The sequence below is a fragment of the Niastella caeni genome (assembly GCF_004834005.1).
Lineage (GTDB): Bacteria > Bacteroidota > Bacteroidia > Chitinophagales > Chitinophagaceae > Niastella > Niastella caeni.
Genome location: NZ_STFF01000002.1, coordinates 865072 through 980414, shown reverse-complemented (window position 1 = coordinate 980414; position 115343 = coordinate 865072). Strand labels below are relative to the sequence as shown.

Below are 115343 nucleotides of genomic sequence, written 5' to 3'. Positions count from 1 at the left end.
AGCCTTAAAACCCTGCTTTAATTTAAATTCATTGATCCCGGCAATCTTTGCCAGCTCGGTCAGGGATGGTGGTTGTGCAGCATGTTGCAGCAAATATTCTTTGGCAAAGTGTATACTATCAGTGTCGTGGCCCGGTTTGCAGATAAGGGAAGCAGCCTTGCTGGCCGCATCTTCATGCATCTGCGCCTGCATGGATAGCAGTTCAATACATTTCGATTGCAGGTATAACAGCTTCAGGCCGCCGGTAAAATTTGCATGCATGATATCGTTTATGCACTGGTGCATGGCAAAGGTAATAGGCATGTTCTCCCGGCTCAGGTCATTTTCCTTTCCTTTAGCGATCTTTTCGGCAAACTGCATCAGTGAGGGGCTGCTGTCTTTTGCCAGCTCAATGAAAAAGCGTTTTGTAAAATGTACTTCGAAGAATTTATAGTGTTTAGTGCTTCCGTATTCGCCCGTACCGGTAAAGGAAGGTGTATAATGCAGGTTATGTTCGTTGGCTTTGAAATGAAACTCTTTTCCGGTAAGCAGGTTTTTCATCCTCCCATCGCCGGCCAGGGAAAAATGCATTTCCACCAGGTCAATATCCCCGGTAATTTCAAAATTCAGCTTTTGGGCTTTATATAAGAGCATATCTCCATATACGATGTAAATGCCTGAAAAAGCCAATTGCACTATTTCAGCATTACCAAAAGGAAAACTATATACCTCCCGTCGTTCTGTAACAAGCGGCTGCTCTACAGTTTCGTTCGAAAAAACTTCGCCTACAAAATACAGCTTGCCAAACTCGTCGAAGACATTAACTCCCATAAAATCCGTTTGGTGTAAATATTAATCCGTTTTATATAAAAACGCCCAGGCTCCCCCTTTCTATTTTTGTAAAGGTAAAATATCTGTTTCGTAAACAAAACATAAACAATGTTTGATATATCTAAACAAATAGTCACCTGGCAGCATGAAGAACCTGAAAACAATTACCTGTCTATTGCTGGTGACGATCAGCCTGTAACCATTACCCTGGCAAACAATATATACGATAAGCAGGCTACACATCATTTTTTCGTGGGTGATGAAACTACCGTTGAATTATTCAACGCATTAAAAGAAATCGCCTTACAAAAAGGTCATGAATATTTTGGGATACTGGAGTTACACCCGGAGTATGAGGCTGTTTTATCCATGCTGAAATTGCTGGTCGACAGCGTACCGGAGTTACCCGGTGAGCCTGCACAAAATGCTATTGAATGGATGGAAGAAATGCATCCCCATTGCTGGATGGCCTGGCAAAACGCGACCTTTTACCTGGCAGGTGGTGAAATATTGATCAAAACTTTTCAACAATACCTGTTGCAGAAGAAAGTAACCCCTCAACTGATTCGTATAATAAAATAATATATAACACGCAGATAACACAGGGTATTTTGCAATAACCCGCAGTAAATAAGCTATAAACCATTGGTAAATACCATGATGGTATAACCGAACTGTTAATCTCATATTAATATAGCTCTAAATATAACAGGTGGACAAGATGGGTACGAGATAAAACTCGTAGGTATACTATTGGCATCAATCGGTATAATTATTAACTTCATCGCGCGCAACTAATCACAATATCCTAATACCGCTCGCTTCCCATGAACACCTTGCCTCTAACCGACCATTCGAAAAAACGCGTACAGCGTATTACTGTATACCCCAACCTGGTATCACAGAAAAAATTCTGGCTACAACTGTACAACATAGAACAATGTGTTTTCACAGTTCACATTTATTCACTCTCCGGCCAGCAGGTTTTTAAACACTTCCTGAATCATTCCGACTTACATTCAACCCATACGGTTCAACTGCCGCATTACCTTGACAGGGGCATTTATAAAATTGCTATCCGCTATGGCGACAATCACTACGTGCAGCCGATCGTGATACAGTAACCACCAGGCAATTTGCAATAGGCAATAAGCCAGATAACAGGCGGGTTACCAGTTACCTGGTACCAGTTACCGGGGTTCAATTTATGGCAGGCTGACTATAGGCTGGCATTCCGCACTATGGGCCCGGGAACAGGGAACCGGAAACCGGTAACCGACATTAAGCACAAACCCTTATCCTCCTGCTAATACAAGTATTAGTTTTATACTTCCCTGGTAATTAAACCGCAATAGCAGCGCACATACGGCGTTTTCCTATAACATGTTCTACCGGTATTACGCCGGGCACATGTACGATTAAACAGTTAACCATTTTAAAACCCTATAACCATGGCCCAATATCCCGATATGAAGATCTTTATTGTAGATGATGATATATTTTGCCTTACGCTGTATGAGCAATTCCTGCGGAACCTGGGCTATACTGAAATAGTTTCCTTTAACTGCGGTGATGAGTGCCTGCAGGAGATCAAGGAAGAACCGGCCCTTGTTATTATGGATTATAATATGGAAGGCATGAACGGTATTGAAGTGTTGAAAAAGATCAAAGCTATCAATCCCGGTATCATGGTGTATATTATCTCCGGCCAGGAAAACAGCCAGGTAGCGAAAGAAGCTCATAAACATGGCGCACTCGATTATGTGGTTAAATCCTCTTTAAGCCCCGATAAAATGGCCACTATTATGCAACGGGTTGAACAATTGTACCAACCGCGGCAGAAAGAAGTTAAAAAGTCGTTTTTCCAAAAAATGAAATCAGGATTAGGAATATAGCATTGCGCACCCGGTATAAGCCGGTCTGTTTGCTTACTAACCAATACTATATGCTGACTCAACGCCCCTCTTGCAGGGGCGTTATTATTTTATGCCGGTTCATAAACAGGACAGCTTATCATTAAAAAAAATGCCACCCGTCTGATGACGGATGGCTTGTTCCTGATGTGATGTCCTATACCTATAACCTATTCTTATTATATACCTATTACATTAACTACTTACATCTCCTTTTCAACTTTACGAACTTCTTACCTCTTACTTCTTACCTCCTGCTCCCCCTATTTCACCAAAATTCGCTTCGCAAACCGGAAGGCTTCATTCTTAACGTTCAGCAGGTAAATACCGGGCGCTATTTTCATAGCCAGCGGTATCGTTACAATATCAACACCATTTATCTTCAACGTGCCGCTTTGCATTAACTGCCCTGATGTATTGAACAGCTCGTATTGATACTGGCCCTTAAAGGCCGCTGAGCAAGACAGGTAAATGGCTTCGTGCGCAGGGTTGTTCAGCACCAGGAAGGAAGCGGCATTGTTGTTTTCAGAAACAGATACAATACGGGAATAGCTCTGCTGTCCGTCCCGGTCAACCGAGCGGATGCGATACATGGCTGTACCCACTAATGGCAGGTCGTCGATATATTCATAGTTTGTTTCATCCTGGCTGTTATGGCTTTTCACGCTGCCTATTTTACTAAAGCTGCCGCTGGTGTTCAGCCGCTCTACTTCATACCGGTCAACATTTGATTCCCGCGCTGTTTTCCAGCGTACAACCGTAGTACCGGTCTTCCGTTGCGCCGCTACACTTATGAAATGCATTGGAAGCACATACCCCACGCTGCCAATGGCAAAATACCCGAACGAGTTAACCGCATTTGAGGTAACGCTACCGGTAGTAGTAACGGTACCCGTTGCAGAACCACCTTCGTTTACCCACATACTTGTATTGTAATACGTAGCCCGGACCTCTGACAGTAAATAATTCGGGAAAGCGACTTTGCTATGGTTCCAGTTAAGCGTAACCTGTGCCGTTCCACCGCTTATGCGGTTGATCTCCCAATATTCATTGGTATTCACCAACAATATTGGCGATTGCACACTCGTGCTATTGGGCGTGGCGGAGCGGTACCTGGCATTCAATTCACTGCTGGCCGACAAATTACTTACAGCCACTGTACGTTCATACGTGCCATTGCCTACAGGGAAAGTGAAATCAGTATTTCCCAATTTCTTTACCCAACCATTCACATGGCGGGCATCGGCATCGCCGGTATACGAAGCGCCGGCTTCATATACCAGGTAATTGGGCGTGGCTGACGTAACGATCATTCCATTGGTGAACGTATGCACATTGGCCACGCTGAGGTTGTTATTTAATGTAATGCCGGCAGCATTATTGGTAACTAACTGATAAGTTTTAAACGACTGCGTTCCGCTCACAGTTTGTGCAGCGCTGCCGTTCATATACAATACACCGTTGCCGGCCGACATAGCAGCCTGGTCATTGGTGAGATTTCCTTTTACATACAGGCTGCCATTATTCACCAACGCACCGGATGATGAATTGGTAAAAGCTGCATGGCTGCATAAAGAAGCACCCGAATGCACCTGTAAGTTGCCGCTGTTATGCAACACATCCTGGCCATTTGCACCGGCCGCTGCCAACAACAAGGCAACAGGTAGTATCATCCTTTTCATAGTATCGACTTTATTCAATGGTTAAAACAATTGTTTGGAATGGTAACAGATGCGGTATTATTGCGCATTTGCCAACCATTGAATATCCTGTATTTTAATTACGTCGTTATTGGTGTTGGATGAAACATACACTTCAAAATAATCGGCAGGAGAAATATTTTCTAAATACACCACAAAGGCAAAAGGATATGGTTGGTTAGCTGTATTGGTACGGATAGTGGTTTCCCCAAATCGGGTTGTACTTACCCCGTTCTTCACTATACCAATGGAGATCACCCGGTTGGAGCCATCAACCGACAAATTACCGGTGATCGTGAACCAGCCATTCCGTTTGTTTGTAGGCTGAAAGGTGATCTTGTTGTTAACGATCGTCCATTTACAGGTGGTGGAACTGGTATTAGTGCCCCAGTTCGCTTTTGCCCATGCGTTGGCGGGTGATATAGCAACCGTATTGGTTGTATTGTTCAATACAGTAAGGTATGCGTATGGTTTCTTATCACCCATACCGGCATTGCCTTCCAGGATCGCATTGGCATCCCGGCCATCGGTACGGGTAAAATCGAATCCTTCAATGTATTTCCCGGTGTTGTTCCAGGAATTATTGGTAATGGAAATGCTGGCAAAACCAGTGAAGGTTGAGGGGTTGTATACAATAGCCGTATCGGTGGCGGTGGCATTATAATATCCTCCGGAAGCCAACTGGATGGTGGCATTGGTAGCCTTATCGAGGTTGATACCTCTTGCACAAGCAATAAAATCTGTTTCAGCAACTTTTACAATTACGCCCGATGCGTTGCCATGCACCATGATACCACTTCGGCGTGCATTGGAAATATCTGTTTCAAATACCCAGATCTCGGCATTGCTTGAATCGTAAATGGTGTTATAAAAACGGTCAAACGTGCAATCTTTAATTTCATTATAAGTGCCGCTGCCTGCAAAATGGATGGCATCTTCGTTTGCAGATGTTCCATAACCACTTAAAGTAGTGGCATTGAATTGCAGCATTTTGAAATAACAGTCCGACACACAACGGAACATCGGATTACCGGCCAAACCGCTGGCTGCCGCTATGGTAGAATGGCCATATGATGGTCCCTGAAAAGTAACCGGGTAATCCAGGTCGATCACCAGCGTAGAGGCTACGCTGTATGATTCTTCATCTAACCGTACTACTGTAGGCGCAGTCATATGGGCATCCAGGAATTCAACCACTTCCTGCAAGGTGGTCCAGCTGCTATGCACATTTACATCAAGCAGGTGTGCAGGTCTCTTTTCTTTATTCTTTATCACCCAATTACCGCCATTGGCAACAAACGTTTGTCCAATGTAACGCGTTAACGTACTGATCGTATCGCCATCGATAGTAGCGGCGCCATCCCCATCAACCGTAACCAGGTGGGTATGCGAACCTACGTTCTTAACGGTAATACTTAATCCGTTATCAGAAGCTGTAATGGCAGGCAACGTAAGAGTGATATCATTGCTGGCTAAAACAAATGTTTCTGTTTTGGTCAATGTAGTGGTAGCTGATTTGGCCACAGTGTTCAGTTCGCTGGTTTCAAGCAGCCGCCAGGCGGTGCCATTCCAGTAATAATACCCATCGGCCAATGTACCGCCTGAACTGTATACCATCATCCCGGCGGTTACGGTGCCGGTTAAGGGCGCTATGGAAGCGGTACTGTTCAATGCTACACGGGGTGGTAAAAATCCTTTATTGGTGCTCTCCAGCTCTAACAGGGAGTTGGCATTTATGGTGTTCGGGTTATCTCCGATTTTCACCTGGGCATTTGCATATACGGCAAACAAGGTTGCAAAGAGAAAAGTAAAGCGTTGTTTCATACGGTTATCTTTAGGACATCAGACAATCAGATTTCAATTAATGGTTTATAACCACAAAATAACGGAGTCTATCACCTGCTATTTCGCTTCTAATTGTTTCGAAAAATAGAATTACTGGTTTCCTAAAACAACACTAAGTAAAAATGCTTATCCAAACTAACTTACAGGCTTAATAGGCAGCATTGCTGACAGCAGGCGGCGGATCGCCTTTTACTACAGGATATGCAGGCTGTTTTTTCTTTTTGCGGGTCCATTCCATGGTAACACCAACGATAAAGTTCCTTCCACTGTTAAACGGCTCGAATGTATACACCGGAATGGTGAATCTGTTAAAGGTAAAGCCGATCATTACCCCGGGTTGCAGCTCATTGCCGATCACCCGGTCGTGCGTATGTTGAACAGACACACCTGCGTAAAACCATTTCAGGCTTTGATACCCCACCTCAGACCAGTTATACACGAAGTAATCGCCATAGACGGCGGTTGACCGTGAATATTGTGATTGGGAAGAAAAGAAGAATTTATTGAGCTCCATATCAATGTTCAACCCGGTTGACACACCCTTGAACCGCCCCAGCGATCCGCCCAGCATGGGCACGAAGGAAAAGTTAAAGTCCCTTTTTTGAACCGAAAAGGTGCGGCCCAGGTAGAGCGAAAAGGTTTCTGCATCTTCATAATTGTAGCGCGCTTCTGCATACCAGTTCTTCGAATGCTGGTAATGCATAACCGGCATATATAAATAGGGCTGACCGCTGTTTACCAGGTGATATTGTTCTAACATGACGGCTGACTGACTAAAGCCAGGCCGGCTCATGAACGCCAGGAAGAGAAGCAATATGGAAGGAAGCTTTATCATGCAGCATGCTCCACCGGTTCCGGTTCCATTTTCTTTTTCTCACCTACGATTATGATGGGCGCATTGATGAGCTTATCGAAAATGGAGATCTCTTTTAAGAAAGGGTTCCAGTAAAAGATGAGTTTTTCAATAGGCTTCCAAAGTATTACCCAGCTAAATACATCCAATGCGTTGCTAAAGGCAGAATGTATGCGATGCTCCTCATTAAACAAGACCGGCATTACCCCCTGAAAGAACATAACAACAATGAGACTAAATGCCAGGAGCATCCAGTTGCGCTTTTTAAATTTTTTAAACTCCGCCTCTTTAATGGATTTTTTTAATGAAAAATGCCGGCGAATGGCATGCACCAACGGTTCTATATATTCTTTATCAGATTCACTTACACAGTTCAATTTATAGGTAACGGTTGAATATCTTTTTATGCTGGGCGCATAGTTCATAATATACTCCTCAAACTCCTGGCTCAATTGCCTTTTATAAATAGGCGCCGGGTCATTGGCATTGAAGTAGCCATCGATGGTTTGTTCATTGACCTTGAGGAAGATATTGATTTTTTTAAATAAGGAGTTACTCATAAGTTCTGGTTCATACCAGATAACGGGATGGAACATTGGATAATGATACAGTATGAACGGCTTATAGCAACAATAAATATAACTACCTAGCGGGATAACGAATACTCTTTAAAATACAAAAACCCCGGCTGTTCGCCGGGGCCAAACGTAACGCACGAGAAAAAGCACTGCCCATACCAATTTAAATGCGGTAGCGTGGTTACGTTATGACTATTAACCGTGCCAGGGTTCCAAACCGTAGCACGGTAAAAGATCATTAGTCCTTTAACCCGAGATATGCTTTAACTTCTTCATAATTATTCCAGTCAACCTGTTTGCCCATACGCACGGTGGCGCCACCCGGAATAAGGATGTACCGGTACTGGCGGAATTTAGCGCCGGTGGCCTGATCGGTACCCGTAGAAGCATTTACATTGGCATCCAGCTCAATAGTGCCTACTGCATAAAAAGGCGTGATCTGGGCATTGCCTTCCCGGAATGGTAACGGTGTTATTACTTTATTAGCGGCAGTACCAAAGTTGATATACACTTTTATTTCCCCGTTCGACAATAAATTATCGGTAACCTTTGGCTCAGTGATCTGCGTAAAGAAAACACCGCTGGTAGCATCCTGCGCAAAAGCAAGATCTAACCAGGGCGAATACTGTACATTGGCGGACCCGGTTTCACCCTTGTCGCCTTTGTCGCCCTTGTCACCCTTTTCGCCTTTGTCGCCTTTCTCTCCTTGCGGGCCAGTATCCCCTTTTTTGCAGGCAGTAACCGTTAATGCAATAGCCAGCATGTAATAAAAGATAAGGCGCAGGCTAATTTGATTTGTGCGTTTCATGTTCTTGGTTTTTATTTTGTATTTGATGAATAAACTAGTTGCCTGTTACCAGTTACCGGGTACCGGTTGACAGGAGTTACAAGTTGCAGGTTACAGAAATTGCCGCCCCGATAGCTGTCGGGCCCGATTTCACGTATGCCGTTTCACGTTCCCTCACCATACATTCTTCGGGCAGCCATCATCGTATTTATTTCCGAGTAGAAAGCCCACCATTATTTCGTGTGAGCCTTTACTCACTATGTTTAAACCGGAAGTGGTATAGTCGTAAGAGTACCCGATGTTGAATTTGTGACCGATATTCAGGCCAACCATCCCGGCGAAGCCATCATTAAACCGGTAACCTGCCCCAAACCACGCTACATCGAGGTATTGCAGCTTCGCATTCACATCGAACTGGATGGGCATCGGTTGCACATATTTTACCATCACCGAAGGGATCAGGTTGAAATCTTCTCCCAATAAAAAGCGATACCCGGCAGTGGCAAACAAATGCGGCACCATTTTGCCATTGGTTGTTTTCACCGCATTGTCTGAAAAGCTCACTTTCTGCGGAATGATCTGTTGTGCAGAAAGCCCCACAAAATAATCGGCTGAATACAGGTATACACCGGCCATAAAATCGGGCTTCATGGTATTGATCATGCCATTATTATATACTGCGGGATCAACCTGCACATTGCCAAAATCGAGTTTACTGCTATTTAAGCTGATACTGGTGAACCCGGCGCCAAAACCGGCCGCCAGCGTAGTTCTTACACTGATGCCTATATGATAGGCATAGGTGCCGTAAGCAGAGAAATAATTCAACGGACCGGTGCGGTCATTGATCACCTGCAACCCAACACCATGATGCGGTTCGGCAGCCGTGTATTCTTCCCAATACCGCTTACCGCGCGGATTTTCGCCCGGCATCTCAAAAGAGGTCGCTGTGGTGCGAAAATCTTTTTTATTGATGGGCGTATGAAGGGTTACATACGTGGTAACCGGCGCATCCTGCACACCTGCCCACTGATGCCGGTGACTGGCTTTAATATCAGTATAATTTTCAATACCCGTCAGCGCCGGATTTATGATATACTGATTGAGGATATATTGGGTGTAGTGCGGTTTTTGTTGTGCCTGAGTTTGTATGCTTACAATTGCGAACAAACAACTGAATAATAACTTTTTCATGTGCTACGTTTTTATTATACCGGCTGGTAGCTAGTAGTAAATGGTTAGTAGGGCCTTTATTCAAAGTTCCTGATATACCTACCACCCTATCCCCGCTTTTCCCCACTCGCTACTAGCGACTTGCTATTTCCCTAATACCTTAAACTCCGTCCTTCTATTCTGCTGCCTTCCTTCTGGATTATCGCTGCCATCATCATTAGAGTTCGGAGCAATAGGCTGTGTTGAACCATATCCTTTTGCCTGCAGGCGGTCCTTATCGATGCCCTTGCTGATCAGGTATGCTACGCAAGCCTGGGCCCTTGCTTCAGACAGGCGTTGATTGTATGCATCATTCCCTTTATTATCAGTATGGGCGCTGAGCTCAATAACAACCTCCGGATGAGCGGTCATCATGGCTACCAGTTTATCAAGCGAAGCATGCGATTCTTTTTTGAGGGTAGCTTTATCGAAATCATAATACACATTATCCAACACGATCACTTCATCAACCGGCGGTACATCTTTCACCAGGCAAATAGCCGGGTTGGTCAACTGTTCTGCTTCTTCATCCAGCGGCGCATAGAACGGCAGCGAGCCATCGCTGTAGCCACTTACAGAAGCCACAGCCTTCAACGGTTGAAACTCATCCAGCGTAAAGGAATAATTTCCATCAACCGCAGTGGTCTGCGTATACACTACTTTATTTTGAATAGTATCTATGATCTTTATAGCAACACCCGACAACGGCAGTTTATCCTCGCAAGACACTACTTGTCCGCTCACCTGCTTTTTAGGTATTACCTTTTTTAAATAGAACAGTTCCAGGCAGCAGGTGGCCTCGCGGTCAGAGCTAAGCCAGACATCTTCCAGCACATTCTTCACTCCGCCTTTGCTTACGAAATAAATATCATCTTTAACCGAATTTACCGGGTAGCCAAAGTTTACCGGCGCCGCCCAGGCATCCATTGAGCCTTTGCTATAGAAAAAATCATAGCCGCCCATCCCTACTCTTCCGTTGCCGGAAAAAACAAGGGAGGAAGAAGGGGCATGATAATACGGCGCCTGCTCATCATAAGCGGTATTGATCACATCGCCCAAATTGGCTGTACGCACCGGTTTACCACTTTCATCCAGTTCGGCATACCACAGATCAAACCCACCATAACCGCCGTTTTTGTCGCTTGCATACAAGAGGTAATTCCCGCCGGGCATCACAAAAGGCTGTTGTGCACTAAAACCAGTGGCATTAATGAAGCTATCCAGCAACACCGGTTCGCTCCAGCCATTACCGTTTTTACGACTGCTGTAAATGCCAGACACTTTTTTACCACCCACGATCATCCACCGGGTCAGGAACAACGTATTCCCATCAGGCGTAAGACTTACTACGCCCTGGTGCATGGCATTCGCCTGTGGTAATGGCAACAGTTTCACTTCACCGGTTAAACCATCCGTTACCGGCGTAGTATACACCCGGTTAATGTGCGACTGGTTCCTGCCAGAAGTACTATCAACACGGGTAGAGGTAAACAACAAGGTATTCTCGTTCAACCATACGGGTGCATAATTAGCGCCTTCCGTATTTAACGGAGTGCCGGCCTTTTGCACACTGTACAGTTTCAGGTCTTTCTTTTTTAATTGGGTTTGAATGAACCGCAGGCTCATCAATTCCTTCTTCGCCGATTCGCCATACTGATCATCGGACCTATGTTCATCGAGGAAACGATTGAATTCCTTTTCTGACTGCTCATAATTTGCCAGCGCACGCAATTCTAAAGCATAATAATAGCGGGCCAGTGGAAATTCGCCACTATTCGCATCAACCGCCTGACCGTAATACGTGGCCGCTTTGGCATGGTCGTGCAACAACCGGTAACTTTCTGCCACGCGGTAAACCGCCAACTGCCGGCTGCTTACCGGAACATCTTTCTTCTTCGCCGAATTAGGTACCGTATAGGGGCTATATTCAGTCGTCTTAATTTTTTGACTGGCAGTGCCTAAATATTTTTCATAATACTGGGCGGCAGAATAATAATCTGCTTTTTTATAATAATTATCCGCTGCCCGCAAATAATCGTATGTAAACTGTGCATTGGCAGCTAACATACTACAACCAATAATTCCGGTGGCTAATAACTTTTTCATGTGTTAGTTTTTATTACGTACCTCTTACCATGGTTTTCATAGGCAGCAATCGCTCTTGTATATATTGACAGGGTATTGTTCCTGAGCGGGCTCGCTTTGAGCGAAGCCGAAAAGTCGAAGGGAAAAAAGCGGTTGGTAGAAACCAACCGCCGGACATTGGTGTACCTATGACTATAAGCGCGGACAGACAAAATCTACTTCGGGTGTCTTTACTGATCTTCTACCAATAAAGGACAATGATATTTCAAAGCTGTTGGAGCCATTCGCCATCTTTCCGAGGGTAGATGTGTTCACATCATAGCTCACACCCAGCACAATATTTTTATGAGCAAAGCCAACAAAGGGAGACAAGGCATCTTTAAAGCGGTAATTAGCGCCAAGCATTACATCGGTGCCGGGGGCAGCTATTAAGCGGGCATACGCGCCCACCATTTTTTCCGTTGCCGAACCTTGCTTCAGGTATAAGATATTAGGCGTTAAACTGAGAACATCCGATAACGTTATTCTAACACCTGCATGACCGGTATATCGCATGGGCAGGCGGGCTTTACCTGACTCACTGAATTTATCATCGGGCCGCGTAAGGTGCGATACGGCAAAACCGCCAAATAAATTCATTCTTTTACCCGGCTGAGCATCGTAATACAGAATACCGGCAGCCGCATCAAATGAAGTGGAAGAAGTTTTACTGAACGCTTCTGCAGAAATAGCGCCCGGGTTATAACCGGTGATCGGGTTCCACTGATCGCCAAACGTCAGTTTCGACCGGTTGAACCGCCGTTGAATGACCCCGATCTGCATCCCCATCACCACGCGATGATTTTCCTGCGGCCCGAACCGTACCCCATTATAGGCATAACTGGCATAGGCAGTGAGATAATTATAACCGCCATCGCCAGCCGTTTGGTTCAACACACTGGCGCCGAAGTTGGAATTCTTGTTCGTAGTGAAATCAACGGCCACACCCGGCGTGGTAAAAGGACTACTGATATTCCCCCACTGCGACCGATAGATGCCAGAGATGCGGTAATCGCCATCAAATGCTCCTGTTAAGGCCGGGTTCAGCCAGGCAGGATAGACATAGTATTGCGAAAAATGCGGATCTACCTGCGCCTTCACCGCTTGAACGCTTAAAAAAAGCGTTAGTAATATTATGCTGTTTCTCATTGCGTATCGTTTTGTTTATTTATTTTTTTACTTTCTCCTCTATCAACTTGTTAACTTTTCAACTTACCCCTCACTTCACTATCGTTATTGAACCCGTTCTCGGTTTAAACCCATTCTTCAAATGGATCACGTAGTAATAAGTAGCCATCGGCAATGGTTTACCACTTACAGTTCCATTCCACGGTGTAGCATACCCATATGAGTAATACACCCGCTGGCCATACCGGTTGAATACTTCCACCGTGCAACCAGGATAATCGCTCAGGTTCGTAATATTCCAGGTATCATGAATGCCATCGCCATTAGGAGAAAATGCGTTAGGCACTAAAACCGGTTTTAATATTTTTACTTTCAGGAAGTCAGATGCGGTGCATTGCCCTTCACCTGTAGCCGTAAGCGTATAGGTTTCATCAAACATCGCCTGCAGCAAAGGCCGCAACTTGTGTGCATCGCTTAAACCCGAAGCCGGCGCCCAACTGAACGATAGCACTGTTGAATCATTTACGGTTGGATTGAATTGCACCACCGTTCCCTGCGGCACCGTGAACGAAGGCCCTGCATCAACAACAGGCTGCAGGTAAACCACTACCTGTTTGGTAGCTATTTGCGAAGTACAACCTGCGCTGTTGATCACCTGCAATTGTACGGTATAGTTACCCGGTAGCTGGTAGCGTTTCACCGGGTCTTGCTTAGTGGAAGAACTGCCATCGCCAAAATTCCAGCTCCATTGCTGAATAGTGCTGTTATTGGAAGTACTTTCATCATCGAATACATTATCGGAACCCTGGCATAAAGTATCGGGTGAAACCGTAAAGGCGGCAACCGGCTTATCAAAAAACGCGCTGAATGTTTTTGAAGCGCTGCTGGCACATCCCCAGGCAGACGTAGCATCCAGGCGAACAACGTAAGGCTTGGCAACAGCATACGGATGACTGGCATCGGTAGTATGAACCACCGCGCTGTTATCGCCAAAATTCCACGTGTAACCAAGTGCTGACAGATCTGCTACCGTAGTGGCATTTTTGAAATCAGCAACACCACCCGGCATACATACCGCTGCAGGTAAACTAAAATTTGTTACCGGCAGCGGATGTACTGTTACAGTCCGGGTTGCCGTATCACTGGTGCACCCCTGATCACTCACTGCAACCAGCTTTACGGAGTACGTGTTATATATAGACCATGTGTGTGAAAACGAATTTCCATTGGTATGGGGCACCCAGTTGCCATCACCCAAATTCCACCTCCAGGAAGTAATGGATCCGGAAGTAATGCCCGATTGATCGTCGATCGTTGCCGACTCATTCAAACAGATATCGCTTTCGACTGTAAAAACAGCCGTTGGCTTGGGGTATACGGTGATCGTGCTTGTTATAGATTCCGTACAGCCACCTGATGAGGTAAAGGTATATGTGATCAAATGCGCTCCGGCGCCGGCAACAGAAGGTGTAAACATACCAGCCGCTGTAGTGCCCGCACCACTGTATACACCGGTGCCTGGTACGCCATTGGTAACCGTAGCCGTAGCCACAGACACAGGCGTGGTAACACTGGCGCAAATGGCCGGCAGGGCCGGATAGTTTAACCGGGGTCGCAAACTAAACGTGGCGGCTACCGTAGTATCTTTTGTACAACCATTGGCAGTAGTAACACTGAAATGAATATTATAATTGCCAAAGGTGTAGGTATGCGATGGATTTTGTTGCGTTGATGTATTCGGGTTACCCGGCGTGGCATTGGGATCGCCGAAGTTCCAGCTCCAACTGCTGATCGCTTGATTATCCGGCACCTTAGTGGTATCGGTGAACTGCACAATGCCATTATCAGGCAAACAACCTGCCGGATAGCTGAAACCCGGTTTAGGCTTGGCATACACGGTAACCGGCACAAACGCCGTATCGCTCACACAGGTATTGCTCACTTTCACTACATGCTTTGCGGTAAACGTTCCGTAATCAGGGAAAGGTATTGTTTGCGCATTGCCATTGGTAGCAGTAACTATGGTATTATTTCCAAAATCCCAATACCAGGTATTAATGGGCACCGGACCGCCGTATGAATGGGTTTCACTGAAGGTAATGCTGCCATCTTCACAAATAGCTAAAGGGGCAGCGCTAATGGTAGTAACCGGCGGCGCATATACGGTAATGGGTTTGGTAACGTTCGACACGCAGCCATCAGTTGTAACTACGGCCAGTTGTATATTCTGCGTTCCGGTGGCAGACAGTAATTTCAACGGATTCTGCGCGCCGGCGGTGCTGCCATCGGGAAACGTCCACTTCCATTGCCCTATGGTATAGGCGCCTGTTGACGCGGGACCGCTAAATGCCACCGTATCTTTTATACAACCGGTGGGATGCGAAAAGGTAAAATCAGCCGTGGGTTTTGGTTTTACTTCCACGGTTATCTTCAACTCTTCTGTATTATTACAGTTATCGAGTGATAAACTGGATGACTTAATTGGAATGGTATAGGTGCCGGCCGTATTGAAGTTATACGTACCAGGCAACGTGTATTTATAATAAGTAATACCATTGATGGTAACAGTGCCATCATAAGCGTTAGAGGCCGGATCAATCGTAACATCAGTAGCTGGCGGTGTTGTAACAGCGCCCAGTGCACTAAGGCCCCATACCAGCTTAAGCGGTTGATAGCGAATGAGGGCAGATAATTTAACCGGCGTATTTACACAGGTGAATTTATGGCTGTTCTTTCCGCCATTGGTAGTGTCGGGTTCATTGTGAACACTGCTTATCGCATTCAGGTTATTCAGGTACGTGCCTATATTGTAAGCATAGCTTTCCACACTACCCAATCCATAGGCAATACCGGTGAAAGCCGAATCGCAGGTTACCAGGCATTGCCCTAAAGGCGCAGCAGGTGGTAATGGGCTATCCCATCTTTTTATCACCACCGTATATCCATTCATGTTGGTATGCGGATACGTATGATTAAACACTGCGCTGCCGCCAATTCGTAATGAAGGCACCCCGGCCGTTGGCACAATCACGGTTACGTAGTTGACAGATATAGATTCTTTATTATTCCGGAAGAAGCCAACTCTTGTAATGGCCTGTTCAACCGGACTAAGTACCACCATTTCCGGGTCGCCTAATCCGCCGTTACCTAAGCAACTGCCACCGGTCATGAACTGCATTACTTCTATGGGCTTATCCGCTTCAATTATATCGGCAGTACCGCTCTCATATACATAAAAGTTCCCGTTGATGAGCGTGGCGTTATAAGGCGGACCAGTGATCAGGTTATTATTTACCCGCACGACAGTGCCCGGATCGCGCACCGCTATTTTATAGGTACTTCTTGCAAATGAAGATGGCGTGCTGGAACCTGAGAACGGCGCGGTCAAATACCGTTTACCCCAGGCATGCTGCGGAAATAGTTGCTGGTTATCATTATCGCCACCCCCACTGCCGCAGGAGGCCGGGTTGGCCGTTCGGCTACTACCGGCAAATACGGCTATGGGATTACAATTATTGGCGCCATTGGCCATTGACCGTACAATGGTACCTGTTAGCTCCTTACCTGTTCCGGAACTACCACCGTTACCATTAGCATCGGCTCCGTCGTTGGCGCCTACTACCTGGTAGATCTGGCCTTTCATTAATGTTATAGTAGAAGTTACCCCGGGTTGCAGCCCGGTAATGTTCTGCGCTCTTGTTCGCACAGAAGGGGTAACCTGTATTACCGTATTGTCTTTGCTGGCTATTATATACATCCAGTTGTAACAATCGCTTCCATAGCTTTGCCGGCTGTTCAACGACACATAAGAATATCCCCAGGCAGTCACCGGCAACAACATAGTAGCACCGGATGAAGCAGAACCATAAATATGTGCGTAGGCTACAATCGGCACATTGCTTTCAATATGGATCCCTTTCTTTCTGAACACACCAGCACCGCCGGTGCCGGCAGGTGGCGGATCAGTGAACAGGCGGGCATCATAATTGGGATCACTGAGCGGATCACCGGGCGCCGCTGCTACATTCACCACTCCTTTGGGTATTATGTCTGTAGCAATGACTGTATAGGCAGGGATCGTATACGTCTTTCGCCACCAGTTGGGAAAGAACAGCCCGCTGCTATCGATAGTAACGGTAACCGTTGCAGGCTGATCTTCGGCGCTCAGGTATAATACCATGTTCATATTATTGCCGCCCTGCTCCATAAACTGGTGGTGGCCATACCCTACCCAAAACTCAGTTCCCCGGTTCGATACGTTTTGCCCCAAAGAAAACAGGCCATTCAAAAGAAACGCAAAACCCAACAACATGCGCCCACATACCCCGTACAGTATGCGCTTACCCGCTTTATGTTCTCCATTTCTCGTCATATAGTCTAATTTTTTAAAACTTCTTTAAATGCCTGGTCCTATTTCCCCTACCCGCTACTTACTACTTACCACTCGCCTACCTTATCAAATTGATAGCCCCTTTCTTATCCATTGTGGTTCCATCTGTCAGGATCATGCGGCACACATACATGTACACACCACTGGGTTGTATTTTGCCTTTATAACTACCATCCCATCCCCTGCTCTGGTCTGCAGACTCAAACAACTTCTCACCCCACTGGTTAAATACCACCAGCTTCATTTCTTTGATCTTGTAACCGTATACCCTCAACACATCGTTCAAACCATCGCCATTTGGTGTAAAGCTGTTCGGGATGAATATACCATCGGGCAATACCTGTTGCGATACCGGTAACGATCTGCTATCTGTACAACCACTGAGCGCTTTTACTATTATGGTCACTATTTGTAATGGTTGCAGGCCTGCTACCGTATGCGTAAGTCCTGTTGAACCGGAAGATGGCGTCGTCCAGTTATTACCGCCATCGAGTGACACTTCGTAACCTGAAGCGCCGGGCACTGCCGTCCATTTGAAGCGTACCAGGTTGGCAGCTACCGAATCAACCGACACGATGGGTTCCAGTATGCTGGTTTGTACAGCAATCGATACTTTGGTCCTTTCAGAAGAACAACCGGCTGCTGAAGTTTCCTGTACATAGTAATCGGTACCAGCGGTTATGTTTGTAAGGCTCAATGTGGGGCCGGTTCCTATTGCAGCGCCACCGGTTGATGATGCATACCAGGTGTAAGTAGCGCCCGCAGCGGGGTTCTCAACCTGCAGCGTGGTATCGGCGCCGGTACATACGATTACTGAATTCACTTTCACGATCGGTACCGGGTTCACCACTATTTGTTTGGTAGTATCACCCACACATCCATCTGCGGTAACTGATTGCAGTTTTTCCGTGAACGTGCCGGCTGTATTATACGTGTAAGTAACCTTTTGACCATTGGCCTTGCTGCCATCATGGAATTCCCATTTCCACTGGTTCACGGCAATGCCATTTTGTGCGTTAGGTGCACCAACAAACTCTGCTATATCTTTTACACAACCCGAGTAGTTCACCGTAAAGTCTGCTTTCGGCGCCGGTACCACCTGTACATAGATCAGGTCGCGGCCGGTGTGATCACAACTTTCTATATCCGGATGATCATAGACGATCTCTATAGTATATACACCCGGGTTCGCAAACGTATAATCCTGGTTAAGCGGGAATAAATAATTCTTAACTCCATTTATTAGTATACTGTCGCCAGGTACTGGTGCATTCACCGTTACATCGGCATTGGGCGATAAGCCTGGTACGCGACTGAGTTTCCAGGTCAATGTATTGGGTATGAACGGCAGGTAACCGGTGAACCTGAATGGGGTTCCTGCACAGGTATAATCTGCCTTATTGCCATTGTTCAATGTGTTGGAAATAGTGCCCAATCCCTGCAGCGTTTTCACCATCGTACCCACGTTATAACCATAACTTTCAACACTGCCCAATCCATACACCAGACCCAGATAAGCAGAATCACTTTCTACTGAGCTTTGTCCTGCACCGGCCGGCCATCTCTTAATAGCTACTGTATAGCCTGGTTGCGAGTGTGCATAACTGTGTTTGGTTGCTGCAGGTATTGCATTCCAGGGTATGCCATCGATCTTCAGCGAATTCATACCACTGTCGGGAAGAATAAGCGTGAGATAATTGACATTGATAGCTTCTAAATTATTGCGATAGAAACCGGAGAAACCACTGATGGCTTGTTCTGCCGGGCTCAAAATATTGCTTTCCGGATCCCCGTCACCACCGGTATTGGCACAAGCGCCTGAAGAGGACATGTACTGTACCATGGTAACCGGCTTATCAGCCGTAATGATGTCAGCGGTATTGCTTTCATACTGGTAGTAGCGGTTGTTTATAATATTGGTTAATGTAATGTTGTTCCGTTTTACCACCGTTGCAGGATCTTTCACCAACACCCTGTAAATATTGGTCATCCGGGTGCTGATATTGGCGCTGGTAGAAGTAGGCGCAGTCAGGTACGTTTTACCCCACGCTGAATACGGGAAGGTTTGTTGCAAGAACAGGTCGCCTGAGCCGCCCACAGAGGTACCACAGCCTAAACCTGTACGCGAACTTCCGGTGAACACGCCTATTGCGTGACATTCGTTATTTGAATTTGGAAGCGATTTTATGATAGAACCGGTGAGATCATACCCTTCGCTGCCACTCATCATGGCGCCCAGCACCTGGTACACATCTCCGGCGTTTAACGTAACCGTGAATGGAACGTTGGCCGGTTTTCCTGCCAGTGTGGGAACGGAAGGCGTGATTTCTACCACCGTATTATTTTTATCGGCCACTACCATAATCGTAGTATACGCGCCGGTTGTGGAATAGTTTTGCCTGTTGTTCAGCGAGTAATATTCATAACCCCATACCCCAACCGGGAACAACATGGTAGCACCGGAGTTAGCGCTGGCGAAAATATGTGCGTACGCTGTAATGGGCACATCGCTGACGATACTGATACCCCGGTTGTACAATCCTTCATCCAACAGGCGGGCATCATCGAGGCCGTTTTTCGGCATATAATCCGAAGCCCTTGTTGTGTATGGCGGAATGACGTAGTTGCGCACCCAATTGGTTCCGTTGATGCGAACCTGTACGTTGGCCGGTTGATCGGTGGTGCTCATATACAATACCATTTCCTGCGAATTAACACCCGGGTTAAAGTCATAGCTGCGCTGGTAACCCACCCAGAATCGCTTACCGCGGTTCGAACTGTCTTTATCAGGCAGTACCGGCGGCGCATAAGGATTTACCAGGCCGGTAAAGCGGTCCATATAATTCACTGAATTCTGCCAGATCTTTTTCTTTATCACATCCACGCGGCTGCTAAAGCCTACCACCCACGCATTGGACACGGTTGTTTTTCCTAACCCAAGCATATTTTGATCAGGAACAGAACCCTGCCATGGATCGAGGTAGAACAACTCCATGTTGTAATCATAATTACCACCGCCCGGCATTTCCACTTTTGTATAGAAGAACATAGAGTCGGGGCGTGGTTGTAATCCGGCTGGCACTACACCGGAATACCTTCTGGCTTCAACAGAATCCGGTACTGTTGGTCCCCACGTAATTCTCATCACCGTATCGGTACCATACATGAATGTTTGTGGTTGGTTTACCACAGGTTTTAATGGTGTAGCGGTTAACACTGTTGGCAATGCCGTTGGGTAGAACTCATACGCTCCCAGGTCGGGCACGCCTTGCGTCAATGTTACGGGTCTTGTGCTGTCGTTTATGTCGCGATCATTGCCGGCTATCTGCACACCACGGCCATGCATGGCCCACACATCCGGGTTCACCAGGTCGGGACGCAGATCGCTATCGCTTACAAAAGCAGGCGAATAACCGATCGAATATTTATCCCAATAAGAACCCGCTCTCCAGTCGGCCAGGGTAGCGAAAGTTCCTGCAGGATTGCCCCGTTGTACCAGCGTACTGCCGCTGGTGTATAACATATTGTAATCACTTGTCAGCGACTGGCTGCTGTTGTTTACGTACAAGGCAGTACCGCCGCCTTTGTTTGAGAATATATTATTACGCATCCGAACGCCACTGGCCGCTGTGTTCAGCAGGTACATGGAATGGTTATTCGTTGTTGTTGTACTGGTGCTATTTACTGTATTGTTTAAATAATCGGCCCCATTGAAGTTGTTATGGTATAATCCATAAGAACCCGCACCGGACGTATTGATAGCAATGGTATTGTTCTGCACTATTACACCTGGCGAGTTCGACAGGTAAGCGCCATACAACGCGCCGGTATTGTTGTTTACAGCCGTTACCATGTTGTTGGCCAGTTTACCGCGGGCATTTCTGGCGGTATCGGAATTAATAAGCGCCAATCCATACACAATGGTAGTAGCATTGCTCACGGTAATATTGTTACCCGTTACACTATACGAAGAATCGCAGTCTGTGGCATAAATACCATAAGCGGTTGCATTCACCGGACCGTTCACCGTAACAATATTCTTATTGAGTTGCACGCGTTTTAGGTTACTGGCATATATTCCGTACTGCCAGGCGCCACTTACGGTATTATTTTCAATAACATGATCTGGAGAAAGACCAGTGCCTGTGCCGGTACCGGCAAAGTAAATTCCACTGGAACCATTACTGATCGTATTGCCTTTAATGACGTTGCTGGTCCCTTTTAACTGGAAGGCATAAATACCGGCTATACTATTGGAAGCGGCTGTAGCAACCGGAGCCGCTATAATACAATTCAAAATACTATCGTATGAAGCTGTATTGGCCAGCTCTACTACCCTGCCATTCGAAGTATTGGTACCTGAAATGGTCAGGTCTTTGAATATGAAGTGGCGGGTGCTATCGAGCTTCAACGTGTAGTTGTTCGTACTGGTTGCATCAAATGTCAGGTTCACGGAACTGGCTACGCCATTAGCGCTCTGGAACGTCACCGTATTGATGGTTGATGTATTGGGAATATAAGGGATCCTGATCTGTTCATTATACGTACCGGGCGCTACTTCGAACACGATGGCGCCGGTGATACCGCATAACAAAGCGTCTACCGCACTCTGGAACGAGGTAAAGTTCGGCAAGGTGGCAGGCTTCGACGGATCGATGGTATAGAGCCCTTTCAGTAAAATATTATTCAGGGTCACCTGTACCGGTGCTGTATACACGGTATTGCCGGTACAGGTTACCGCAGCCCGGTAATATGTGCTCAAACCGGCCTTGGTGCTGTATTGCGGGAAGTATTGCACCGGGCTGATGTCGGTCCAGGTTACGCCATCGGGCGATGATTGCCATTGGAAGGTAATAGCGCCCAGTGGTGAATGACCGGTCACGGTTAATTCAATCGGCATTTCAAGACATAATCCTGATGAAGGCGTTACCGAAGCCGTACCTGCGATTGGCGGTGTTTGACAAGGCGCTGGTGCAAATTCATAAGCGCCTATATCTGGTGTAGTGGCAGAACGCACCGCATTGAGGATGTCGGTAGCAATATTCACCGGTGTACCCTTATTATCCAACGCAGCCAGCATAGGCATAAAGTTGCCGGTGGCCGGATCGGTATACAGCGGATTATGGTTAAGTGAACTGCTATCCTTGCCGCTGGCTGTTACCCAGTCAGCCAGCGTAGTGCGGTTGGCGGTATAATACCCCACGTGAGCGTTCGTGCCGGTTACATAAAAATCATTATAGTTCGACAGGATTTCACTGGTGGTTGCATTAAGGTAGATGGCGTGTTTGGCGCCGGCTCCTCCCCTGCTGATGGTAACGATGTTATTGACGAACTGGATCCCGTTTGCTGTAGTGGTTTGATAAAAGCCCGCACTTGCACCGGTAGCCGTGCTGGTGGTATTATCAATAGAAATGGTATTGTGATGATACCACACATTGCTGGAACCGGTATTGTACAAGGCGTATACAGGCCCGTTGCCATCGAGATCATAGAACAGGTTGTTGCTTACGGTATCTTCACCAGCAGCCGATACGGAATTATGATAAACGCCGTAGAACGATGCGGTGTTGGCTGTAATACCACCGAAGAAACGCGTGAACCTGTTTTTAGAAATGGTTAACCGGTTGCTGGCAGCCGTTGTCATATAAATTCCGTACACACTGGTAGCCGTATTGGCACGCGCAGCCCGGGTGAATGTATTACCGGCAACAACTGTATTGTTGGTACCGGTTATATACAAACCATAGTTATAGAAATCCTGTATGGTGTTATTGGTAAAGCTGTTGTTATTCAGGAAACCGGTAGTAGTGGTATTGCCCACGAGGGTAATGCCATAGTAACCACCTGTTACCCTGTTGCGGTCGAACACGTTGCCATCACTTAAGGTATTGCCTGTTGTAACGGCGGCGGCATCAGACGCATTGATAACGATACCGGCGTAATTGTTACTGGTTGACGCAACAGACGTATTGATGATACATTTACGGAAGGTGTTGGAGTCGGCGTTGTTGATCAGTTGAATGCCATAACCGTACGTACCGCCACCCGCCTCGATCTGCAGGCTGTCGAATATGATATGGTCGGCGCCATTCAATTTTAAAACGGCCCGCTGGCTGTTGCTGTTTGCATTATATGTTAACGTATTGCCGTTGCCATTGAACGTAATGGTATTAATGGCCGATGTACCGGCAATGCTATCGAGTATTAATTGTTCGGTATAAGGTCCCGATCCCGCCTGCACATTAAACACTACTGTACCGCCAATACCACAACCCATAGCGGCTTTTGCATCGGCAAAGGAAAGGAAGTTACCGCCAGGTTTACCCGGTTCGTAGGTACTTTGGCCATTCTTATTAATGGTATATATACCTGTAGGCAGGGCCGGGTTCACTACCAGCAGCGCCGTATCGGTATACACCGTATTGGTACCGCAGGTGATCTGTACCCGGTAGAAACTGGTTGTATCGGCAATGATGGTCGTATCTGGTGTCAGCATCGGTGTACCTACGTTGGTATACGGGCCTGCCAACGATTTTGCCATTTGCCACTGGAAGGTTTGTCCCGAACCGAATGCACCGATATTCAAATGCAGGTACACGGGTTTAAACTGACATAAAGTATCGGGTGAAATATCTACTTTACCATTCACCAACGGTAAAGCACAAGGCAATGGAGAGAATTCATACGCACCAATATCAGGTGTAAGGCCACTACGTGTTTGGTCATTGATATCATCGGCAGTACCAATGGCTGCGCCTTTATTGTCGATACCGGCATTGCCCGGGGTGAAATTTCCACTGGCAGGGTCTACAAAGGCCGGCGTAATTGATAAAGAATTTGCATCTAAACCAGTTGCCGTTCTCCAGGCGCTTAACTGCGTACGGGCCGCAGTATAAAATCCTACGCCGTTCGTACCTGCTGCTGCATTGATATAATAGTTATTGTTATCGCATCCGGCAAGCAGGTTGGTAGCGAGGTAGATACAATACTTAGTACCGGTTCCGCCCCGGGTAATGGAAATATTATTATTGTAGAAGAATAAACCGCTGGCGGCCGTGGTTTGATAGAAACCTCTGGTAGCCGCAGTGGATGTAGACGTAATATTATCCAATGAAATGGTATTATGGAAATACCAGGCGTAGCCCGAGGCTGTATTCGCAATGGCATAGATCAGGCCATTACCGTTGATGTCATAGATCAGGTTATTGCTGACCACATTTTCATTGTACGTACCACCGGTTGAACCGCTGGAATTATTAAAGTTAATACCATAAAACGCTGCAGTGCTGATTGGCGCGCCTCCAAACGGATTGGAGATACGGTTCTTGGAAACAATACAACCCGTATTTTTCTCCGTTGTGAAATAGATACCATAGAAGTCGGTTACACTGGTACGTGCAGGCCGGCTGAGAATATTCTTTTCTATCAGCGTTCCATAACTGCCGGCTACATAAATACCTGTAGAATAAAAATCTTTTATGGTGTTCTTTATGATCTTGTTATTCCCGTTGGCGCCGTTGTTGAACGTAGCCACCAGGGTAATACCATAATACCCACCGGTAATGGTATTGCCCGAGAAGATATTATCGTCACTCAAAACAGCTCCGGTTGATACAGGCCCTGCATCGGAACCATTCACCACAATACCGGCAAAGTTTTGAGCAGTTGAAGTAGTAGACAGATTGATGGTACAGTTCCTCACCACATTCGAGTCGGTGTTGCTCATTATTTGTACGCCGTAGCCGTATGTACCCAGGCTGGCATTTATGATAAGACTGTCAAAGATGATATGTTTGGTTCCTTTCAGTTTTATTACCGCCCGTTCGTTGGTATTGGTAGAAGCAAACCCAAGAACGCCGCTGCCTACGCCTTTAAAGGTTACGGTGTTAACAGCCGAGGCGCCCGGTACAGCGATCATCGTCAACTGTTCGTTGTACGTGCCGGTACCGGTATGTACATTAAAGGTTACTGGTCCGTCAATACCGCACTTGATATAATCGTAAGCAGCATTGAATGAGGTAAAGTTGCCGTTGCCGGGTAACTGGTTATTATTAATGGTAAATGTTCCGTTAACCGGTGTGGGTGAAACCACCTTAACTGGCGCAGCATTGGCTGATGTGCTGCTGATCGTACAGGTTGTAACCAGGCGGTACCAGTGTGTACCTACCTGTGAGGTTGTATAGGAAATAGCTGTTGCGCCGGAAATATTATTCCAGGTTACGCTATCTGTTGATTTTTGCCATTGGTAGGTAATGCCGTTGCCGGTGCTGATACCTGTTGCACTTACGGTAAATGGCTCTATACAAACAGTACTGTTTGTAGTAACCGCGGTACCGGCATTAGGTGTACCCGAACAGTCGGGCCATTCGGCTACCAGGATATCATCCAGACCAATATCGGTTAAGCCAAAGTCGGCAGTTGCCTGGAAGCGAATTATAGTAGTGGCTGATGTTGAATTGAAATAAAGTACTTTTTGACTCCAGGCCCCGCGGATGCCTACACTATCCAGCCGTGTAAAGCTGGTGCCACCATTCGTAGATACCAATACCGTAAGGCTATCGTCGCCGCTTGTATTGATATAGCTAAATGTTAATCGTTTATTGGGAGCGCCTGTACTGGCATTCAGGTGCAGATCGAATTTACCCTGTGCGCCATCGCTGCCATCATAACTATGGAAGCGGGCAGAATACGAACCTTGTGCAGCCGCCGGAGCATAGGCGCCGTTGACAGAAGACCAGAGGGCGGAAGTGCCATCATCGTTCCTGCGCCACGATTCATCGCCGGTTGCCGGATTGTTGTTCCAGAAATTATTAGGTATATCCCTGGTATCGCAACCATTGACCCAGGTATTTTCAAAACTTTCTGTATAGGGCAATGGCGCATATAAAGGAGCGCGCATGGGAACCAATACCGGTACCGAACCGGCTGATTGATTACCATTGGTACAGGTAATAAAGATGCGATACCAGGTAGCTGTTGTTTGTGAAGTGGTAAGGTCTTCACCGGTTGCACCGGAGATGTTTGTCCAGGTTATGTTATCTGGCGATGCCTGCCACTGGTAGGTTAACCCGTTTTGCATGGGCAGCCCGTTTACACTGAGCGTGAAGTTAGAACCCGGACATACCATGGTATTGCTTGATACGGTGGTGCCGGGCACAGGCGTACCGGAACAATTTTCCAGGTTGAACATAGTGAGGTTGTCTATGCCAATATCAGAGCCGCCGAAATCAGAAGTTGACCGGAAACGGATAACCGTAGTTGCTGAGTTCGACGTAAAGTTGAGCACTTTTCTATCCCAGCTTCCATTAACGGTATAGCCATTCAGCCAGGTAAACGTTAACCCGCCGTCGGTAGACAGCAATACTTCCATACTGTCATTACCTGTTGTATTGATATAATCGAACCGTAAACGCTTGGCGGCAACACCCGTATTACAGTTTACATAGAAGTCTAATGAACCTTTTGCGTTCGCAGATGCATTATAACTATGGAAACGGGCAGAATAGGAACCATGCGAAGCAGACGGTGTGTAAGCGCCGTTTGCAGGATTCACCCAAGCCCCGGCGGCGCCATCATCATACCGGCGCCAGGAGTTATTACCTGTAGCCGGCTGGTTGCGCCAGAAATTATTTGGAATGTCGCGATTGTCGCAGCCGTTTATCCAGGTGCTTTCAAAACTTTCAGTAAACGGCAGGGTGGCATACGACACAGACGTGGTATTTACCTGTAAAGGAGCAGATAATACAGTAGCACTGCCACAGGTAACGGCTACCCGGTACCAGGTGCTGTTTGTTTGCGATGTTGTGTACACAGCGCTTACAGCACCTGTTATATTTGTCCAGGTAGTATTATCAGGCGATGATTGCCATTGGTAGGTTTGTCCGGCCCCGGCCGTACCACCGGTAAGGCTCAGTGTAAAGTTCACGCCCGCACATACCGGATTAGTAGTGCTGATCACCGTACCGGCCACAGGTGGCGAAGTACAGGCCGCTGACGTAAATTCAATAGCACCGATATCGGGCGTTGTACTGCTTCTTGTGAAGCCCAATATATCACTGGTTACACCCAACGCTGCTCCCATATTATCTACAAATACATTCGTTGGCCGGTAATTGCCGCTGCCTGCATTTACAAATTGCGGATCGAATGCTATACTGCTGATATCGAAGCCGGTACTTTGCCAGCCCGCCAGGGTTGTCCAGGCAACGTTGAAGAAACCAACAGCATTGGTACCAGCCGGCGCATTCATGTACAGATCGTTGTTGGCAGAAGATGTTACGCCAGCAGTGCCATAGTATAAACAATATTTTGTACCCGTACCGCCGCGGGTTATATAGATCAGGTTATTTTTCACATTCACATTGGAACCATTCACATTACAGCCATAGGTTGTACCGGCAGTGGCTGCGGCATCATCCAACACAATACTATTATGATAGAAATTCCAGTTGTTATATCCCGCACTGTATATACCATAAATAGCGCCAGCGCCATTATTGATATTGTAAATAAGGTTGTTCTCAGCCCGGTTGGGTTGAGCGGCAGAAGCGCCGGAACCGGCCACATAAATACAATAAGCGGTATTATTTGTACCTGTTGCTCCATCGAACAGGTTATGAATGCGGTTCTTTTCTATCAGCGTGGCTGTATTGGTGCCAACATATATGCCATAGCCGGTGGTAACCGAGGTACGGGAAGGGCGCGAGATATCATTTCCCGTTATGGTTAAATTCGTATTACCATACACGTAAACAGAATACAGGTAAGCATCGAGCACTTTATTCTTTTCAATGATGTTGTTGGCATTATACGGATTCGTACTGCCATACAGGAAAATACCATAGTACCCACCTATTATGGTATTACCACTTATCAGGTTGCCGTTACCATTGTTACCTGTTATGAAAGTGGATGTAGCAGACCCGTTAATGAGGATGCCTGAATAGTTTGTAGAGCTCGACGTAGTATTGGTTGTGACCGTACATCTTCGAATGATATTGCTATCTGCCTTATTCATCAGTACGATACCCCATCCGTAACTACCCGCCGACACATCTACATTCAAACTATCTATAATGATATGTTTGGCGCCGTTGAGGATAATACCCGTCCGGTTATTGGCATCAGACGTATTGTACGCCAGGGTTGTTCCATTACCATTAAAGGTGATGGTATTTACACTGGAAGAGCCGCCAATATGGGGTATGGTAACCTGTTCAGCATAAGGACCGCTGTTAGCTACCACATTAAATACAACCGCACTGTTAATGCCGCATTTGATATAGTTGATGGCATCGGCGAACGTTTGGAAATTCGTGCCACCGGTTAGTTGTCCGCTATTGATGGTGAAGGTTCCCCCAACCAACCCCGGCGATACAATCTGCACCGCGTTCGTAGTATCGGTTAAACCACCATTGGTACAGGTAACAATGGCCCGGTACCAGTGTGTGGCGCTTTGACTGGCTGTATAAAATGAAGTTGTGGCGCCGGGAATATCGGCCCACGTTGTATTATTAGTTGATGACTGCCATTTATAAGTAATACCCGAAGCAATTGTTTGGCCCGTTAAGCTTACTGTAAAGTTCTGGGCGAGGCATACATTCGTCAACGTACTGGAGGCTGTACCAGCATTTGGTTTACCAGCACAGTTGGTTGCCGGCACCCAGGCCAGCACAATGTCGGGCCGGGTAGTTTGCAAACCGGAGTTGAGTGTGGCAGTGGTTCCGCACAAACTGCCCTGGTTATCCGAAATTGTTGTATGTGAGCCATTAAACGACAAACCCGTCGTCCATGCAATAGTGGGATTTTCTATATACCATTCACCAACATTATTACCGGGATCACCATCACATATCTCAATGAGAATATTATCCGTACCATTCCAGAAAAATGGCGTTTGGAAAGTAAACACGTTGGAACCAACCACCGCCTGGTAATCTGTTGGCGCTGTTTCAACCGGTGTGGTGGTGAATGCATCCCAACTGTTCGTAGATAAGGTAGCCACAGTTGTTCCGCCAATTTTCATTACCAGCTTGTCTGTTACCCCGGCATTATTTACATTCAACACATTAAACTTAATGGCTTGAATAGTACCGGCCGCCATACCCGCCGCAGTGAGTTCTGAAGCCAGGTACAAATATTGCGAACGGCTTCCTTCATACCAGTCCTGAATAGGACAGGGATAAACCGTGGTGGCATTTCCGGTTGTACCGTTTCCAATAGTAATGTCGATCTGGGCTTTTGATTGTAAGGCGATGAAAAGCATCAAAAACAAACAGCCTATTTGTTTAACAAACCTGTATGCGTACCCGTTTCTCATGGAGCAGTGTTTTCTTTTATGAATCTTGGTTTATAGTTTTTTCCATTCGGAATATCAGGGTTCCGTTATCAGTTACCTGTTACCTGTTGCCAGTTTCCTGTTACCGGGGACATAAATCAATGACCGGCTGAGAATTGACAGCAAGCCGGCAATGAAGGCCTGGCAACCGGTAACAGGTAACCGGCAACCGTTTCCATAGGGGCCGAATCACCGGCAGGTTTTAAATAGGACATACAACCATTTTATGCTTTCGGCTTTCGGCTTGAAGCTTATAGCGTGCAGCTTGCAGCTAATTTTGCCAGGTGATCCAGGCCTTGGCATCTTTAGCACTCACCATGTCATAACTATTCTCTCCGGTTTGTACAAACCAGTATCCATTCGTGCTAATAAATTGAACTTTGGTATTAAAAGCGGGGCCGGTTACCGGGTACGGTCCTACAGTGAGGTCGCCCAGTAAAGTGAATATTACCCGCCCGTCTGATTGAAAATTAGCTTTTGGCGCAGTGCCGTACGTAAAATCGAGTTCGTTACTGGCCGGCACATAATAAAAGGGGATCAACGCATCAAAGGGGGCTCCCTGTGCAGGTTGAACGCCAGGCCAGAATGTGAAATAATAATATTGGCTGGTATCTGTTTGTAACGTTTTCACTCCAAAAGCATCATCTACACCATTTACATGAAATCCATCTCTTGAATACCAGTAACTCTGCACCTGTGCGCCCCATTGCCACCAGCGCCTGCCTGCCTGTACATCGGGATTAACAGGCCTGATGGCGCCGGCGATTGTAGCATCTGCGTTATTGACCTTTACCTGTAAAGTATTCGTTGTTGTGTTAAAACCGGTGATGGCAAAACCATTGATGGTTGTACTACCGTTAACCACTGGTATGCGGAATTGAACACCCACCGGGGAAAAGTAAAACGGGGTAGTAACTGTATGTGGCGTACCGGAAGCATCCTTCCAGGTAATGACCGCGAATTTAAATATGCTGTTAATTTGAATTTCATATTCGGTACCATTATAGTTTAGGCGTTTAAAGTAATTCAGGATCTTTCCCAGGTTATTAAGCCCAATGAGGTTGTCGCGCACCTGTTTGTTTTCCCAGGCTGCGCGGTCTTGTGCAGATGCTTTGCGTAAAATGGCGCTGCTGCCATTAAAGCGGCCGGTTAGTTTAATGCTGTCTGCGGTAAGCGTATCAATAGAAAATTCAAAATCCGATACCAGGCCGCTACCAGGGTAACCGCCATTGACACCGGCATCGGGATCGGCCAGCATATGAACATAGGAATATGTATCAAAAAGCAGGCAGGGCTGTTGCAGCGATTTTAATCGATAGCTGCTTTCCTTTTGCACACCGGCGGTTGCGGTATCAAAATCGCAATACATAAACACCCGGTTACTTTCATTGAACCTGAAATAAAAACTATAGGTATTGCCCAGCCGGGTAACCAGGGTGGCCGTCCAGCCATTGGCGGCGCCTGTTATAACAGACTGGTAATTGCTCAACTGTTCATTGATGCGATCATCCGCGTCTTTATCAAAGGCAGCTTTGTCTTTGTTACAGGAGATTATTGTAACCAGTATTACTCCTATGTATATTATTCTTTTCATAATGATCTTTGTTGTGTTTTGATGAAGCTAGTGGTGAGTCGCTAGTAGCTAGTAGGCTTTCATTCATAACTCGCTACTTTCTTTTGGCTTTTCCTACTCGCCACTCGCTACTTACTACTGGCTTTTAAGCTATTCCCTCTCATTTCATCAAACTCTCTACTGCCGCCCGCGTTCTTCGCTGCAGGCTATAAAAATCCATCCCCCACACGTCCTTGTAATAGGAAACCACCATATTTTCCTTCCTGCGTAATTTGGCAATGGCATCTGCCTGTGTAATGCCGTTGATGCTGGTACCGGGGGGTATGGAGTTTACGATCTTATCGAACCCTGCTTTTCCCTCTACGAGCATCATCGAGATCATTTCTACAAAATCTTCGTCGGGGGCGCTCATGGCATAAGCCGTAACAAAACCATCCCGCCGGGCAGCATTGTCAGACACATTGTTCCAGTTGGCGGTATAAAAGCCAGGTGTTATCCGTTTAAAATCTTCGGCATATAACACGTTCTGATGAAGGATATGACCAAACTCATGTTCTATAGTGTGAAACATTTGCTTTATTCCCAATGAATCGGAAGGCCTGTAACCAGGCATCGCTTTAGTTCTGAAATCATTCAGCACATACAATACGATCTTACGTCCGCCTTCTGCCGTACCAAGCGTAATCGTGCCATCTGTATTCCAACTGGCGCTGCCGCACAACACAAAAAATTTCGGACAATAGGTACGCATGAAATCACCCCCAGCTTCTTCGATATAAGTATCTATCCACACTTTTTTCACCGCTTCCATTACCGGTATGATCTTTTCTTCGCGCGGCGGCACCAGGTTCTTATTCAACTCCAGTTCAAACTGATCCCACTTATACTTCACAGATATGTTAAAGGGTTTGGTTAAATTGTCGTATACCCAGTTATCGATGGGGCCTTTTACCCAGGTATCGCCACCCAGGCCGGGAATATCATCTACACTACCCAGGTTCTCACTTTTCTTACAGGCAACAGCAAGGAAAATGATACAGAGATATAATGTGATCTTTTTCATTCCAGGAATCAGTTTAAGGTTTGAAGTTTGTTGTTTGTGGTTTTCCACTTTTTCATTTTTCATTTCTCATTCTTCATTTCACATTTCCTATCTCGGGTTCTGCGCTATGCCCGCCAGTTTGGCCACATCCGGGATCTGGAACACCCGCATGGGATCATTGGCGCCCAGGGTGAACGTGGGGCCTTCAACGGTTGCATGCACAACCGGCACTTTATGCCGAAGCAGATCGAACCAGCGCATGCCTTCCTGCACAAACTCAGCGCGCTTAAAATCCAATACCGCTGCAAGCGCGCCTTGTTGTGCATTTCCAGTTCTATAAAATGATTTGATCCTGCTCTCTGTAATGGTATGTAAAGCCGGACTGTAATTATAAATACGGGTGCTGGCATAAGCATTCAGGTCACCCAATACATTCGTGATGTTGTTCAGGAACACATTGGCTTCGGCGCGATTGAACATTACTTCTTCCGCCGTAAACAACGGCACCATCACATAGGGCCAACCGATCTCGGCATTCACTGATTCCCGCACGAAATATTCATTTACCTTAGGAATAAAGTAATTATTGGTACCTCCTGTATACAATTGATACCTGAAGATCCATGTGCCGCCACTTACATTGGGCGCCAGCAAGATCTCGTTTGATTTTGTTGCATCCAGCCCATAGCGTACGCCAACATAATTTCTTGCCCAAAGCGATGGCGTTTCTACCAGCAACAAATTGGCCGACTCGGTAGCTTTCGCATAGCGCGCCCATAGCTCATTATAGGTCAATACACGATACTCCGTATTCCACGGACGCAGCATGGCAATTACATTGTCGTTGGGAAAAACCTTTGAAGCATGTTCCACCACTTTGGCATATTGCCTTTTGAACAAATAGAACCGGGAAGCGAACGCATGCGCAGCTGCTCTGGTGAAGTGATACCGCGGCACTTTGTATTGCTTGTCATCGATCAGCGGCAGTCCTTCTGTAAGGTCTTTTTCGATCATTTCATATACATACTGCACCGTTTTTCTTTCATATTGCTCAAATACTACTTTCTCAGGCTTGAGCACATAAGGGATACCGGGATCACTGCCGGCTGTAGCCGGATCAAACACTTTCGAGAAAAACGTAACCAGCATAAAGTGTGCATAAGCCCGGCAAACCAGGGCCTCTCCTTTTTGCGCAGCATAGCTTTCGGGGTTGCTTGCTTTTGAACAAACTTCCAAAGCCTGGTTGGCTGCAGCGATGGCCGCATAACAGGCGTTCCAGTAAAATTCAGGCGAGTCTTGCTGGTTACTGGAAACATCTTTAAAGTTATAAGGATCGATATTGGTTCGATACAAACCGCCAATACCTTTATCGGCTACATTATCTGAAATAGATTCAGTAAATGCCATGTAGTTGGCCTGCGGATACGCAGTTCCTAATAACTGCGATACTTTTTCCGGCGTGTTCAACACAGCCCGGTTATCGGGTGGTTGTTCAAGGAATTTTTTACAACCAACCGATAATAAAATAACTAAGAAATATATTGAATATTTTTTCATTCCATGAATCAGTTTATGGTTTGTGGTTTATGGTTTGTTATCTTCAATTCAGGAATTTCCTACTTTTGTTTTCACTTCTACATTCGTTATTCAATATTCGACGTTCGATATTTGTATTCACTTTCTCTGTTTCTTATTTCTCATTTTTCATTTCTCATTTCACTGCTCATCGCTGCTTTTCTTAAATTCCTACCTTCAACGACAACGTCACCTGCTTCTGAATAGGCTGCGCCACCCCACCCGAATTAAAGAACTCGGGGTCCTGTCCTTTCAATTTATCATCGGCATAGATCAACCATGGGTTGGTAGCAGCCGCTGTCAGCAACAGGTTGTTCACGCCTGCTTTTTTAAACCAGCCTGATTGCAAATTATAGGTCAGCGAAACTGTTTTTAATCGTATGAAATCACCTTTGGCTACCCGTTGGGTTGAATAGTTATAGTTGTTGTATGGATATGCCCCACCTAATTGCGCTTGCGTAAAGGCATCGAGTATGGAAGGCACATCGGTATATTTTTCATCACCAGGCATTATCCAGCGATCTAGGAATTCCCTGGGCATTGCATCCAGATCGGAGTAATTGGTTTGAAAGGCCGGGTACAACCGGATCCTGTTGCCTGCCTGGTAAGTAAGAAAGATGTTGAGTGAAAATGATTTGTAAGTAAATGTATTTGAAAAGCCACCGGTTATGGTAGGGTCAACCGGACCTTCGTGTACGAGATAATTGATATTATCATCCTGCAGGTATACGTCGGAACTTACTTTCCCGGTTTGATCGGCAAACGTAGGTTTACCGGTCCTATGGTCAAGTCCCTTATAATTCAGCGAGAACAAACTTCTCACCGGATACCCTTGCCGGTTACCGCCTTCTGCAACAACGAGATCAAAGATGAGTGGATTGTTTCTTGCATTGGTGATCCTGGTAGTATTATACCCAAAAGTGCAGTTCACCTTCCAACCCCAGTTCTTTTGTTTTATCACTTCACCGCCTACCAGTAGCTCAAGGCCTTTTGATTCCATATCGGCGTAGTTAGCCGCTTTTGGCGTTTCTCCGCCAATACCCGATGTTTTGATCAAACTTATCAGATCAAAGCTCCTGCGTTGATATACATCCAGGCTCATGGTTAACCGGCGTTTAAAAAAGCCCGCATCCAGTCCCAAATTGGTAGTATACAATTTCTCCCAGGTGAGATCGGAATTTTCGAGGTTAGCCAGATTTATCACCGATTCAACCTCTGTTAAATAAGGACGACGGGTATTGATATTCTTCAGTACAATACTTGAGTTGGTAGCAGGTCCCATACTGGCGGTCAGGCCATAACTGGCGCGAACCGTCAGGTAATCGGTCCAGGGCACATTCTGCATAAAGGCTTCCTGCTCTACATTCCAGGAACCGGCCACACTCCAGGTGGGTAACCAGCGGGCTTTCTTCGATTGCCCCAGCCTGTTTGACCCATCATAGCGGATGGTACCTGTAAGGTTGTATTTGAGATCATATGTATAGTTGCCCGATGCATAAAAAGCAACAAAGCGATCGTAATCCCGGCTCATGCCATAATAAGGGAAATTATTTTCTATGGTCTGCTTTAAAATGCGGTAATCAACAAAAGGAGTACCACCATTGTCGTATTGGTATCCATAGCCGGTATTGGAGAAACGCTGGCGATCGGCATATTTCACCTGTTGCCCGGCCAGGATATTAATATTATGTTTATCCCTGAGAACTTTTGTATACGTTAAGCTGTTACGGAAATCATAGTTCTGCAACATGTCTTCCGTGCGATTATAAAAACCGCCATAAGGTAGCACCACCACCGGTTGCGCCTCCGGATCATCCGGGTCGCGATACAAAAATTTATTGTTACGCTTGATGGTAGCAGTACCCGCGGCCCGGTAGGCTTCGGCCATATTCGCATGCTCTGTAATAATGTGCTCGCGCGAAGATTTTACATAGCGAATTGCGCCTACAAATTCATACTTCAGGTCTTTAAATATTTTATAAGACACATCGCCTTGCAGCCGCAGATCGATCAGGTTCAAATCGAGGTAATTATTATCCAGTTCGCTAATAATGTTAAAGGGTGCGAAATTTCTTCTGAAATATTCGAGGTTGCCGTTTTTATCATACGGCGTAATGGTGCGACTGGTATTTAATGCATAGCTGAAGGGATTGATATCAAAATCGCGATCAAACTTTCCTTCCACAGGATTGCTATTGCGGGCCAATGCACCGGGCGCTCTTTGCTGGCGCACCGACCCAACAGTAGCGAATCCACTTGATAGGCGATCGTTAAATTTATAATTATTACGATAGTTCAGCGTGTAGCGTTTAACGCGGTCGGCTATGGTCCAGCCATTATCACCATAATAGCTGGTTGAAAAATACGACTGCGACTTTTCGGTTCCGGTTGAAATGCTGATCGAATGCTCCTGAACAAAATTATTTCTGAACAACACATCGAACCAATCGGTATTGGCCATGGCGTAGCGCGTTAAGAATGCTTTACGCGACTCCTGGGTATTTTCTAAAGGGAAACTGCCATCAACGGCATTCATCAGATCGTACATTTTTCCATACACCCCATTGTTTGGCCTGTCGAGTACATTTGGACTAAGAATGCCTTTTCTTTCCAGTTCAGCCAGCATCGACATCTGCTCGGCAGAGTTCATAATGTTGTAGTCATTATAAACGGGTTTGAACTGGGTACTGTAGTTACCTGTATAGTTAACAGAGAACCGGCCAGCCTTTCCTCTTTTGGTTGTGATCACCACTACCCCATTCATGGCTCGTGCACCGTATAATGCAGTAGCCGATGCATCTTTTAAAATATCGAAGCTTTCAATATCATTGGCGTTCAGGCCGGCTACAGCCGAACCTAATAAAGTGGTTGGGTCACCGCTCGATAACTGATCGTTTGAAATGTTTACAATATCTTCCAGCACTACGCCATCTACCACCCACAATGGTTTATTATCGCCGTTAATAGAAGTAGCGCCGCGTACCCTTATTTTGGGAGCGGTGCCAAAAGTGCCAGATACGTTTTGAATAGAAACACCGGCCGCCCTTCCTTCCAGCATCCGGCTCACATCAGCAACACCCTGCAGTTTTATTTCATCGGCTTTCAGGTGCGCAGCCGCACCCGCAAACTTGTTCTTATCGATATTCTGAAAACCCGTTACAATTACTTCCGACAGTACCCTTTCTTCTTCATTGTTCAGTTCAACACTTAAAAACGATTGTCCTTTAAATATGATAACCCGCGGTGCTTTTCCCACGTACGAAAACCGGATGCTATCACCCGGTTGCGCATTGATTACAAATTCGCCCTTCCCGTTGGTGAACACCCCTTTGTGATCACTGAGGTTTTCGACAGATACCTGCCCGAGCGGCGCATCCTCCTCTTTGCCGGTCACTTTTCCTTTAAGTTGTTTATCAGGGATTGTATCTATACTTGTTACACGCGGTGCGGGGCTCACGATACTGGCTTTGCTTTCTTTCTTTTTATCGATCGCCTTGATAATGATGATAAAATTTTCAGCGATCTTATACCCTAAAGGCCGGCCCCGCAAAAGGTTTCGCATTACTTCATCCAACCCGGCTTCAATAAAGTTCACACTTATCTTTTCCTTATCATTAAACAGATCATTACTATAGAAAACTACAAAACCTGTTTGGCGCCGAATTTCACTGAATACCTCGCTCAATGCAGTACGTTTAGACCGTATCGTTACTTTAAATTCCTGTGCAGGATCGGCCAGTACGGAAAGGGGTAATGTTGAAAGAATAACCATAATGCTGATGGATATCCAAAACAATTTCATTACCCGGATATTGTTGGAACAACGTCCGGAGGGGAATCTCATAATGCAATCAGTTTTTATAAAACGGTTATACTATTTAGACAAGCAATCTTTTGAAATGGGTGACAACAATTAATTAATTTTTATTTTTTCTATTCAACGCGAAGGAATGTTGCATGAAATACGGTCGCAGAAAAACGCAGAGAGAGAAAGAAATTAATTTACGGTTATTGGTAACAGTGTTTATTGGAGGAACATTGATAATAGGTACAGGTTACAAGTTGCAGGTTGCAGGTTGCAGGTTGCAGGTTGCAGGTTGCAGGTTGCAGGTTGCAGGTTACAGGTTTCAGGTTACAGGGAAATCCGGTGACAGGGGTCAGGTCGCAGGGGTTATGCCCAAAGTGCCGGGAGTACAGGTATTTGTTTTCTTTGAAACCTGGAACCTGCCCCAACACGTAGGGTTAACTTGCGTTTCATTCACCAATTTTAATTCCTGCTAATAACAACCTTTCCATCCTTCACTTCATAGCGGATGTCGCCCGAGGAGGCAAGCATATTGAAGAAATTGTTCACGGGTTTATTGCGGTCCATAGCTCCGGTGAAGTGGAGACCTGACAGAGAAGCATCCTGGAGTTGTACCCGTACATCAAACCATCTTTCAGCCACAACGGCGATCTGTTGTAATTTTTCATTCCTGAAAAAGTACAGGCCCTGCATCCAACTGAGCACGGTTGTTTCATCAAATTGTTGCTTTTGTAAAAAACTGTGGCCGTTTGCAGCTATCACCCCTTCTCCGGGCAATAGTACAACGCGTTCGCCTTTGGCATTGGTTACGGCTACCGATCCTTTTACCAGTGAAATAAAAGTTGATTCATTATTATACGACTTGATATTGAATTCCGTTCCCAATGCCTGTACGGTTAACCCATTCACCTGTACGGTAAAAGGCTGGCTTGCCTGGTGGGCCACTTTAAAATAGGCTTCTCCTTTTAATTCCAGCGTGCGTTCGGCACGTGTAAACAAAAGCGGGAATCGTAATTCGGAAACCGCATTCAACCAAACCTTGCTGCCATCGGCCAGTTGAAACGCATAACTTTTACCGGCAGGCACCGTCAGGGTATTCCAGGCGCCGGGATCAACTTTAGCGTCGCGGGCCTTTTGCATCCAGCCGGCAAGTGAATCCTGCGTTGAAGCATGCACGATATTACCATTGGCCAGTTTGATCTGTATATTCTTTGTAACAGCATCCTGCGAACGATACAACCCGTTAAGAAAATATACTGATATAATAATAACACCCACAACGGCAGCGGCCATGCCATACCGCAGCCAGGAAGTGTTTGATCTGCGGATTGGGATCGCTACGGTATCGGTAACGGGTTCTGCTACCGGATCAGGGATGTTCACCTTTTTTTGTAAAGCCAGCCACGCATCTTCTACTTTGAATGATTGCTCAAAGCTCACAGCTTTACGCATGGCATACACCTGTTGCATTTGCTGCCATAATTGTTCAACCTCCTGGTCCCTGGCAATGAGGTCTTCAAGCCTTAAATCATCCTCTTCACCAATTTGGCCCGTCAGTTTATCTATTATGAGTTGCTCGACATCATTCATATCAATATAATTGTTCATGGCAAGTTGCTAAATGAAACATCAGGGGGTGTTATATTAAGACAATAAAATATATAAAACGGGTGACAAGCCGGTAAAATAATAATAGTCGCGCAGACTTTCCCGGAGCTTGGCAAATGCCCGGCGCAACTGCGTTTTAACCGTATTAACGGTTACACCGGCAATAACAGCAGCATCCTGGTATTTTTTGCCTTCCACGCAAACCAGCTCAAAAATACGTTTGCATTGCTCAGGAAGCTGAGCAATAACACCTTGTACCATTTGAGCCATTTCCTGGATCTCCATTACGTGGGTATTTTCAATAATGTCAATGCGTTCCTGGTAAGTCTTTTCTTTCCGGTTTATTCTGCTCTTATGCTTCAGCATATTTAAAGCAGCATGCTTTACCATAGTGGTGAGGTAAGAACCCAGTGATTGTTGTACAATTTCAAATTTGCGTTCCTGCCAAAACTTTACAAAAACATCCTGCACCAGGTCTTCCGCTTCCCCCTCATCCTGTAATAACAGGTATGCCTGTATGCAAAGCGATTTGTAATACCTTTGAAATAGCGCTTTAAACCCTTGTGGGTCCGATGTTTTAAGCAATTGCAGTAGGATATGGTCTGTTTCAGCACCCATTCGTTTAGTTTTAGGCCATTAATAGTTAAGTTTTATATACCAGTCTTTCGACCAGGTACATAAACGTAAAGCACTGCTAACTTGAGCAGGTGCATACTTTACGATGACGGGCGCGGAAATGAGTTGCTATGGTTTGTGCATTCCGTTTTTTTAAATATACCAACACCTAACATACCTAGCTGGCAGGTACTGCTTTAGCCGACAAAACGATCAGGATCTTAATTTAAAACCCTGGTAAGTACAGGCAAAGTTGTACATACTAATTAAGTAAGTAAGGTTACGACAAGCAATTGAAGTCATTTTCAGAACTGGTACGATCATACTATTATAGCGTACTTCTCCCCCATGCCTGTTCAGGCATCATCATTCAGGTCTTCTCGTTGTACTGGATTATTTAACAGCGGATTGGATGCCTAATGTACAGAAAAAGTTTTAAAACTTACAAACGTTTATGCTAAAATGTAAGAGCAGCCCTGATTTTAATGCGGCTGTAATCCCCTGCAGGCGGGCATTTCGGAGTGTTCACTCATTATGCTTTATTTCATACTTGCTGAAAGTCAAAGTTTTCGATGGTCAATGGTGAATGACGGACGCGCAAGCATTGCCCATTGACCATTCACGATTTTTCGCCGCAGGAAACGGCAACAAAATAAATAAAGAGGGGAATGGAAAATAAATCGACGGCCACCAATTTTTCGCGTAACAACCGGATGGCCTGTATGCGGCTTTGTACAACCGACACCGGTGTAACACCCAGTTGTTCGGCGGCAGCCGGTATGGTGAGGTGATCACAAAAAAGTGACCGGAATACTTTTCTTTCCGGTTCGGGCAATCCTGCAACCTGGTTATGTATCTTGCAAATCGCTTCTTTACGAATATTTTCATCGTCGTGCCTGGTAACCGCTTTCAGCGCTTGTATATACCAGTGCGGTTCGCGGTTAGTTTCATCTTCTTTTTCTGACTTAATATAGGCAAAGCAGATATTCCGTACCGTTATATACAAAAAAGCCTTGATATCGGGTTCTGTATCAAACCTGTCACGCAGCAGAAACAACTTGATAAAAGTTTCCTGTACAATATGATGGGCTTCCGGCTTATTAATAATTAACTGGCCGGCAAAATCTACCAGGGGGGAATAATGTTCATCATATAATTCTTTTACAGCGATATAGCTGCCGCTTTTAAAATCGGCAATACCATGGCGGTTACGGGGTGTTAGGGTCATGAGCATAATTAAAAAATTGAAGACAATGATTAACCGGATAAAGCTTTTGAAAAGAAAGATGAAATTCGCAGAAATTATCCCGCCTTGCGGGATCAGATAAGGTTTGAACGAGGACTGGCTTAGCAAAATTTGATGCAGGTCATGTAGAATTGTATTTGGCAATACAACCTGATGCTATACTGCGTAACGATGCGCTGAAGTAAATATAACAAATTGATGTATTTCTTTTCGGCAATTGCCTGTAAAAATCGTAAATTTCTTTATCAACATTATGGTTGCCAGTTGCAGGTTAGCCGTTTCACGATCCACGATTCACCATTCACCCTACACGTTCCCTGGCACCATAGTTGAATAAATGCTCACTAAAACAAAAACCTATGTATACCGGTTTGCTTAAAGCCCCCGAAGAGGGAGTATGCCACTTGTTCTATTATTGCTGCATGAAAGATGGCGCATTTAAAGAATCAGAACTGGATACTATTTCCGACAAACTGGTTTCTATAGATCTGCATAAAAAACTCAACTTCAAAGATGAGATGCAAAAATACAAATCGTACATAAACGGTATCACGGATGAAGAAGCCTATTTGAAATACTTGATCAGCATCATTAAACCCGCCTACTCGCTGGCGTTGCTTTCCTGGTGTATGGAGCTTTGCATAAGTGATCATGACATGAGCTTTGAAGAGGAAGCATTGCTTTCCCGGATAGCCAGGCTGCTTAATATTGGAGAAACGGAAAAAGATTTACTGCAAAGATTAATGGTACAGCGAAGGAATGTATTGGAAGAAAGGGATTTTTAGTTCAGCGTTTGCGGCAACCTTGTTGCCTCGTTGCCTTTTCAAAAAAAGAAAGCCGGATGCCTATCAAGACACCCGGCGTGCTACCACATCTCTATTCTTCCATGCGTTATTTTTGAATTGAATTCCTTCAACATCCCGTTTTTATCACTCTCTTCATGTTCCGCACCTCATTGCTTATTTCTAATAATATTAACAAAATTATGCCAGCGCCTTATGAGGCCATTTTGCATATGTAACAGTATGATATGTAGTCAATTTTCCACGATTTTCTTACCAGCCTACCCCATAATCTTCACCATGATTGCTTGATCCACCCCAGAATGTTCCATGCTTGCGATCGAAGTAAATGGCATTAACAGGGCCGGATGTACGATCATCAAACGTTAACTTATAGCCCATCTTTATCAGTTCGCGCCGGATCCAGTCGGGCGTATTGCTATTCACTAAAATTGAACCCGGTTTGGGCTTGCGATCTTCCCCACCCAGCGACAGGTACAACTGGTAAGTATTTACATTGGCCGCTTCAACGGCTTCCTGTACCGTCATGCCAAATTCAGTTACATTTAAAAAGAACTGCAACAGGTTTTGGTCCTGCGTATCTCCGCCCTGTACCGCGAATGATAAAAACGGTTTACCATCTTTTAAGGCCAGTGTGGGGGTAAGCGTTACCCTGGGCCGCTTCCCCGGTTCTACCACGTTAAATGGATTAAATACCGAATCCAGCACAAAACTTTGCATCCGCTGGCTCATACCAATACCGGTGCGGCCGGCGATACAGGCAGGCAACCAGCCGCCACTGGGGGTAACGGAAACCACCCAACCCGCCGAGTCGGCAGCCTCCACCGATGTAGTTCCCCGCCACAACTGCTCCAGGTATTGGTCATCAACCGGTGCATAGGCCAACGGCTTATCGGTGTTCCATAAACGTAAATAATGACTGAACGGGTTTGATTTTCCTTCAAATGTGTACGGATCACCAGGTAATGCAGGCCACAAATTCCTGGCCGGATCAATCAGCCGCGCCCGTTCTTTGGCATACTCCTTCGATAACAAACCTTTCATGGGCTCCTGCGGGGCATAATAAGGGTCGCCATAATAAAAGTCGCGGTCGGCAAAAGCCAATTGCATGGCCTGGGTAACCGTATGAATGTAGCGGCTTGAGTTATAACCCATGTTTTTAAGGTCAAAGTTCTCCAGGATGTTCAATGCCTGCAGCATGGCAGGCCCCTGCGTCCATTGCTGTAGTTTGTACACCTCAATACCTTTATAATTAATGCTCACCGGTTCTTCAATTTGCACTTTCCACCGGGCCAGGTCATCTTCGGTGATCAAACCACCCTGTTCTTTACAGCCGCGCACAAATTCTTTGGCAATGTCACCGGTGTAGAACCGGGCGTTCGCCGCATAGATCGCTTCTTTCCGGTTCTTCCCTTTCTTCAATGCCTGCTGTTCCGCCTCTACCATTTTGCGCAGCGTTTCAAGCAGGTCGTTCTGTTTGAATAATTCCCCTGCCTCCGGCGCTTCCCGTACCTGACCGGCATGGGGCAGGAATACCGCTTTTGAATACGGCCATTGTTTTATCTGCGCTTTTCCTCTTTCCATACTGTTGGCGGTCTGCGCCTCGATGGGGTACCCCGCCGCCATTTGCATGGCCGGCGCCAGCACTTCTTTCAAACTCATAGTGCCGTATTCGGCCAGCATGGTGCAAATGCCACCGGGCGTGCCGGGGGTTACTGCCGACAGCGGCCCATACTCCGGCGGGTAATGCATGCCCTTATTTTTAAAGAACGCGGCCGTAGCGCCGGTGGGCGCCACGCCCAGGGCATTTATGCCGATCACTTTTCCTGTATGCGGATTATAAATTAAGGCCTGGGTTTCGCCGCCCCAACTAAGCACATCCCACATGGTGCAGGTAGCCGCAATCATGGCACAGGCGGCGTCAACGGCATTACCGCCTTTCTGAAAAATGGCAGCGCCTGCGGTAGCCGCCAGCGGTTTACCGGTAATGGCCATCCAGTTTTTTGCGTGCAGCGGTGGTTTTTGCGTTTGCTGTGCCTGAAGGAATATGAACTGGCACATGAAAAAAGACAGTAGCAGTATTCTTCTCATGTTAGGTGTTTTGTAAGATAAAGATAAGGAGGAGGAATGTGCTAATGTGCTAATGAAGTTGTTACACCTGGAGATTTTGGTTGAGCCGGTGCAGGTTCTTTTTAGGGTCTTACAGGGACCTGACAGGGACCTCACAGGGACCTCGCAGGGACCTCACAGGCATTTTATCCCTGTAAGCTCCCTGTTACCTCCTTTTTAAGTCCCTACAGATTAACACAAAAACCACTTAAGAACCGGATAAAGCCGGTAAAGACAAGTTGCTGTAGAACTAATTCCACACCTTCGCCGGTAAAATATAGCCATTCCCGGGTTTAGCGCAACGGTACAAGATTTCATTTGCTTATAGCATGAAACATCACATTGTTTATATATGGGTAGTAACCATATTGTTTACCGGCTGTTTAAACAATGCCGAAAACACGACCGAAGAAGGCGGTGAACCCGCCAAACCGAAAAACATTTCATCGCGCGATTATAATATTACCAAAGCCAATTCTTACTCCGACCTGTTTTTCGACAGCAGCGCACTCGTTGCCTTTATTGCCAAAAACAAGGTACCCGATTCCATCGCGAATCGCATGACCAGCTTTTACAACGCCCGCAATTACCAGTATGCCTGGTTCACCAGCGACGGCTTTACAGAAGAGGCGCAAGCCTTCTGGAACCTGTTCGATCATTACCTTACCTACTCCGGCGACACATCGCTTGCCAATAAACCGCTCGAAAAACAGATGAACCGCCTGCTGGGCGATAGCTTTAGCGTAAGCCCGAAAGACAAAAATTATCAGCAGACCGAAATACAGTTGACAGAAAGCCTTATCAGTTACGCCCTGAAGAATTTTGAGAAAGGGTATGTAAAGCGGAAAGAACTGGAACGGTTCGTGCCCTATAAAAAAGCAGATCCTATACAACTGGCCGATTCGCTGTTATCGAAAAAGCATAAAGACAATAAGTATTTCGAAGACATCAATGCTTCGTACAAAGCATTAAAAGATCAATTGCAGCAATATGTCAGCATTCACAAGCAGGGCGGCTGGCCGGTGATCCCCGACAAAGCCAGGTCACTAAAGAAAGGCGCTTCTTCGCCGCAGGTTACCCTGATAAAAAAATACCTGGCCATTACCGGCGATATGCCGGGAAATGATACCTCTGCCGTTTTCAACGATACACTGGCGCAGGGTATAACTCAAATACAGCAACGATTTGGATTGAAAACCACCGGCACCTTAAGCAAAGACCTGATCACTGAAATGAATGTACCGGTGCGCGATCGCATTGAACAATTATTGATCAACCTGGGACGCATGCGCTGGATGCCTTCGCAATCGAACGGAACGCTCATTATCGTCAATATTCCTGAATTTAATTTACATGTGCTCGAAAATGGCAATAAGGTTTTTGACATGAATGTTGTTGTTGGAAAAGAAGGACACAGCACCATGCAATTTACCGGCACCATGAACCAGGTTGTATTTGCTCCCTACTGGAATATTCCGCCGCGGATCGTGACCGATGAAATATTACCCGAAATAGAAAAAGATAAAGATTACCTGGCGAAGAATGAGATGGAAAACCAGGGCGATAAAGACGGTGATGGCATTCCGGAGATCAGGCAATTACCCGGCGACAAAAATTCGCTGGGCAAGGTAAAATTCCTCTTCCCGAACAGCTTTGACATTTATTTACACGATACCCCGGCCAAAAGTTTATTCAGTAAAGATAAAAGAGCGTTCAGTCATGGTTGTATTCGCCTGGCCAATGCGCAAAAGATGGCAGAGTACCTTTTACGCAATGATCCCAATTGGAATACTGAAAAAATAGTGGAAGCCATGAATGCCAAAGAACAAAAATCGGTCAGGCTGAAAGATAAAGCGGAAGTATTTATTACTTATTATACTGCCTGGGTTGATGAAACCGGGCATTTAAACTTCCGACAGGATGTGTATGAGCATGACAAAAAGATCAGGGAGAAATTGTTTTAAGAAGAAAGCAGCTGCAAGCCTTAAGCTGAAAGCTTCAAGCCTAAAGGCTAAAACCGAAAGCCAAAAGCTGAAAGTGGTTTGCGGTAAGCTGTAAACGCTACATAAGTGGATTTGTCATGTTGGCGTAAAGCATTTAATATTTTATATCAACTGCGTCTCTGTATTTTGCTTGCAGCTTATAGCTTGAAGCCCTTCACTAACAGCCTCCCTAAACCGTTTTACTTACAAAGTGGGAAAAAATTTTTACATCAATGAAGCAACTATTTCTGCATTTGCCTGTAGTGTGTAACAAATGATTGTAAGCTCTATTCTTCTTGTCGAAGATCAAAAAATAGCGCGTGCCGCGTAAAATGCAGGCGTGGAGCGGTGTTTAGCGTGTAAAATTTTATTAAATAGTATTTTTTTATAATCGTAGCATGAGAATTGCTTTTACCTTTGTGTTTCACTTGTTATTTTTTGGACTATGCGAATTGAAGTAAAGAAAAATATACACTTCACCAAGTTGGTGAAAGTGAATGGAAGGTTGAAGGAGTTTAACTTCAGGAAATTGGGCGGCCACAATGAAGGTCTTTTTACGGTGGATGTTAGCGACGACAGGGGTAATCGCATCCTGTTCCGCATGCAAAAAGAACAAGACACCTGGAAAATATTACCACAGCAACTGCCAAATTGGGTGATGGAAAAAGAGAATACATTTCATGACCTGATCGAAGAAGAGCTGCGGAATATATAATACATCGCCGCTTACCTCCCGTTCCGATAACTATCGGAAACCATCGGGATCCTGTTCCCCCTCAAAGCCTGGTCCCGCGCCTTTTAGCGGGGGCATTAGGCGTATATTGCTTGTTAAAAGCTGACTGGTTGGCATACCGGGATTGCTGATTTTGAGATTTTGCGATTTCTGGATTTCCATTTAGGCCGACATTCCCAAATCTCAAAATCCCGAAATCACCAAATCAGCAATTTCTGCCTGTGATTTCCATTTCGGCCGGCATTTCCAAATCTCAAAATCCCGAAATCACCAAATCAGCAATTTCTGCCTGGGATTTCCATTTCGGCCGGCATTTCCAAATCTCAAAATCCCGAAATCACCAAATCAGCAATTTTCCAATAGCTATTCCCCACCATAAGCTGATTTGCACCTTAGCCATTATCAAATTGTGTCTTCCCTTCCCCGGTTTTAACAATCCTTTTCCACACTTCATTTTCGCAAACAGCTGAATATCAATACAAGTTGACCGGTGGCATCTTTTTCTCTTATATAAGGGAAACATTAAATCATGAAACCGGCTAACAGATACAGTGGAAATAGGGACTTAAACAAAAACTCGGAGGAAATAGCATTGATCACTTTCGTGGTGTTCCTGATCACCACTTTCGTCGCCTCCTGTATTTATATAGGAATTGATGGCTTCTTAAGCAAGTAAATGAATAAATTATACGCATCTTATCTTAGCAACGCACAACTCAACAAAACAAAAACGCAGAGAGTAAAACTCCCTGCGTTTGCATGTTGATAGCTAAAGGGTATTACCAATACAAAATAAACACGCTTTTATTGTAAGTAATACAATTAAATGAATGGGCGTAGCAAACCGGTATGCCGACGATCTCCGGCGGCTACGCCCCAGATAAGGGGTATGGATTAAACAAAAGAGTTAAGCGATACTCTAAATATTGTTATGGCAATACAAAGGAATACCTTGACGAAACATTCTAAAGGGGGATATTCAAAAAAGGGCGTGACTACAGAAGACACTATCTCGGGAATAGTTCTTCCTTAAAGAAGACTGTTCTTCATAAACAATGGGTCTGCTACAGAAAAAAAGTAAACAACGGATGGGAAATTGAACAAAGAGAAATACATCCGCTACTATCAGAAAGGTTGCCTCACCAATCTTCTTCATAGGTAACAATTAGTCGACCACTATATAACAAAAATGCTGCCACTTGTAATGTTCTGTAACCATAAAATCAGCAATTTTTTTTCTTTCCTTCCACTTTAATATCCAAACTAATATAAAGGATGATCAATGCTTTTGTTGAAGTAGTAAATTTACGATAGCCGATGGCCGGGCGTTCTGAGTTCCTATTTTAGCCACACGCTGCAAGCTGTAGGCAGTAAGCCGTAAGCTGTAAGCTGTAAGCTGTAAGCTGTAAGCTGTAAGCTGTAAGCTGTAAGCTGTAAGCTGTAAGCTGTAAGCTGTAAGCTGTAAGCTGTAAGCTGTAAGCTGTAAGCTGTAAGCTGTAAGCTGCAAGCTGTAAGTTCGCTTGTAACTTGTTAACTTAATAACTTAATAACTTAATAACTCAGAAGTGTGAACTCACTAACTTATTAACCGAAGCAAACGCCGCCTCCACTGTTCCCCCTGCTTCTCCATCGTAATAAGCTTCGCCGGCAAAGAACAACGTGTTTTGAATGGGTTCATTTAATAATTTTCGGGCAGCCGTGGTAAATAACTTACTATAACTATACGCGCCCAAACAATAAGGATTGGTTTGCCAGCGTACAACATGCGTGGCGGTTAATAATGCTTTTAACTGATCTGCCGGGAGCCTGAAGATATTTGAAAGAGATTGGAACGCGTGTTGAAGAATTGTTTCATCATCGGCCTCCGTAAACCGGGCGGTTTTCGGTCCGCCAAGCCAGCCGGTCAATATTGCATCGGTAGCAGGCAATGAGGTCCACCAGGTAGGAATTGATTCTTCACTTAATAAAAAGCCGGCTTCTTTTTGATACGACAACCAGAACCGTTCAGTAAACTGCAAGGCCACTTTCACTACCGAGCCATACCCTATTTGCTGTATGGCCTGATATTGCGCATCGATTGCCGGTTCAAAGGAAATGGCAGTAACATGTTTTGGCCCTGATTGCAACACACCCAACGGCACGGTAATGATCGCTTTTTGAGCGGTAAATGTTTGTCCATCGGCGGTGATCGCCTGTACATTATTGGCTTGCCAACGGATTGTTTTTACCGTGTGAGAAGTATGAATGATACAGCCATTGGCCGCACTTGCTTTCTGAAGATATTGCATGAGCTGTTGGTACCCGCCGGGTATGCGGTATTGTTCATCCTGTTCATGCATCCATTCATTACGAATGCCCATTACACTCACCTGGTGAATATCGGCCACATCGAACCCTTCGGCAAAACGTTGTACAGATTGTCGTAAGGGCGTGTATTTATCATCACTGAAATATTGCTGCAGAAAATCGGCCAGGGTCATGTCGGATGTCAATTCCTGCATGCGATGGATCAACACATCCCACCCTTCTACAAATTCCTCCTGCTGCAACCACTGTCCGTTTTTTATCCGGACCATTTTACCAGCTACCGGTTGGTAGTCTACCCCCGCCTCTTTGAGCAATTGCATGGTCAAGGGCAATTTGCCATGCATAAACTCCGCTCCTTCCTCAATAGGCCGAACAAAACCGGGAGGTTGAATGGTATGAATTCTGCCGCCAATGCGGTCACTGGCTTCCAGCACAGTCACCGGATGACCGGCCGCCGATAACTTCCGGGCAGCGAAAAGACCAGCAGCGCCGGCGCCTATAATGAGGATTGAATGTTGCATTGTTGTAGTAGTGTGGGGTATGAGATGCAAAAAGAATGCGAGATGCAAGCTGTAAGCTATAAGCTGTAAGCTATAAGCCGAAAGTCAAAAAATACAGCTACACGCTGCAAGCAAATACATATTGCGCTTTACTTTATGCCTTGTTGCCTCGTTGCCTTTTTCTTCACTTCCTCATTCCCCATTTTTAATTCGTCATTTCTAATTTCCCAGTACTCTATTTCAATATCGGTTTCAACACCTTCAACTCTCCATCTATCTTCTCTGTAATATCCAGTCCAAGTATTTTAGCGATCAACGGATACACGTGTACGTTCTCAAAGGCATCTATTTGCAATTGCTTTTTAAAGGCAGGCCCCCAGGCGTAAAAAGTAGCATGCATTTCGGGCAGGGCATTATCGAACCCGTGCTTGCCGAGCAGGCTTTTGCGTTTACGGAAATTAAATGATTTGGGCGCCCGGGGCACTAATATAATATCACCAATGCGTTGGTACCAATCATCCTTTGCGCCATAATGCCAGCGGGCCGGCACTTCACTGGCCAGGTACACATCATAACCATCAGCCTGTTGTTTCAGCGCTGTATAAGCAGGCTGTACATCTTTGGCATTGTAAGCATACAGGTGTACCAATACATCGCTATCGGGTACCTTAAATTTAGATGTGTCGATGGCCGAAGGCATCGGCAACTGGTTAACCGTATCAACCGCGATCATGCCATGATCTGATAAGAAAATATAATTCACCGGCAGCTTTAACGAATCTGTCATCCGCACCATCTTCGCAATGCTCTCATCAATAAAATGCACCGCTTCTGACGTTTGTTTTGAATCTGGTCCATACATATGCTCCTCATGATCTACTTCGGGCAGGTAAAAAGTAATGAAGTGCGGCCGCTTTTCTTCGGGCAGCGTTAACCATTCTTTTACCACCTGTATGCGGGCATCAATATCAATAGAATCGTTATACCGGTAATAATATGTAGGACGAACCCCCTTCACCCCGGTTTCGGACCCTACCCAGTAAAAGCAGGCCGTAACCATTTGCTGTTGTTCTGCCAACACCCATAATGGTGTGCCGCCATACCAACTGCTGTCCTCAACAGCTTTGCGATTGCCGAGCCGGTAGCATTCATTTCTTTTTTTATCGTAAAAACTATTATCAACCAGTCCGTGATGCGATGGGTACAAACCGGTCACCAATGTATAGTGGTTGGGAAAAGTAAGGGAGGGATAAGAAGGGATCATGGCCTTTGCCGCCACCCCGCTGCTGCGTAGTTGTTGCAGGTTTTTCGCATGGTATTTATCGGCCAGGTCGTACCGAAAGCCATCGGCCGAAATCAGGATCACATAAGGCTTTTGCTGTTGTTGGGCGCTATTGCTACGGCCGGGCACAACATGCTGCGTAATGTCTACCTGGGCAACCAGCAACAAGGGACAAAACAGGGTTATAAGAGCAGTATATATTCTCATGCGTTTTTTTGCAAAAGTAAATAGGTTATAACTACAATGTATTATGGTTTTTTAAACAATTAAACTTTTAGTGCTGAATGCAAAACTGGTTACCAGGTGCCAGTTTCCGGGGCTTAAATTAATAGCAGGTTGATTACAGGCGAACATTCCGCATTAAGGTCCTGGCAACCGGAAACCGGTAAGAGCAGGATGGTTTTGCCGGCTTCTGCCGCTAACTTTCTTCACTATCCGTATTTCTATCAGAACAACGATTGCCCGGCGGCCCCAGGCCAGTTGGAATAAAATTATTCCAATGATTTTCTAACCAAAACTCAGCCATATGAAGTTCGCATTTACATTCCCTGCGAAAAGGGATTCCTCATGCCTTTTTCGCAACAAACTTTCCACAACAACCTGCAGTTGTTTTTTCACTTTTCTTTTATTGACGTTTTTGATGCCCGGCCGGTTGGCTGCGCAAAAACAAATGGAACGGTTAAACCGCGGCGTAGTGGCCGTACGGCTCAGCACCAGCCAGGTGTACATTGGGTGGCGATTATTCGGTAACGATCCCGCAGGTATAGGATTTAATGTATACCGAAATTCAACCTTGCTGAATGCAACCCCTATTACCAATTCAACCAACTTTGTCGACAACATTACCACCAACAGCGCCTACACGGTTCGCCCGGTGATCAATGGAGTTGAGCAAACCGCTTCGGAAGCGGCCAGCGTTTGGTCGCAAAATTATTTGCAGGTGCCATTGCAAATACCCGCCGGTGGTACCACCCCCGACGGCGTAGCCTATACGTACACCGCCAACGATTGTAGCGTAGGCGACCTCGATGGCGATGGCGACTATGAGTTCATTGTGAAATGGGAACCTACCAACGCAAAAGACAATTCGCAATCAGGTTATACAGGTAACGTATACCTCGATGCCTATCAAATAACCGGTACGCGTATGTGGCGAATAGATCTGGGTAGAAATATTCGCGCCGGCGCCCATTACACCCAGTTCCTGGTGTATGATTTTGATGGCGATGGCAAAGCAGAACTAGCCTGTAAAACTGCCGATGCTACGGTTGACGGACAAGGTACGGTTATTGGCAGTTCCAGCGCCGATTACCGCAACTCCAGCGGTTATGTGCTGAGCGGTCCTGAGTACCTGACCGTATTCAATGGACAAACCGGCGCTGCAATGGCTACCACCAATTACCTGCCTGCACGGGGTACGGTTTCCAGTTGGGGCGATACCTATGGTAACCGCGTTGATCGATTTATTGCCGCCGTTGCTTACCTCGACGGACAACGCCCAAGCATGGTATTCGGCCGTGGCTACTATACGCGGCTGGTACGGGTGGCCTGGGATTGGCGCAATGGGGCCCTTACCCAACGCTGGACGTTCGACAGCAACAACTCAGGCAACAGCGCCTATGCCGGTCAGGGCAATCACCAAATGACAGTAGGCGATGCCGATGGAGATGGCCGGGATGAAGTATTCAATGGTTCCAGCGCTGTAAATGATAATGGCTCCGGTTTCTGGGCCAATGGCATGGGCCATGGCGATGCTTTGCACATGAGTGATATGAACCCCGACCGCCCCGGTTTGGAGATCTGGCAACCATATGAATATCCACCAGGCAACGGACAGGTAGGCGCCGCCCTGGTAGACGCCTCTACAGGTGCGCGCATTTTTACTGTTGCAGAAGCTTCAGCCGATGTAGGCCGCGGCCTGGCAGCAGATGTTGATCCACGTTATAAAGGGTATGAAATGTGGGCATCGCGTGGCAACTTGTATTCGTGCACAGGCACCAGCATTACTACTTCCAAACCCTCCATGAACTTTGCCGTTTGGTGGGATGCCGATCTGCAGCGCGAACTGCTCGATAACATTACCATCAGCAAATGGAATTACAGCACCAGCAGCGCCAGCGCGCTGTTAACTGCTACCGGTTGCGCTTCTAATAACAGCACCAAGGCTACACCGTGTTTATCGGGCGACATCCTGGGCGACTGGCGGGAAGAAGTTATTTTGAGAACTTCAGATAATTCAGCCTTGCGCATCTTCACTACTACCACTACTGCCACCAACCGCATTTATACATTAATGCACGATCCGCAATACCGCGTAGCCATTGCCTGGCAAAATGCAGCGTATAACCAGCCGCCGCATCCCGGTTTTTATTTGGGGGGCGATATGGCCGCACCGCCGGTGCCTAATATTTACCTGGCAGGCAGCGGTTCAACCGTTACCATCCAGGAAAGCACTACCGGTTTTTGCAGTGTAGATGGGACCATCGATAATAACAACGCCGGCTTTACCGGCGCAGGTTTTGCCAACACGAACAATGCCATTGGCAGCGGCGTAAGCTGGCGCATCTCTGTACCTGCTGCCGGCAGCTATATCCTCACCTGGCGATATTCAAATGGCGGCGGAACCGACCGGCCCGCAAGCTTGCTGATCAACAGCAGTACCGTAGTATCATCTATTAGTTTCCCCGCCACTACCGATTGGACAACCTGGAACACGGTATCTGCGGTTGTAAACCTGAATGCCGGCACCAACAATATAAGATTGCAGGCAACCGGCAGTGGCGGATTGGGCAATATTGATAATATAAGTATACAGGACGGTTCTGCCGTAACGGGCGTAAGCTGTACCGCAGCAAGGGCCGCTACCACGGCAATCGTTCGTTCGAACGCCATCACCATTGTACCAAATCCGAGCACCAATGTATTTGTGATAAATGCCATCAGCGATTTCAGGTATAACATTTACGATCAGTTGGGACGATTGGTTGAAAGAGGCCATGGACAAAATAAAACACAGGTTGGACAAAAATTATTACAAGGGACCTATACCGTACAAATTGAGCAGGAAAATAAACTGCAAACAATAAAGATCATTAAGCGGTAGCAGGAATGAACACAGTTGAAAGCAGAACAGAACAGGTGGTGCTAACATTGGTTAGTATCGCCTGTTTTTTTCGAAGTTATTGAGTTATTAAGTTGGTGAGTTAATAAGTTGATAGAAAATATGGAACTTAAGAACCAACGAACTCAATAACTTAATAACTAACAAACTATGAACCCAGAAAAACTATAAATTAGCACAATGGTATCATTTACCACTACGCTACTCCAATTTGAACAGCAGGGCGAAAAAACCGGCTGGACTTACATTGATATTCCGGCAGATATTGCACAAAAAATAAAGCCCGGCAACAAGAAATCATTCCGTGTTAAAGGTAAAATAGACAGTTTCTCCATAAAATCAGTGGCGGTAATGCCCATGGGCGGGGGAAATTTTATACTGGCCGTAAATGCCGCAATGAGAAAAGGCATTGGCAAACGTAAAGGTGCGATGGTAAAAGTACAATTACAGGAAGATAAAGCCGAATTGCCGATAAATGCAGAATTGCTGGAGTGTTTGAAGGACGATCCCGAGGCCCAGGCATATTTCAACTCATTGGCTAAGAGCCATAAACTATACTTTAGTAAATGGGTAGACAGCGCTAAAACCGAGGCCACCAAAACCAACCGGCTTACCAGGATCCTGGTTGCCCTGGGCAAAAAATGGGATTACGGGCAAATGATCAGGGCCGGAAAAAAGAATAATGAGGATTGGTAAATGCCAATTCAGCTTACTTAGCCCTGTTTAGCCATTAAAAACAAATATAATAAGCGCCTACACAATGTAAATTGTTGTAACATATTTCAAAACTTGTATACTGCCGATTTAAATTCTGCGTTATATCTTTATACCGGAATAAGTACTATTTCGGTAGACTTTGTATGTAATCTATTAATAATAACAGTATCATTTTATAATAAAAAAAACAATTACCCTTTTTTAAATTAGTTAATTTACTAATTTGCCGCAGCATACTAATACCCTATGATGAATATAATTCTACTTTCTGTAAAATGTGTTATCACCATACCTTGTTTCGCTGATCTACTGCGACACGGTATAGTTGGACTGTGGAAGCCGGAAAAACCAACAGAAAACATGTCTGGTTATCCGGGTGGCGCTAATCCTCTTACGATATTCAATTACGCCCGTAATTCATCAAATAATTTAGTGTTCAATTTTAATATAGCTAATGCGCATCGCGTAACAATGCGTGAGGCCGTTAACGGATAATTATATTATTTATAATAACAACCTGATCACTGAAGTTCTTTTTACAAAAGACTTTACATAAGGTTCAATAGACAAAAACAAAATTGCAACAACTTTTCAAAGTGAAAAATGGTCCATAATAGTGCAACAATGGGAAAAAGGAACATCCGGATTCCCCCGCTCGGATAACACCTGGCGCCCTTAAACCAATTAAAAATGTGAACTTTTAAAACAATAGTAGTTTCAATTATTTTTATCAATTATTTAAAAACCGTTCTATGATAAGTAAGTGTTCCCTAACCACACTTCTGCTCATCATCTCCGCTGTCAGCTTCGGTCAAAAAGGCCAGGTTGAAGGAGTATGGAAAACCCAGGACCAAAAGGATAGCCTGTTAGTAAGTGCAAGTGGAAAGAGTAATCCCGCGTTATTCGTTTATTTTCCCAGCAAAGCCAAATTTTTACCGTTTACCCTCAGCGCCGGCGGCGATGAGCTGGTACACTTTGAACCAGATGCATCCAAAATGTCATTGACCGTATCGGCTGATGGCAAAACCATTACCGATGCAAACGGCGGCGCCAAGAAAGTATACACTAAGGTGTCATCAACATCTCCGGTAAATTACAAAACTATGGCTGCCGGTCCTGATGACTTTTTTGATTTCAGCACCAGCAATTATTATGCAGGTATCAATTTCTATCTTTCGTCACATCCCGGCCTGCCTTTCATGCCCAATAGTGCTTTTATCACTAAGAAAAGATCAAGTGTAGTAAAAATTGAAAAATTCTTTGCCCGTGTAAGCGGCGGTGGGGCTGTTTCCGTTCAGAAAGAATACGACCTGGTATACAATTTCAACTCAAGTGGTCAAATCACTTCAGTACAGGTAATACCTTTCGGCGGCGGCCAGGAAACCGATACATGGACATACGCATATAACGGCGATAAACTGCAAAAGATCAGTTCTCCCGGTAGAGTATTACAATTTGATAATGATAACTGGGAAGTAGATGCCCGTCAACAAAAGAAAGTGCCGTTCATCTTCCCTATGTGGGATTATTACAGCAGCTCAAAGCCCCGTACCGCTACGCTGCCGTATATGACCGGAGTTCCGCTCAACGAATATTTCTATAACGATGCAAACCAGTTGGTAAGGATCTGCTCTAAAGATGTAAGTGAGCCGAACATTCTGGAGCATTGCACAGAATATACGTATGATAAAAATGGAATACCGGTAAAAATAGTAGAAACAAAGAGAAGCAAATAAGTGTAAATCACTTACTATCATAATGAAAAATGTCCTTTCGGTTTACCCCGGAAGGACATTTTTCATTTGGCGAATGCCTGTCGCGACATGCATTTTGAGTTCACAATACATTAAACAAAGTATTACTTTTTTCGAGTGACGATCACCTGTGAAAATACCCGGAATTATTTAACGAAAAGAGCACAACAATTTCGATTTTCCACATGTTGTGAATAAGTAACTTTACGAAAATGCTGTTCCAAATAATTATATTTGGAATAGATGAAATAAGACAGAAGATACCAGGAAACTATCCTGTATTTGTGAAACTTAAATTGATGCGCATTGACAGAAACTATAATTAGCCTTGAAACTGTAAACCCTATTGAGTTTTTCGGTGTCAACAATGGAAAACTCGATATTCTGAAAAAGAAATTCCCGCTTTTAAAAATCCTTTCAAGAGGTACCCAAATTAAGTTGAGCGGCTCGCCAGAACAGGTTGAAAGCGCCAAGGAAAAAATTGAACTGATAGTTCAATACCTTGAGCGTAATGGCCATATGAGCGAGAACTATTTTGAGCAAATTCTCGGTGGCGATGACGCCGAAACAGTTGACAACTTCATCGATCGCAATCCCAACGACATTCTTGTTTTTGGTCCCAATGGAAAAACCGTGCGGGCCCGCACCATCAACCAGAAAAGACTGGTGCAGGTGGCGGAGAAGAACGACATCGTGTTTGCCATTGGTCCTGCCGGTACCGGTAAAACCTATACCGCAGTAGCGTTGGCCGTTCGGGCATTGAAAAACAAAATGGTTAAAAAGATCATCCTTACCCGCCCTGCGGTAGAAGCTGGCGAAAGCCTTGGTTTCTTACCCGGCGACCTTAAGGAGAAGATCGATCCCTATCTGCGTCCATTATATGATGCGCTCGACGATATGATACCCGCCGATAAACTGGGTTATTATATGAGCACACGCGTAATTGAAATTGCGCCGCTCGCCTACATGCGGGGTCGTACGCTCGATAATGCGTTCATCATTCTGGATGAAGCGCAAAATGCGACCGACTTGCAGATAAAGATGTTCCTCACCCGTATTGGTTCAAACGCCAAAGCCATTATTACCGGCGATTTAACACAGATCGACCTGCCGAAAAATCAACGCAGCGGCCTCGACAAAGCAGTGCGGATCTTGAGAAATATAGATGGCATTGCGCATATTGAACTGGATGAAGAAGACGTGGTACGTCACCGGTTAGTAAAAGCCATTATCAAGGCATACGATCGCGAACACCGGGAAAATGAACAGGAACATCCGCAGCAACAGCAATGGCGCGAAAGAAATAATCGTTCCGAAGAGAAGAAATAATAATCGAAATAAGAAGCAGGAAGTACGAAGTATGAAGATCACGAATTCATACCTCGTACTTTTTTTATTTCCGATTTCGGGATTTAGGGATTTGGGGTTCTTTATTTTCAAATCTCTAATCAGCAATTTCTTCCCCCACTGGCTATTCGCCACTTACTGCTCGCAAAAAACCCTTCCCATATATGCCTCATTGTGTTTATTTTTGTTGATTATGAAGAAATTAATTGCCAGTTTTTGCATTGCAGCCGCTGTATCCTGTAATTCGAACAATGAATCCGGGTATAAAAAAGCAGAAGATGCACAGGATGCCGGTACCCAGTTCATCCGCGCTTCACTGGATGGTGATTATGATAAAGCGGCATTTTATTTATTTAAAGATTCCACCAATGTAATGCTGTTTGAAAAACAACAGGCTAATTACAAGGAAATGAGCAGTAAAGAAAAAAGCCAGTACAAAGCGGCTACCATCAGGCCGGTTGCCATCACCGGAGAGAACGACTCTACCGTTCAGTATAAATATTACCATACATCAAACCCCACAGATACCACCACCTTACGCATCGTACGCCGCCAGGATACCTGGCTGGTTGATCTTAAATCGATCATAAAAATGTAAGGCATGCTCTGGAAAAACATCTTACTGATCGGTTTAGGCGGCGGTGTGGGCAGCATTGCGCGATTCTTATGTCAGAAATACATTTATGAATGGTACCCCCACCCCTTTCCCTTCGGGACCATGATAGTAAATGTTGCCGGATGTTTTTTAATTGGTTTATTTTGCGCCCTGGCCGATAAAGGGAACCTGCTTACACCCGAATGGCGTTTATTGCTTACCACAGGGTTTTGCGGCGGTTTTACCACCTTCTCAACGTTTGCTTACGAAAACCTTAATTTGCTCAAAAGCGGCCAGGTAATGTATTTTATCCTGTACACCGCAGCCAGTGTCATCCTCGGCCTGCTGGCAACCTGGTTCGGGTACCAGTTAGTGAGTTCTTAGTTTTAAGTTTTTAGTTTTAAGTTTTAAGTTCCTGAAACCCTGGTATTGCCGATTCATGATTACATTGCCATTTGAAACAGAACTTATTATAGATTTGCTTAAATTTTAAACACAATATGATAACTGTTTCCCATCCCTGGCATGGCGTGCCTCCTGGTGATCAGGCTCCACGGATTGTAAATGCAGTCATTGAGATTCCGCAGGGGTCCAGGGCTAAGTATGAAATTGATAAGGACAGTGGCCTGTTAAAATTAGACCGGGTCATTTATTCTTCGTTCTATTATCCGTGTAACTATGGATTTATTCCACAAACCTACGGCGACGATAAAGATCCGCTCGATATACTGGTAATTACTTCTCAACCCGTACAGGCATTGTGCCTGATGCAGGCGAAAGTAATTGGTGTTATGCAAATGATCGACAGCGGCGATGCCGATGATAAGATCATTGCCGTGGCGGCCAACGATCCGAGCGTTAATCACTATAATAACATTGAAGAAATACCGCCCCACTTCTTCGAGGAACTGCGTCACTTCTTTGAAGAGTACAAAAGACTGGAGAACAAATCGGTAACCGTAAACGAATTCGGTGATAAAGCCACGGCGTTGCTGATCATCGAAGACGCACTGGCTTTGTACAAAGAGCAATTCAGAAAAACGAAATAAGAGAATAGCGAGTAGTAAGTAGCGAGTAGCTAGTAGGGAATGCAAATATGAATAGTTCGCTTCGAATGTAAGCCCTACTTGCTACTTACCACTAGCTACTAACTTTTTTGTTCTGCTTCTGATAATAATACAACTATGAATATACAAACCGTTTTATTACTGGTACTGGTGGGCCTCGCTGCCGGCGCTTTAAGCGGAATGGTAGGCATTGGCGGTGGCATTATTATAGTGCCTGCCCTGGTGTATATTTTAGGTTTTAACCAATTACAGGCCCAGGGCACTTCACTGGGCTTGTTGTTGTTGCCGGTAGGCATCCTTGCCGTAATGAATTATTACAAACAGGGTTACATTGATGTGAAAGTAGTAGCCATTATGTGCGTAACCTTTGTTATAGGCGGCTGGCTCGGCAGTAAATTCTCTCTCTCCATTCCCCAGGAAACCGTAAAGAAAATCTTTGCGGTCGTATTGCTGTTAGTAGCCGGCAAAATGCTGTTCCTGGATAAATAGGCCCTGCGTTCAGCAAAAAAGTTCATGGGTCAGCACTATTCCACAACATTACAACATCTCCGTTTACCCTATGGGGCAAGCTATCCTGGGTAATTCAATCTGCTAAATAAATCGCTTTATGATCCGCAACTGATGCGTGCGTACGCCGGTTTCTGCATTCACAATACCGGCATTATCAATTTTATCAATGCGCACATGCCCCGAGGAGTGAATGATTTCATGGTCGTTCAGCAAAATTCCAACGTGGATGATCTGTCCTTCGGCATCATCAAAAAAAGCAAGGTCGCCGCAACGGGCTTCCTGTAAAAAACCAATGGCTTCCCCCTGGGTGGCCTGCAACCAGGCATCGCGTAGCAAGGGAATATTAAAAAACCGGAACACTATTTGGGCAAAACCGCTGCAATCGATGCCAAAAACCGTTCGGCCGCCCCAGAGGTAGGGCGTATTCAAAAACAGTTCGGCCCGGGCACGGATAGCTTCCGCTTCGGGTTTACTATTGGTTGCATTATACGTTGCAGCTTTGCCATAATCGATCTGCAACACAGCAGATAACTGCCGGGCATTGTCTTTATCAATAACCGGTATACCCATGGGTATATGCGCCGGCACCTTATTAATGGTAACTGTACTAAGCCAATCGGCTGTATATAATTGCGATGGAGTACTGTTCGTCCAGGTATCGGAAATCACCACCTGGGCACGCTGGCACCAGCCTTCATACCCATCGTGCATGCATTGCAGTTTTATAAAATCCTTTGTTTCTTCCAGGATAAGCGCCGCTTCTGCCAATAACAACTGACTGTTCATTTCGCTTTTATGCGTGGGTGCGGCCCGTAAGGGAGCAACCGGCACCCTGCAAACAGCATATGCCATAGATTGGGTTATTTTGGGGGCAAAAGTAATAAGAACCAAATTCCAAAAGACAAACGCCAGGAAAAGCTTCAAGCCACACGCAGCAAGCGGCAAGCAAATACAGCCAAAAGCCGAAAGCTGAAAGCGAAAACAGTGAGTGGTGAGTGGGTTCCCGAATATTAGGAATGCTGAAATTTCGGCGGCCTTACTCACCATTCACCATTGACGTTGATAACCGGCAACTGTTTTTCCCCCTTTAGGGGGCAGGGGGTAATAAAGAATGACTTCTTCCGTTTAGAGCGTCGTAGTAAATTTGTGGAAATTTGAACTTCATGCATCATAGTAATAAGAAAACAGCATTTTCGCGTGGTGAAACCAGACCCTAATTCACATATCAGCGATCAGCAATTACTCAACTCCTTTTATTCCAGTCGCGACAACCACTGGCTGGGGATATTACTGCAACGTTATACCCTGTTATTACTGGGTGTTTGCATGAAATACCTGAAAAATGAGGAAGAAGCCAAAGACTGCGTACAACAGGTTTTTTTAAAAGCCATTACCGAATTGCATAAATACCGGGTGGAATATTTTAAATCCTGGCTGTATATGGTGGCCAAGAACCATTGCCTGATGAAGCTGCGCGACAAACAGGCCCGTACGCCGGCTGAGATCAGGGAGGAAATGACCATTGCCCAGGAAGAAGACGCCGGACTGGCGCCCCACCTGGAAAAAGACCGGCAGCTTGAATTGATGAATGATTGCATCCGGGAACTGAACAAAGAACAAAAACAGTGCGTAACTTTGTTCTATCTTGAAAAACGGTCGTACAATGAAATTGCCGACCAAACAGGCTTTTCACTCATGCAGGTCAAAAGCTATATCCAGAATGGCAAACGCAACCTGAAGATCCTGCTTGAACGAAAACTAAACCAATCTTAAAACCTGAGGTCTAATGAATGTACATTGACGACATGAACAATGAATAACGATTTACTGAACATATTATCTAATAGCAATAAAGACATTGACAACCAGAAGTTGATGGACTACCTGAGCGGCAAACTCTCCGAACAGGAAAAACATGAGGTGGAAATGTGGATGATTGACAATGACTTTGAAAATGAAGCGCTGGAAGGGCTGCAACAGATGTCTGGCAATAAAAAGCTGGAAGGATATGTTGATCAGCTTAACAAAGAATTACATCAGTACATCAAACAAAAGAAAGACCGGCGCGAAAAAAGAAAAATAAACAATGGCTTTTGGGTGTATACCGCCATTGCATTTATTCTCATTATCATTATCCTGGCATATATGGTCATCAGCCGAATTCATTAGTTCGTTAGTTATTGAGTTCATTAGTTCTTTGCGATTATCCGTTTTTTCCCCTTTCAAACTCAATAACTCAATAACTCAATAACTCAATAACTAATAATCTATCTTATCCGGCTTCTCTATCCATTCTTCGAACACTTTCACAACATGCTCCCGCCCAAGGTTAACCATTTCAATTATGCGATCATCCAGCGGAGCCGTTAATTCTTTATAAATAAGCGAATCGTCAAAACCCGCAGCGGCGGCATCATGCCGGGTAGCGCCAAAATAAACCTTCTTTGGACGGGCCCAGTAAATAGCCCCCATGCACATGGGGCAAGGTTCGCAGGATGTATACACTTCGCAATCCGTTAACTGAAAAGTTTGCAAATTTTTGCAGGCATCACGAATGGCCACCACTTCGGCATGTGCAGTAGGATCGTTTAAACTTGATACGCTGTTACAGCCTTCGCCCACGATCGTATCACCTTTTACAATAATACAACCAAACGGCCCTCCTACTCCATTATTCATGCCCTGCCTCGCCAGGTCAATAGCAGCCTGCATAAACTTATTTTCGCGATCCGTCATATTATGTCCTTTTACTATCAAATTTAATTGAAAATTGCGAGCATTGGAGAGGATGGCTGTCCCCCTTCTTTGTAAATATCCTTAATATTGTGCACTCGTAACACAACCACTACTATGATAAAAAGATTTGTCCTGCTCGTGGCCGTACTATGGATTTCGCATACCTATGCTCAAAAGATCAACTACGTAGTTTCCTTTCCCAATATTGTTCATCACGAAGCCCATATCAGCCTGGCAGCATCGGGCATTCCCGCAGGTAAAGCCATTTTCCGGATGAGCCGTTCTTCACCGGGCCGCTACGCCACGCATGAGTTCGGAAAAAATGTGTACGAAGTAAAAGCATTCGACCAAAACGGTAATGCTGTTGTGATCAATCGCATTGATGGCGATGTATACGAAGTACCAAAGCAAAACGGGTTTGTGCGGGTTGATTATACGCTTTACGCGGCATATCCCGACGGTACCTATTCAGGTATCGATCAAAGCAGCGTTCACCTGAATATGCCTGCAACATTCCTATGGATCAAAGGATTTGACAAAGCGCCGATCACCGTTACATTTAATATTCCTGCCGATAAAAAATGGACGATCGCCACCCAATTAAAACCAACTGATAATCCTATTGAATTTACCGCGCCGGGCCTACAATACTTCATGGACTGCCCTACCAAAATCGGCCAGCTCCATTGGAAGGAATGGAGCATTAAAAATCCGAATGGCAATAGTTACAAATTCCGGTTGGCGCTGGAAGCGGAAGCCCACGACACTGTGGCAACCGCCTTTGCGGCCAAAGTAAAACGCATAACCGAAGAAGCGCAAACCGTATTCGGTGAAGTGCCCGCTTTTGATTACGGCACATATACTTTTATTGCCAGCATTAATCCCTATGTGGAAGGCGATGGCATGGAACACCGCAACTCCACCATGATCAGCATTCCAGATGCATTTAATGGTGGCAGCAACCTGTTGGGCGTGTTTGCCCATGAGTTCTTTCATTGCTGGAACGTAGAACGCATTCGTCCAAAAACTTTAGAGCCCTTCAATTTTGAGAAGAGCAACATGAGCAATGAACTTTGGTGTGCAGAAGGCTTTACGCAATATTATGGCGACTTGTTGTTATGCCGCGCCGGGTTAATACCCAAAGAAACTTTGTTATTTTCACTGGGCAGTTTAATAAACACCAAAGAAAATGGAACAGGCGCCAAACGCTTCTCTCCCGTAGAAGCAAGCCGTCATGCTGTTTTTGTTGATGCCGGCGTATCGGTCGACCGCACCAATTACCCGAACATGTACAGCTCTTATTATCCGTATGGCGGCGCCATTGCCTTAGCGCTTGACCTGCAATTGCGCACTAAATTCAAGCTTACACTGGATGATTATATGGCGGCTTTATGGAAACGCTTTGGCAAAACCGAGATCGCTTATACCATCCCGGGGCTTGAAGAAGTATTGGCAGAAACAACCCGCGACAAAGCCTTTGCTGCTGATTTTTTTACCAGGTATATTACCGGTCATGAATCGTTCAATTATGCGCCATTGCTTGAAAAAGCCGGTTTAATATTGAAAAAACAAAGTGCGGGTAAAGCCTGGATCGGCAGGGTACAATTCAAAGAAGGAACCACCACCATCAACTCCAATACAGTGATGGGTACCCCATTATACAATGCGGGCCTCGACATTGATGATGTGATCGTTCAACTGGATGGCAAACTGGTAGCCCGGTCGGCAGATATTAATGAAATACTCAACAATCATAAACCCGGTGATGTGCTTGCCATTCAATTCAAACATCGCAATGAAGTAAAAACAGCATCCATTACATTGGCCGAAAACCCTGCCTACACGCTCACCACATTCGAGCAGGGTGGTTTAAAAACAACTACTGAAATGATGGAATTCCGTAACAACTGGCTGGGAACTAAGATCAAATAGGCAATAGGAATAAAGGCATAAAGGCAACAAGGCAACAAGGCATAAAGGCATAAAGGCAACGAGGAAAACCTATAGACAATAGACAATGAGGACACACGGCAACAGTGAGTGGATTTCCGGCAGCCCAGGTTAGGAGTTAATTTCAATTAATCGCGAGCTATTCACCACTCACTATTCGCCACTCACCACTCAACATTCACCACTCAACTTACGGTTTGGCTTCATTATTTAATACATTTATTATCTTCTTTAATTCCTCTTCGTTTGCAATATACCATGGGCCGGCATCAGTGATGGCGGGGTTGCGGAAGGTTACGGGATCAGGCGCTGTGATCCTGGCCGAGGTATGAAATTCGGTAGCCCCCGTGCCTTTGATCAACGTTTCTATATTAGCAGCGCGTACCCCGGCGCCCGGCATAATAATAATGCGGCCATTGGCCTGTTGCACCAATGTTGCCAGCATGTGTATTCCTTCGGGAGCAGCACTTTTTTGACCACTGGTTAAAATGCGCTCACACCCGCTCGATATAATCTCTTCCAGCGCCTGCAAAGGATCAGGCGTGGCATCAAACACACGATGACAGGTAACACCCATGGGGTAAGCCCATTCTACAATGCGTTTTAACCGGTCTGTATCAATTTCACCATTTTGCTTATGCACGCCGGTTGAAATACCATCGCAGCCCAATTGTTTGCACAGCAGAATATCCTGTTTTATGATGGCGAATTCTTCTTCATCGTAAAAAAAATTACCACCCCTTGGCCGGATGATAGGATATAAAGCGATGCCTATTTTTTCGCGGGTTTGCTTTATGGTGCCGTAAGAGGGCGTAGTGCCGCCATCCGCCGGATTTTCGCATAACTCTACGCGTTTAGCCCCTGCTTTTTCTGCAATAACAGATGATTGCAGGTTGAACGCACATACTTCCAGTAACATATTAAACTGTTTATGGTCTGTGGTTTGTTGTTTATGGTTTGTTGTTTGTTGTTTGTTGTTCATTAATTCGTAAAGTCATTATTAAACGGCGGTCTGCCTTTATGCTACTGCATGTAAAGTGATTCAAAATAAATAGCGAATCTCAAAGCGCGGCAGCAACCACAAACAACAAACAATGAACCATAAACTAATAAATACTCTTGGCAGGAACTAATTTCTCTTCCTTCCCTGTTTTCACCGCATACGTAAATCCCTTCTGTAAAGCATATCCGCCGTACTGACCTTTTTTATTCAGGGCAATAAATCCAACCTGCAGGGTTTTGGCTTTGGCCGGATTGCGGCTAATGATCCGCTCTACCGCTTTTTTACAAGCCGCCCCAGGTGGTAATCCCTGGCGCATCAATTCCACTACCAGGTGCGAACCTACAATACGAATAACCTCTTCGCCTACGCCGGTTGAAGTAGCAGCGCCCACTTCATTATCAACATACAAACCGGCGCCAATGATGGGCGAATCCCCTACCCGGCCGTGCATTTTAAAAGCCATACCGCTGGTAGTGCAAGCGCCGCTGAAATTACCTTTGGCATCCATAGCGATCATGCCAATGGTGTCATGGTTATCAGGACCGCCAGGCATAGCACCGCCACCCGATGGTTTATGCAATTTATTCTCGATATTCATGATGGGCTCATACTTAGATGTCTTTAGCCATTCCTTCCAGGCTTTTTCGCTCTCCGGCGTTAACAGGTTCTCTTTCTTAAAACCATTCGCTAATGCAAACTGCAGAGCACCGTCACCCACCAACACCACATGTGGTGTTTTTTCCATAACCAGCCGTGCAACCGAAATAGGGTGCATAATATTTTCCAAACACATTACAGAACCGCAATTGTAATGTTCATCCATGATACACGCATCGAGTGTAACGCGGCCGTCGCGGTCGGGTAAACCACCGTATCCTACTGATTGATTATTGGGATCAGCTTCAGGTATTTTTACACCCGCTTCTACCGCATCCAGCGCTCTTCCGCCTTTTCCTAAAACAGTCCAGGCTTCAGCATTGGCTTCTTTACCAAAATCCCAGGTAGAAAGAACGATGGGTTCATTCTTTATAGTTGGATAATAAGTGTCTGACTGAGCCAGGATCTTTTTTCCTGAAAAAAAACCCAATGAACCCAGGAATGATGTTTGTAAAAACTTCCTACGCGTTGACATGGTTGTTTAAGTTAATAAGTTAACAGGTTGACTAGTTGACAAGGACGCATTAACTCATCTACGTGTTAACTTGTCAACTTTTCAACCTACATTTAAGCATCTAAATTAAGAGCTAAACATGAGAAAATTATTTCTTTTAATTATTGCATTACAGTTTATAGGTTTTGTTAACGCTCAATACGAACAGGATTCAGCCTGGTTATGTGAAAATTATATTAAAAAAGAAGTGACCATTCCCATGCGTGACGGCGTAAAACTGTTCACGTCCATGTATGTGCCAAAAGATGCAACAGAAAAGCACCCAATCCTGTTGTTGCGTTCGCCTTATTCCTGTTCACCATATGGAGAAAATAACTTCAACGCCGGCCTTTACATGCGTTATTTCAAGTATTATGTACGTGAAAATTATACCATCGTATTCCAGGATGTGCGCGGCCGCTGGGCAAGCGAAGGAACTTTTGTAGATGTACGTCCGTTCAACCCCAATAAAAAAACCAACCAGGATATAGATGAGGCCAGTGATACCTACGATACCATCGACTGGCTGATAAAAAACCTGGAGAACAACAATGGCAATATAGGCGTGATGGGTATTTCCTATCCTGGGTTTTACTCAACCATGGCAGCCCTCAGTGGTCATCCGGCATTAAAAGCGGTAAGTCCACAGGCGCCGGTAACCGATTGGTTCATCGGCGATGACTTTCATCACAACGGCGCTTTCTTTATTATGGATGGCTTTTCTTTCTATTCAGGCGGCTTTGGTTATCCCCGCCCTGCTCCAACCAAAGTGGGGCCCCGTCAAAATATTCGTATCCCATCCAATGATAATTATGAATCGTATTTAAACATCGGCGCTTTAAAAAACTTCATGAAGCTTACGGGTGATAGCCTGCAATTCTGGAAAGACCTGTATGCGCATCCCAATTACGACGACTGGTGGAAAGCCCGCAACGTAAGGAATTTTGTAAATAATGTACCCGCTTCTACGGCTACTTTAGTTGTTGGTGGTGTATTTGATGCTGAAGATTGCTTTGGCGCCTGGAGAACGTATGAAGCTATTGAACAAAAAGCAAAGAATAATAATAAGATCGTGATGGGCCCCTGGTATCATGGCCAATGGGCATCTACCGATGGTACCCACCTCGGCAATGTACAGTTTGGCGCCAACACCAGCATCTGGTACCAGAATAATATCGAGATCCCCTTCTTCAATTATTACCTGAAAGGAAAAGGAGATCTGAAGAAGCTTGCAGAAGCTACAGTATTCTTTACCGGCGCCAATGAATGGAAACAATTGGAGCAATGGCCGCCTGCCGATAAAAAAGATGAACCCATTTACCTGCAGCCTGGCGGTAAGTTGACCTGGGAAAAACCCGTTGCTAAAAACAGTTTTAGCGAATACATCAGCGACCCTGCGCACCCGGTACCTTATACCGAAAATGTACACTTCACCCGCACGCGCGATTATATGACCGATGATCAGCGATTTGCCAGTCGCCGTACAGATGTATTGACTTTTGAAACAGATGTACTGAGCAATGACCTCACGCTGGGAGGCACCGTAGTGGCTGACCTGCTCACCAGCATTTCAACTACGGATGCTGATTTCGTTGTAAAAGTGATCGACGTATTCCCCGATGATTTTAAGTATGCCGGCTCCAACGCAAATCAAAGCCGTGATGCCGGTGGCGCCTACCCAATGGGCGGCTACCAGATGCTGGTACGCGGCGAAATTATGCGCGGCCGTTTCCGTAAGAGCTTTACCACACCGGAAGCCTTTAAGCCGAATAAAATTGAGCAGGTAAAATTTGAGCTGCCCGATGTAGCGCATACCTTTAAAAAAGGACACCGGTTAATGATCCAGATCCAGAGCAGCTGGTTTCCCCTGGCCGACCGTAACCCACAAAAATTCGTAAACATTTACGAATGTAATGACAGCGATTTCCAGAAGGCGGTTATTAAGATCTATCATGATGGATCGAATAGCAGTAATATAGTACTTCCCATTTTAAAATAGGTGCTTGAGTTGACAAGTTAACACGGAAATACAAACAGTTTGATCACGATAGCCGTTTCGGTTTAACCGGGACGGCTTTTCTTTTCCCTTGTCAACCTGTTAACTTATTAACTAATTAATTACCTTGCAGTTTCTCTGTTGTTGGCTGATGCACAGCATATACATTCTCAACGCTTAAAACCAGGCTGAATACACACAGTACCGCGCCTGCGTGGTATATCACATTTGTTTTCATTACAAAACACCCGCTATTGACACTATTTAGTGCCAAAGGGTATTAACATTTTACACATTATGAAAAAAGTTTGGGTTTTTGCCTCTTTACTCCTGACCATCAGCACCTATGCCCAGGTAAACATTATTCCCCAACCGGCCGAACTAAAAATGCCGGAAAATGCGGGCCAGTTTGTGATCACGGCTAAAACGCCTATTATCCTGCAGGGATCCGGGCTCGAAAATGCTGCCCGTTTTCTGAATGAATACCTGAAACAATTGTATGGTTTTACCTTACCTATTATAAAAAAGGAAAGCAAGGTCCCGGCTATTCGACTGAACTATGACCGGTTAGACCATCCGATACCCGGCGCCTACAATATGGAAATAAACGCCAAAGGGGTTTATATTGGCGGCGATAATGCAACCGGCGCCTTTTACGGCGTACAAACCCTGCTGCAATTATTACCGGTAGAAAAATCAACATCATTACCTGTAGCTTATCTCACAATAAAAGATTATCCGCGTTTTGAATACCGTGGCCTTCACCTGGATGTTTGCCGCCACTTCTTTCCCGTTTCTTTTGTAAAACGGTATATCGATTATATCGCTTTACATAAAATGAATTACTTCCACTGGCATTTAACGGAAGACCAGGGCTGGCGCATCGAGATCAGGAAATACCCCAACCTTACCAGGACCGGGGCATGGCGCAATGGCACCATCATAGGCCGCTATCCCGGTACCGGTAACGACAGCATTCGTCATGGTGGCTTTTATACGCAAAAAGAAGTGAAAGAAATAGTTGATTATGCTGCCAAACGCTATGTTACCATCATTCCTGAAATTGAAATGCCTGGTCATGCTTCAGCAGCATTGACAGCTTACCCATACCTGGGTTGTACCGGCGGTCCTTACCAGGTACAGCAAACCTGGGGCGTATTCGACGATGTATTTTGTGCAGGCAATGACTCCGTGTTCACTTTCTTACAAAACGTATTGGATGAAGTGATCCCCTTGTTCCCTGCGAAATACGTACACATTGGCGGTGATGAATGTCCAAAAGAGAGTTGGAAAAAATGTGCCAAATGCCAAAAGAGAATGGCAGATAATAAATTGAAAGATGAGCATGAGCTGCAGAGCTATTTTGTGCAGCGCATGGAAAAATACATCAACAGCAAAGGCAAGACCATGATCGGCTGGGATGAAATATTGGAAGGCGGCCTGGCGCCCAATGCAGTTGTAATGAGCTGGCGCGGTGAGAAAGGCGGCATTGAAGCGGCCAAACAAAATCACGATGTCATTATGACGCCTGGTGATTTTGTTTACCTCGACCATTCACAAACCAAGAAAGAAGATTCTGTTACCATCGGTGGTTATACCCCTGTTAAAGAAATATATGGTTACGAACCGTTACCGAAAGAATTAAATGAAGCAGAACGCAAACATGTATTGGGCGCACAAGGTAACGTATGGACCGAATACATGGGGAATGTTAAAAAGGTGGAATACATGATCTTTCCACGTGTAAGCGCATTGAGTGAAGTATTATGGAGCCCCTCGGAAAAGCGCAACTGGAGCGACTTTGAAAACCGCCTGCAAACACAATGCAAACGTTACGATCTGTGGGGTACTAACTATAATAAAGCGTTTGAGTGATCCGCGGTGATTACACAATCGTTTGAGATATTTTTATACCTGAAAAGAACCGCAAAATCCGCCTGAATATTGGAAATAACTTTAATTTCGCGCAACTATAAAACCGATTTTTTTATGAGCATGGTTGATTCGTTTGAGAAGATACCTGTACGTATTTATCCCGATCTGAAAGAAGGTTCAAAATTCGCAGCCAGGGAAATAGCCGAACTCATCCGCAGCAAACAAGCGGCCGGCCTCTCCTGTGTATTAGGCCTGGCAACAGGTTCTACACCACGTTCCATGTATGCCGAACTGGTACGCATGCACAAAGAAGATGGATTAAGCTTCAGGAACGTGATCACCTTTAACCTGGATGAATATTACCCAATTGAAAACGATGCACTGCAAAGCTATAATCGCTTTATGCATACGCACCTGTTCGATCACATTGACATCGATCCCAAAAACATTCATATTCCTAACGGTGAAATACCCAAGGAAGAGATCAAAGCGCATTGCGTGGCATATGAACGCATGATCGAAGAAGCAGGTGGCATTGATCTGCAAGTGCTGGGCATTGGTAACAATGGCCATATCGGTTTTAACGAGCCTGGCTCCAGCATTATGTCACGCACCAGGCTGGTAACGTTAGACACTTCAACCCGCATCGCTAATTCGCATGAATTCGCCAACATCTCCGATGTTCCCCGGCTGGCGATCACCATGGGTATCAGTACCATTTTAAAAGCCAAGCGCATTTTATTAATGGCCTGGGGCCCTGCAAAAGCAGCCGTTGTACAAAAATCGGTTGAGGATAACATTACGGAACAAATACCCGCCTCTTTATTACAACAACATAACGAAAGTTTGTTTATACTCGATGAAGTGGCCGCAGCTGATCTTACCCGTTACAAATCACCATGGCTTACCGGTGATTGTGAGTGGACACCCAAGATGATCCGCAAAGCAGTGGTGAATATGGCGGTGAAAATAAACAAACCATTATTAAGTTTAACAAATATCGATTACCGTGATAGCGGCTTAGGCGATCTGCTGGTTGAAAAAGGCGACGCGTACGCGATCAATCTGCAGGTGTACTATATGCTGCGCGACAGTATCACCGGCTGGCCCGGCGGCAAACCCGATCTGCATTTGCCCAACCATCCTGAACGCACCAAACCCTATCCCAAACGTTGTGTTATCTTCTCTCCCCACCCCGATGATGATATCATTTCAATGGGAGGCACCTTCCAACGTTTACACGACCAGGGGCACGATGTGCATGTTGCTTATCAAACATCAGGTAACATTGCCGTAACCGATGAGTTTGTGACCCGCTTTATGGATTTCGCTGTAGGTTTTGAAGATATGTTTGGCGTAGACAGCAAGAAATCAAAAGCGATCCTGGAACAAGCCCGTCAATACCTGCGATTCAAGAAATCGAACCAGATAGATACGCCTGAGATCAGATCGGTGAAAGGATTGATCCGCCGCTGCGAGGCAAAAGCTACCTGCCGCTATGTGGGCATTAAAGACGATAACATCCATTTTCAAAACCTGCCCTTTTACGAAACCGGCACCATCGAAAAAAATCCGATGGGTGAAGCCGATGTTAAACTAACGATGGAGCTGTTGCGCAAAATTAAACCGCACCAGATCTATTGCGCCGGCGACCTGGCCGATCCGCATGGAACGCACAAGGTTTGCCTGGATATCGTATTCGAATCATTACGCCGCATAAAAGAAGCCGGTGACGACTGGGTTAAAGATTGCTGGGTTTGGTTGTATAAAGGCGCCTGGCAGGAATGGGACCTCAGCGAAATTGAAATGGCTATTCCCATGAGCCCCGACCAGGTACTCAAAAAGCGTTTCGGTATTTTCATTCACCAGTCGCAAAAAGATATGGTCCCCTTCCAGGGAAGCGACAGCCGCGAGTTCTGGCAACGCGCTGAAGACCGCAATTCCAACACCGCTAATTTGTATGCTCAATTAGGGCTTACCAAGTACGCAGCGATGGAAGCATTTGTACGGTGGCATTTTTAATAGTTACAGGTTTCAGGGAATCGTGACATAGTAACCAACTTAATAATTAAAGGGCAATTTCGCACGAAATTGCCCTTTTGTATTTCGGCCCTGTAACTTGCAACATGCAACTGCACGTAACCATACATAAGTAACAAAACCGCCAACTCTCTTAATTAACTACCAGGTTCATTAAAGTTTGCTTCTCTGGTAACTCGGTAAACACGTATACCGGAATCTCATCCATTCCATTGTTTACGCGCAGGTCTTTCAGATAATCGATGTACCTTTTTTCAGGATTATTAACATATACAATGATAAGGTCCGGAATCCTGCTATCTAGAAAATCCATAAGTTGTTGATAATTCTCTACACAATCTGTTTCAACAGGGATCGGCAGATGCTGCAACAACTGTTTCATACCGAGTACGTTCTCACTGTGGTCGTAAAACAATATAATATACCTGGATTTTGCCTGCATACTGTACTGTTTTTATAGAACAATAAACTAAAAATTGTATTCCATCATTGCAATTTTGATTGTATTTTCGGTGATCTTATTGTCGTAACTTTTTGCTTATTTCATTCAAAAAGTGTGTTAAGATGTTTCGTGATCTCCCGCTTTTAGCGGGAAAGGCAGGTAAAAAAAAATATATATGAATGTTTCTAATCAGTATCCAACAAATGTACTAATTGCGGAGGATGACGACGAGGACTACCTGATTTTTTCACTGGCGATTGAAGAACTTTCATTTAAAGTGATCTTGTCACGGGCAGAAAACGGCGATATTCTTTTCAAATTGTTGGATGAAAATAACCCCGACATCGTTTTCCTTGACTTGCTGATGCCATGCAAGGATGGACGGCAGTGTTTGCGCGAGATCAGGGCAAACAGGAAATATGATTCTATTCCCATTATCGTATATTCCTCGTTAAGTGATCTGCAGAATGTTGAATTTTGTTATCGCGAGGGATCTAATTTGTATGCTGTTAAACCGCATACGTTGCAGGAGTTAAAAACAATTCTTGAGAAGATCTTCAGCATCGACTGGAAAAAAGTACTTTATTTTCCACCCCGTTCCATGTTTGTACTAAATCCACAATAAATGTTTGTGGTTTGTAGTTTGTTGTTTGTGGTTGCTGCCGCTTTGAGCTTCGCTATTATTTTGAAAGAGCATAACCGGCAACATGGCTAGGCCGCAGCCTACAAGGACTTTACGAGTATAAAGAACCATAAACCACAAACCACAAACCACAAACCATAAACCACAAACCACAAACCACAAACTATACCTTACTTTTTCCCCAGCAATAAAAAAGCAGCGGTATCGCCACCGGGTTCGCCGGCATTTTCAGCAGTAACCTGGTGAACAGGTAATGAAATTATAAAGGTAGAACCTTTGTTTACCTTGCTTTGCACAGAGATAAAGCCATTGTGCTTTTCAACGATCTTCTTACAAAGCGTAAGGCCAATGCCCGTGCCTTCAAATTCACTATGTACATGCAGTCGCCTGAACATATCAAATATTTGTTCGGCATATACCTGGTCGAACCCGATGCCATTATCCTGCACATAAATGCGGCAATACTTTATGGGTTCTTTATTGGAAGTGGTTGCGGTAATGATTTCCGATCGGATCTTGATCACCGGCTTTTCCTCTTTTTTGCTATACTTAAGCGCGTTGCTCAGCAGGTTCTCGAAAAGAGGGCGTACCAGTCCCGGATTTACATCGATGGCAGGCAGTTCCTCTATTTCAAAACTGGCGCTTTTTTCCTGGATGGTCCCATCCAGTTCATCCAGCGCTTCCTGTAAAATGAGGTTGAGGTTGTAATTAACAAAAGTGTCTTTCTCGTTATTGATACGCGAAAATGCCAGGATATCGCTGATGAGCGTTTGCATGCGAACAGCGGCATTCTGTATGCGGTTAATATAATTGATGGCGGGCGAATCGAGCACCGTCTGGTATTTTACAAACAGCAGATCGCTGAAGGTGCGGATCTTGCGCAAGGGCTCCTGCAGGTCATGAGAGGCCATGAAAGCAAACCGGTCGAGGTCGCGGTTGGCCGATTCGAGGAGGGCAATATTTTCGAGCAACTGGCGGTTCAGTTCTTTTATCCGTTCTTCCGAGGCCTTGCGTTCGGTAACTTCCATTTCCAGGCTCCGGTTGATCACTGTAAGCCGTTTCTCCTGCTCAATAAGGCGATGGTTTTTCCTGTACAGATCAACCAACACGTTCACCTTGGCCCGCAACAATTCGGAGTTAATAGGCTTATAGATATAATCTACCGCACCCATACGGTAGCCCTTGAAAATGTTCTCTTCGCCGTAATTATTGGCCGTAATGAAAATAATGGGAATATGCTTCAGCTTTTCCCGTTCGTAGATCAGGGCAGCCGTTTCAAATCCATTCAAATTAGGCATTTTAACATCCATCAATATAAGCGCAAAGTCAATTTCGCTCAACAGGATCTTCAATGCCTGGCTCCCTGAGCTGGCCTTAACAAAAATGTACCCATCGGGCGCCAGTATGGCTTCCATAGACATTAAGTTGTCTTCCCGATCATCTACTAACAGAATTTTTGGACGCATTTCAAAAATTTGAAAATTTGAAAATTTGAAAATGCTTTTGCCGGCAACCGTTGTATTTCATTTTCAAATTTTCAAATTAGCACATTATCAAATTACTTATAGAACCATACTCGCATCAGCGATAACAACTGATCTATCTTTAACGGTTTGGTGATATAATCCGAGGCGCCGGCTTCAATACATTTTTGTCTGTCGCCCTTCATCGCTTTTGCCGTTACAGCAATAATCGGCAGGGAACTGTTCTTATGCTCCCGCCTTATTTTTTGCGTGGTCTCATAACCATCCATTTCAGGCATCATAATATCCATTAGCACCATATCAATCTTGGGACTGTCTTCACTAATAATATTAATGGCTTCCCTGCCGCTTTCAGCCGTGATCACATTAATATTATAACGCTCAAATACCGTTGTTAGTGCAAACAGGTTACGTACGTCATCGTCTACGACCAACACATTCTTCCCGGTAAGGATATCTTCTTTCTTCCGGATGTTCTCAATAACCTTCCGTTTATCGGCCTGCAGGTCTTTATGATTGATATGCAGGTGTAATACCGTTTCTTCCAACAGGTGTTCCAGTGAGTTCACGCCTTTCAGGAGGATCTTATTGGAAACTGTATTCAATTGTTGCAATTCTTTTTTATTGAACTCACGGGCCGAATAAACAATGACCGGTGTTAGCCTGGGTTTGTTTTCCGAAACCAGGTTTACAAGCTCATGTCCCGGCAGGTCGGGCAGTGAATAATCAAGGATAATACAATCGAAATCCTTGCTGTTGATGTCATGCATGGCCTTTTCACCGGTTTCAGCCAGGGTTACCTGCATGATGTCAGTTCCCAACAATTTTACGATCTGCGAAGCGTCCACTTCATTATCTTCTACTACCAGGATATGTTTTACTTCTTTTTTATTGAAGGCCACAATATCATCGAACAGATCGTTCAACGATTCATTATCCAATGGCTTTAACTTGAAGCTGCGGGCGCCGCGTTTCAAGGCCAGGGAGCGGTTCTCTTCTCCCGAAATCAAATGAATGGGAATATGCCGGTAGCTGAGGTCATTGCGCAACAGTTCCATTACCTTCCAGCCACTGGTATCAGGCAACTTCACATCGAGGGTAATGGCGATGGGCGTAAAGCGGTTGATAAAGTCAAACACCTCAATATAGTTGGTGGCCACTATTGCTTTCAATCCATACTGATGTGCTTTTTCAATGATGATCTTGCCAAACCGGATATCATCCTCAACGATCAGGATCACCTTATCGCTCGATTGTATACTATTCCGGTCATCGCCGGTATCATTGATCATTTCATTCACTATATGCAAGCCTGCCGTTTCGGTGCCTTCGCCCGCAACCCTGATCGAATTCAACAAGGTATCAATTTCACCACTGTCTGTGCCCAGTTGATACTGGTATTCACTGAGGCTGGCGGGAGCTTCGCGCGTTACCATCCCCGATACATTTTCTATTGGCAGGAATAACGTGAACGTACTTCCCTGTCCGGGCTGGCTTTCCAGTTCAATAGTACCGCCTAACAATTCAGTAAGGCCGCGGCTGATCGACAAGCCCAGGCCAGTGCCGCCATACTTACGGCTGGTACTTCCTTCTGCCTGCTGGAACGCTTCAAAGATGATGCTTTGTTTTTCCAATGGAATACCAATGCCGGTATCACTGATGGCAAAGGCCACTACGCGTTGTGCATTGTCGAGCGATGAATTGCCTGGCTTCCAGTTCCTGAGGGCTTCATAGATCTTCAGTTTTACTTCTCCCTTTTCCGTGAACTTGAAGGAGTTCGACAACAGGTTCTTCAAGATCTGGTTCAACCGTTGAATATCGGTTTCCATATTGTCTGGCAACCGCGTATCGGTTTCAATGGTAAAGCGCAAATGCCTTGCTTCGGCAATCGGCTTGAAGGTGGTTTCCACAAAGGAAGTGATCTCGAAGAACCGTACCGGCGCAAAATTGGCGGTAATGAACCCCGATTCGATCTTCGACAGATCGAGGATATCGTTGATCAGTTGTATGAGGTCATCTCCGCAGGAGTGGATGGTTTTGGCGTAGCGTATTTGCTTTTCCGTTAAGTTGCCTTCGGCGTTTTCATACAATTGCTGTGCAAGAATGAGCAAGCTGTTCAATGGCGTACGCAGCTCGTGCGACATGTTGGCTAAAAATTCCGATTTATACTTCGAGGTAAGTGTTAACTGTTCGGCTTTTTCTTCCAGCGAGCGGCGGGCTTCTTCTACTTCCTTGTTCTTTGCTTCCACTTCGTTCTTTTGTTTTACCAGCAACAGGGCTTTATCCTGCAGCTCATCGTTGGTCCTGCGTAACTCTTCCTGCTGCACTTTCAACTCACTGGCCAGTGATTGCGACTGGGCCAGCAGCTCTTCCGTACGGGTATTCGCCTCGATGGTGTTCAATACGATACCGATACTTTCTGTAAGCTGGCTTAGGAAGTCGAGGTGGGTTTGGCTGAAGGTGTCCAGCGAGGCCAGTTCGATAACCGCCTTTACATTGTTTTCGAACAATACCGGCAGAATGATCACATTGGCCGGCTTCGCTTTGCCTAATGCAGAACTGATGCGGATATAATTGGCCGGCACGTTGGTGAGGATGATGCGTTCTTTTTCAAACGCCACCTGGCCTACGAGCCCTTCACCGATGGCAAACTCCGTTATAATATTTTTATCAGATTTATAACCGTACGCCGCAAACAGGCTCAGTGTTACATTTTGTGTATCCTCATCCTGTTTCAGAATATAGAAGGCGCCAAAATGCGCGCTTACTACCCGCGCCAGTTCCGACAATATTTTCTGTGTTACGGTCTTCAGGTCGCGCTGGCCCTGCAGCATTTGACCGAATTTAGCGAGGTTCGATTTCAGCCAGTCCTGCTCCTGGTTACGCAAGGTTGTTTCGCGCAGGTTGGTGATCATCTGGTTGATGGTATCTTTTAAGGCTTCCACCTCTCCTTTTGCTTCTACGCGAATGGTACGGGTAAGGTCGCCTTTCGTAACCGCCGATGCCACTTCAGAAATGGAACGCACCTGCGTGGTAAGGTTTTGCGCCAACTGATTCACGTTCTCCGTAAGGTTCTTCCAAATACCGCTCGCCCCTGGTACGCTCGCCTGCCCTCCCAACCGGCCTTCAACACCCACCTCACGGGCTACAGTGGTTACCTGGTCGGCAAAGGTGGCCAGCGTATCGATCATTTCATTGATGGTATCGATCAGTTGCGCTACTTCACCGCGCGATACGATGGTCAGTTTTTGTTTCAGGTTGCCGGTTGCCACGGCGGTCACCACTTTGGCAATTCCACGCACCTGGTTGGTGAGGTTACTGGCCATCATGTTCACACTATCCGTTAAGTCTTTCCAGGTGCCGGCTACACCACGCACTTCAGCCTGTCCGCCCAGTTTACCTTCCGTTCCCACTTCACGCGCCACACGCGTTACTTCCGATGCAAAACCGCGCAACTGGTCCACCATCGTATTGATGGTATTTTTCAGGTCAAGGATCTCTCCTTTAACGTCAATGGCTACTGTTTTCGACAAGTCGCCGCTCGCCACCGCCTTGGTCACTTCGGCAATGTTACGCACCTGGGCAGTAAGGTTACCGGTCATCTGGTTCACGGAGTCGGTCAGATCTTTCCAGGTACCCGCTACACCGGGTACAAATGCCTGACCACCCAGTTTACCATCGGTACCTACTTCACGCGCCACACGCGTTACTTCGGAAGCGAAGGCGCGGAGCTGGTCTACCATCGTGTTCAGGGTTTCCTTCAACTGCAGGATCTCACCGCGTACGTCAACCGTAATTTTTTTCGACATATCTCCATTTGCTACCGCAATGGCCACTTCGGCAATGTTACGCACCTGAACAGTAAGATTACCGGCCATCTGGTTTACCGAGTCGGTAAGGTCTTTCCAGGTTCCGGCAACACCCGGTACGTTTGCCTGCCCGCCCAGTTTACCTTCGGTACCTACTTCACGCGCCACACGCGTTACTTCCGATGCAAAACCGCGCAACTGGTCCACCATCGTATTGATGGTATTCTTCAACTCCAGGATCTCGCCTTTTACATTCACATCGATCTTGCGGCTTAAGTCGCCATTGGCCACGGCCGTTGTTACCTCGGCAATGTTACGCACCTGCGAGGTAAGGTTACTGGCCATTTTATTTACGCTATCGTTCAGGTCTTTCCAGGTTCCGGCAACGCCCGGTACATCGGCCTGTCCGCCGAGCTTACCTTCCGATCCCACTTCACGCGCCACACGCGTTACTTCTGATGCGAAACCATTCAACTGGTCAACCATTGTGTTGATGGTGTTTTTCAATTCCAGGATCTCCCCCTTCACATCCACCGTGATCTTACGGCTAAGGTCACCCTTTGCCACCGCGGTGGTCACTTCGGCAATGTTACGCACCTGGTTGGTGAGGTTACTGGCCATCATGTTCACCGAGTCGGTCAAATCCTTCCAGGTGCCGGCCACCCCGCGTACTTCCGCTTGTCCGCCGAGTTTACCTTCCGAGCCCACTTCACGCGCCACGCGCGTTACTTCCGATGCAAAACCGCGGAGCTGGTCCACCATCGTGTTGATGGTATTCTTCAACTCCAGGATCTCGCCTTTTACATCCACATCGATCTTGCGGCTCAGGTCGCCATTAGCCACCGCGGTTGTTACCTCGGCGATGTTACGCACCTGGGAGGTAAGGTTACTGGCCATTTTATTTACACTATCCGTTAAGTCTTTCCAGGTTCCGGCTACGCCCGGTACTGCGGCCTGTCCGCCAAGTTTACCTTCCGATCCCACTTCACGCGCCACACGCGTTACTTCCGAACCAAATGAATTCAACTGGTCTACCATCGTGTTGATGGTGTTTTTCAATTCCAGGATCTCGCCTTTCACATCCACCGTGATCTTACGGCTAAGGTCACCCTTTGCCACGGCAGTGGTCACTTCCGCAATGTTACGCACCTGGCCGGTAAGGTTACTGGCCATACCGTTTACCGAGTCGGTCAGGTCCTTCCAGGTGCCGGCTACCCCTTTTACCTGCGCCTGACCGCCCAGTTTTCCTTCGGTACCTACTTCCAGCGCCACACGCGTTACTTCCGAGGAGAATGAGTTCAACTGGTCTACCATCGTGTTGATGGTATTTTTCAGCTCCAGGATCTCCCCACGCACATCCACCGTGATCTTACGGCTAAGGTCACCCTTTGCCACCGCGGTGGTCACTTCTGCAATGTTACGCACCTGGCCGGTAAGGTTACTGGCCATCTGGTTTACGGAGTCGGTCAGGTCTTTCCATACGCCACCTACCCCTTTTACTTTTGCCTGTCCGCCCAGTTTTCCTTCCGACCCCACCTCACGCGCTACACGCGTTACCTCGGCAGAGAAGGAGTTCAACTGGTCAACCATGGTATTGATGGTATTTTTCAATTCAGAAATTTCTCCTTTTACATCCACGGTGATCTTACGGCTAAGGTCACCCTTTGCCACCGCAGTGGTTACCTCGGCAATGTTGCGCACCTGGCCGGTTAGGTTACTGGCCATCTGGTTCACCGAGTCGGTCAGATCCTTCCAGGTTCCGGCCACGCCTTTTACCTGCGCCTGACCACCCAGCTTTCCTTCCGTTCCTACTTCCAGCGCCACACGCGTTACTTCCGAGGAGAAGGAGTTTAACTGGTCAACCATCGTATTGATGGTATTTTTCAATTCAAGGATCTCTCCTTTTACGTCCACCGTAATCTTTTTCGACAGATCGCCTTTTGCCACCGCGGTGGTCACCTCGGCAATGTTACGCACCTGGCCAGTAAGGTTACTGGCCATTTGGTTCACGGAATCGGTCAGGTCTTTCCAAACGCCACCTACGCCTTTTACTTTAGCCTGGCCGCCCAGCTTACCTTCCGAACCCACTTCACGCGCCACACGGGTAACCTCCATGGAAAACAGGTTCAACTGTTTCACCATGTCATTCACTTCCTTGGCAATGGTGGCAAACTCTCCCTGTAATACGTGCCCGCCTATTTCGAGCGGCATTTCTTTCGACAGGTTTCCTTTGGCCACCGAACTGATCACATCAGCGATCTCAATAGTGGGGTGAACCAGGTCAGAGATCAGGATATTCAGCGATTCAACCCCGGTACGCCAGGCGCCGCGGGCATTGGGCAATTCGATACGCTGGTTCAGTTTACCCTGCTTACCAATGGTATTGCCGGCCCGGGTAAATTCCATCATCATTTTTTCATTGAGCGAAATGATCTCATTGAGCGTATCGCAGATCTTACCGCTGATACCCACCTGATCAATGGGCATACGCACACTAAAATTCCCATTCTTCACCTGGGTAAGCACATGCAACAGTTCGCGTGAATCTAAAAAACCGCTTAACTGGCGATGAGTAGCCTCTGTTTCTACTTCGCTTACTATCTGGGATTTCTTTTTTGGAGAAACGAGCTTTCCATTCGGGGGCACTGCCGCTGCTACATCCTGGCGGTTTGAGCGATTAGTAGTAGGTTTTGAACGCGCCATAATCAGGTATTTTAAGAATTTACATTAATGTTTAGTAACCGGTTGCAAGAAGGTTTGTACGGTAACCACCCGGCCAATCTTCGGTGTTGCGGGTTAGTGGTTTTGCACGGTACAATATTGCTCATTTGTGATTCAAACGGCGTTCCGTTTTTTAGGAAGTAATTCATACAGCGTTTGCTCATTTTTTTCATAAACAGTTAGTCAAAAAATTCATAAATCAACCCCATTTAGGCCACGTTACCCCAAAATGAGTAACCCATTACCCAAACATTATTAAAAAATGATATCGTAAACTTGGGAATCCCTCTATCTAATTACAAGGCCAAATCCATTTCAAATAATAAAATCATTTAATACAAACGCGTTCAGGCATTCAAAAAATTTGCCAGCGTGCATTGATATACATTCGCCGGTTGATCGCCATCGATGGCTACTTCGCGGGCAGGTTTGAAGATCCTGAACCCTGCTTTGATTGCAACTTTGATCCGCTCTTTATCATTTACCGGTATTACCCAAAACACCCGTTTTACTTCGGAACAGGAGAAAAAAAAGTGGAGACATGTTTGTATGATCTGTATTGTTATATCGGGGAAGGAGGCAATCACGGGCATTACCGGTATATATATCCTATAATCGCCTTCACCGCCATTTACTGAATCTTTTAATTCGTCCTGCAATACCTGGTATACTTCAAACTGACCAATGGGCGTATCATCATTCAGCAACACCATGAATGCCTGTGCATAGGTACACTCTGCCAGCAAAATAAAAAAAACACGCAACTGGTCAACCGGCAAATGGCCCGGGGAACCATCTGACAGCCATTCGTGAATGGCGTTAATGTCGTTATTAGAGTGAATACATACAGGCCGCAGGCTGATACGGCAATCCGGCATCAGCTCTTTATGCAATACAATGGGTTGTACATTCCTTACATTGAGGGATTGGCAAAGGGAATTCGGGGATGAGGTTGTCATAAAACATAAGATAGCATGATTTTTTTCAAAAAAAAATCGGGGTACCGGATAAAGGTGCCATTTCTGAACATGCTAAAACCGCTCTGGTGGCGGTTTTGAGCGCCTTTAACAATCCAAACTATTTTTTTTGAACAACCATCAAAACAGGTAACCTGTTTCGATACGCTATTGTTAAAACAGTTTAACTTTTGATAGCAATGCATTAAAAACTATCTATACCCACTATTCGAACATATTCGTATACACCTACTTTACCAATGAAATTTGCATGACCGGCACTGACATTACACGGCCACTATTTGCAAAATATTAAACCCGATTTCGTAATTGTGTGGAAAAAAATTCCCTTACCTTTAGTCAGTGCAGTTGCTTTCCTCTACATGCATAATATAGCATACCTACAACTTCCCACAAAGGGCCTGATGACAGCACTGCATAGCGGAAATATCACTAACGTTTGGCAATAGGTGTTCACCTGTTTGGTAATCATTTACAGGACGCTATTTTTCAAAAAAGCATAACAGTTCACCTGTTTACGGTGCATGCTATTGTCAATACCGCAGCATAGGAAATTCTGTGTGAAAATGGCCCATTAAATCTCTGCAGGTATGCAAATAAAATTAATTGCCGACAATTATAAAGAGCTGGCTTTTACTGATCAGCTTCCGGATACGTTGGATGATTACCTGGTGCCGGGCGCTTCATCATTAGCGGCATCGGGGGCGTTTGGTAACGTATTGTTTCAACATATACAAAGCAACGGCATATTAATACGATTACAACATTTTTTGCTGAACCGGAGCTGTACGTTTACCATGCTGGAGTATGAACCTTTATTAAAGCTGCGTTTCCACCTTACCAACCATATACAGTATCATATTGAAGGATTGGGCAACCTGGTGTTTTACGAACAGGGATATAATTTATTATACATTCCTTATTTGAATAACCGCCTACATTTTCAGGAGGCCGGTGTATACTTTTCCATTGACATTCATTACCCGGTTTGCACGCTGTCGCAAAAACTACCACCTTTAGTTTTAATGAATGATTTTCAGAAAAAAGTTATACACCAGCAACCGGCTATGCTGGTGCCGGTTAACCAGGTAGCCAGCCGGTCGTTATTGACGCATTTATACCAGTTGATATATACAGGCAAACGACCGGGCGCCACTTTGCATTCGAAATCACTGGCGATATTACACCAGTGCCTGGAAAGCATTTCTGAACATCCTGTTTGGGAACCCATATCGGTTTCAATGGAGGAAGCGCAGGTTATATACATGGCCAGGACCCATATGCAGGAAAACCTGCACCAGGAATGGACCATTAAAGAGCTTACCCAGCTAACGGGATTGAACGATTATAAACTAAAGACTGGCTTTCACCAGCTCTATCATAGCAGCCCGGCCGATTACCTGCGCGATATACGCATGGAAAAGGCCTGGCATTTGTTATCGGGCAAAAAACGCTCGGTGTCGCAGGTAGCTGAAGAAGTAGGTTATACCAATTTAAGCGCCTTTTCGAAGGCATTTAAGAAGTATTATAATATAACGGCCAGGGAACGTGGCAAGGAAAGAATTGAGTGATTGGGGGATTTTGAGATTTGGGGATTTTGAGATTGCGTATTGAATTTTAGCTCCTCTGTTACAGGTTACAAGTTACAGGTTACAGGGGAGCGTCACTCAAGATAATGGTGAAATGCACTTGTATTTCCCTGAAACCTGCAACCTGAAACTTGTAACTGCATTTTTTGTATGAAGCTTTACTATACAGGCAAAATAATAAATTATACATAGGCTTTAAAAAAATATTCAATTTTCGCTTTTTTGGCAAAATCTTTCCGTGCGTGAAATTTGGAAACAGGGTTGGTTGCGTTGTACCTTTGTACAGGCGTTGTATCAGGTGATGATCCTAGTTATACTACTCTGAATCCAAATTCCAATCCGACACTCTCTAAAAAACCAATCACCTGCCTGAAGGTTGCCAGTATTTATATTCAGGAAATAAACAGCGTGCATATCATCGTCTACATTTCATAAGATAAGGTTTATCATGGTATTGGATGTATAGTGAATAACTCCTGCGCTGGTAGTGACCGCATATTAACTGTTACCGGAATTGGTTAAGCCAATGCATGCTATTGTGAGGGTTTGCATGGCCTTGCTCATAACACTCGCTCCTATCGAACATCATCTCCGGTTTAATACAATATGCACATTACCGGCGCATGTTTTTTTTTAAAGCTAGCAGTAAGTGGAGAGTGGCTAGTAGGGAGAGCCTAGTGTTGCGCCCCGTGTAAACGTCGATTGATTGCTGATTTTGAGATTTTGGGATTTTGAGATTTCATTTAATTCAGTATTGCTTTTTGCATTCAAATCTCAAAATCTCCCAATCCCGAAATCCCCAAATTCTTAAGGTGTGACAATGATCTTATTTTGCTCTTGTTTAAAGTGATACCCTTCGAATTCAAGTACCGCTATAATGGAGGAGATGTTTTCGGTACGCGGGAAGGAACCAGAAATTCTATAATCGGGTATTTTCCCCTGGTAACCTACTTCTATATTATACCATCGGGAAAGCACGCGCATGATGGATCGTATATCGGCTTTATTAAATGTAAGAGATCCGTTCTTCCAACCAATGGCAACGTCCATCTCTTCCGTGTCATTTATATCAACTACTTTAATGTCATTGCTTCCAGCAACGCCCGCAGTCGATTGCGGTATTTGTACCTGTTGTCCCGGTGTTAACAGCTTGAAACTATTCGTTGTACTTATTTTTACTTTCCCACTCACTAAAGTAGTTTTGAGCGCAGCCTCATCATCATACGCCATTATATTAAACTGTGTTCCCAACACTTCCACTTTGGTGAGATCATTGCCTGTTGAAGATCTTACACTAACTATAAAAGGGATTTTTTGTTTGGCTACGTCAAAATACACTTCGCCGGTGATGGCTACGCGCCTCTCACCAGCCGCAAATTGTGTGGGATACGTAATTGAAGATGCCGCATTCAACCATGCCTTACTGCCATCGGGCAACACCAGGCTATACTGGCCACCACGAGGTGTACTTAACGTGTTATGGGCGGTTATTGCCGATTGCTCCCGTTTTGCGGTACCGATTGCCGGTTCGTATTTCAGCTCACCGTCCTGTAACTTAACCACTTTACTATTCCCTTCCTGCGCCACCGTTCCATTGGCAGCGCTGGCCAAATTAACAACCGCACCATTCGATAAAGTTAGTGTAGCTTTATTTCCACCCGGTAATATATTAATAACAGCTGGTGTATGTTTTTCGGTTACTTGTGGCGACTTGGGCGGAGTCAGGTATTGCCAGGTTACTGCACCGGCAATCAGTAATACCACTGCGGCTGCTGCGTAGGTATACCACCGGCGATAAAAGGGGATTGGCTTTTTTACCGTTTCTATTTGTTCACTGATCTTCTGCCACCAGCCTTCCATATCAACCTGTTTCATTGCCAACAGGTCGGTTAACAATTGCTCACCATTATTTATCCGCTCTGCTACCTGGGTGTGAGAAGGATCACCCGCTTTCCAGTTTTCGAGGTATTGCAGTTCCTCTTCGGTTATTTCATGCCGTAACTGCTTCAGCAGCAGGCCTGCTAAATAATCCGCTTCCTCCATACCTTGTAAATTCAATTCAGTATCCATAATGCCATTGCGTGATGTACCTTATAAAAACACCATTTCGATCCCGTTCCTTTATAGAATCTGGAAATAAAAACGGGTTACCAGTTGCCAGGTACCGGTTGCCGGGGGCTTCAGTTGCCAGTTACCGGTTACAGGTTTCAAGTTCCAGGTTCCAGGGGAAAACGCAGTTGTATTTGCTTTCAGCTTTCGGCTTGCAGCTTTTAGCTGTTTTCACGATTCATTGCCAAAAAACACAGCAAAATAGATAGCATTCCTTTTTTTAATAGGTTGGTACGTATTAACTGGATGGCTTTTGCCCGCTGCACCCAAACGGTATTGATGGAAATACCAAGCAATTCGGCAATGTCGTCGGCCGATCTGCGTTCATAGTAGAACAATTTAAAAATTTCTTTACAGCGATTGGGCAGTTGTTCAATTTCAAATTCTACTTCGCGCAGTACTTCTGCATGAACTATTTGACTTAGTGCATGTTCATCGGCTTTATCCTGCAACCTGTTCAACTCTCTTCTTGAGGAATGCGTGCGCTGTGTGTGGCGTAGATAATTCAGGCAGGCGTTACGGGTAGTAATGTATAAAAAGGCTTTAATATTAGGGAGCGTATCGAAGGAATCATGCCGGTTCAGGAGTTTTACAAAACTATCAGCAGCTATGTCTTCCCCTTCGCCATCATTGTCAACCAACCGTTTTGCAAAGAAACAAAGGCTTGGGAAAAACATATCATACACGGCTCTGAACGCATGCGTATTACCGCTCTTAAATTCCTGTAAAAGAGACTTTTCCTGAAAATTATGTTTCATTCCTCAATGCTTACCACCCCTGTCCCCTCAACCAGGGTGGCTGAAATTTATGCAGTTATTAATAATCCCCTTTTTCTTTAAGTATAACTCACAGACGAATATCGATTATTAAAGCAAATGTCCAAAATAAGTTTAGTATAAAAAACAACCGTTATTCACGTAACCGTCATATATATGTTATTTAACCACGATGAATATTACAAAACCAATTACTCATTGTGCTGCAATCGATAACAGGCTTTCATTGTGCATTGGCGGGTAACTTGTATATTGTGGCCACGACCCATATCTTAATCAATGTATCTTTTTATTACATTTAATGAAATGATCTCCGAAAACGGTTATGCAGGAGCCTGAACAATTATACCGGTTATTCCAGGAAACTTTTTACAAATATTACGAACCGCTTTGTAAGTATGCTTTTACCATTGTGAAAGAACCACATAGCTGTGAGGATATTGTTCAGGAAATTTTTTTGCGTGTTTGGGAAAAGAAACAAAATCTCATTGGCTCAGAAGAGCTCACCTGGTATTTGTATACTGCCGTGCGTAATAATTGCCTGAGCTTTCTTGATAAAAAGCAAAAAACAGTACTGGGCGAATTCAACGGCCAGGAAGTAATTGAAACGCCGGTCGAACGCCTCTCCTCTTCCACCAGGGAGGAAATTGATTTTGATACCCTGTTAAAAACAGCCCTCGATAATTTACCACCTAAGTGCCGCGAAGTATTCGTGTTAAGCCGGGTAAGCAACCTGACCTATAAACAGATCAGTGATTCACTGGGCATTTCAATAAAAACGGTTGAAAATCAAATGGGTAAGGCGCTCAAAATACTGCGTACTTACATCAGGCAAAAACAAGGTTTTTTAATTATTGCCTGCATAATTTTTTTGTTTTTGACGTCATAGTGTAGGGGTATACAACAATTTAATGTTATTACACAAGGAAGACCTATATGAACGAAAAAGAACATATGGTACATCTTATTGCCAAACAACTACAGGGTTTGGCAACTGCACAGGAAGCAGAGGAACTTCAGCGTTGGCTGAAATCGGATGCCGCCTGCCAGCAGGAATACGATGACATGGTACTCATTTGGCAAAAAAGCGGCCCTTTACTGGCTAACCCCCAATTTAATGCAGACATTGCCTGGCTGAAGCTGGATGATAAGATCGCTCATGCAAACCCCAAAACCAAACTGCCTTTCCATACCATTATTTCCTTCCTGTTCTCTTCTACCCAAAGAACTGCAGCGGTCGTTCTGGTATTGGTATTAATTGCCGGTGGCGGGTATTGGTGGTACCAGAAAGCCCAATGGCAAACATTCACTGCCGCCGCGAAAAATGAAACATTCACCCTGCCCGATCAGTCCGTTGTTCTGGTACGCAAGGGCAGCTCTATAAAATACCGAAAAACATTCAACAAAAAAGAACGCCAGGTACAATTATCCGGCGAAGCCTTCTTTCAGGTGCAACCGAATGAAAACCAGCCTTTTTTAGTTGCCACTCCTAACGCTGAAGTAAAAGTGCTGGGCACTTCCTTCCTCGTAAATTCAACCGAATCAACGGATGAAGTGGTAGTGGTGACCGGTAAAGTAAATGTAACAGCCAAAAAAGAAAGCAACAACCAGATCACAATTACCAAAGGCCAGCGTGCCGTATTAGACCATGCCCGTTTTTTCCACTCCCCCGTTACCGATTCCAACTTTATTGCCTGGAAAACCGGTATGCTCAATTTTAATAATACTGCTTTACCAAAAGTGTTACAGGATATTGCCCACTATTATGGCATTCAAATAGAGCTGGCGCCAGCCCTGCATGCAATTGCGCACACGTTTCACGTAACCGTTCAATTCAACAACCAGCCGTTAGCGCAGGCGTTAGAAGAAATTGCGCTTATCACTGGTTTACAAGTGAAAAAAGAAAAAGATAAAGTGACATTTTATCGAAATTAAATTAGTTCTTTGTAATTTTTGGGCTCATAAAAAACCTGGTGATCCGCGGGCTATAGCTTGAGTTATAGCATGAAAAGACTGTTCTGCATATTTGTGTCGCTTTTGGTTAGTATGCAAATAACCCAGGCTCAAAGGGTTAGTTTCTTTGCGCGTCCATATACCCCATCATTTTCAACAGGTTCTATCCGCGATTTTCTCAACGATATCAATCAGCACAGCTCAATTATCATTGAATATGCGGCCAACTTTTTAGATACCGGCAGGATCATTACCCTCAAAGGTTCGCCCGAAACCATTGGTGTGGTGTTGCAACAGGTATTGCAGGACCAGAAGATCAACCTGCTCGAAAAAAATAACAAGCTCATTATTACCCCCTCGCCGGTTCCATTACCCGACGATTTTTTCATAACATGGTATTCCATTTACGGTATAGTTAAAGAAACGGTTAGCGGTGAACCGTTGGCAGATGCCACTGTCTGGCACCCGGCCCGGCAGCGCGGCAGTTACTCTAACAATCACGGTTATTATACGTTGCTGCTGCCCGAAGGCCAAAATGTATTGTATCTCTCTTATGCCGGTTACGATACCCACAAAATGGAGATCAACTTAAAGGGCAACACCCGCATGGATGTTTTCCTGACGCCTAAAAGCGACATTTCAGCAGTAACGGTAACTTCTGCGCCAAACGCAGCGGAAACCGAAGAAAATAAAGCCTCCAAAGAGGCAAACTCCAACAATATTATTCTGGGCGAATCGGATGTGCTGCGGTCGTTCTATATGGACCCCGGAGTAAAGAACATTCCGGAAATAACGTACGGCATGCTGGTACGCGGGGGCAGTCCCGATCAGAATATTTTTCTGCTGGATGGCAACACCATCTTTAATCCCACGCATTTATTGGGCGCGCTTTCTATTGTCAACAAAACATCGGTTAAGTCGATGCACTTGTACAAGAAGAATTTTCCTTCTCGGTACGGAGGTGGTTTGTCGTCAGTAATTGATGTAATGACGAAGGATGGGAACATGCAAAAATGGCAAGGCGAAGCGAATGCCGGCTTGCTGGCCGGTTCATTTACATTGGAAGGCCCTATAAAGAAAGACCGCTCCTCATTGATGCTCTCTTTCCGCCAAAGCTGGATCAACCCGATCCTGCGCATGCTTAAATCGGGCATCGCCGTTGATTTTTACGACCTGCATATCAAGTACACGCAGTGGGTGGGCAAAAAAGATAAGCTGATGTTTAACGCTTATGCCGGCCACGATGAATTGCAGTTGCATCAAAACTATACCAACAACCAGCAACGCTGGGGCAATAAAGCCGCCATGCTGAACTGGAACAGGGTGCTTAGCCCGCGCGCATTCATCAACTCTTCCATCAACTTTACCAATTACGATAACCTTGCCGGCTTCAGGTATAACTTATACGACAGCACTGGCAAGCTGGTGCAGAACAGGGTATATAATACGTATTCATCCATCAGGCAATACAACGTACGAACGGCTGTAGAAATATCTGCTACCAACAATGTACGTATTCATGTAGGCGGCAAAGCATCCTACACCCGCATTCGTCCGTTCGACTCCAATGTATCGGCTGAGTTTATTGACAGACCGGGCGATTTCAATGCCTTCCCGCCTTTAGCATTTAACGAAATGGTACTGTTTTACGAGAACGAGATCAGGCCCGATAAACAATTCTTTATTCGTCCGGGGTTACACGTTTCTTTTTACCGGCACAACGATTTTAATTATACATCGTGGCAACCGCGCTTGTATGCCGTTTACAAACTGAATGAACATAACCAGGTGGATATTTCGTATAATCACATGACCCAATACATGCACCTGGTCACCAATCCTTATATGGGAATCAACAGCGACGCCTGGGTGCCCAGTACCTCTGTGCTTAACCCGGAAGAAAGCGACCTATTTAACCTGGGATACAGGTATAGCGATCAAAAAAAGCTAACTATACAGGCCGATGTGTATTACAAGCAAATGAAAAATGTGACGAATTACGCAGAAGGCAAAAATCTGTTTTTGAACACCACCGACTGGAGTCAAAGAGTACAACTGGGCAATGGCTGGAGTTATGGGTTAGAAACAAAAGCAGAACGGGTTACTGATAACTGGTTTTTACAAGTAAGTTATACGTTGTCGTGGAACTGGCGCCGTTTTGCCGGATTGAACAATGGGGTGAAATTTCCGTTTAAGTACGATCGCCGGCACGAAGCCAATGCAGCAGCCACGTTCAAGTATAATAAACACTGGCGTTTTTCATCGTTCTGGATGATTGCTACCGGCGATGTATACAGTTTGCCCAACCAGGTATATCCTGATTTTGATGACGCCCAACAGATCAGCGATCCGCTGGCGCCTAAAGAATACCGGTTGATCTATCATTCGTCGATGGCAAAAATGTACAGGACCCTGCCCTATCAACGACTTGATATTTCAGCCAGCAATTATCATTCGCTGGGAAAAAAGTTAAGCGCAAGATTAACAGCAGGCGTGTACAACATATATGGTTCACCCAGCCAGTATGTATACGATCTGGAAGGAACGCTGGGGAAAAGATCATTGGTAGTAACCACCAAATACCAGTTTTTTAAAGTGACGCCTTATGTTTCGTATTCAGTGGCATTTTAAGTAACATGAAGAACAACCAACTGTCATATTATTTTGTAACCCATAGAAGCCGGCACTGCTGGTTTTTGTTGCTGTTATTTTTTACAAGCGCCTGCAAAAAGAATTTTTCGAGCGACCAGTTCGAGGATGACAAGCTGGTAGTACTGGCAGAGATCACGGCGGGCGATACCGTGAAGATCCCTATCGGCAAGACCATTAAAGTAGAAAATGGCAGCCTGATACGGTTTGAAAAAGTAAATGACGCCACGGTTACGCTAACGGAAACCAATAATATGAGTTGGGTTTTACAACCCAGTTATTCCTGGCAATACATCAATAATCCTACGTCGGTATTTACCAACAGAAAGCGTTTCAAAGCCAATACCAGGTATAAAATCGAGATCAATCATCCTACCCTGGGCGTGGTAAAAGCAGAAACGCATATCCCGACAATACCGGTAATGTTCGGGATAGATACGTCATCAACAACATTTAACGACAAAGAAGTATTTGCTGCCAACGTAAGCTGGAAAGATTCGCTTGACAATGAAGAGTTCTACATCATTGAAGCTGTAAAAGAACTGGTAAAGACCAGTCACTATTTTTATTACCAGGGTAAGCGCTATAATTACGATACGCAGATCGGTAGAAATATGTATGAGCAGGTAAAAAATACGCCGGGAGTACATCTTTTGCGCGATACGATTGGATCAAACAAGTTCATCCGTTTGAATGTATATACCCAGGACGACCGATCGGAGAATGCCCGCATTGATAAGCTGACCAATCCATTCAGGCGTATTTTCTTTACCGACCCGGTTAATGGCCAACGGTATACAACAAGGGTATATATCGATAAGCACTTCTTTATTGATCCGCAGCAAAAAGGCCGCATCCGGTTGCAATTAAAATCGGTAAGTAAGGAGTTGTACAATTATCTGAAGTTATATGAGAAGTATAAGACCGATTTTGGTTCGGTGCCTACCAATCAGTTAGTATCTCCTACCGGAAATGTACAAAACGGGCTGGGTATTTTTGGCGGATCGGCGAAGCGGGAAAGAGTTTATTACTTTGATTCTTTACTATAGAGGTTTTTAGATCTTTGTTCTAAGTTATTAAGTTATTTAGTTATTTAGTTTTTACTGACGAACTTACGAACTCATTAACTTACGAACTCTTTGCCTTCTAAACATGATGATACTTTTCGTTGCGTAAAATGGAGCAGGCCCGGTATAATTGTTCGGCGAGGATCAACCGTACCAGTTGATGCGGGAATACCAGTTTGGATAAGGACCATTGCGTGTTGGCTCTTTTAAAAACGGCCTCATCGACCCCATAAATACCGCCAATGAGGAAAATGAGGGTTTTAACGCTTTCATTGGCCCGGGCCTGGATCAACTCAGCCAGTTGGGGTGAGGTGAGCGAGCGGCCGCGTTCATCGAGCAATACCAGGTAATCATCTTTTTTCAGCCATTCCAGGATGGTTTCACCTTCCTTTTTCTTCAGGTCCATTTCACTGAGCATACCGGCGTTTTTGGGGGTGGGAATGATATTCCATTCCACCGGGAAGTATTTTGATACCCGGCGGGTAAAATCCTCTACGCCTTCTTTAACATAAGATTCATGGTTTTTACCGATTGACCAGCATTGAATTTTCATGATGAGGCCTCTTTGTAGTAATGAAATGCATTTGGTATACCAGTGCAAGGTAATTAATGCCGGGAGAAAAAAACAAGGGGAAATGGGAAGATGAGCAGGTCAATACTACCCTGGCAGAAAAGGATCAGGCCTTATTTTCAGGCTCTTCATTTGTTCTATCACCTGATTTTGGAACAACTTTGTCAATGAGTTCTTTCAACTTCCCTTTATATTCTTCAATCTGTTCGTTTGCAAATAAAATGATGGCCAGGCAAAAACATTGGGTTGGTTAATATATGACCAATTCAGCTAATAAAATGAAAAAACAGTTTTTATAGTTTGATCTTCAATTCTTTTTATTTCTTTTTGGAGCGAATGCCAAATAGTTATATTTTTGCAGCCCATTTAGGAAAAAAGGCCCTGTAGCTCAATTGAATAGAGCATTTGACTACGGATCAAAAGGTTTCAGGTTTGAATCCTGACAGGGTCACCAGACAGGACAAAGTCGAAATATTCGCTTTGTCCTGTTTTATTTTTGGCATATCATATTGACTTACACAATGATAGATTCCCTATTTTTTGAATACCCTGGGGTTCGATAAATAAAAATCCTGCATTGAGATTAGCTTTTTTTCAATTCATAAATTGAAATAATAGAGTGAAATACAACAGAGATCGAACGAGATATAAATATACCTTTCAGGATTCAAACTCGGATACTATCGATTCTGATCAGTGTTGAGTGTGTTTTGGTTCAGATAGTTACTAACGGCAATGTTTGCCATCTTTCGCAAGAATTCTAGTATTGCCTCAGCGTCAGAAATAGAGACTATTTGCCCCTCATCTTTAAGCATTTTCATTACTAATTGTGGAGTTAATTGTTCCGATTTTTCTAAAATGTTCGACTGCTCACTACTATTCTTTTTCATACGAATAGAAACCTAATTTGAATGTATCCCTCCGGCTAAGTACATCTTTTTAATAAATAATCGAAACGTTAGCTTAGTTCTTTAAAATCACGACATGGAATCGACAGCTAACAAGAAGGCAAAAGTATTTAGAAGCAAACAGGAGATTAAGCGATTGTTAAAAGAACATGCTCAAAGTGACCAAAGTGTAAAAGCATTTTGCGCAGGTCTAAATATTGCGGAGGGTACTTTCTACCATTGGAAGCATAAGTTCTCGAAAGGCAGCGACGCCACTGGGACGATAGGTTTTGCACCTATAGAAGTTGTTCCTTCTGCCGGCAACGGATTGTTTGCTGAGGTGGGTAGCATAAAGATATACCAGCCGGTAAGTGCTGCTTATCTTAAAGAGTTGTTAGCATGAGCAGTTTGATTTTACTCGGCGATCACAGGTCCTACCACCTTTATCGCAAAGAGACCGATATGCGTAAAGGGTTTAATCTGCTATGCGGGATAATAACTAACGAGTTGGGGCGACAAGTAACGAAAGGCGATGCATTTATATTTATCAATAAACCGCGGACTCATTTGAAGATGCTGGTTTATGAGCAAGGCGGGTTCACCATTTTCTACCGGCGCCTGGAAAAAGGCGCTTTTGAAGTACCAGCTTTTGACCTGGATGCCAAAAGCATGCAACTAACCTCAAACCAATTACATTTTATATTGCAGGGTATCTCCTTAAAAGAGATCAAATACCGTAAAAGATATCAACATCAAAAGGCAAATAGTGAATAACTATTGTTGCATAGCCCTTATGTAAAGCCGAACTTAGGCTTATCTGCAAGCAGGCTATGCAAAGCACTTCATCACCAGATTATAAAACACTGTATGAACAAGGGCAAGTAAGGATCATTGCCCTGGAGCAACAATTGCAGCAGTTGCAGAAAATGATCTTTGGCTCGCGCCATGAACGCTTTATTCCTTCGGACAAAAACAATCCGCAACTATCGCTGGATATATCTGCGGATGCCGTAGCTACGGGTACCATTACCTCTACTCAAAAGATAAGCTATACACGTAATACAGTTGCAATAGAGAATAAACCAGTGCAGCATCCTGGCAGAATGAAATTGCCAGAGACTTTGCGCAGGGAAGAAATTGTTATTGAACCGGAGGTTGATATTACCGGTTGCAAAAAAATGGGTGAAGAGATCACTGAAGTGCTGGAATATCAACCTGGAGAGTTGTATGTGAAGCAATACAAACGAATTAAATATGCAAGGCCGGGAAACACCGGTGTAATTATAGGAGATCTTCCCTCAAGGCCAATAGAAAAGGCAATGGCTGGAGAAGGATTGCTGGCACAGGTTGTGATCGATAAGTATGTTGACCACCTTCCGCTGCATCGCCAGATGCAACGTTTTGAAAGGGCTGGTGTTAAACTGGCCTATTCTACATTGAGCGACTGGGTAAGCAGTACCTGTCACCTCATTACTCCATTGTTTGAAGCGCTCAAAACAGAAGTATTACAAAGCGGCTATCTGCACGCAGATGAAACGCCGATCAAAGTAATCGATAAAGACAAGAAGGGACAAACGCATCGCGGCTTCTATTGGGTTTATCAGGATAGTATTAATAAAATCGTCTTTTTTGATTACCAGGAGGGCCGAGGTCGTGAAGGTCCGCTGGAAATACTGGAAAATTTTAATGGCTATCTGCAAACCGATGGTTATGTGGCTTATGATGTTTTTGATAAAAAGCCAAACATCACATTAATCCATTGCATGGCCCATGCCAGGCGTATGTTCAATGAGGCGTTGGACAATGATTATGAGCGTGCATCTTATGCACTGGGTGAGATCCAGAAATTATATACGATTGAGCGTATCAGCAAAGAGGCCAATCTGAACTTCGATGAGTTAAAAGTTGTCCGAAACAAAAAAGCTGATCCGATATTGAAAGGAATGTGGTTATGGATGCAACAGCAATACTTACATGTACTACCCAAAAGCGCCATTGGGAAAGCACTCGCTTACAGTATAGAACGGTGGCATAAGTTATCAGTCTATACTACCGATGGTCGATTGAAAATCGATAATAACCCAGTAGAAAACAGCATACGGCCTGTGGCTCTTGGCAGAAAGAATTATCTGTTTGCCGGCTCCCACGAAGCTGCCAGGCGAAGCGGAATGCTTTACAGTTTACTGGGTACCTGTAAAATGCAGGGTATAGAACCATACACGTGGCTGAAAGATGTTCTTCATAAAATAGCAGACTACCCAGTAAACAGAGTTAAGCAATTACTACCTCATCACTATAAAAAATAACTAATACGAATTTTACACCGGCTCAACAATATATGCTTAGCCCTAAGGGGATGCCAAATAATCACTATAAATCTTTTGAAGAGTACCATGAAATCAATTGAAACCATAAATGGGAGAATATATTTCGTTGCCACAGTAAATGCGCTTAGATGTAATACTAAAAACGGGCTATTAAAAGAGTTTGCAGATTGTTTCGATTTTCCAGGTTATTTTGGTAATAATTTGGATGCGCTTGATGAATGCATGAGGGATTTGGCTTGGCTTCAGGAAAAGAATTATAAAATAATAGTTCGGAACATGCCAGTTCTCAAAAAAAAGAATATTAAACAAGCCAATCAATTAGAAGAATACTTAAACTTTTATAAAGATTATTGGGATGCAGAAAAGAAACGATTGAAAAGCGACCTTGAAAACGAATTTATTGTAGAATATGAATAATTTTTGTACTACAAAGTAAACCTATGTTTCCAGCTTGACAAACTCATTGAACCATACAAATGACTGAAAGATTTTCTTCACAAAATAGCAGACCATGTAAACACAGTTTGGAATTACTACCTCATCATTATAAAAAATAACTCATACAAATTTAAACTGGCTTAACAATATGTACTTAGCCGAAGGGATACCACAAAATAGCAGACCATGTAAACACAGTTTGGAATTACTACCTCATCATTATAAAAAATAACTCATACAAATTTAAACTGGCTTAACAATATGTACTTAGCCGAAGGGATACATTTGAATGATAATCAACTAACCAATTTGATATATTAATGGCTTTAAATTCAGGCTTATATAAAAATGAGCAGTAAATAATTCGATGCAACTTTTTTGATACACTAGTTTGTATGTACCATGATAAAAAACAAAATATTGAAATATTGATATACTAGCTAGAACAACTACAAGTTTTCCATTGTGAATATTTTGTCTTTTCCGAAAATATTTAATTCACGAAGTTTTTCAACGGCCTTATCGACATTTGACGTAAAATAGACTACTACTAAATCTTTTCTAGCTCTCGAACATGATACATAAAAAAGACGTCTGGTTCTCGGTATCACGTAATCTTTCCCTTCCTCTATATTTTTATTGTCATTGTCCGAAAGTTCGGTAACACCGAAGTACTTATCATAAGAGAACTGGATATGCGTGCCTTCGTCGTCATCTAAGACAGTAATCACTCTATCAAATTCTGCACCTTTCACTCCTTGTTGAGTTGCGAAGGGTGACTGTTGTTCAAAGTATTTCTTATAACTCCAAAATTCTCGTGCAGGACATACGAAATATCTTTTCATTGCGGAGATTTCGTTTGCGACGGTATCTTCATCCGCATCCTCCATTGGCGCAAAACTATCATTCATGTGTGCAAATATCCTTTCATCGATTGAAGTTAGCTGGAATTTATTAAGCACATTAAGTACATCTAAAACTGTTCCTGTTGAATTTTCTTCCATTAACAGCATCAATTCGTCTAATCCGGCTTTAAGAAAATCAAGCGACTTTCGGACTTCTGAACCCTTCATATCAGGGGATGAAAGTTTAGGACTCTGAGAACGTAAAATACTGATTATAGTAGAGTTTTCTTTAGCTCCACGTGCAAAGACTATCGGTAAGACAAAATTCAAAAATGGCTTGATTGGCCAAATTGACCCTTCCATAAAACCTTCCTTGAACGATGTAGGGGAATCATCGTTCATTGCTGAATATAGGTTCGGGAATCCTAAACGTTTAGCCGCCATTCGGTGAACAATTACGAAAATCTTGATCTTACTTTCAATAAGCCATTGATCATCGGACAACATTTTTGCGCATACTAGCTGTACCTTTTTAAGATTAGCAGTCCTTTGTTGTTCCTCTTGAAGTGGAAGAACAAATATTTGAGCGCTACCCTTTACATATGAAGACTTCCCGTCAATCGTTTCAATCCTGCCCCCGGTTTGTTCCAATCCGTCTGCCGGCTTCCTTATATTATTAATAACTTTCAGCACCTCTTGAGAGCATCGAAAGTTTTCTGGCTTTGTTATTATTTCCCAGTTTTGTTCCGAATGGACTTCGCCAATTCCTGTTACATAAATTTTTTGCATAGGATCACCAAAAAAACCTAAGCAGAACTTTTCGCTATTGCTTTGATCAACCTGCTTCAAAGCCTCAACGATGTTCGGAAATGTATCCTGACTTTCATCTACAAAAATATATGGATATTTTTGGCTGATAATCTTCCTCAATGTCTCGTTTTCCATTATGCAAGAAGTTACTAGCTTTATTAAATCATCATGACCTAATATTCCTTTTGAGTAATTACTACCGGTGCCATAATTAAAATATGTAATTTTCTCAACCTCTTCAGCTTGAATTCTTAACTTGGCCAATTCTTTTTCAGTCTTGACCCGGGTCCGTATACGAGGATTTGCAAGCTTCTCCTCAAGCGCTTTACATTTTTCAGAAACCCTATTTATCACCCATTTCTTTATATCCCTTTGGAACGGCCTAATAACCGTCCACAAAAAACTGTGTATGGTAGAAACAAAAATAAGTGGTGTGTTACCAACATCATCCCATATTTCCTTCGCTGCAATCTCTGTATAGGTTATGCAAGCTATCTGTTGACCACGCATTTTTAATACGTTCCCGTTCGTCTTTATAGCGTGACTCAAAGCTTTAACAAGTGATGTGGTTTTACCGGATCCCGCCCCCGCAATCATATTAAAGCTTACTCTTGGTAGTTTGTCAAGGCAATCGCGAAGCCTGATATCCGCATCTGTATCTGGAGAATTTATTCTTTTAGTCATTTTTAAAGTTTGGATTCATCTTTAATAGCAGGATTTACAATTGTGAGATTACCTTGCTCTCCATTCGGTTTTATTTCCTTAGTCAGCCATAATAAACCTTCTTGTATGTACGAAGGGACGTTCCATGCTTCGGGATTTTCTCCTAAAACGCCTAATGCAAAGCTAGTCTTGTTGAATGAAGTTGATTTTACCCGGTTATGTACTTTCTCAGCTAAATCCAAAATTGTAGTTGGTTTTCTCTTAAATCTAAGCCCTAAATGATTCCTTTCTTTATCCTGGCACCAAATTGCATTTTCCAAAGCAAAAGCCTCCTCCAATGTTCTTCCTGCAATACTTGCTTTTTCTTCCTCCCACTCAATTAAAGTTTCTTTCTGATATGTAACGAAAACTGTACTTCGTGTCGTCGAACTTGGTACCTGCAAAAGATCTGTAACTTTTGCTGTCAACAGGTCATTTATTAATGATTTCTTAGGCAACCATTTAGCTAGCGTTTGGTTCGATGTGATAGCCTCGGGTTCGTTGGTCATGCATGCTTGGCCGATCCTATACTTTACAGTGGACGGTTGCCCCCCCTCTACTTCAGGCGCTTGTTCTAATTCAAGCTCAAATTCACCATTTTCATCGTTATCATTATCTTCCTCTTCATCCTTACGTTGCCTTACACTATCAAGATCAGTTATTATCAACGCAGGAATGCCTAAGAATTCCAATAAACTTTTAAATCGAAAAGCATAAGCACCTCCCACCTCCATTATACTCACATATGAACTTTGTAAGTCTGCGGCGCATTTTTCAATCATTAGTGGTAACAATATTCGCTCTACAGTACCTTCAACCAAAATTGCAGCATCAGCAAAAAACAGATCGCAATGAGTCAGTTTCATATATCTTTCCAAAAAGTCACTATGAGGCTGACTTTTGTAAAAAGTTGAGATATTCAAAGACGTAGAATGCTGGTTGATTCCTGCATCTCCCTCTCGTCTGAAATACCTGATCGGCTTAAATCCTTTTTCAAATAATATTTGAGCAGAATGGGTAGTTAAAATCAACTGTGTACTATAATATTCAGCATCTTGCCCTTCAACTTTAAGAATGTTTAATATTTGACGTATGAAAACCTGTTGAAGTTGAGCGTGTAAATGCGCTTCCGGTTCTTCGATAACAATTAATTGGAGTAACGCCCTATCTTTTTCTTCTTCGACCCACCTGGCTTGGATGTCTAACAATTCAACTACCATATAAATTAGGTTTTTGAATCCTAAACCACTGTAATTATCCGGCAATGTTAGCGAGTCATCTTTTCCATCAAGTGAATAATGGACCTTTGTATCCTGACTCATAATCATTGTTGGGTTAAGGGCAGATCGAATGACGAGATGCGGATTTAATATACCAGGGTATCCTAACTGCTTTAACTTTTCCAGTGTTTCTTTAAATACATTTTTAAGATGGTCGTTAAATTGAAGTTCTGAATCAAACAAAGCACTTAATGCGGCGTGGTCCTCTTCCCTTTTTTCAAGATTTCTTTTATAGAACCTGCTTAAGCATTTCGATAAATCTTCAGAACGGCCGTTAGCAGCTTGATCTGATAGATATCGTTGCGCATGCAAAATGTCTATGCGCAGTAATGATTTTATAAGCGATTTTCCCCGATCTTGCGGAAATTGAAAAGGATTATAATCGGCATCCTGACCAAAATTAACGTCGAATCTTGATTTGTCCAGTGCATAGTATCGAAATTCATACTCATTTTGCAAATGTTTTCCTAAATAGTCAATAAGATTTTTGGGCCAGGGAGCATAACTTTTTTCCGCGTCTTCAGATGCATGTTGAGAAGCTTTTTGTTTAGCTTCTATATATCGATGGAAAGTTTCTTGACTACTCTTGGGTTGAAATTGAATTCGGGCACCAACAATGGTACCTTTCCAGGACATGTCAGGTAATAAGTCTAAAACCCTGTGTAGGTCATTTTCTTCAATTGTAAACCATAAATCCAATGTTATTGAAGGCAATTCAATTTCATCCCTAATGCTTTTTTCAGGATCATCCCCCATTTTGTTGATTTCAGCCCAACAGTAACTGGTAAAGTCATAAACAGATAGAACATCTTTTTTGCCATTGATAAATATATCCATAGCGTGTGCTGCTGATGTTTTTCCACTATTATTTGAGCCAACAAATATTGAAATATCAGGCTCAAGTTCAGTTATTGTTTTCTTTAAACGACGAAAGTTTTGAATTTTAAAGCATGTAATTTTCATATATAAGCAGTTAAATCAAAAGTTTATGGAAGTAGATAGAAGGAAAAGGATTGAGAGCGAAGAGGATAAGTATATGATTTTCATTCAGAAGTCTAATATAACGATGCTTCTGTAATTAAAGAAAATTTTAATAAATAATCAAATTGGCTGTTTTAAAAAGGATCGGTATGCGCCAACGGTTCCGAAACGGAGAGAAAAATACGTTACATATCAGTGTACCAACCACACAACACTTCATATGCTGATGATTGCCTGAAAAGGCGAACCCAATTGACTACATGCTTATTTTATCAGGATCCCGATTTTGACGAGGAATATGAGGACACTACTCTATTTACAAAAATAAAATTGAATGTCAAGGATATTATGCTTAATAAAGGAACAGACGATAATAATATGATCACTTTGATAAAGACAGAAAACATAAACTCGATTTAATCCTCAATTTGTATTATTCACTATTAATACAGTCATTTATGCGTACCATCAACACACGTCCTTCATGGATCAGAAGAAGACAAGCAGAATCCCCAACTGGTATTTGACGTTTATTTTTTACCTCGTTCCATTTACAGAATATTCGAGAAATGTTATGGGAGTGGCTGGTAGCAGCATTCAGCTTAGAAGAAAGCACTTTACATTACCGGCCCATCCAGACGAAGCCTTATTTATCTATACGAAAAGCAAAAGCAACTTGTGGAAGCAGCCTATTTGATGTATATTCAAAAAAAGTAGACTTCTAATTTTATTTGATGGTTTACGCCTGTCAACCTAGAAACAGCTAAAATAACCAATGTACAATTTTAATTTATATTGTTAATGAATGAAGAAGAAATAAGGGGTAAGCTTTTATTGCCATATTTACATGATTTAGGCTTTGATCCTTCGGAGATTTCACTGGAAGAGTCATTTTCTATCAAATTTGGAAAATCCAAACGAACCATTAACGGCAGATCAGATATTTTATGTAAAAGGAATGGGAAAAATCTGTTCATTATTGAACTAAAAAATGACTCCATCTCCATTAGTCAAGAGGACATCGACCAAGGCATCTCTTACGCCAGACTACTGACTGATAATATTGCGCCATTCACCATTGTTACTAACGGTAAAATCACCAAGATTTTTGATTCCATCTCTCGAGACGAATTAACCGGGACAAATATTGCTAAGCAGTCCAGCTATTGGCAGAATGATTGCACCCTATCAATGGATACCGACCTGCAAATCAGATATGAAGCACTTAAAAAGTTTGTGTCGTTTTCTTCGGTGAACCTGAAGCGGTTTTGCGAAGATCAGGTTCAGGATCGAATGGGCACCATTATTGGCGATATTGATAAACCATATGCAAAATTTGTACAAAAGCTCTATGTTCAAAGACAAGGCTTAGAAAACACATTCGATGACTTTATCCGTTCAAAGGCATCCATTTTTGGGATTGTCGGCGCTGCCGGTGTTGGTAAAACGAGCGCTATGTGCTCGTTGGTCCTCAAAAAATTAGAAACTGAGTTCGTCTTCTTCTACAACGCGGCCATCATTAATAAATCACCATTAGAACATATTGCTCAAGACCTGAACGGTTTTTTTTCCAGCAGAAGTGAAAGTGATGTTGTTCTCAAAAAACTTGATGAATTAGGTAGATTTCTTAATAAAACGATTCTCATCTTCATAGATGCAATAGACGAAAGCACTGATTCAAATTTATCCATTGAATTAAGCGAAATGGCTCTGGCAGTGAGAAATTTGGAGAAAGTTAAATTATGCGTTAGCTGCAAATCAAATATCTGGAGTGCACTCTTAAAAAGAAATGACACCCCCACATACTTATTCGAGGAATTACGGAAATCTCACCCCATTATTTCCAGTGTCGAAAACTGCCCAGGGCTTCTGCTCGACAATTTCAGCGATGAGGAGATCCATCGTATCATCCCTTTGTACAGAGAAGTTTTTGGTTTCAAAGGACAAATTTCTACTTCCGTATTTGAAGCGTTACGCAATGGTTTTTTTCTCAGAATTTTCAGTGAAGTCTATAGTCACCGCAACATTCCCGAAAAAATAAATGACAGGCAGCTTATCAGAAGATATATTCAGTTATCGCTTGAGAAAACAAGTCTTGACTATCAATATGGCTTAAGAATTCTTTCGAAAATTGGAAAGGTTTTGCTCGATCATACCTATAGCTCCCAGGACGCTTATCATGACGACGGAATATCAGTGGAACATTTAATGGAGAAATTGGCTTTTAGCTTATCGGAAACTATACCGGAAGATTTATTTACGAGAAACCTGCTGATTAAATCCAATAAGCATGATTCGTATAACGTATCCTTTTACTATTCCAAGATCCGCGATTATATTATTTGCTTTCATTCGTTCCAACTGGACAAACTTAGTGACCAGGCGTTCTATGATTTGCTCGATAAATTTTATGAAAATCACATCGGCCAGAGCGCTATCTCTTTTTACGTTGATAATGCTAGCAGTAGTCACCAACGGACAATGATATCGTTCAAAAAAGATAAAGCTCTTCAATACGTTAACAGCTATACCATTTATCTGGAAAAACATTTTAATAATTTCAAGTCAAAATTTGATCCTTACACTGATGGAGCCATAGGAATCTACCTTCCGGAAGATGTATTACACAAAAATGGATATGCTTTATTTCGTCTTCCCTCTCATTCTCAGCCTAAAGTTCAATTCGAGCAAATTGGAGACCTTTTCTCGAGTGGTTATGATTATTTGTTTGAAAAAGGGGTGGACACCATTCACAGCAGCAACCATGCACTGCTGTCGCCAAATCAAGATAAAACTATTCGAAAAAATATATTTGAACAGCTCAAAAAATTAATCGAGAAAGGAAGCCTCAGCGTATATAATTCGGATAGCCTTCTGTTGGAACAAGTCTCAGCTATTCTGTATTATTACTCCAAAGAACTCCAGCAAAACTCCAAGTTTGACGATTATTATCTCCCCCGATTCAATCTAATTTTTCCAATTGACCTTCAAGATGTAAAAAAACGCGCCTACCAATTTCGTGTGCGTGAATATTACCGACGGGAGTATCATTTGAATCCCAAAGAAAGAAGCGAATTGATTGGTAATGCATTAAACGGCCATATCGATATTCCTCGGTTGAATATTATGGGCGATTTTCCGCCAATAGAGGAACTGGAAAAAATTGTAGATATATTATTAAAAAGAGGTTACACGGAAATTAAAGAGCATTTTTTGCCTTGTCCAGATATTTCGATCCAAGAAGTCAAAGCCATTTCCGAAGGAGAAAGAAGACTTGAAATGTCCCAGATTCGAACTGTGCAGTTTAGTGAAAAGCAAGGGAAATTATATATTGAATCCTTTCTCAAACATTTCGATGATTCTTATCGAGCATTTGTGGAATTTTGTTTTCCGACTTTCAAAGAGCAATTTCCTTTTTATATGACAGGCCCACATGAGTACTTTGTATACATGAAAGATACTGTCGTCCTTAAATGGGGAATGCTTGGCTATCGGCAGTCCATATCCCAAGAAGTGAACGTACATTTCAGAAAAATGAGATCGCCAGATGAACCCTTTCCTAGCGAAGAAACAGATATTTTGCACGCATTCTCGCTTGACCATATTATTCATAATGATGATTACCCATTACTCAAAACAATCGATCGTATCAATACTCCTAAAGTCGACGAGTTTTGTGTCTTAAGAAACTGGGTTTACAAATTTATTAAAAGAGATATGCAGAAACTTTTTAAAGAAAATGGAGAATAATAATAGAGAGTGATTTGCTGCAGCTCCGGAGAACCCTTATTTAATGCCGAATCGAACCACATATTTCAGTTGATTTTGACCCCCGGAGTAAATCTGTTTGTGGGGAGTAATGGCAGTGGTAAAACCTTGGTTAGTCTACCGCTAACCAAGAAATGGTCAAAAATTGCTTCTCAGGGGGCCACCAGTTTGACCTTTCATTCTCGTCCGCTAGCTGGCGGTCGGGAAGTTTTCAGGTTTGAATTCCCACTGATGCGAGACAAGCTCTGACGGAGTCACCAGACAGGACAAAACGTTTTTTTTCACTTGTCCTGTTTCATTTTTTTGCCCGAAACCCGCGCCCACATCGCAAGGGAATGGTAATGAAAGACGTTTTACATTTCAAACTTGCTCTACTCCAATTACACGCTTTCAATAAACACTTTGAGTTTAAGCTTTTTCCAATGCTTCGATTATGCCGCAAACACCTTAAACGTAAGTTTTTCACGAATAAAGCGAAAAAATGGTTAATAAATATAATTATTGACAAAAAGAAGGTATTTTGCGTGAAAATATCACGCATTGTTAATACGATTTTTAGTAAAAAATCTATTTTCTTTCAAGGAACTGACCGAATTTAACATGTTACCTGGTCGTTTTAATCGCATGCCTTATCACATATACAAAGGTGAGGTAGAGTTGCTTAAGCTTAATGCCATGTATGGGGCCAATGGGGCAGGAAAAAGCAATCTCATAAAATCGTTGGCATTGTTAAGCACGTTTCTAGAAACAGGTAAGCTCCCTATTGAATTTTATGTTGAGACTTTTAAATTTGATATAGAAAGTCGCACCAAAGATGTGTATCTCGGGGTTGAGTTCATAAAAGATGAAACGCCATATTATTACGGTATTACCTTCAACCAAGGCATCGTAATAGAAGAGGAGTTGCAAATAAGTGGCCTTGGCAAAACTGATGATTATACTCTTTTTTTTCGTTCCGATAAGTTAGAGAAAAAAGAGTTGGAACTTAGTTTTTCCAAAGAAGTAATGGATGATAAAGAAGCTTCTATTTTTCCTTTATTTTTAAAGAATGAAGTATTGGAACGAAACCAACCAACATTGTTTCACATGGCTAGCCGAAAAAACAAAGTGTTCGACCCATTCAAGAAAGCTCTGCAATGGTTTACCCACGATTTGGTACCGGTAATGCCTGATGCTCGCCCCACTGGGTTGACCATCCATTTGGAAGAAGACGCTGGTTTCTACCAATTTGCAACCAATGTAATGCACGCATTTAATACAGGCATTAAAAGCGTAGAAGTAGACACTATTCCCATAGAAGACTTTTTTGGTGAAGATGATAAACAACAGGCCGAAAGAATATCGGCTGAATTAAGGGCCAATCCTGATAAAATAAGGCCATTCCTCACCGCACAAGAAGAAATATTATTTGTATTACGCAAAAACAAAGTAGTGGCTAAGCGACTCTATTTTTTACACGATACAGATGGAGGCGAGGCAAAATTCACAGCAGCAGAAGAATCTGATGGTACGAGGCGTTTGCTTGACTATTTGCCTGCGTTTTATGCAGCCATCAAAGCTAAGCAGGTCTATTTGATAGATGAAATAGAAAGGAGTATTCATCCATTATTAATCAAAGAGTTAATCAATAAATTTTCGCATGATGTGCATACGCAAGGGCAATTAATTTTTTCCACCCATGAGTCCAACCTATTGGATCAAGATATTTTCCGCCCTGATGAAATATGGTTTGCCGAAAAAAATAAAGAAGGAGCAACTGAAGTATATGCGTTGAGTGAATTTAAGGAGCATCATACAATTGATATAAGAAAAGGCTACTTAAATGGTCGATATGGGGGTATCCCCTTTTTAGGGAATTTGAAAGACTTAAATTGGGAAAAATATGCCGAAGCCCATTAAGTTTATTTACGAAAAGAAGGCTCCGTTTCGAGATGCTTTCTTTTTTATTATAGTTTGCGAAGGCACAAATCGGGAAAAAGAATATTTTCAATTTTTTGATGGCATATCTTCACGAGTAAAAGTAGTTTCGGTAGCAAGTCAAGTAGGCAGTGCTCCAAAATTATTGATTGATGTAGCTAACGCAATAGAACAGGAGTTAGATGCAAAAGATGAAAGAGACCAACTGTGGTTTGTAATTGATACCGATAGATGGAAAAAACAATTGCACGACATACGTATGGAGTGCGATAATCAGCCACATTGGCGGGTAGCACAAAGCAATCCCTGCTTTGAAGTATGGTTGTATTTTCATGCAAAAGCTCGTTTACCCGAACTTGGGAACATAGACCAGTGCAACGATTGGAAACCACTTTTGCCTCAAGTCATCCAAGGTGGTTTCAATTCTGATTTTCATCCCATAGCTATTGAGACTGCAATTATTAATGCAAAGTTAATTTATCAAGAAACAGGGTATTTCCCCAATCCAGGAAGCACCCAGTTATGGCAATTAGGGGAGGAGTTATTGCCTTTAATAAAAAAAGAACTTGAAATATTGAAACCCAAGTTTCCAGCCCCGATAGTAATACTATAAGCTATCCCTTCTCTTAAACTATCCCCTCTTTAAACTTAAAAGGATATACCCTTTTGAGTTACATTCTTTTACCTGAAGTGCTAAGAACAGAGATCGAAATTCCATTCTCCTAACAAAAAAGATATTCCTAGAAGACTTTTTGATGTGGTTTTACCAATGCCGTTTGGGCCAGCGATAACAAATAATGTAGGCATAATTAACCCTCCGACTTTATTTCTTCAATTCGTCCGTCTGGCCATTCCGCATAAACCTTACCACCTTCGCTAAAAACAATACGCCTGCCTTTGGAAAAAGCCTTTTCTTTAGCTCATTTTAATATTGAAGGGAAACCTGGGCAAGTTCAAAGGTTCACAAAGAATTGGGTATTAAACCGCTATGTTTGCCAGCCGCATTAAATCCATCAAGAAAAAGTTCGAAAATTGTATCGTCGGGGTCACGAAGTAAATTTTCCATCCAAAACCCGCTTTCAGAGCGGGTTTTTTCATGCCATATTATCACTTCTATTTTAACTTCTATGCAGAATCAGGTTAGTTTCAATGGCATTGGGTTTGAATCCGATTTGGTTGCCACACCAAACATTTCAAACCAATTGTTATTCCATCGGTAAAGTCTGAAATGCTTTGTGCGCCTGTGAGGCTTTGTGTAACCGGCTCTGTTTTACACAGAAATATCCCATACATCTTTCCATCTCTTAAACTCAGTGGGCGTTATCCAATAACGTGCAAAGTTACCCTCATGTAAGGACATAAGTTCCGTCTCCACAGTCTCAATGAATTTGGCCCGATCAATTGAAGGTAATTGTAAGGATCTGTCATTTATTAAAGCTATAGCAATTTCACGCCCAAGCGATCTTGAAATTATCTCTGTTATAAGAGCGCGTATCTGTTCACGATACTTCATGCGGAATGGGTCTGGCTCTCCCAGGGATTGGCGAACTGCAGCATAGCGCAGCGATGAGCGCTCATACGCCCATAAGAATATATCTTTCAGAAGCTCTATACGGTTTAATTCATATACACCCAACATACCTTGTATGTAAAGATTACTAGGAACATCGGTGAAAGATAGCGGTGAAAGGTTATGATGGTTTAGCGGAATATTTGCAGCCAACCGCGATACACGCTTGTTCACATCATCAAAGGGTTGCAGGTAAGGGATATGGACCATGACAAAAAAGGACTGTTCAAATGGATTTTGAATTTTCTCCGCCTTTTCTAGCATCTTTTCAAACATCGCTTCGATTAGTTGCGGCATTGCAAGCGGTGTATAGACCGATTTGCTAATTCCCACTGCAAATGTGCGTAGCCTGCCTGATGCTGCCGGATTGGGCAAAAGGTTATTTGAAAGCAGTGCATGCAAATTCTGGATGGTATAACGGTTAAACCCAATGTCATTTGCGCCCTGTACGATAAATTCGATGGCATCCTTGTGATTAAGGATCATCTGCGCTTCCATAGCCGACTTGCTGTCTGATGCGTGACCTTGCACTATAAGCCGTTCAGTATCCAATAAAGAGTAGGTGTTGCCTTCCAGGCGACTAGAGTTCCAGGATAGATCGATAAGCAGCCTGTTTAGAATTTCCTTGGCATAAGTGCCAGCTGGTTGGTCATTTATTGTTGTTTTTCCGATCTCTGCCAATTTTTGCTTTTCATGTGGCGTCAAGTAGCTGTCAATGTTAGGCTGATAGTTTTCCAGGAATTCACGGTTATATCCAACAGGTTTACGACGTAGTTCAGGAAGCAATACAAGCGACCGTATTTCCTGACTTTCTTCGGACAAGGGTAATAAGCTTGTATCTTCTGGCGAAGTAGTTTTTTCAATACCTGACCCTGACTGTATTATTCGGGGTAAAGCATAATAATATCGGGTAGATCGTTTATCTCCGGATATTTTTACTAACCCTGATTTCTTGAGATCGGCCAATCGTCTTTGAAGGGTGCGCAGCTCTATATCAAGACCGGATAAAGCTTTTATTTCTTCAATGGAGGCACCTTGTTCTAATGAGCTAAGAACCCTTATTATTGTTTCAATTTGTTGGGTCACCTTTTTACTTTGGCTCATTTTATTACAATTTATGCGACAATTTACGGATTTATACGTCAAAATCAGCCATTAAATTGTCACAAATGCCAATATTGCGACAGAATATCATGAAAATTGCCGCAGAATCCTCATGGGGCATTAAAAATGCAGACTTTGCCTATTAAAAAACCCTGATTGTGGCTCTACGCTCAATTAATTTAAAAATCACGCTTAAGTTTATAAAGCATAACTAAATCCATCTTCAACTGGTTTGAAAACTGAAGAGAAAAACCTACTTCACTCCCTTTAATTTTTACCTTTTTATCGTCAATAAAGGAAATGCCCCGGCCCTTTAAAACCGAGTAGCCCAACGTTCATTTTATTTTCAAACTCCTGATAAGTTGTGTACCTCCGAGTAGTTAAAAACTAAGCTGTTTAAAAAAGTTTACTTTTTGAACTTATCAAAAAAGTAAACAAATGGAACAAAAACAAGCAAATGGTTTATCGAAGGAGCAAAAGATGTTTTCACTGATAGCCGAACATAAAGCCAGCACAATGACAGCCTAAGACATTGCTATTTTAGGACGAGACAGATCTATGTTAATGAACGAGGGTTAATTCATAGTTAGCAAGAATAATTGCATAAATACGCATTGGAAGATAATAATTCGCCACTTATATATTAATTAATGAACGGCTCTTTTCAAAAAAAGAAAGGGAGTATAATACCAGGTAATTTAACAGTTGGGCCGTTAGATTTTTATTGACGATGCAGAAAGAAAGGAAGTTGAAAAATCCTTTACAAAACCGACCGGCCATTTCAAGCGGAATGCATCTTTTTTGCAGGTAATTTAAAAGCTCAATTGCAACCAGCGGGCGGGCATCCAGCACAACAATTTTGCTGTCTGTGGTTTCTTTCTTTTCACCAGCAAAACGAGACTTGGCACCCGAAAGATTGCCAGAAATAATACGCAGGTGAAAAGAAAAAACCGGACGGGCCTGGTACCCCGATGTTTTCGTTTTATAATTAAATACCCACAAACAAAAAGGCCCACAAAGAATTGGTTGTCAAACCGTAAACTTTGCGATCCGTGTTAAGACTCCTAAAAAATTATTGGAAAATTGTATCGACGGGATCACAAAAGGCTAACTTCCGAGCCGGGAAGATGTAGGTTCATTTATAAAGCTGTACAGGTGTTTTTAAATAATGCATCTTTTTTTCCTTAAAACTCCTATATTCGCAAGGTTCCTGTGTTTTTTTGCGTCAAAATCAGCCTCCTTTTTTCTGACGTATAGTGATTTTACTTATTGTATTGCAGCCTTTGTTCTCTTTTATCAGTAGTAATTTATCGTATTAAGTTTTTGTTCCTGTTCTTCAAGTTCGTTTAAAGTTTTAGCAAGCCTTTATTAGTTAACTTTTAAAATTAACGTCATGAAGCTTTCTGAATTTATTCTGTTAAATGAGGAGGATAAAAAATACGCTGTTATGAACAATGCAGTGGCATTGGCTCAGAGATCCTACCCGGACACAATTGTTTTCCTGTTTCAGCTCAACTACTACTATGTTGAAGCTTATTGCAGCAAATCCGACAAGAGCATTAAAGAATATCGGGTATTGCCGGATGCGAATGCCATAAGCCATTACCTGGAGGCCATTCCAATAGATGACTTACTAAACTGATCTATTTTTTAAATTGAGCAGGAAGGTGTGCTTACACTTGTCGTGTATGCACACCTTTATTATTTATTTGTGAGAATGTAAAAAATAAGTAGTACCTTCAGTTGGTCAATTTGAGCCTCGCATTAGTATTCATTAATTACATTGCTCAGTTAATCTGCTTTATAGTTAGTTTCTTACTTCTTGCCTTCCTCAAAATTTTTTATAATAAATTTGTTAAGAATGAACATTTATGTTTCAAATTTAAGCTTCGACGTACAGGATGAAGACTTAAAGGATTTTTTCGCTCCTTATGGAGAAGTTACTTCAGCTAAAGTTATTACAGACAGAGAAACTGGCCGTTCCAGAGGTTTCGGTTTTGTGGAAATGACTGATGAAGCTGCTTCAAAAAAAGCAATCGCTGAGTTGGATGGCGCTACTGTAGAAAACAGAACCATCAGCGTATCTGTTGCCAAACCAAAGGAAGACAGACCTTCCCGTGGTAATGGTGGCAACTTCAACAACAGAAATAGTTATAATAAAAATAGATACTAAAGTCATTTTTGTTAGCTGTAAAGCCCCGCAAGGGGCTTTTTTTTTGCCGTGTAATCCCAATCACGGCCCCACAACCTAAGGTCCTGCCATAGCCATTGCCTACTGAGCAATGCTGACCAGCAAGAAATTTTTGCAATCACCACATACATAAAAAAGGCGGACCTCCACCCCATAAAAAATTAAGTGCCTGCCGGCTCGTAGTTAATGATGTGTTTGTGGATGCAATATCTTAAACAGCTCCTTTTGTAAATCTTCGTTTGACAATTCGTTTAACAACCGGGAATCAATTTCATACCATTTCTTTTTCTTGCCCAATACACCAATTACATAAGTATGTCCGGCCGGCACTGCTTCGCCGGTTTCGGGATGTTTTTTAGAGAGTGTCACCACTACATCTTTATATTTTGACATTATAGTAAGATAACCAAAATAATCGGTAGTGTTCGATTAATGAACCAGGATTAAAAGATTAATAGTTATATTCTTTACAAAAAAAGGCTTGATTCGAATAGCACAAAATAAAGATGCCGTTATCAGTGACATTAAAATCCACTACCATTCAGCCCGTTGTACAACACAGTGAAATTAAACAGGTGGCATGCCCTGACCCAAAGTAAAGAATAGAAACAAAGTACTTACATGTACGGCTTCATCTCATCTTCAATATTCTGCCTCAGCGCCATTAACTTTTTGGCATAATTCTCCATCTCAATAGCAGCAGGTGTTTCAGGCACCCATTTAGGAACAGATACTGTTTTGCCATGATCATCCACTGCCGCAAACACCATTACACAGTGGGTGGTTTTTATCCTGTCTTTACGACGCGGGTTACCAGCCTGCACATTAATTGCGATATGCATGCTGGTATTACCGGTATAAATAACCGTAGCAGTAATTTCCACCATATCACCAATAGAAATGGGTTTGAAGAAACGGATACCACCCACATATACTGTCACACAATATTGCCCGCTCCAGTTGGCTGCACAGGCATAACCTGCCTGGTCGATCCATTTCATTACGGCCCCTCCATGTACTTTTCCCCCGAAGTTAACGTCAGACGGCTCTGCAAGGAAGCGGAGCGTTACAGTATTGATGACATTATCAATCATATATAATCAGATTTTGATAGCAAATTAAAACTCTTCTTTGTTGTTTTCAACAGATCTTTAATCTGTATTCTTCCTGATTATCAATGACAGGCCGGGAGGCCCCTGTTATTTTTGCGTGAAGAGTGGCGCAAAACATTGTATAGCAATGCCCATGTACGTTATTGGCTTGGTTGTTGCGCTCAATTGCACTTCACAACTGATATAATATGAATTCATGATCCTATACCCATTCATATCATATCAATAAATTATATCCTCTATGAAACGTAAAGAATTTTTAAAGAAAGGGGTAACCGGCATGGTCGCCCTTTCCTCAATGACCGCACTGCTGAATGCATGTTCCAAAAAAACCAATGACCCTGTCAACGATGATGATAAGGGTGATGGTCCCGGCCCAATTCCCGCCATGGCATCTTTATCGGCAACGCACTGGGTTAGCGCAACTGCTACCGGTTCTGGAAATGGCACTCAACAGAATCCATATACGCTCACACAAGCATTACAATTAGCCCAACCTGGCTGGCGGGTTTGTTGCGGTCCCGGTGAGTATATAGGCGTTAATAGAAATCATACATGGGACACTTCATTTCAAATCAGGGCCAATGGCACTGAAGACAATCCTATCATATTCTTTGCACAGAATTATGCTGCATTGAATACTTCCGGAAGAAGCATATTAAGACATAATGGAACGCAACAGGGTTATGGCTGCCCTGTTTTGGGATTAGTTACCGGTCACCATTGGTATGGATTCTATATTACGGAATCGCTTGCCCCAACAAAAGCAGATACAGGACCCATCGTATGCAGTGGCAAATACAATAGAATTTCTTACTTCAGAATTGATCGTGGTCCTGTTACCTGGCCTGAGGCACTTTCCGATAATAACCATGCTGCTATTCGTTTTGAAGGGGTTGGTGTTCAGAATAACCTGGTTAGTGATTGCTGGATTGAAAATTACAGCAGGGAGAATGCATTCAGGAGTGAACAGGGCATTCAGCTATTTAGTCAAAATGATTCAACTATAACAACATCAACAGGACGTCTTATAATAGAAAATTGTTTTTTTGACAACGTTGAAACAGCATTAACCAGTAAGGGAGCAGGTACCAGCAGATGGATATTAGGCGGAATCGTATTCAGACGAAACCTGGTTCGTGCAAGCACAGCTACTAATACTGTTGGAGCTGTAAACTTCATGGATACATCCGGAGAATTAGGCAGAAACCAGGTATATCAGAATATTCAGGTTGGTGGAAATTATTTTGTTGTTTGCTGGAGCATGGCAGGTTATCCAATCCGGGATATTGATGTTATCAATAATACATTGATAAATGCAACAATGAACAGAGAAATAGAAGGTATTCACACAGCATATGCCGGAGCGGGTACTACCGGATCAGGTTGGAGAATACACAATAATATAAAGACGGGTACTGCTCCATTATTTAATTTTCCTAAAACTCAATCTGACGCAGCAGTACTAAGCCGGTCTCATAATTTGAGCTTCGGACATTCCAGATGGGGATATGTCCATTCCCGCGGAACCGCAACGCAATCATTAGCTGAATGGGTAGCCAACACTCAATTTGATGACTTTTCATTAGAGTCTGATCCGCAGCTTGTATCGTCTGTATGGGGTAATGCTAATTTGGGCAAATTGCAACAAACTTCTCCAGCCCGAAATGCGGCGATCGATTTACTAAACTTAAATGGGAACGGCACATCCGCTGCATGTCATATGGGCGCCTATTCAAATGATAATGTAGTCATTGGTATTCGTCCATTAGCATAATTGACGGCGTTGATATGTGTTTCCCGGAAGGCTTACCAACAGTGAACAGATATTGCATTCGGCAATTATACATATCATTCAGTAAACCATCATTCATCAACAACAGGGCCGTGCAGCCCTGTTGTT

The 115343-nt window shown here is 44.0% G+C and carries 74 protein-coding genes and 1 tRNA gene (1 of these 75 running past the window's edge); 37 read left to right on the top strand and 38 right to left on the bottom strand.

Annotated elements, in window-relative coordinates:
* Window positions 1-810, bottom strand: partial view of a helix-turn-helix transcriptional regulator gene (locus FAM09_RS11320; RefSeq protein WP_136577196.1) — the 5' portion only. The gene continues 186 nt to the left of window position 1, outside the view; only the first 810 of its 996 coding nucleotides appear in the window; its start codon is at window positions 808-810; the stop codon falls past the left edge of the window.
* A 108-nt stretch (window positions 811-918) separates the two neighbouring features.
* On the opposite strand from FAM09_RS11320, the gene FAM09_RS11315 reads away from it, so the two are divergent.
* The 3 genes from FAM09_RS11315 (at window position 919) to FAM09_RS11305 (ending at window position 2705) form a co-directional block, all read left to right on the top strand.
* The gene (locus FAM09_RS11315; RefSeq protein ID WP_136577195.1) at window positions 919-1392 is read left to right on the top strand and encodes a hypothetical protein; all 474 of its coding nucleotides are present in this window, start codon (window positions 919-921) and stop codon (window positions 1390-1392) included.
* 245 nt (window positions 1393-1637) lie between these two features.
* Window positions 1638-1934 carry a T9SS type A sorting domain-containing protein gene (locus FAM09_RS11310; protein ID WP_136577194.1) on the top strand — a complete coding sequence of 99 codons (297 nt, stop codon included), beginning with the start codon at window positions 1638-1640 and terminating at the stop codon, window positions 1932-1934.
* Window positions 1935-2261: 327 nt separating this feature from the next.
* Window positions 2262-2705: a response regulator gene (locus FAM09_RS11305; RefSeq protein ID WP_136577193.1), complete on the top strand. Its 444-nt coding sequence runs from the start codon at window positions 2262-2264 to the stop codon at window positions 2703-2705.
* A 281-nt stretch (window positions 2706-2986) separates the two neighbouring features.
* Here the strand turns inward: FAM09_RS11305 and FAM09_RS11300 are convergent, their stop codons facing one another.
* The 17 genes from FAM09_RS11300 to FAM09_RS11215 all read right to left on the bottom strand — a co-directional run bounded on the left by FAM09_RS11300 (window position 2987) and on the right by FAM09_RS11215 (window position 41123).
* Window positions 2987-4405, bottom strand: coding sequence for a T9SS type A sorting domain-containing protein (locus tag FAM09_RS11300; RefSeq protein WP_136577192.1), 1419 nt, complete (start codon window positions 4403-4405; stop codon window positions 2987-2989).
* Window positions 4406-4462: 57 nt separating this feature from the next.
* Window positions 4463-6247: a hypothetical protein gene (locus FAM09_RS11295; protein WP_136577191.1), complete on the bottom strand. Its 1785-nt coding sequence runs from the start codon at window positions 6245-6247 to the stop codon at window positions 4463-4465.
* Between the two features lie 169 nt (window positions 6248-6416).
* On the bottom strand, window positions 6417-7103 hold the full coding sequence (locus tag FAM09_RS11290; protein ID WP_136577190.1) for a hypothetical protein: 687 nt from the start codon (window positions 7101-7103) through the stop codon (window positions 6417-6419).
* Window positions 7100-7681 (bottom strand): hypothetical protein, encoded by a 582-nt coding sequence (locus FAM09_RS11285; protein WP_243751651.1) that lies wholly within the window; start codon window positions 7679-7681, stop codon window positions 7100-7102. The genes FAM09_RS11290 and FAM09_RS11285 overlap by 4 nt, the downstream gene beginning before the upstream one ends.
* Window positions 7682-7937: 256 nt before the next feature.
* Window positions 7938-8507, bottom strand: a complete 570-nt coding sequence (locus FAM09_RS11280) for a hypothetical protein (protein WP_136577188.1) — start codon at window positions 8505-8507, stop codon at window positions 7938-7940.
* Window positions 8508-8660: 153 nt separating this feature from the next.
* Complete coding sequence (locus FAM09_RS11275; protein ID WP_136577187.1) at window positions 8661-9680, bottom strand: PorP/SprF family type IX secretion system membrane protein; 1020 nt, start codon at window positions 9678-9680, stop codon at window positions 8661-8663.
* Between the two features lie 123 nt (window positions 9681-9803).
* Entirely contained in the window at window positions 9804-11804 is a 2001-nt protein-coding gene (locus FAM09_RS11270) for an OmpA family protein (protein WP_136577186.1), read from the bottom strand.
* A gap of 171 nt (window positions 11805-11975) precedes the next feature.
* Complete coding sequence (locus tag FAM09_RS11265; protein WP_136577185.1) at window positions 11976-12971, bottom strand: PorP/SprF family type IX secretion system membrane protein; 996 nt, start codon at window positions 12969-12971, stop codon at window positions 11976-11978.
* Window positions 12972-13041: 70 nt separating this feature from the next.
* A complete protein-coding gene (locus FAM09_RS11260) occupies window positions 13042-17322 on the bottom strand; it encodes a PKD domain-containing protein (protein ID WP_243751650.1) in 4281 nt (1426 codons plus the stop codon).
* Between the two features lie 76 nt (window positions 17323-17398).
* Window positions 17399-29659, bottom strand: a complete 12261-nt coding sequence (locus FAM09_RS11255; protein ID WP_136577184.1) for an Ig-like domain-containing protein — start codon at window positions 29657-29659, stop codon at window positions 17399-17401.
* A gap of 289 nt (window positions 29660-29948) precedes the next feature.
* Window positions 29949-31271, bottom strand: coding sequence for a DUF4302 domain-containing protein (locus FAM09_RS11250; RefSeq protein ID WP_136577183.1), 1323 nt, complete (start codon window positions 31269-31271; stop codon window positions 29949-29951).
* Window positions 31272-31410: 139 nt separating this feature from the next.
* Complete coding sequence (locus tag FAM09_RS11245; RefSeq protein ID WP_136577182.1) at window positions 31411-32313, bottom strand: zinc-binding metallopeptidase; 903 nt, start codon at window positions 32311-32313, stop codon at window positions 31411-31413.
* 87 nt (window positions 32314-32400) lie between these two features.
* Entirely contained in the window at window positions 32401-33849 is a 1449-nt protein-coding gene (locus tag FAM09_RS11240; protein ID WP_136577181.1) for a RagB/SusD family nutrient uptake outer membrane protein, read from the bottom strand.
* 181 nt (window positions 33850-34030) lie between these two features.
* Window positions 34031-37711 carry a SusC/RagA family TonB-linked outer membrane protein gene (locus FAM09_RS11235; protein WP_136577180.1) on the bottom strand — a complete coding sequence of 1227 codons (3681 nt, stop codon included), beginning with the start codon at window positions 37709-37711 and terminating at the stop codon, window positions 34031-34033.
* A 423-nt stretch (window positions 37712-38134) separates the two neighbouring features.
* Window positions 38135-39262: a FecR family protein gene (locus FAM09_RS11225; RefSeq protein WP_166437101.1), complete on the bottom strand. Its 1128-nt coding sequence runs from the start codon at window positions 39260-39262 to the stop codon at window positions 38135-38137.
* Between the two features lie 54 nt (window positions 39263-39316).
* A complete protein-coding gene (locus FAM09_RS11220) occupies window positions 39317-39898 on the bottom strand; it encodes an RNA polymerase sigma factor (RefSeq protein WP_136577178.1) in 582 nt (193 codons plus the stop codon).
* A 616-nt stretch (window positions 39899-40514) separates the two neighbouring features.
* Window positions 40515-41123, bottom strand: a complete 609-nt coding sequence (locus FAM09_RS11215) for an RNA polymerase sigma factor (RefSeq protein ID WP_166437100.1) — start codon at window positions 41121-41123, stop codon at window positions 40515-40517.
* A 377-nt stretch (window positions 41124-41500) separates the two neighbouring features.
* On the opposite strand from FAM09_RS11215, the gene FAM09_RS11210 reads away from it, so the two are divergent.
* A complete protein-coding gene (locus FAM09_RS11210) occupies window positions 41501-41926 on the top strand; it encodes a tellurite resistance TerB family protein (protein ID WP_136577176.1) in 426 nt (141 codons plus the stop codon).
* A 270-nt stretch (window positions 41927-42196) separates the two neighbouring features.
* On the opposite strand, the gene FAM09_RS11205 is transcribed toward FAM09_RS11210, so the two are convergent.
* The gene (locus FAM09_RS11205; protein ID WP_136577175.1) at window positions 42197-44035 is read right to left on the bottom strand and encodes a gamma-glutamyltransferase family protein; all 1839 of its coding nucleotides are present in this window, start codon (window positions 44033-44035) and stop codon (window positions 42197-42199) included.
* A gap of 347 nt (window positions 44036-44382) precedes the next feature.
* Here FAM09_RS11205 and FAM09_RS11200 point away from each other — a divergent pair, with 347 nt between their 5' ends.
* On the top strand, window positions 44383-46017 hold the full coding sequence (locus FAM09_RS11200) for a L,D-transpeptidase family protein (RefSeq protein WP_136577174.1): 1635 nt from the start codon (window positions 44383-44385) through the stop codon (window positions 46015-46017).
* A gap of 463 nt (window positions 46018-46480) precedes the next feature.
* On the top strand, window positions 46481-46750 hold the full coding sequence (locus FAM09_RS11195) for a hypothetical protein (RefSeq protein ID WP_136577173.1): 270 nt from the start codon (window positions 46481-46483) through the stop codon (window positions 46748-46750).
* A gap of 1577 nt (window positions 46751-48327) precedes the next feature.
* On the opposite strand, the gene FAM09_RS11190 is transcribed toward FAM09_RS11195, so the two are convergent.
* Complete coding sequence (locus FAM09_RS11190) at window positions 48328-49596, bottom strand: flavin monoamine oxidase family protein (RefSeq protein ID WP_136577172.1); 1269 nt, start codon at window positions 49594-49596, stop codon at window positions 48328-48330.
* 214 nt (window positions 49597-49810) lie between these two features.
* A complete protein-coding gene (locus tag FAM09_RS11185) occupies window positions 49811-51064 on the bottom strand; it encodes an alkaline phosphatase family protein (protein WP_136577171.1) in 1254 nt (417 codons plus the stop codon).
* A gap of 463 nt (window positions 51065-51527) precedes the next feature.
* On the opposite strand from FAM09_RS11185, the gene FAM09_RS11180 reads away from it, so the two are divergent.
* The 8 genes from FAM09_RS11180 to FAM09_RS11145 all read left to right on the top strand — a co-directional run bounded on the left by FAM09_RS11180 (window position 51528) and on the right by FAM09_RS11145 (window position 59947).
* On the top strand, window positions 51528-53960 hold the full coding sequence (locus FAM09_RS11180) for a rhamnogalacturonan lyase family protein (RefSeq protein ID WP_136577170.1): 2433 nt from the start codon (window positions 51528-51530) through the stop codon (window positions 53958-53960).
* A 198-nt stretch (window positions 53961-54158) separates the two neighbouring features.
* Window positions 54159-54674 carry a YdeI/OmpD-associated family protein gene (locus tag FAM09_RS11175; RefSeq protein WP_136577169.1) on the top strand — a complete coding sequence of 172 codons (516 nt, stop codon included), beginning with the start codon at window positions 54159-54161 and terminating at the stop codon, window positions 54672-54674.
* A 773-nt stretch (window positions 54675-55447) separates the two neighbouring features.
* Window positions 55448-56431 carry a hypothetical protein gene (locus tag FAM09_RS11170; RefSeq protein WP_136577168.1) on the top strand — a complete coding sequence of 328 codons (984 nt, stop codon included), beginning with the start codon at window positions 55448-55450 and terminating at the stop codon, window positions 56429-56431.
* A gap of 324 nt (window positions 56432-56755) precedes the next feature.
* A complete protein-coding gene (locus tag FAM09_RS11165; protein WP_136577167.1) occupies window positions 56756-57778 on the top strand; it encodes a PhoH family protein in 1023 nt (340 codons plus the stop codon).
* Window positions 57779-57989: 211 nt separating this feature from the next.
* Window positions 57990-58394, top strand: coding sequence for a hypothetical protein (locus tag FAM09_RS11160; protein WP_136577166.1), 405 nt, complete (start codon window positions 57990-57992; stop codon window positions 58392-58394).
* A gap of 3 nt (window positions 58395-58397) precedes the next feature.
* Window positions 58398-58775 carry a fluoride efflux transporter CrcB gene (crcB, locus tag FAM09_RS11155; RefSeq protein WP_136577165.1) on the top strand — a complete coding sequence of 126 codons (378 nt, stop codon included), beginning with the start codon at window positions 58398-58400 and terminating at the stop codon, window positions 58773-58775.
* A gap of 116 nt (window positions 58776-58891) precedes the next feature.
* Window positions 58892-59440, top strand: coding sequence for an inorganic diphosphatase (locus FAM09_RS11150; RefSeq protein WP_136577164.1), 549 nt, complete (start codon window positions 58892-58894; stop codon window positions 59438-59440).
* A 135-nt stretch (window positions 59441-59575) separates the two neighbouring features.
* Window positions 59576-59947 (top strand): sulfite exporter TauE/SafE family protein, encoded by a 372-nt coding sequence (locus FAM09_RS11145; protein ID WP_208025538.1) that lies wholly within the window; start codon window positions 59576-59578, stop codon window positions 59945-59947.
* A gap of 102 nt (window positions 59948-60049) precedes the next feature.
* On the opposite strand, the gene FAM09_RS11140 is transcribed toward FAM09_RS11145, so the two are convergent.
* Window positions 60050-60820: a C40 family peptidase gene (locus FAM09_RS11140; protein WP_166437098.1), complete on the bottom strand. Its 771-nt coding sequence runs from the start codon at window positions 60818-60820 to the stop codon at window positions 60050-60052.
* 345 nt (window positions 60821-61165) lie between these two features.
* On the opposite strand from FAM09_RS11140, the gene FAM09_RS11135 reads away from it, so the two are divergent.
* Complete coding sequence (locus FAM09_RS11135) at window positions 61166-61741, top strand: RNA polymerase sigma factor (protein WP_243751649.1); 576 nt, start codon at window positions 61166-61168, stop codon at window positions 61739-61741.
* 39 nt (window positions 61742-61780) lie between these two features.
* On the top strand, window positions 61781-62137 hold the full coding sequence (locus tag FAM09_RS11130) for a hypothetical protein (protein ID WP_136577162.1): 357 nt from the start codon (window positions 61781-61783) through the stop codon (window positions 62135-62137).
* Between the two features lie 90 nt (window positions 62138-62227).
* Here FAM09_RS11130 and FAM09_RS11125 read toward each other — a convergent pair whose 3' ends face one another.
* Entirely contained in the window at window positions 62228-62704 is a 477-nt protein-coding gene (locus FAM09_RS11125) for a nucleoside deaminase (RefSeq protein WP_136577161.1), read from the bottom strand.
* Window positions 62705-62818: 114 nt separating this feature from the next.
* Here FAM09_RS11125 and FAM09_RS11120 point away from each other — a divergent pair, with 114 nt between their 5' ends.
* Entirely contained in the window at window positions 62819-64636 is a 1818-nt protein-coding gene (locus tag FAM09_RS11120; RefSeq protein WP_136577160.1) for a M61 family metallopeptidase, read from the top strand.
* Window positions 64637-64844: 208 nt separating this feature from the next.
* Here the strand turns inward: FAM09_RS11120 and FAM09_RS11115 are convergent, their stop codons facing one another.
* On the bottom strand, window positions 64845-65573 hold the full coding sequence (locus tag FAM09_RS11115) for a copper homeostasis protein CutC (RefSeq protein ID WP_136577159.1): 729 nt from the start codon (window positions 65571-65573) through the stop codon (window positions 64845-64847).
* A gap of 187 nt (window positions 65574-65760) precedes the next feature.
* Window positions 65761-66789 (bottom strand): N(4)-(beta-N-acetylglucosaminyl)-L-asparaginase, encoded by a 1029-nt coding sequence (locus tag FAM09_RS11110; RefSeq protein WP_136577158.1) that lies wholly within the window; start codon window positions 66787-66789, stop codon window positions 65761-65763.
* A gap of 118 nt (window positions 66790-66907) precedes the next feature.
* Between FAM09_RS11110 and FAM09_RS11105 the strand changes: the two genes are divergently transcribed.
* The 3 genes from FAM09_RS11105 to nagB all read left to right on the top strand — a co-directional run bounded on the left by FAM09_RS11105 (window position 66908) and on the right by nagB (window position 72700).
* Window positions 66908-68806 carry a CocE/NonD family hydrolase gene (locus tag FAM09_RS11105; protein ID WP_136577157.1) on the top strand — a complete coding sequence of 633 codons (1899 nt, stop codon included), beginning with the start codon at window positions 66908-66910 and terminating at the stop codon, window positions 68804-68806.
* Window positions 68807-69100: 294 nt separating this feature from the next.
* Entirely contained in the window at window positions 69101-70678 is a 1578-nt protein-coding gene (locus tag FAM09_RS11100) for a beta-N-acetylhexosaminidase (RefSeq protein ID WP_136577156.1), read from the top strand.
* Window positions 70679-70792: 114 nt separating this feature from the next.
* A complete protein-coding gene (nagB, locus tag FAM09_RS11095; RefSeq protein ID WP_136577155.1) occupies window positions 70793-72700 on the top strand; it encodes a glucosamine-6-phosphate deaminase in 1908 nt (635 codons plus the stop codon).
* Window positions 72701-72851: 151 nt separating this feature from the next.
* Here nagB and FAM09_RS11090 read toward each other — a convergent pair whose 3' ends face one another.
* Complete coding sequence (locus FAM09_RS11090) at window positions 72852-73160, bottom strand: response regulator (protein ID WP_136577154.1); 309 nt, start codon at window positions 73158-73160, stop codon at window positions 72852-72854.
* 175 nt (window positions 73161-73335) lie between these two features.
* On the opposite strand from FAM09_RS11090, the gene FAM09_RS11085 reads away from it, so the two are divergent.
* Window positions 73336-73785 (top strand): response regulator, encoded by a 450-nt coding sequence (locus tag FAM09_RS11085; protein ID WP_136577153.1) that lies wholly within the window; start codon window positions 73336-73338, stop codon window positions 73783-73785.
* Between the two features lie 188 nt (window positions 73786-73973).
* On the opposite strand, the gene FAM09_RS11080 is transcribed toward FAM09_RS11085, so the two are convergent.
* The 3 genes from FAM09_RS11080 to FAM09_RS11070 all read right to left on the bottom strand — a co-directional run bounded on the left by FAM09_RS11080 (window position 73974) and on the right by FAM09_RS11070 (window position 82776).
* Entirely contained in the window at window positions 73974-75269 is a 1296-nt protein-coding gene (locus FAM09_RS11080; RefSeq protein WP_136577152.1) for a response regulator, read from the bottom strand.
* A gap of 92 nt (window positions 75270-75361) precedes the next feature.
* Complete coding sequence (locus FAM09_RS11075) at window positions 75362-81799, bottom strand: HAMP domain-containing protein (protein ID WP_208025537.1); 6438 nt, start codon at window positions 81797-81799, stop codon at window positions 75362-75364.
* A 365-nt stretch (window positions 81800-82164) separates the two neighbouring features.
* Window positions 82165-82776 (bottom strand): acetyltransferase, encoded by a 612-nt coding sequence (locus FAM09_RS11070; RefSeq protein ID WP_136577151.1) that lies wholly within the window; start codon window positions 82774-82776, stop codon window positions 82165-82167.
* 608 nt (window positions 82777-83384) lie between these two features.
* Here FAM09_RS11070 and FAM09_RS11065 point away from each other — a divergent pair.
* Window positions 83385-84365 carry a helix-turn-helix transcriptional regulator gene (locus tag FAM09_RS11065; RefSeq protein WP_136577150.1) on the top strand — a complete coding sequence of 327 codons (981 nt, stop codon included), beginning with the start codon at window positions 83385-83387 and terminating at the stop codon, window positions 84363-84365.
* Between the two features lie 825 nt (window positions 84366-85190).
* Here the strand turns inward: FAM09_RS11065 and FAM09_RS11060 are convergent.
* Entirely contained in the window at window positions 85191-86426 is a 1236-nt protein-coding gene (locus tag FAM09_RS11060; protein WP_166437097.1) for a FecR family protein, read from the bottom strand.
* Window positions 86427-86653: 227 nt separating this feature from the next.
* Window positions 86654-87250 carry an RNA polymerase sigma-70 factor gene (locus tag FAM09_RS11055; RefSeq protein WP_136577148.1) on the bottom strand — a complete coding sequence of 199 codons (597 nt, stop codon included), beginning with the start codon at window positions 87248-87250 and terminating at the stop codon, window positions 86654-86656.
* A 343-nt stretch (window positions 87251-87593) separates the two neighbouring features.
* On the opposite strand from FAM09_RS11055, the gene FAM09_RS11050 reads away from it, so the two are divergent.
* The 4 genes from FAM09_RS11050 (at window position 87594) to FAM09_RS11035 (ending at window position 92919) form a co-directional block, all read left to right on the top strand.
* On the top strand, window positions 87594-88157 hold the full coding sequence (locus FAM09_RS11050) for an RNA polymerase sigma-70 factor (protein ID WP_136577147.1): 564 nt from the start codon (window positions 87594-87596) through the stop codon (window positions 88155-88157).
* 65 nt (window positions 88158-88222) lie between these two features.
* Window positions 88223-89203 carry a FecR family protein gene (locus FAM09_RS11045; RefSeq protein ID WP_166437096.1) on the top strand — a complete coding sequence of 327 codons (981 nt, stop codon included), beginning with the start codon at window positions 88223-88225 and terminating at the stop codon, window positions 89201-89203.
* Between the two features lie 69 nt (window positions 89204-89272).
* Window positions 89273-91852 (top strand): TonB-dependent receptor, encoded by a 2580-nt coding sequence (locus FAM09_RS11040; protein ID WP_136577145.1) that lies wholly within the window; start codon window positions 89273-89275, stop codon window positions 91850-91852.
* 5 nt (window positions 91853-91857) lie between these two features.
* Window positions 91858-92919, top strand: a complete 1062-nt coding sequence (locus tag FAM09_RS11035) for a DUF4249 domain-containing protein (RefSeq protein WP_136577144.1) — start codon at window positions 91858-91860, stop codon at window positions 92917-92919.
* A gap of 97 nt (window positions 92920-93016) precedes the next feature.
* On the opposite strand, the gene FAM09_RS11030 is transcribed toward FAM09_RS11035, so the two are convergent.
* Window positions 93017-93490: a 23S rRNA (pseudouridine(1915)-N(3))-methyltransferase RlmH gene (locus tag FAM09_RS11030; RefSeq protein ID WP_136577143.1), complete on the bottom strand. Its 474-nt coding sequence runs from the start codon at window positions 93488-93490 to the stop codon at window positions 93017-93019.
* Between the two features lie 395 nt (window positions 93491-93885).
* Here FAM09_RS11030 and FAM09_RS11025 point away from each other — a divergent pair.
* Window positions 93886-93962, top strand: a tRNA-Arg gene (locus FAM09_RS11025).
* 226 nt (window positions 93963-94188) lie between these two features.
* On the opposite strand, the gene FAM09_RS11020 is transcribed toward FAM09_RS11025, so the two are convergent.
* Window positions 94189-94398: a hypothetical protein gene (locus FAM09_RS11020; protein ID WP_136577142.1), complete on the bottom strand. Its 210-nt coding sequence runs from the start codon at window positions 94396-94398 to the stop codon at window positions 94189-94191.
* A gap of 94 nt (window positions 94399-94492) precedes the next feature.
* Here FAM09_RS11020 and tnpA point away from each other — a divergent pair, with 94 nt between their 5' ends.
* From tnpA to FAM09_RS11000, 4 genes are all read left to right on the top strand, one after another.
* On the top strand, window positions 94493-94798 hold the full coding sequence (gene tnpA, locus FAM09_RS11015; protein ID WP_136577141.1) for an IS66 family insertion sequence element accessory protein TnpA: 306 nt from the start codon (window positions 94493-94495) through the stop codon (window positions 94796-94798).
* Window positions 94795-95169 (top strand): IS66 family insertion sequence element accessory protein TnpB, encoded by a 375-nt coding sequence (gene tnpB / locus FAM09_RS11010; protein ID WP_136577140.1) that lies wholly within the window; start codon window positions 94795-94797, stop codon window positions 95167-95169. Before tnpA ends, tnpB begins: the two co-directional genes overlap by 4 nt.
* Before the next feature lie 56 nt (window positions 95170-95225).
* Window positions 95226-96701 (top strand): IS66 family transposase, encoded by a 1476-nt coding sequence (tnpC, locus tag FAM09_RS11005; protein WP_136577139.1) that lies wholly within the window; start codon window positions 95226-95228, stop codon window positions 96699-96701.
* A gap of 87 nt (window positions 96702-96788) precedes the next feature.
* Window positions 96789-97139, top strand: a complete 351-nt coding sequence (locus FAM09_RS11000) for a barstar family protein (RefSeq protein WP_136577138.1) — start codon at window positions 96789-96791, stop codon at window positions 97137-97139.
* A 470-nt stretch (window positions 97140-97609) separates the two neighbouring features.
* On the opposite strand, the gene FAM09_RS10995 is transcribed toward FAM09_RS11000, so the two are convergent.
* Window positions 97610-99499 carry a UvrD-helicase domain-containing protein gene (locus FAM09_RS10995; RefSeq protein WP_136577137.1) on the bottom strand — a complete coding sequence of 630 codons (1890 nt, stop codon included), beginning with the start codon at window positions 99497-99499 and terminating at the stop codon, window positions 97610-97612.
* 2 nt (window positions 99500-99501) lie between these two features.
* Window positions 99502-101760 (bottom strand): ATP-dependent nuclease, encoded by a 2259-nt coding sequence (locus FAM09_RS10990; protein WP_136577136.1) that lies wholly within the window; start codon window positions 101758-101760, stop codon window positions 99502-99504.
* A gap of 819 nt (window positions 101761-102579) precedes the next feature.
* Between FAM09_RS10990 and FAM09_RS10985 the strand changes: the two genes are divergently transcribed.
* From FAM09_RS10985 to FAM09_RS10975, 3 genes are all read left to right on the top strand, one after another.
* Complete coding sequence (locus FAM09_RS10985) at window positions 102580-105528, top strand: type I restriction enzyme HsdR N-terminal domain-containing protein (protein WP_136577135.1); 2949 nt, start codon at window positions 102580-102582, stop codon at window positions 105526-105528.
* A gap of 558 nt (window positions 105529-106086) precedes the next feature.
* The gene (locus FAM09_RS10980; protein WP_136577134.1) at window positions 106087-107445 is read left to right on the top strand and encodes an AAA family ATPase; all 1359 of its coding nucleotides are present in this window, start codon (window positions 106087-106089) and stop codon (window positions 107443-107445) included.
* Window positions 107429-108076 carry an RloB family protein gene (locus tag FAM09_RS10975; protein WP_136577133.1) on the top strand — a complete coding sequence of 216 codons (648 nt, stop codon included), beginning with the start codon at window positions 107429-107431 and terminating at the stop codon, window positions 108074-108076. Before FAM09_RS10980 ends, FAM09_RS10975 begins: the two co-directional genes overlap by 17 nt.
* Before the next feature lie 657 nt (window positions 108077-108733).
* On the opposite strand, the gene FAM09_RS10970 is transcribed toward FAM09_RS10975, so the two are convergent.
* Complete coding sequence (locus FAM09_RS10970; RefSeq protein WP_136577132.1) at window positions 108734-110137, bottom strand: Fic family protein; 1404 nt, start codon at window positions 110135-110137, stop codon at window positions 108734-108736.
* A 1393-nt stretch (window positions 110138-111530) separates the two neighbouring features.
* On the opposite strand from FAM09_RS10970, the gene FAM09_RS10960 reads away from it, so the two are divergent.
* Window positions 111531-111779 (top strand): hypothetical protein, encoded by a 249-nt coding sequence (locus FAM09_RS10960; RefSeq protein WP_136577131.1) that lies wholly within the window; start codon window positions 111531-111533, stop codon window positions 111777-111779.
* A gap of 219 nt (window positions 111780-111998) precedes the next feature.
* Window positions 111999-112310 (top strand): RNA recognition motif domain-containing protein, encoded by a 312-nt coding sequence (locus FAM09_RS10955; RefSeq protein ID WP_136577130.1) that lies wholly within the window; start codon window positions 111999-112001, stop codon window positions 112308-112310.
* Between the two features lie 201 nt (window positions 112311-112511).
* Here the strand turns inward: FAM09_RS10955 and FAM09_RS10950 are convergent, their stop codons facing one another.
* Both FAM09_RS10950 and FAM09_RS10945 read right to left on the bottom strand, forming a co-directional pair.
* The gene (locus FAM09_RS10950) at window positions 112512-112721 is read right to left on the bottom strand and encodes a hypothetical protein (protein WP_136577129.1); all 210 of its coding nucleotides are present in this window, start codon (window positions 112719-112721) and stop codon (window positions 112512-112514) included.
* Between the two features lie 224 nt (window positions 112722-112945).
* On the bottom strand, window positions 112946-113422 hold the full coding sequence (locus tag FAM09_RS10945; protein ID WP_136577128.1) for an acyl-CoA thioesterase: 477 nt from the start codon (window positions 113420-113422) through the stop codon (window positions 112946-112948).
* A gap of 259 nt (window positions 113423-113681) precedes the next feature.
* On the opposite strand from FAM09_RS10945, the gene FAM09_RS10940 reads away from it, so the two are divergent.
* Window positions 113682-115217, top strand: coding sequence for a hypothetical protein (locus tag FAM09_RS10940; RefSeq protein WP_136577127.1), 1536 nt, complete (start codon window positions 113682-113684; stop codon window positions 115215-115217).
* Window positions 115218-115343: the final 126 nt, after the last annotated feature.

Excerpts from the sequence above, each read along its gene's own strand:
- FAM09_RS11315 (WP_136577195.1), top strand. The coding sequence starts at position 919 with ATGTTTGATATATCTAAACAAATAGTCACCTGGCAGCATGAAGAACCT.
- FAM09_RS11310 (WP_136577194.1), top strand. The coding sequence starts at position 1,638 with ATGAACACCTTGCCTCTAACCGACCATTCGAAAAAACGCGTACAGCGT.
- FAM09_RS11305 (WP_136577193.1), top strand. The coding sequence starts at position 2,262 with ATGGCCCAATATCCCGATATGAAGATCTTTATTGTAGATGATGATATA.
- FAM09_RS11300 (WP_136577192.1), bottom strand. The coding sequence starts at position 4,405 with ATGAAAAGGATGATACTACCTGTTGCCTTGTTGTTGGCAGCGGCCGGT.
- FAM09_RS11295 (WP_136577191.1), bottom strand. The coding sequence starts at position 6,247 with ATGAAACAACGCTTTACTTTTCTCTTTGCAACCTTGTTTGCCGTATAT.
- FAM09_RS11290 (WP_136577190.1), bottom strand. The coding sequence starts at position 7,103 with ATGATAAAGCTTCCTTCCATATTGCTTCTCTTCCTGGCGTTCATGAGC.
- FAM09_RS11285 (WP_243751651.1), bottom strand. The coding sequence starts at position 7,681 with ATGAGTAACTCCTTATTTAAAAAAATCAATATCTTCCTCAAGGTCAAT.
- FAM09_RS11280 (WP_136577188.1), bottom strand. The coding sequence starts at position 8,507 with ATGAAACGCACAAATCAAATTAGCCTGCGCCTTATCTTTTATTACATG.
- FAM09_RS11275 (WP_136577187.1), bottom strand. The coding sequence starts at position 9,680 with ATGAAAAAGTTATTATTCAGTTGTTTGTTCGCAATTGTAAGCATACAA.
- FAM09_RS11270 (WP_136577186.1), bottom strand. The coding sequence starts at position 11,804 with ATGAAAAAGTTATTAGCCACCGGAATTATTGGTTGTAGTATGTTAGCT.
- FAM09_RS11265 (WP_136577185.1), bottom strand. The coding sequence starts at position 12,971 with ATGAGAAACAGCATAATATTACTAACGCTTTTTTTAAGCGTTCAAGCG.
- FAM09_RS11260 (WP_243751650.1), bottom strand. The coding sequence starts at position 17,322 with ATGACGAGAAATGGAGAACATAAAGCGGGTAAGCGCATACTGTACGGG.
- FAM09_RS11255 (WP_136577184.1), bottom strand. The coding sequence starts at position 29,659 with ATGAGAAACGGGTACGCATACAGGTTTGTTAAACAAATAGGCTGTTTG.
- FAM09_RS11250 (WP_136577183.1), bottom strand. The coding sequence starts at position 31,271 with ATGAAAAGAATAATATACATAGGAGTAATACTGGTTACAATAATCTCC.
- FAM09_RS11245 (WP_136577182.1), bottom strand. The coding sequence starts at position 32,313 with ATGAAAAAGATCACATTATATCTCTGTATCATTTTCCTTGCTGTTGCC.
- FAM09_RS11240 (WP_136577181.1), bottom strand. The coding sequence starts at position 33,849 with ATGAAAAAATATTCAATATATTTCTTAGTTATTTTATTATCGGTTGGT.
- FAM09_RS11235 (WP_136577180.1), bottom strand. The coding sequence starts at position 37,711 with ATGAGATTCCCCTCCGGACGTTGTTCCAACAATATCCGGGTAATGAAA.
- FAM09_RS11225 (WP_166437101.1), bottom strand. The coding sequence starts at position 39,262 with ATGAATGATGTCGAGCAACTCATAATAGATAAACTGACGGGCCAAATT.
- FAM09_RS11220 (WP_136577178.1), bottom strand. The coding sequence starts at position 39,898 with ATGGGTGCTGAAACAGACCATATCCTACTGCAATTGCTTAAAACATCG.
- FAM09_RS11215 (WP_166437100.1), bottom strand. The coding sequence starts at position 41,123 with ATGACCCTAACACCCCGTAACCGCCATGGTATTGCCGATTTTAAAAGC.
- FAM09_RS11210 (WP_136577176.1), top strand. The coding sequence starts at position 41,501 with ATGTATACCGGTTTGCTTAAAGCCCCCGAAGAGGGAGTATGCCACTTG.
- FAM09_RS11205 (WP_136577175.1), bottom strand. The coding sequence starts at position 44,035 with ATGAGAAGAATACTGCTACTGTCTTTTTTCATGTGCCAGTTCATATTC.
- FAM09_RS11200 (WP_136577174.1), top strand. The coding sequence starts at position 44,383 with ATGAAACATCACATTGTTTATATATGGGTAGTAACCATATTGTTTACC.
- FAM09_RS11195 (WP_136577173.1), top strand. The coding sequence starts at position 46,481 with ATGCGAATTGAAGTAAAGAAAAATATACACTTCACCAAGTTGGTGAAA.
- FAM09_RS11190 (WP_136577172.1), bottom strand. The coding sequence starts at position 49,596 with ATGCAACATTCAATCCTCATTATAGGCGCCGGCGCTGCTGGTCTTTTC.
- FAM09_RS11185 (WP_136577171.1), bottom strand. The coding sequence starts at position 51,064 with ATGAGAATATATACTGCTCTTATAACCCTGTTTTGTCCCTTGTTGCTG.
- FAM09_RS11180 (WP_136577170.1), top strand. The coding sequence starts at position 51,528 with ATGGAACGGTTAAACCGCGGCGTAGTGGCCGTACGGCTCAGCACCAGC.
- FAM09_RS11175 (WP_136577169.1), top strand. The coding sequence starts at position 54,159 with ATGGTATCATTTACCACTACGCTACTCCAATTTGAACAGCAGGGCGAA.
- FAM09_RS11170 (WP_136577168.1), top strand. The coding sequence starts at position 55,448 with ATGATAAGTAAGTGTTCCCTAACCACACTTCTGCTCATCATCTCCGCT.
- FAM09_RS11160 (WP_136577166.1), top strand. The coding sequence starts at position 57,990 with ATGAAGAAATTAATTGCCAGTTTTTGCATTGCAGCCGCTGTATCCTGT.
- crcB (WP_136577165.1), top strand. The coding sequence starts at position 58,398 with ATGCTCTGGAAAAACATCTTACTGATCGGTTTAGGCGGCGGTGTGGGC.
- FAM09_RS11150 (WP_136577164.1), top strand. The coding sequence starts at position 58,892 with ATGATAACTGTTTCCCATCCCTGGCATGGCGTGCCTCCTGGTGATCAG.
- FAM09_RS11145 (WP_208025538.1), top strand. The coding sequence starts at position 59,576 with ATGAATATACAAACCGTTTTATTACTGGTACTGGTGGGCCTCGCTGCC.
- FAM09_RS11140 (WP_166437098.1), bottom strand. The coding sequence starts at position 60,820 with ATGGCATATGCTGTTTGCAGGGTGCCGGTTGCTCCCTTACGGGCCGCA.
- FAM09_RS11130 (WP_136577162.1), top strand. The coding sequence starts at position 61,781 with ATGAATAACGATTTACTGAACATATTATCTAATAGCAATAAAGACATT.
- FAM09_RS11125 (WP_136577161.1), bottom strand. The coding sequence starts at position 62,704 with ATGACGGATCGCGAAAATAAGTTTATGCAGGCTGCTATTGACCTGGCG.
- FAM09_RS11120 (WP_136577160.1), top strand. The coding sequence starts at position 62,819 with ATGATAAAAAGATTTGTCCTGCTCGTGGCCGTACTATGGATTTCGCAT.
- FAM09_RS11115 (WP_136577159.1), bottom strand. The coding sequence starts at position 65,573 with ATGTTACTGGAAGTATGTGCGTTCAACCTGCAATCATCTGTTATTGCA.
- FAM09_RS11110 (WP_136577158.1), bottom strand. The coding sequence starts at position 66,789 with ATGTCAACGCGTAGGAAGTTTTTACAAACATCATTCCTGGGTTCATTG.
- FAM09_RS11105 (WP_136577157.1), top strand. The coding sequence starts at position 66,908 with ATGAGAAAATTATTTCTTTTAATTATTGCATTACAGTTTATAGGTTTT.
- FAM09_RS11100 (WP_136577156.1), top strand. The coding sequence starts at position 69,101 with ATGAAAAAAGTTTGGGTTTTTGCCTCTTTACTCCTGACCATCAGCACC.
- nagB (WP_136577155.1), top strand. The coding sequence starts at position 70,793 with ATGAGCATGGTTGATTCGTTTGAGAAGATACCTGTACGTATTTATCCC.
- FAM09_RS11090 (WP_136577154.1), bottom strand. The coding sequence starts at position 73,160 with ATGCAGGCAAAATCCAGGTATATTATATTGTTTTACGACCACAGTGAG.
- FAM09_RS11085 (WP_136577153.1), top strand. The coding sequence starts at position 73,336 with ATGAATGTTTCTAATCAGTATCCAACAAATGTACTAATTGCGGAGGAT.
- FAM09_RS11080 (WP_136577152.1), bottom strand. The coding sequence starts at position 75,269 with ATGCGTCCAAAAATTCTGTTAGTAGATGATCGGGAAGACAACTTAATG.
- FAM09_RS11075 (WP_208025537.1), bottom strand. The coding sequence starts at position 81,799 with ATGGCGCGTTCAAAACCTACTACTAATCGCTCAAACCGCCAGGATGTA.
- FAM09_RS11070 (WP_136577151.1), bottom strand. The coding sequence starts at position 82,776 with ATGACAACCTCATCCCCGAATTCCCTTTGCCAATCCCTCAATGTAAGG.
- FAM09_RS11065 (WP_136577150.1), top strand. The coding sequence starts at position 83,385 with ATGCAAATAAAATTAATTGCCGACAATTATAAAGAGCTGGCTTTTACT.
- FAM09_RS11060 (WP_166437097.1), bottom strand. The coding sequence starts at position 86,426 with ATGGAGGAAGCGGATTATTTAGCAGGCCTGCTGCTGAAGCAGTTACGG.
- FAM09_RS11055 (WP_136577148.1), bottom strand. The coding sequence starts at position 87,250 with ATGAAACATAATTTTCAGGAAAAGTCTCTTTTACAGGAATTTAAGAGC.
- FAM09_RS11050 (WP_136577147.1), top strand. The coding sequence starts at position 87,594 with ATGCAGGAGCCTGAACAATTATACCGGTTATTCCAGGAAACTTTTTAC.
- FAM09_RS11045 (WP_166437096.1), top strand. The coding sequence starts at position 88,223 with ATGGTACATCTTATTGCCAAACAACTACAGGGTTTGGCAACTGCACAG.
- FAM09_RS11040 (WP_136577145.1), top strand. The coding sequence starts at position 89,273 with ATGAAAAGACTGTTCTGCATATTTGTGTCGCTTTTGGTTAGTATGCAA.
- FAM09_RS11035 (WP_136577144.1), top strand. The coding sequence starts at position 91,858 with ATGAAGAACAACCAACTGTCATATTATTTTGTAACCCATAGAAGCCGG.
- FAM09_RS11030 (WP_136577143.1), bottom strand. The coding sequence starts at position 93,490 with ATGAAAATTCAATGCTGGTCAATCGGTAAAAACCATGAATCTTATGTT.
- FAM09_RS11020 (WP_136577142.1), bottom strand. The coding sequence starts at position 94,398 with ATGAAAAAGAATAGTAGTGAGCAGTCGAACATTTTAGAAAAATCGGAA.
- tnpA (WP_136577141.1), top strand. The coding sequence starts at position 94,493 with ATGGAATCGACAGCTAACAAGAAGGCAAAAGTATTTAGAAGCAAACAG.
- tnpB (WP_136577140.1), top strand. The coding sequence starts at position 94,795 with ATGAGCAGTTTGATTTTACTCGGCGATCACAGGTCCTACCACCTTTAT.
- tnpC (WP_136577139.1), top strand. The coding sequence starts at position 95,226 with ATGCAAAGCACTTCATCACCAGATTATAAAACACTGTATGAACAAGGG.
- FAM09_RS11000 (WP_136577138.1), top strand. The coding sequence starts at position 96,789 with ATGAAATCAATTGAAACCATAAATGGGAGAATATATTTCGTTGCCACA.
- FAM09_RS10995 (WP_136577137.1), bottom strand. The coding sequence starts at position 99,499 with ATGACTAAAAGAATAAATTCTCCAGATACAGATGCGGATATCAGGCTT.
- FAM09_RS10990 (WP_136577136.1), bottom strand. The coding sequence starts at position 101,760 with ATGAAAATTACATGCTTTAAAATTCAAAACTTTCGTCGTTTAAAGAAA.
- FAM09_RS10985 (WP_136577135.1), top strand. The coding sequence starts at position 102,580 with ATGAATGAAGAAGAAATAAGGGGTAAGCTTTTATTGCCATATTTACAT.
- FAM09_RS10975 (WP_136577133.1), top strand. The coding sequence starts at position 107,429 with ATGCCGAAGCCCATTAAGTTTATTTACGAAAAGAAGGCTCCGTTTCGA.
- FAM09_RS10970 (WP_136577132.1), bottom strand. The coding sequence starts at position 110,137 with ATGAGCCAAAGTAAAAAGGTGACCCAACAAATTGAAACAATAATAAGG.
- FAM09_RS10960 (WP_136577131.1), top strand. The coding sequence starts at position 111,531 with ATGAAGCTTTCTGAATTTATTCTGTTAAATGAGGAGGATAAAAAATAC.
- FAM09_RS10955 (WP_136577130.1), top strand. The coding sequence starts at position 111,999 with ATGAACATTTATGTTTCAAATTTAAGCTTCGACGTACAGGATGAAGAC.
- FAM09_RS10950 (WP_136577129.1), bottom strand. The coding sequence starts at position 112,721 with ATGTCAAAATATAAAGATGTAGTGGTGACACTCTCTAAAAAACATCCC.
- FAM09_RS10945 (WP_136577128.1), bottom strand. The coding sequence starts at position 113,422 with ATGATTGATAATGTCATCAATACTGTAACGCTCCGCTTCCTTGCAGAG.
- FAM09_RS10940 (WP_136577127.1), top strand. The coding sequence starts at position 113,682 with ATGAAACGTAAAGAATTTTTAAAGAAAGGGGTAACCGGCATGGTCGCC.